This is a genomic window from Bradyrhizobium manausense (genome assembly GCF_018130615.1).
Taxonomy (GTDB): Bacteria; Pseudomonadota; Alphaproteobacteria; order Rhizobiales; family Xanthobacteraceae; genus Bradyrhizobium; species Bradyrhizobium manausense_A.
On record NZ_JAFCKB010000020.1, the window covers coordinates 1 to 113,750 of the forward strand.

Here is a 113,750-nt window from a genome sequence, read left to right on the forward strand (position 1 = left end):
TACGTCGCAAAATCAAGCGCGCGGGGTGGGACAACAGCTTCCTCCTCGCCCTGTTCGGTCATATGCGATAGCCCTGCATCGGAAGGGGAGAGGCCGGATTGCATCGCAGATGCAATCCGGGTGAGGGGGGACTCTCCGCGAATCCGTCTTTTACCGTCTGCGCGGAGACTCCCCCTCACCCCGCAAGCGGAGAGAGGGGGAAGAGACGTTCCACCTCTCCGCAAACCGGTGCAGCGGCATGAATGTCTCGCACAGCTCCCGCCCCAGCGTCGTCAGCCCATAGCCGCCACCATCTCCGAGCTCCACGAACCGCGCCTCGCGCAGCTCGCTCAGCCGCGCCTGCAACACGGTTGGTGAAGCCTCGTCGCAGGCCGCGCGCAGCGCGCGCGAAGTGAGGGGCTCATCGCGCAGCTCCCATAATATTCGCAGGCTCCAGCGCCGGCCCAGGAGGTCGAGCAGCACCATGATCGGCCGGCCGGTGCGCGAGCCGCGCGCGCGGCGTTCTCCTGATGCTGCTCGTCTTGCCATCGCGACCCTCTTGCGTGTTGCTACGAATAATGTAGCATCGTGCTACAATAATTGTAGCAAGGACGACGCTCATGTCATCCCCGACGCCGCGTATTGCCCCGCTCGCGCCGCCTTATCCCCCGGAGATCCAGGCGCAGTTCGACCGCATCATGCGCGGAGCGCCGCCGCTGGTGCTGTTCCGGGTGATGGCGGGCCACGCCCGCGCCTGGGACAAGTTTCGCGCCGGCGGGCTTCTTGATCCGGGTCCGCTCTCCCTGCGCCAGCGCGAGATCGTCATCGATCGTACCTGTGCGCTGAATGGTTGCGAATATGAATGGGGCGTCCATGTCGCGGTTTTCGCCGGTCCTGCGAGGCTCACCGAGGACGAGGTCCACGCCACTGTCGCGGGCGATGCGACGTCACCCTGCTGGTCGCCGGCCGAGCAGGCCCTGATCGCGGCGGCGGACGGATTGCATCACCGCGCGACGTTAAGTGATGAAGAGTTTGCCGCGCTATCGGCGCATTACGACGTGGCGCAGATTCTGGAGGTCATGCTGCTGTGCGGCTTTTACCGCACGGTGTCGTACCTTGCGAACGGGCTGAGACTGCCGCTGGAGGAGAAGGCGGCGCGGTTTCCGGGGTAAGCGTGAACCCGGAATCTCGAAACTCTCAGGTGCGCAATTGCGCACCATAGTTCGATGCTTCGCATCGCCCCGGAACGACCGCACTCGAAACTAAGCCACGCCCGCCCGCAGCAGATCGTGCAGATGCACGATGCCGACCACCTTGCCCGCCTCGGTTACGACCAGCGTCGTGATCTTGCGCGTGTTCAACACCTCGATCATCTCGGTCGCGAGCATCGAGGGCGGCACCGTCTTGGGCTGCGTGGTCATGACGTCGTCGACCGAGGCCGTCAAAAGATCGGGCCGCATGTGGCGGCGCAAATCGCCGTCGGTGATGATGCCGACGGCCTCGTTCGCGGCGTTGACGATGCAGACGCAGCCGAGCCCCTTGGCCGACATCTCCATCACCGCGTCCGACATCTTGGTGCCTTCAGGCTTGACCGGGATCTCCGCGCCGGTGCGCATGTAGTCGCGGACGAATTTCAGCATTGCCCCCAGCTTGCCGCCGGGATGGAAATGCGCGAACTCCAGCGCGGTGAAGCCGCGGCCTTCGAGCAGCGCAATCGCAATGGCATCGCCGATCGCGACCTGCATCATCGTCGACGTCGTCGGTGCCAGATTGTGAGGGCAGGCCTCGCGGGCCTTCGGCAGCTCGATCACGACGTCGGCGGCCTGGCCGAGCGAGGACGCCGCGTTCGACGTCACCGCGATCATCGGGATCGCAAACCGCGCGGAATAGTTCACCAGCGTCTTCATCTCCGGCTGCTCACCGGACCAGGACAGCGCCATGATGACGTCGTCGGTGGTGATCATGCCGAGGTCGCCATGGGCGGCTTCCGCGGTGTGGACGAAGAAGGCGGGCGTGCCCGTCGAGGCCAGGGTCGCGGCGATCTTGCGCGCCATGTGGCCGGACTTGCCGAGCCCGGTGACGATGACGCGGCCCTTGGCGTTGCGGATCAGATCGATCGCCTTGGCGAACGCCTCGCCCAGTGGGCCGCGCAGGGCGGCCGCGAGCGCGTTGATGCCGCCGCTCTCGGTTTCCAGCGTGCGGAGCGCGGATTCGACGCTTGTGGATGTGGGGCCGGATGATTGGGTCATCAGCGGTTTCGAGCTCGGCATGTTTTGGTCCAGGGAGGAGGGGCATTGGCCCGTTGCCGGCCTGCTTAGCACGCCCCAGCCTCTGAGGCGACGCGAGCTCCAAAACCCTCAACGGGTCATTAACCATAATTGTTTTAACTCCATTAACGATGGTTCCCGCGAGCGAGCGGGAGGTCATCGCGAATGTGGTTGATTTCGTTGGAGTTATTCCATCGTGGGGTCGCCTCCAGGTAGGGGCCGGAGCAGTCGCGCGTACGCCTTCCGCGCCGCTTTGCCATGCCTGCTGCTGACCGCGCTGGAAACTGGCCCAGCGGCCGCCCAGAGCCTCACACCCGACCTGTTCAATCCCAGCCGCGGCGGCTTCGCCGCGCCCGACACGCTGCCGACGCGCCGCACGGCCGGCGTGCCGCAGGCCCCCTCGGATGCGGTCCCGCAGCCGCCGGACCCCAACGACGACCCGCGCAGGAAGAGCGATGCGCCCGCGACGACGCGCGTCGGCCAGGTGCCGACCTACGGCCTGCCCGCGGCCAACGGCGCGAGCGGCTCCGGCTACGATTCGCTCAACCGGAAGCGCCAGCAGCCAAAGCTCTATCCGGGCCAGCCCAAGCCGAAGCGCGCCGCCGGCCCGGGCTCTCCGGTGCCGCCTGCAGCGCCAGTGTCCACTCTCGGCCCGCCGCGCATTGCACCGCCGCCATCGGAGACCGCGCACAAGACGCCGGTATCGCCGGCGATGGCCGGCAACGTGCCCGGTCAGCCGCTGCGCCGCCGTCTTAAGGCCGACGACGATGCGTTCGGCGCGGTCGGCGATTACGCCGGCAGCTTTCTGATCAAGGGCGGGCTCGAGCTCTCCGCCGGCTACGACACCAACCCGGCGCGCCTGAACAAGCCGGTCGGCTCGCCGGTCTACGTGGTTGCGCCTGATCTGCTCGTGATGTCCGACTGGGAGCGCCACGCGCTGGTCGCTGACTTGCGCGGCTCGTTCTCGGGCTACACCAACAACATGCCCGCGACGATCGACGGCTTCCCCTCGCCGTCGCCGGTCGAGATCAACCGTCCCGATTTCACCGGTCATGTCGACGGCCGCTTCGACGTCGACCGCGACCTCAAGCTGACCTCGCAACTGCGCCTGCGGCTCGCCACCGACAATCCCGGCAGCCCGAATGTGCAGGCCGGTCTGCAGAAATATCCCGTCTACGCCACCTATGGCGGCACCTTCGGCTTCGACCAGACTTTCAACCGCTTCCAGGTCGCGGCGGGCGCGACGGTGGATCGCACTGCCTATACCGATTCCAAGCTGACTGACGGCTCGACCTTCAGCAACGACGACCGCGACTTCAACCAGTATGGCGGCGTCGGACGTTTCTCCTATGAGCTCAAGCCGGGCCTGAAGCCGTTCGTCGAGATCGAGGGCGACAACCGCGTCCACGACCAGGCCGCCGATCGCAACGGCTATCTGCGCGATTCATCCGGCGGTTACGCCAAGGTCGGCTCGTCCTTCGAGTTCTCGCGCATCCTCACCGGCGAAGTCTCGGTCGGCTATTCCGCGCGCAACTATGTCGATCCGCGGTTGAGCCAGCTTTCGGGCTTCCTGACCTCGGGCTCGCTGATCTGGAACGCGAGCGGGCTGACGACGGTGAAGTTCAACACCGACACGCAGATCGCGGAAACCACGATTCCCGGCTCTTCCGGCGTGCTGGTGCACACCTACGCCGCCGAAGTCGACCACGACTTCCGCCGCTGGCTCACCGCGATCGGTAAATTCACCTACGGCACCTACGACTACCAGGGCCAGAATCGCAACGACAAGACCTACTCGCTCGAAGGCAATCTGATCTACAAGCTCAACCGCAACGTCTGGATCAAGGGCACGCTGCGCCACGACATCCTGGATTCGAACGTCGCGGGAGCGAGCTCACAGGGGACGGTGGTGATGCTGGGGGTGAGGTTGCAGAATTAGCGGCGGCGCGTCGCTGGGTGGTACAGCGCTGCCAAGTCCTCAGGTGTCGTCCTGGCGAAAGCCAGGACCCATTATCACCGGCATTGATTTGGCGAAGACTAGCAGTTCTGTACCGCAACCGATCGCCATCGATAGATTCCGCGGTATGGGCCCTGGCTTTCGCCAGGACGACAGCGGAATGATTGTCTAGCTCTGCGCTATCGCAGAGCGAGCCGCAGCTTACCGCGGCAGATCCGTCTTCCCCATCAGGAACGTATCGATCGACCTTGCACACAGCCGGCCTTCGCGGATGGCCCACACCACCAGCGACTGGCCGCGGCGCATGTCGCCGGCGGAGAACACGTTCGGGCGCGAGGTCTGGTAGTCGAGCGTGTTGGCCTTGACGTTGCCGCGCGGGTCGAGGTCGACCGCGAGCTGCTTGAGCAAGCCCTCGTGCACAGGATGGACGAAGCCCATGGCGAGCAGGATCAGCTCGGCGTCGAGCTCGAATTCGGTGCCGGGAAGCGGCTTGAACTTGTCGTCGACGCGCACGCAGTGCAGCTTCTTGACCTTGCCGTTCTCGCCCGAAAACTTCTGCGTCAGCACGGCGAATTCGCGGACCGCGCCTTCGGCCTGGCTGGAGGAGGTGCGCATCTTCAGCGGCCAGTTCGGCCAGGTCAGGCCCTTGTTCTCGCGCTCGGGCGGGGCGGGCATGATCTCGAGTTGCGTCACGGACAGCGCGCCCTGGCGCAGCGAGGTGCCGATGCAGTCGCTTCCGGTGTCGCCGCCGCCGATGACGACGACATGCTTGCCGCCGGCCAAAATCTCGGTGACCCCGTTCAGCGGCTCGCTGGAGACGCGGCGGTTCTGCTGCGGCAGGAAGTCCATGGCGTAGTGGATGCCGTCGAATTCGCGGCCGGGGATCGGCAAATCGCGCGGGGCTTCCGCGCCGCCGGTCAGCGCGATCGCGTCGTACTGGTTGAGCATCTCGCGCGGATCGACATTACCGTCGGCGCCGACATGACTGTTGTAGTGGAAGGTGACGCCTTCGCCTTCCATCTGCTTGACGCGGCGGTCGATGACGCCCTTCTCCATCTTGAAGTCGGGAATGCCATAGCGAAGCAGTCCGCCGGCCTTGGCGTACTTCTCGAACAGATGCACGTCATGGCCGGCGCGCGCGAGCTGCTGGGCGCAGGCCATGCCGGCCGGGCCGGAGCCGATCACGGCGACCTTCTTGCCGGTCTTCACAGTGGCCACTTCAGGCTTCAGCCAGCCATTGTCCCAGGCCCGGTCGACGATTGCGCATTCGATGGTCTTGATGGTGACCGGGTTGTCGTCGATGTTAAGTGTGCAGGACGCTTCACATGGCGCAGGACAAATGCGGCCGGTGAACTCCGGGAAATTGTTGGTCGAGTGCAGGTTGCGCGAGGCTTCTTCCCAATTGCCCTGATAGACGAGGTCGTTGAAGTCAGGGATCTGGTTGTTGACCGGGCAGCCGGGCGTACCCGGCGCGACCGAGCCGGTGCCGTGGCAATAAGGAATGCCGCAGTTCATGCAGCGCGCGGCCTGGTCGCGCGTTTCCTTCTCAGTCAAGGGAACGACGAACTCGTTGTAATGCTTCACGCGCTCGGCGACCGGGGTGTACTTGCGGTCATGCCGTTCGATTTCGAGAAAACCCGTGATCTTGCCCATTAAACCCGAAGTCCCTGCCGCTTAGGTTTCTTTTCCGTCGTTCCGGGATGTGCGCGCCGCGCGCAGACCCGGAGCCTGGAGGTTGTTTTGCGAGATTCCGGGTTCGCGCCTCGCGCGCCCCGGAATGACGCGTTGTGAGAATTACGCCCCGATCGCGATTTTCGGCTCGGCGTCCGCGTTGGCGGCCAGTTCGCGCAGCGCGCGCCGGTACTCGACCGGCATCACCTTGCGGAATTTGGGCAGCCATTCCTTCCAGTTGGCCAGGATGTCGGCGGCGCGCTTGGAGCCGGTCGCCTTCGCATGGCGCGTGATCAGGACGTGCAGCCGCTCGACGTCGGAATCGAGCAGGTCCTTGAACACGTCGACCCGGCCATGCGCCTCGAGGTCACCGGAGTGGTGATAGGTGCCGGCGTTGATCAGCTCTTCCGACAGCACCGGCTCGAGCTCGACCATCGCCATGTTGCACAGCTTGTCGAAGCCGCCGGTTTCGTCGAGCACGTAGGCGATGCCGCCGGACATGCCAGCCGCGAAGTTGCGCCCGGTCTTGCCGAGCACGACCACGATGCCGCCGGTCATGTATTCGCAGCAATGATCGCCCGCGCCTTCGACGACGGCGACCGCGCCCGAGTTACGCACGGCGAAACGCTCGCCGGCGACGCCGCGGAAGTAGCACTCGCCCTGAATGGCGCCGTACATCACGGTGTTGCCGACGATGATGCTTTCTTCCGGCACGATGCCGCTGTTGGCCGGCGGCTTGACGATGATCTTGCCGCCCGAGAGACCCTTGCCGACATAGTCGTTGGCTTCACCCTCGAGCTCGAAGGTGACGCCGTTGGCCAGCCACGCGCCGAAGGCCTGGCCGGCAGTACCCCTGAGGCCGACATGGATGGTGTCGTGCGGCAGGCCGGCATGACCGTAGATCTTGGCGACCGCGCCCGACAGCATCGCACCCGCGGAGCGGTTGGTGCTGTTGATCTTGGCCTCGATCTTCACCGGCGCGCCGCGGTCGAGTGCAGGTTGCGCCTTCTCGATCAGCGAGCGGTCGAGCACGGCTTCCAGATGATGGTTCTGGCGCTCGGAGTGATAGATCTTCTGACCCTTCTCTTCCTTCTGCTTGACGAACAGCTTTGAGAAATCGAGGCCCTTGGCCTTCCAGTGCGCCACCAGCTTGGTCTGGTCGAGCAGCTGCACCTGGCCAACCATCTCGTTGAAGGTGCGGAAGCCGAGCGAGGCCATGATCTCGCGGACTTCCTCCGCGACGAAGAAGAAATAGTTGATCACGTGCTCGGGCTGGCCGGTGAAGCGCTTGCGCAGGACGGGATCCTGGGTGGCGACGCCGACCGGGCAGGTGTTGAGATGGCACTTGCGCATCATGATGCAGCCGGCCGCAATCAGCGGCGCGGTCGCAAAGCCGAACTCGTCGGCCCCTAACAGCGCGCCGATCACGACGTCACGGCCGGTGCGGAAGCCGCCGTCGACCTGGACCACGATGCGGCTGCGTAGCCGCTCGCGCACCAGCGTCTGGTGGGTCTCGGCGAGGCCGATCTCCCAGGGCGAGCCGGCATGCTTGATCGAGGTCAGCGGCGAAGCGCCGGTGCCGCCCTCGAAGCCTGCGATGGTGACGTGGTCGGCGCGCGCCTTGGCGACGCCCGCGGCGACCGTGCCGACGCCGATCTCGGACACCAGCTTGACCGAGACGTCGCCCGTCGGGTTGACGTTCTTGAGGTCGTAGATCAGCTGCGCCAGATCCTCGATCGAATAGATGTCGTGGTGCGGCGGCGGCGAGATCAGGCCGACGCCCGGCGTCGAATGCCGGACCTTGGCGATGGTCGCATCGACCTTGTGGCCGGGCAGCTGGCCGCCTTCGCCGGGCTTGGCACCTTGCGCCATCTTGATCTGCATCATGTCGGAGTTGACGAGATACTCCGTGGTGACGCCGAAACGGCCCGAGGCGACCTGCTTGATCGCCGAACGCATGGAATCGCCGTTCGGCATCGGCTTGAAGCGGTCGGCTTCCTCGCCGCCTTCGCCGGTATTCGACTTGCCGCCGATCCGGTTCATCGCGATCGCGAGCGTGGTGTGCGCCTCGCGCGAGATCGAGCCGAAGCTCATCGCGCCCGTGGCGAAACGCTTGACGATGTCCTTGGCCGACTCGACCTGGTCGAGCGGGATCGGCTTGCGCTTCTCTTCTTCCGCGTTCTTGATCCGGAACAGGCCGCGCAGCGTCAGAAGGCGCTCCGACTGCTCGTTGAGGATTTTTGCGAAGGCGCGATAGCGTTCCAGCGAATTGCCGCGTGCAGCATGCTGGAGAAGCCCGACCGATTCCGCGGTCCAGGCATGGTCCTCGCCGCGGCTGCGATAGGCATATTCGCCGCCGACGTCGAGCGCGGTCTTGTAGACCTGCGCCTCGCCGAATGCGTCGGCGTGACGGCGCACGGCTTCTTCCGCGATCTCGGCAAGACCGACACCCTCGACGCGGGTGTGCGTCCCGGCAAAGAATTTTGCGACGAAGTCCGCCTTGAGGCCGACCGCGTCAAAGATCTGCGCGCCGCAATAGGACTGGTAGGTCGAGATGCCCATCTTGGACATCACCTTCAGCAGGCCCTTGCCGATCGACTTGATGTAGCGCTTGACGATCTCGTAGTCGTCGAGCGAGCCGGGCAGGCGGTCCTTCATCGCGATGATGGTTTCGAACGCGAGGTAAGGATTGATCGCCTCGGCGCCGTAGCCCGCGAGGCAGGCGAAGTGATGCACTTCGCGCGGCTCGCCGGATTCGACGACCAGGCCGACCGAGGTGCGCAAGCCGGTGCGGATCAGGTGATGATGCACGGACGCGCAGGCCAGCAGCGAGGGGATCGGCACGCGGTCGGTGCCGACCATGCGGTCGGACAGGATGATGATGTTGACGCCTTCGCGCACCGCGCTCTCGGCGCGGGCGCAGAGCTCGTCCAGCACCTGGTCCATGCCGGCCGCGCCGAGACCGGCGTGGAAGGTGGTGTCCAGCGTGCGGGACTTGAAGTGCGATTCAGCGACGTCCGAGATCGAGCGGATCTTTTCGAGATCCGCGTCGGTCAGGATCGGCTGGCGCGCTTCCAGGCGCTTGGTGGTGGCGAGGCCCTGAAGATCGAACAGGTTCGGCCGGGGTCCGATGATGGAGACGAGGCTCATCACCAGCTCCTCGCGGATCGGATCGATCGGCGGGTTGGTGACCTGCGCAAAGTTCTGCTTGAAGTAGGTGAACAGAGGCTTGGCCTTGTCCGACAGCGCCGAGATCGGCGTGTCGTTGCCCATCGAGCCCGCGGCTTCCTCGCCGGTGGCCGCCATCGGCGTCATCAGGATGGTGATGTCTTCCTGGCTGTAGCCGAACGCCTGCTGGCGATCCAAAAGAGACAGGTTCGAGCGCACGCCGGTGGTCGGCACCTTCGGCAGCTCTTCCAGCACGATCTGGGTCCGCTCCAGCCACTCCTTGTAGGGATGGCTCTTGGCGAGCTCGGCCTTGATCTCGTCGTCCGGGATCAGGCGGCCCTGCTCGAGGTCGACCAGCAGCATCTTGCCGGGCTGCAGGCGCCACTTGGTGATGATCTGGTCCTCGGGGATCGTCAGCACGCCCATTTCGGACGCCATCACGATGCGGTCGTCCTTGGTGACGAGATAGCGCGCCGGCCGCAATCCGTTGCGGTCGAGCGTGGCGCCGATCTGGCGGCCGTCGGTGAAGGCGATCGCGGCGGGGCCGTCCCACGGCTCCATCAGCGCGGCATGATATTCGTAGAAGGCGCGGCGCTTCTCATCCATCAAGGGATTGCCGGCCCACGCCTCCGGAATCATCATCATGACGGCGTGCGGCAGCGAGTAGCCGCCCTGCACCAGGAATTCGAGCGCGTTGTCGAAGCACGCGGTGTCCGACTGGCCCTCGTAGGAGATCGGCCACAGCCGGCTGATGTCCTTGCCGTAGAGCTCCGAGCTCACCGAAGCCTGGCGCGCAGCCATCCAGTTGGTGTTGCCGCGCAGCGTGTTGATCTCGCCGTTATGCGCGATCATGCGATAGGGATGCGCCAGCGACCACGCCGGGAAGGTGTTGGTCGAGAAGCGCTGGTGAACGAGCGCGAGCGCGCTCTCGAAGTCCTTCTCGTGCAGATCGGGATAGTACTTGCCGAGCTGGTCGGCGAGGAACATGCCCTTGTAGATCACGGTGCGGCAGGACATCGAGCAGGGGTAATAGCCCGCGAGCCCGCGGTCGCGGCGCTGGTAGATCGCCTGCGAGATCGACTTGCGCAGGATGTAGAGCCGGCGCTCGAATTCGTCCTCGGTCTTGGCGACGCCGTTGCGGCCGATGAACACCTGCATGCAGGCGGGTTCGGTCGGCTTCACGGTGACGCCGAGCGAGGAATTGTCGGTCGGCACGTCGCGCCAGCCGAGCAGGGTCAGGCCCTCGTCCTTGACCTGGTCGGCGATGATGCTCTTGATGACGTTGCGCCAAGCGGTGTCGCGCGGCATGAACAGCGCGCCGATGGCGTATTCGCCGGGCGCGGGCAGCTCGAACTTGTTCTCCTTGGCCTTGCGGCTGAAGAAGGCGTGCGGGATCTGCACCAGGATGCCGGCGCCGTCACCGGCGCGCGGGTCGGCGCCGACGGCGCCGCGATGTTCGAGGTTGCAGAGGATGCTCAGCGCGTCCGAGACGATCTCGTGCGACTTCTTGCCCTTGATGTTGGCGATGAAGCCGACGCCGCAGGAATCCTTCTCCAGGCTCGGATCGTAAAGACCTTCGGCTTTGGGGCGTGAATTGTGTTCCTGAATCGGATCGGTCGTTTTCGAGGCGACCGTCGCCGACAGCTCTTCTGCCACGATGTTTCCGCGCTCGAATTGCGACCCGTTCATTGTTCCAATCCTCTCCATGCGGCGAGCTGCCTCACCGCCATCTTCGGCGCACCTTGGGCGTTCCGCGGCACCCGCCTCTGGGTCACCGCTCGTCCGCTGCGAGCCGCATTTTCTTAAATTCAGGCCAAGGCGCTCTTCGTCCCCGAGAACGGCTTTGCCTGTTGCCTTATGGTGCTCGAAAGCACCGACTTTCGTTGCAATCCCTATGCCGGGACCGCAAGCAAAATTGAGACAGTCTTCCTGTCCTAACAATCACCTTGCCAAATTTTTGTCTATCACACAAGCGCGCGGAAGTCCCGATTCCCGATATGTCAATCAATCGCTTTCCGAAAGTTGCGCGGCCCCGGTTTTGAAGCAAACGCGCCGCGATCCGGCCCAAGCGGCGCCGAAATCCCGGATGAAGCTCCGGATCAGCCCTTCGAAAGGCGCGCCACGCCGCAAGAAGCGAAAGAGCGCGAGCATCGGGGGGCCTGACAGGAGCGTGTCGACCATGAAGTTTTTCACAGGATGTGTGGCTGCCACCACGCTGGTGCTGGCTGCAACTGCTGCCCAGGCGCAAGTTCCATCGAGCGGTATCGGGGGCGGGGCCATGATCTCGGTCTCGGATTTCGATGGGCCGTACGGGCCGGGCGAAGCTGGGCCGTCTCCGCCGCCGCGTTACGGTTACGGCTATGGTTATGAGGAGCGCGGCCCGGCGCCGGCGTTGCTGCCGCCCACCGAGGTCTACGCGGTGCTCCGCGAAAACGGCTTCTCGCCACTCGGCATCCCGCGCCTGCGCGGCGCTGTCTATACCATCGCGGTGATCGACCGCCGCGGCGATGATGGCCGGCTCGTGATCGACGCCCGCGACGGCCGGATCATCCGCTTCATGCCGGCCGCAGATGCCTATGGCATGGCGCCCGCCTATGAGGGGCCTGCGGTGGTGCCTTACCGGCCCCAAAGCGCGCTGCCGCCGCCGACCATGGTCCGTGGCGGCCCGCCGCGTCCGCCCGCGCCGATCCCGCATGTTGCCAGCCGCACCGTGCCGCTGCCCAAGGCCGCCCCGCCGCGCGCCGAGACCCCGGTGGCGGCCAAGCCCGCAGATCAGACGGCGCAGCAGGCCCAGCCCGCGCAGCAGACCGCCGCCGTGCAGGCCAAGCCCGTCGAAGCCGCGCCGCAAGCCGCCGCTCCGACCGTCGGCCAGGCCAAGCCGGCCGCAACGATCCTGCCGACGCAGGACATGCCGGCCGCGCAGGGGCTGGATTAGAGCAAGACAAAAGCGCCCGAAGACGCGGGCGCTTTTGCCTCACAGCATCTGTGCTTCAGCTCCGCGGATAGCCCGCAGCGTCCAGGATCAAATTTGCGACGTCCTTCGGATGCGACACCAGCGAGAGGTGGCCGGCGTCGAGCTCGATCGTGGTTGCGTTCATCCGCTTGGCGAGGAAACGTTCGAGATCGGGATTGATGGTGCCGTCGTTCTTCGACACCGCATACCAGCTCGGCTTGGAGTGCCAGGCAGCTTCAGTTGTGCGGCCGGCGAAGATCGAGGCGGCCGTCGGCCATTGCACGGCGTAGAGCTCCTTCGCCCGCTCCGGCGCGACGCCGTTGGCGAAATATTTCAGGAACGCGTCTTCCGAAAGCTTCGTATAGCCGTCGCGCTCGACGATGCCGGCGCGCGCGGGGCCCGCCGGAAACTGCTTCGACAGCGCGACGAAATCCTCGTTGGCATCGGGCGCGCGTGCGGCGATGTAGACAAGACCGGTGACCTTCGGATCGGTGCCGACCTGGCTGATCACGGTGCCGCCCCAGGAATGCGCGACCAGCACCGTCGGACCGTCCTGCTCGGCCAGCGCGCGTTTGGTCGCCTCGACGGAGTCCGCAAGCGACGAAAGCGGATTCTGCACGGCCGTCACGTGAAGGCCTGCGGCCTGGAGGATCGGGATCACCTCCGACCAGCTCGAGCCGTCGGCCCAGGCGCCGTGCACCAGCACGACGTTCTTGGCCTTCACGGACTGCGGGGTCTGTGCATGGGCCAGGCTGATGGGAGCCGCCAGCAGGCTCGCGGCGACGAAAAGGCTGCGCCAGAAAGTCATGATCGTTCTCCGTCTTGTTTTGGATGCGATGTCCAAAGGACGGAGCGGGACGCCGTGGCGTTACACGGCTCACCGTTCTGTGATGCGGTGCAAAAAGGGCAGCCAAACAAACGGTGCCGTCCAGGCGAAGGCCGGGACCCATAGCCACCGGGCGATGTTTGGCGAAGACTTGGAGTTTGGTACTCCCGCCGTGCATGCTCGATAGATCACGCGGTATGGCCTTCGCCGGGACGACGATGCGTAGAGAGCCGCGCAAAAACGAAAAAACGCCCCGGGGCACCGGGGCGTTTTCGCAACCTGAAAGCGGCGTGCGCGCTTAAGCGGCGACCGAGCTCTCGATCACCTGCGCCTTCGTTGGGCCAGCGTTGATCGCGATCTGGCGCGGCTTCTTGGCTTCGGGAATCTCGCGTACGAGGTCGACATGGAGCAGGCCGTTCTCGAGCGAGGCGTCCTTCACCTGCACGAAGTCGGCAAGCTGGAAGGCGCGTTCGAAGGCGCGGGCGGCGATGCCGCGATAGAGCACTTCGGACTTCGAGTTCTCGCCTGCGACTTTCTCGCCCTTGATCGTCAGCGTGTTTTCCTTCGCGACGATGGAGAGCTCATCCTTGGCGAAGCCGGAGACCGCGACGGTGATGCGGTAGGCGTTCTCGCCGGTGCGCTCGATGTTGTAGGGGGGATAACCGGGGCTGCCGTCAGAGCCTGCCTGGTCGAGCAAGTTGAAGAGGCGATCGAAGCCGACGGTGGAACGATAGAACGGGGTGAGATCGTAGGTACGCATGGTCAAGTCCTCCATTGAGCGACTGTTCAGGTAACCCGCCCGCCAATCGGGCCGGGCTTTCGTCTGTGTGCAGCCTGATGTTCCGGTTCCGAAACACTGGTAGCGGCCTGCACTCAGATGATATGGGTGGGTCCAGACGGCGTTCAAGAGGGCGGCAATGGCGCCTTTTCGGCGCTCCCGCCCCTTGATTTGCAGCACTTGCTTCACAGCACTTGGCGCCCAAGCACTTCCCATCATGACGCTGGTCTCGATTCCCTCCAACCCCGTACCCGAAGACGTCGTCAGCGGCTTCATCAAGACGCCAGACGGGGTCGAACTGCGCTTCGCGCGCTGGGCGCCGCCGGCCAACCGCAAGGGCACCGTCTGCGTCTTCACCGGACGCAGTGAGCAGATCGAGAAATATTTCGAGACCGTGCGCGATTTGCGCGATCGCGGCTTTGCGGTGGCGATGATCGACTGGCGCGGGCAGGGCCATTCCTCGCGCCGCCTGCGCGATCCGCGCAAGGGCTATGTGCGCAATTTCTCCGATTACGAGATCGACGTGGAGGCGTTCGTGCAGCAGGTGGTGCTGCCGGATTGTCCGCCGCCGTACTTCGCGCTGGCCCATTCCATGGGCGGAGCGGTGCTCCTGCGCCTCGCACATGCGCAGAAACGCTGGTTCGACCGCATGGTGCTGTCGGCGCCGATGATCGACCTGCCTGGTCGCGCCACCTCGTTTCCGGTGCGGGCGCTGTTGAAGGCGATGCGCCTGCTGGGGCGGGGCGGCGGTTACGTTCCCGGCGGCAGCGACCAACTCACCGGGCTGTCTCCCTTCATCAACAATCCCCTGACCAGCGATCCCGTGCGCTATGCGCGCAACGTTGCAATTCTGGAGGAGGACCCGACGCTTGGCCTGGCGTCGCCGACGGTGGCCTGGGCCGATACCGCATTCCGCGCGATGCGAACCTTCAAGGGCCTGAGCTATCCCTCCGAGATCCGTCAGCCGATCCTGATGCTGGCGGCCTCCAACGACACCGTGGTCTCGACCGCGGCGATCGAGGAATTCGCCTACCATCTGCGCGCCGGCTCCCATCTCGTGATCGCCGGCTCGAAGCACGAGATTCTGCAGGAGCAGGACCGCTACCGCTCCCAGTTCTGGGCGGCCTTCGACGCCTTCGTGCCGGGGACGCCGCTGTTCAAGTGAGGCGGCTCGGACGCGTTCCGCGCCACTGACCGTTCCACAAACTCCGGGCTTGTCCCGGGCATGACGATGACGAGGTGCTACAGCGTCTTCAGGTACTCGATCAAATCGTAGCGCTCTTGCTCCTTGAGCACGCGGCCGATGGTGCCGTCCTTGCCGGGGCCTGGCGTGCCGTCGAACGAGTGGCCCGCATTGCTGTTGCCGTACATCTCGGTGCCATCGGGTGCTCGCGTCGAAAAGCGCGACTGCCCGGTCTTGCAGCTCTCGCCGTCGGCGACCGCGAAGCCGACCTGCTTCGGATCGTAGTCGCGACCGCCGCCCATGCAGAACGATTTAGGCCGCTCGGCCGCAGGGCTCAGCATCCAATAAAGCGAAGGCACCGATCCATTGTGGAGATAAGGCGCGGTGGCCCAGACGCCGTTGAGCGGACGCGCGCGATACCAGGGGCCCTTCTCCTGCTTGTCGGGCGGCTGCGGACCCGGATCGGGGCAGTTCTTGCGCTTACCCCACCAGGCCTGCTGAACCTTCGGATCGATCTTGGCATCGTCCATCGCCTTGCGGCTGACGATGTCGACGAGCACCATCAGGCCAAGCGAGTACGGCATGTCGGTCGACGAAATATCCGGCAGATTGCAGTTCCACCAGGCATTGAGTTTCTGCGTGGGATCGAGCTTGAGAAAGCCCGGCACCTGAACCGTCCGCGTTGCCAGCACGCTGGCCTGGGCGGGGTCGGTCCCCATGCCCTTGGCGCTTTTCTGTACCTCGTTCAGGAATTTGTCGTCGCCGATGGTTTCCCACCGCGACGCCCAGACGCTCTGCTCCGGGAATTCCGCGTCGAAGACGGGATCGTTGACCGGACCGAGATGGCATTCGACGCAGATCTCCGCATAGAGCTTGCGGCCGCTTTTGACGCGGTCGCCATCGATCTTCCACGCATCATCGCCGAAGATGTCCGACGGCCATTTCGGCGAGGTCAGTCCGGAGAGCTGCTTCTTGGGATAGGGCGCCGACCCCTTCAGCAGATCCTCGATCCAGTTCAGATTCTTGATGTCCATCGACGATCGGAACAGCGTGTCCCTTGGCGTCGTGTCGGACAGATTGAGCAGCGCGGTCACGCCAAGCGCTTCGCCGGCGTTGCGGATCAGCGGTTGTTCGATCGACGCGTCATATTGCGCGAACTTGAGCCAGGGCACGGTCCAGATCGGCGGGAAGCTGACCGGTGCGTCCTTGGCGTGCAGATTCTTCTCGAAGCCGCTGAGGCCGCTCAGCGTCATGTCCTGGGAGAAGACCTGGTTGCCGATGCGGTTGAGCGCGTCGAGGCGGCCATAACCCTCCTCGGTGTCCTGCTGCTGCTCGTCCCGCTTCGTCTTCTCGTTGAACCTCGTCTTGCCCGCGATGGTCTTGTCGTAGGTCTTCTCCCAGTCGGCCAGGAATGTGCCGATCGTACTCAGTTTCTGCTTCAGGGTATCGCGGTCGGCGTCGCTGGCGGAAGGGCCGAGCACACGGTCGGCAAAGCGCGTGAAGCGGCCCGGCACGAGGAGCGTGTAGGCGATCGAGAGGCCGGTGGTGACCTCGAGCTTCCTGAGGTCGGTCATCGCCGGGCCGCCGTCGAAGCGAATGTCGATGCCCTTGTAGTGGATCTGCCCGGTGTGGCAGGCGGCGCAGGTCAGGCCGATCCGGTCCTCGCCGACCTTGCCGGTCGCGGGATCGGGCACGCCGGTCATGCGCGCAAAGCCGACGGGCAGGCCGTCGACGTTGTCGGCCTGCGCTCCCCAATTGACCGGCGGGTCCCAAAGCCGCGCCGGCACCGGCTTTGTCTTGTCGTAGACGTTGGCATAGCCGTAGCGGCGCAGCGTGGCGTCGTCGGTGTTGATCGTCTGCGGGCTCGGGATGAAGCCGAAGCGCTGCAGATGGTCGCTGTCATGCAGCATTCCGGGCCTCGCGAAGAAGTGAAGCCGCGGCTGCTCGAGCGCCATGAACCAGCTATAGGGCACCGGGAAAGTCGCGGTGCCCTGGCTGGCGTGATGAAACCAGTGCCGGTCCTCCAGCGCCCAATTCTGCTCGAGCCAGTACGCGGCCTTGGGTTCGACGAGCTTCGGCAACGGCGGGGCGACGAACTGGCCGATGACGTGGGGTAGCATCGGCTGAAATTGATCGGGAAAGCGCAGCGCCACGATGCCAAAGACGAGCAGCGCGGCGACCAGTCCGCCGGCGGCGCGCAAGACAAGCGAGGGCGGGGTGACCGGCTTGCTGACGACCCGCTGGCTGATCCTGTCCGGGAATTTGCGCTCGTTGAACAATGTCCTCACCTCGGCCACGCTGAGATAACGGTCGTCGCCCTGGCCCTTGCCCATGATCCTGAGCAGGACCGGCCACTCGAACTTCATCAGGATCGGGTAGTACCAGCGCGCCTGATTGCAGGCGCGCTTGAGATTGTCGTTCATGAAGGTCTGGATCTGCGAGGCGTTGAGGCCGACCTCCGTGCCGCCGTCGGGATCTGCATAGGTGGCGCCGAAACCGGCGAGCCGCGTGATCTCGTCCTCGTCGACCTTGCCGTCGACGCCGAGGATGCGCGAGCCGGCGCCGAGCTTGTCGAGCGGGCCGCCGCGCAAGCGATTGAGCTGCGCGCCCCAGAAGATGCTTTGCAGGATGTGACAGGCGCCGTTGGCGATCAGCGCGACGCCGCGGACCTGGATGCGGGCCGAAGTCTTCTTCAGTCCGGTCTCGCCGCTTGCATTTGCGATGGTCTGCGACAGCGTTCGAAGCGGGACGGTGCCGCCATCCACAAGACCTTCGCCGACGAGGCCGCGCAGGAAGGGACAGGGATTGTTCGGCGAGACTTCGATTGAGGGATCGAGCGGCTTCTTGCGGGAGGCATCCATCGGCAAAATCCCAAAGCAAACGAATCGTGAAATGCGGCCGCGCCGATCAAGCGCGGAAAGTCCTAACAAACAGACAGCGGACGCGGCGCAGCTATACTACTTCAGCGTGTGAACGAAATGTGGCTGAATCCACTCAGCTGTCAATAAAGCCGGGCGTGAGATCGCGGCGCGTGCCCGGGCCGACCTTCAGGATTAGCCCTCAGGATTCGGCGGCGCGTCTGATGTCGCTCTGGACCAGAGTGAGCTTGCTGGCCGGCACGCCCGCCTTCAGGAGCCCGTCGCGGTAATGCGCGATGTCCTCGGGCCGTTTCCAGTGAAAATTCCGCAAATGGCGGTCGACATTCAGGGTCGGGTAATTGCTCATCAGCACGCCCGTCGCCTCGGCCGCCTCGCCGGTCCGGCCCAATTGCGCCAACGCCGCGGCGCGGATCGCCAGCGCCTGCATGTGGTTCGGGTTGATGTAGAGCTGCTCGCGAGCCCAGGACAGCGTCGCGTCATACTGGCGGACGAGGTAGTGGCTGAAGGCGTTCAGCGCGGCCCATTGATAGCGCGGGTCGCTGTTGTCGCGTTGGGCGGCCATCGAGAACAGCTCGATCGCCTGCTTGTGCTCGCCGATGACGAAATGGCAGATGCCGAGCACGCCGCGTGCGCCCATGTCGTAGGGATTGAGGGCGACCGCGCGCTTGGCGGCGTCCATCGCCGCCTCGTCATGGCCTTCCATCGCGTGCGCCCAGGACAGGATCGAGAACGCAAAGGACGAGCGCGGGTCGAGCCGGACGCTCGTTTCGGCAAGCGCCATCGCTTCGGCCCACATCTCGCGCGTGCCTTTGACCCAGCCGAACTGGATGCTCTGGATCTGGATCGTGGCGAGATAGGCGTGTGCGATCGACAGTTTGGGATCGAGCGCGATCGCCTCCCGGAACAGGTCGACGGCCGTGCTCAAATCCTCCTTGGTCTGCCGGTAATAATGCGACAGGCCTTTCAGGAAGCGGTCCCAGGCGGTGATGTCGTTGGTTGGGCGCGCGGGCGCGGAGGCCTCGGCCCGGACGATCTCGGTGGCGATCGCGGCGGACAAATTGGTCGTGATCTCGTCCTGCATCGCGAAGAGATCGCCGATGTCGCGGTCGTAGCGGCCGGTCCAGAGCTGCTCGCCGGTTTCCGGCGCGATCAGCTCGGCGGTGACGCGGATCTTGGCGCCAGAGCGCCGCACCGAACCCTGGATCAGGTAGGTGGCGTCGATCTCGCGTGCGATCACGCGGGTGCTGATCGTCTTGCCCTTGAAGGCGAAGGTCGAGTTGCGGCTCAGCACGCGGTAGAAGGATTGCAGCGACAGTGCGTGGATCAGATCCTCGGTCAGGCCGTCGGAGAAATATTCGTCCTGGGCGTCGCTGAGATTGGCAAAGGGCAGCACGCCGACAATCGCGGTGCGGTAGGCTTGCGACAGCGCCGATCCTTCTTTCAGCTCGGGCGCGAGCGCGGGCGCGCCCTCGGGCGTCCAGGTCCAGACCCCGATCGGATCCTTGATGTTCTTGAAGCGATGGTTGCCGCCGTCCACCAGCGGCACGGTGAGATGCTTGCTTGCTTCCTTATAAGCCTTGGCCGAGATCGCGAATCCGCCGGGGCTCGCCACCGATTCCAGGCGGACGGCAATGTTCACGTCGTCGCCGAACACTTCGTCCTCGTCGGCGATGACGTCACCCATGTGGATGCCGAGCCGGAACTGCATGGCGCGGTCGGCGGGCAGATGGTGGTTGCGCTCCGCCATCAGCACCTGCATCGCGATCGCGGCTTCGGCGGCGCCGACGATGGAGGGAAATTCCAGCAGGAAGCCGTCGCCGGTGTTTTTGACGACACGGCCGCCATGATTGAGGATGATGGGATGGATCGCGCTGCGATGGGCCTTGAAGACGGCATGGGTGCCGGCCTCGTCAGTGCCCATCATGCGCGAATAGCCGGCGACATCGGCGCAGACGATGGCGGCCAGACGTCTTTCCATATCCTCGGAGCTCCAAGGGAGAGGGGCCAGCGACCGCGTGGCAGCCGCTTCGAATCCCGCATCTCAAAAACCGTGCCTTTATAGAGCAGATGATGCCGAACGAAAGTATGATCCGCATTGCAAATTTGACGCAAATACTCGGCATTCCCGGCGGTGGACGGCCGGGTGCGAACCGACTAAGGCCAGTCCCCTGAAATCGCCCGGCCGGGCGGCGGGAGCCTTTCTCATGCTGGGCATTCACGAAATCTGGCTTTTCGTCCTGTCGGGCGTGGTGCTCAACATCACGCCTGGGCCGGATACGGTCTATGTGATCGGGCGCAGCATGCAGATGGGCTGGCGCGGTGGGGCGGCGGCGGCGTTCGGGATCAGTTGCGGCTGTTTTTTCCACGTCGCGGGCGCAGCGATCGGCCTTTCGGCGCTTTTGATGGCCTCATCCACCGCATTCTCGATCCTGAAGCTGGTCGGCGCGGCCTATCTCGTTCTGACCGGCCTTCAAATGCTGTGGTCGCGGCCGGCGCTGGTGGCGGTCAGGGACGAGGCCGAGCGGAGCTCGCTGCGGCGGGTCTTCCTCCAGGGCGTCTTCACCAACGCGCTCAATCCCAAGGTCGCGCTGTTCTTCCTGGCTTTCCTGCCTCAATTCGTCGCAGCCGATTCCGCGCACAAGCCGCTGGCGTTCCTGACGCTCGGCCTGATCTTCATCTGCACGGGTACGCTATGGTGCCTGGTGCTGGCAGCGTTCGCGGCCAAGGCCGCTCACCGGCTACGGCAGTCCGAGGGTGTGATCGCCTGGGTCAACCGCGCGCTCGGCGGCCTCTTCATCTATCTCGGCATCCGCGTGGCCATGCTGGAGACGCGGTAACTCATTCGAACGAAGGATCTCACGTCAGGCGAGTTCCTTCAGCAGCGCGCTGCCGGCCAGATAGACGCCGAGCAAAATCATCGCGACCAGGAACCAGCGGCGAAACGCTTCCGCCGGCATCCGCGCCCGCACCGACTGCCCAATGAACATGCCGGCAAAGGCCATGGCCATGGCCACCGCGCCCGGCACGGCATTGGCCGGAGTCAGCAGGCCGCCCGCGGTGAGGTTGAAGGCTAGCGCCAGCGTTGCGGTGGTGAAGAACACGCCGAGCGCTTGCACCAATTCGTCCTTCTCCATGCCGATGGCCTGCATGAACGGCATCGACGGGATGACCTGCACACCGGTCGAGGCCGAGATCACGCCGGTGATCAAGCCGACCACGCCGCCGACCCATTTCTCGTTCTGCGGCGCGACGTGGAACTTGAATTTGCTGAGGCCGATGATGGCGTAGACCACCAGCAGGATGCCGAGCACCGCGGTGCCGTGGCGCGCATAGGGGCCCGTCAGGGCGCCGGCATTGAGCCAGCATCCGATCACGGTGCCGATCATCAGCGGCCACAGCCGCCGAAGGATGTCGCGCAAATACGAGCCGACAAAGGTCTGCCAGATGTTGGTGACGATGGCGGGCACGATCACGATGGCGATCGCGCGGCTGGGCGCCATGTTCACCGCGAGCAGGCCCATGGACACGGTCGGCAGGCCGAGCCCGACGACGCCCTTGACGAAGCCGGTGGCCAAAAAGACGGCGGCGATGAGAATGAGAAGCGGGTCGATCATGCCCTGCACATTGACCGAAGCCGTACGAAGGCACAATCTGGAGGTTACGGAGACAGCCTTCGTTTAAGGCGAAGGCTGAATTTGGAGAAGCAACAGTGCGTTTCGATCTTGTCGATCTCCAGCTTTTCATCGCGGTCGCCGACCAGCGCAGCATTACCCGCGGTGCGGAGCGGTCGCATCTGGCGCTGGCCTCCGCCAGCGCGCGCATCAAGGGGCTCGAGGACGCGCTCGGCGTCGCGCTGCTCAAGCGCGGACGCCGCGGCGTGGAATTGACTGCGGCCGGCGAGAGCCTGCTCGATCACGCGCGGATCGTGATCCACCAGATCGATGCCATGCGCGGCGATCTTGCCGGCTTTGCCAGCGGTGTACGCGCCAGCGTGCACTTCCTCGCCAACACGTCGGGCCTGTCGGAACATCTGCCGAAGGCGCTCGCCGGCTTCCTGCGCGAGCACCGCGACATCGCCATCGACATCGAGGAGCGCGAGAGCACCGACATCGCGGCCGCGATCACCGCGGGCGCCGCCGATCTCGGCTTCGCCGCCGAGCACGCTTTGCCTGACCACATCGAGCGTTTCGTGTTCAGCGAGGACCGCCTGACGCTGGTGACCTCCCGGCGCGGCCCGTTCGCCGGCCGCCGCCAGATCGACTTTCAGGAGGCGAATGCGTGCGAATTCGTCGGCCTGACCAGCGCCACCGCGCTTCAGATGCATATTTCAAAGCACGCCGCGCGGCTCGGCATGCGCCCGCATTTCCGCGCGCGCTTACGCGACTTCGACGCGATCTGCCAGATGGTCGCTGCGGATGTCGGCGTCGCCCTGGTGCCGGAATCCGCCGCCCGCCGCTGCGCCAAGCTGATGCCCCTCGCCATGGTCCGCCTGCGCGACGGCTGGGCGAACCGCAGGCTGGTGATCTGCGCGCGCAGCTTCAAGGCATTGCCGCGGCCGGCGAAGATGCTGGTGGAGCATTTGCGGGCGGCGGCGGTGTGAGGACCAAAGCGATGTGCTTCCACACGGGTGGTCGGCTCCCTCCCTCGCTTGCGGGGGGAGGGTTGGGGAGAGGGTATCGCCGCGAGAAAGACCCCCAAGAGGAGAGAACCCTCACCCGGCGCTTCGCGCCGACCTCTCCCGCGAGCGGGCGAGGTGTAGAGCCAGCTACTTCGCCGTCTCCACGCCCGCGTCCTTGATCACCTTCGCCCATTTCGCGGTTTCGTCCGCGATGAAGGCGCGAAAATGCTCGGGCTCATCGCCGATCAGCGTTGCGCCCTGCTGGGCGAGCTTTTCCTTCACCGCGGGATCCGCCATCGCCTTGGTTGCGAGGTCGTGCAGCGCCGTGACGATCTCCTTCGGCGTGCCCTTGGGCGCAACCATGCCGTACCAGTTCTCGATGCGCAGATCCGGAAAGCCCGCTTCCTTCGTGGTCGGCACGTCGGGCGCGGTCGGGGTGCGTTCCATTGATCCGACCGCGATCGGCCTCAAGACATTGGCCTTGACCAGCGGCAGCAGCACCGGAAGATCGAGGAATGTCATCTGCACCTGTTGGCCCAGCAGATCGTTCACCGCAGGCGCGGCGCCGCGATAGGGCACGTGCACGATGTCGATCTTGGCCGTCAGCTTGAACAATTCGCCGGCCAGATGCGGCAGGCTCCCGGGACCGGACGAGGCGAAATTGAGCTTTCCGGGCTCGGCCTTGGCGAGCGCGATCAATTCGCTGATGTCCTTGGCCGGAACGTCGGTGGCGACAACGAGCATTTCCGGGACGGTCGCGACCAGCGTCACCGGCGTCAGGTCGTTGAGCGTGTCGTAGGCGACCTTCTCCATGCTCGGGCTGATCGCGAGCGCACCGGCAGAGGAGATGGCGATGGTGTAGCCATCGGGCGCGCTCTTGGCGACCGCGTCGGTGCCGAGCACGCCGCCCTGGCCGCCGCGATTGTCGATCAGCACCGGCTGGCCTGCCAGTTCCGACATGCGCTGGCCGATCACGCGGGCGATGATGTCGTTGGGGCCGCCGGCCGGGAACGGCACGATCAGCTTGATCGGTTTTGCCGGAAAATTCTGTGCGGACGTCACTGACGGCAGCAGCAAAAACAATACAAGGAGAAGCCTGCGTGAGATGGTCATGCAAGCCTCCCGCTCGCGTTCGTTATTGGTTGAGAAGCTTCAGTGCCTCTTCGTGAACTCTGGCGTCGCCGGCTGCCACGATGCGGCCGCCACCCTGGGCCGGCTTGCCCTCCCAGGTGGTGACGACGCCGCCGGCGCCGGTCACGATCGGGATCAGGGCTGCGATGTCGTAAGGTTTCAGCTCGGTCTCGACCACGAGGTCGACGTGGCCGGCCGCCAGCATGCAATAGGAATAGCAATCGCCGCCATAGCGCGACAGGCGCGCACCCTGTTCGATCCGGCCGAAAATGGCGCGGTCACGCTCGTTCATCAGCAAGGGCGAGGTGGTGTAGGTGGTCGCCTCCGACAGCGAGGCGCAGCGGCGGACCTGCAGCCGGCGCTCGCCGGAGGGGCCCTTGTAGTTGGCCGAGCCGTTGTCGCCGGAGAAGCGCTCGCCGATGAAGGGCTGGTGCATCATGCCGTAGACCGGCGCGCCCTTGTGCAAAAGCGCAATCAGCGTGCCCCAGATCGGAAAGCCCCCGATGAACGACTTCGTGCCGTCGATGGGGTCGAGCACCCAGACATAATCGGCATCTTCCCGCTCATTGCCGAATTCCTCGCCGACGATGCCGTGCTGGGGGAAGCTGGCCTTGATCAGCCGCCGCATCACGGCTTCCGCCGCGCGGTCGGCTTCCGTGACGGGATCGAAATCCTTGGTCTTGCTCTTGTCGTCGATCGACAACGAGGTGCGGAAGAACGGCAGGATGGTTTCGCCGGAGGCGGTGGCAAGCCGGCCGATGAAGGCTGAGAAGTCGATCACCGTCACGGCGCATCCTCAAAACGAAAGTCGGGCTGAAGCTCTCATCTCTGCCTAGCTCAATTCGCCTCTCGCGTGCAGCGCTGTCTTGATTTGCACCCTGGTATTTTGGATGCGGACAGCGGCTGCCTCCGGCGAGCCATATGCTGATCAAATATCGATCACGGTGTTGAGAACTTAGTTCCGGAGATGCCTCGTTCGTATGCAAACAGATATCAACCCATTGAATTTCCTTATTAAAGAAACTGAATCTGGATTTCGCTGGAAGCAAATGAGCCATGTCTTTTTGCATGGGAAACGGCTCAAAAGCCCTTGCGCTTTGTGCGGCGCGGCCGCATATTGTTGCGGTGCGGTAGCGCTTGGCGTTACCGCTGCCCTCCTTGGGCGTTTCCTCCCTAGACTTGGGCCGCTTGCGTCATTCGCGAGCGGCCCTTTTTTCTTTGGGCTGTCTTGTTTCTTTGGGCTGTCTTGGCGCCTCTGGTTTCAGTTTCAGGCGCGTGTCGACGGGAAACGAAAACGCGCCCGCCAGCTGCACGCGGCCTGATCGTCTGAAGAAGAAGACTTCGTCTATTCCGCCGCGGCCTGGAACGGGCCGAGATCGCCGAACGGGATCGTGGTCGCCAGTACGTCGGCGAGAATGCCGAAGTCACTCGCCACTTGCTCGAAGCGTGGGCCGCGCTCGCGCCGCCGTTCGTCCATGTAGATCGCTCGGTTGAGCTCGAGCTGCACGGCGTGCAGGCCGCTTGCGGGGTTGCCGTAATGCTCGGTGATGAAGCCGCCGGCATAGGGCTTGTTGCGGCCGATCGAATAGCCGAGCCCGGTCATGGTTTCCTCGACACGGTCGGGCAGCAGCGGCGTGCAGCTGGTGCCGTAGCGGTCACCGATCACGACGTCGGGACGGCGCGGCTCGTCTCTGCTGACGCCGACCGACGGCATCGAATGACAGTCGACCAGCACCACGGTGCCGAACATCTGGTGCACCTTGTTGATCAGCCGGCGCAGCGCGCGATGATAGGGCTTGTACAGCGTCTCGATCCGCGCCAGCGCGTCGTCGACCAGGATGCGGTCGCGATAGATCTCCTGGCCGTCGCCGACCACGCGCGGAATGGTGCCTAGCCCGCCCGCAACCCGCATCGAGCGGGTGTTGGCAAAGCTCGGCAGGCGTCCGGTGAACATCCGGGGGTCGAGCTCATAGGGCTCGCGATTGACGTCGACATAGGAGCGGGGAAAATTCACCCGCACCGTGGGAAAGCCACGCGCGCTGAGATGGCCGATCAGCTCGTCCATGAAGGAATCTTCTGACCGCCGCAGTTGCGGCAGGTCGATCCGCGATGCTGCGAGGAAGTCATCCGGATAGGTCGAGCCGGAATGGGGCGAGTTGAAGATAACAGGCGCGCGCCACTCGGCGGGCTCCACGATCTCGAAGGCTGGCGACGTGTCGCCGTCAAACCGGGTCATCTTCTCAGGCTTCGTCCCTTCACGCCGCTTTGGCGCCGCACGGTCCCGGATCGAATGATTCGGCCGGTCGAGCGGCTCTTATGTGTCGTCATTGTCCGGAATCGCAACCATTCTGCCAAGCGAAAAAGCGTGATCCGCGCTGGAACATGTCTTAACCGTGTGGGCAGGGAGACGGGGACGCCCGATCGCGGCTCGATTGATTCGCAGCCCGTTCCGGTTCACAACACCCCGGCAGCGCGAGCCCCAGGGGTTAAGATTTTCACCCCAAATTTACCCTCTGTCGGGCTTAGTGGTCGCTGCCTATCCTCTGGGGATTCGACGTTCCTGCCATGCCAAAGATTCTGCTCGCCGAAGACGACAACGACATGCGCCGTTTCCTGGTCAAGGCGCTGGAAAACGCCGGTTTTCAGGTCTCGTCTCATGACAACGGCATGGCCGCCTATCAGCGGTTGCGGGAAGAGCCGTTCGAGATGCTGCTGACCGACATCGTGATGCCGGAGATGGACGGTATCGAGCTCGCCCGCCGGGCCTCGGAACTCGATCCCGACATCAAGATCATGTTCATCACCGGCTTCGCCGCGGTCGCCCTGAACTCGGATTCGGACGCCCCCAAGAACGCCAAGGTGCTGTCCAAGCCCGTTCACCTGCGCGAATTGGTGAGCGAAGTGAACAAGATGCTCGCGGCCTAAATTGGCCCCGTTCCGTCCTTGCACCGGCTCCCACGAGCCGTTATAGGGACCCCACCCGACGTAAGTGGACTAATAGGGCACGTAGCTCAGCGGGAGAGCACTACCTTGACATGGTAGGGGTCACAGGTTCGATCCCTGTCGTGCCCACCATTCTTCGCTCGCGATAGCGAGAGGAGGATGCCGCGCCGAAGCCCAAAGGGCGTAGGCGGGCTGCCGCCGCGAGCTTCGGCCAGGCAAGCCACAAGACGTCCATATCGATACGAAGCGTGTCCGGCGTAGCTCGCAGAGCGGAGACGGACTGGAGCGTCTTGCTCCCGCCCTCGGAACACGCCCACACGCTCCGGCATTGTTCCGTCATGCCCAAGACTTCGCCCAAGACTTCGCCCAAGACTTCGCCCAAGTCTTCGTCCAAGACCTCGCCAAAATCCCTTAAGCGCGGCGATCACGTCAGCTGGAATTCCGAGGCCGGCCGCGTGCGCGGTCATATCCTGCGCGTCCACACCAAAGACGTCGACTACAAGGGCTACGTTCACCACGCGACGGCGGACGATCCGCAATACGAGATCAGAAGCGACAAGACCGAGCACGTCGCCCTGCACAAGGGGCGCGCGCTTCGGCTGCTGCGCTCCTGACGTCGCGCCGGCGCAAGCCCGCTCACGTCAGCGGCAGCAGATGCTCCGGAATCGGCACCAGCGCGGCCGGCACCAGCGAGGCGACGGAAACATGCGGCCAGGTCAGGCCGTTGAAATCCAGCATCACCTTCTGCGAATATTGAATCTGCGTGGTCGCCACCCGCACGCGGCCACCGGCAAAAGCCTTGCCCGGCACGAACGGAAGCGTGGCGACGAAGCCCGGCACCAGCGGAACCGTGCCCTTCTGCGCCGGCTGGAGGATGATCGGCGGTTCGCCCGCCGCAATGCGCGGCACGTCGATGTCGTAGATGACCGTCTCGATCCAGAACACGGCATCCATCTGGAATGCGTTGGCGTTGGCGCCATTGCCGCCCGGCTGTGGCACCGGCACGCCCTGGAGGAACGCGATGTTCGCGGTGCCGCCTGCGAAGTTCGGCGCCTGCGGATGCGGTCCGGCCGTTGGGACGGCGGGCAAGGGACCGCCAGACAGCGGTGAGCCGGGCCTGGTCGAGGTCTCGATGATGACGGTCTGGCTGATGGTCTGATGCGCGATCTGGTTGCGCAGCACGGTGTTCGGATCGGTGATCATGGCCTGGGTGAGCTTGCCCGAGGCGATCAGCGCGGTGAGGTCCTGCGGCAGCCGGCGTGTGGTCTTGTTGGCGGCGATCTGATTCTGGAACGTGAACTTGTTGGCCGGATTGCCGCCGAAGAACGGCGTGATGTCGATCGCCGCGATGGTCGGCTTGCCGGCGACGGCCGGCAGCGCGGTGCCTTGCGCGGTGATCGTCGTGCCGTGCGGGATCGAGGCCATGCGCGCGACGGTGAACGGCTCGTGCGGATTGGTGGAGGCGGGCACCGCGAGCCAGATGCCGGGCTCGAAGTGAATGCCGACCGGCGTTCCCGTGGTGACGTCGTTGATGGTCTGGAGATAAGGCACGCCGTTCAGGAAGGCATCGGCTTGCGGCCCTGAGCCGCGATTGGGAATCGAGCCGAGACTGTTCGAGAACGACATCGTCTCGTCGGTCAGGTTCAGCTCCAGCACGTTGTCGGGCGGGTCGGTGGTGTTGATCGGCCCCGGCATCTGGGTCGGCGTCGTCGCGCTGTCCGGCCGGAAGATCGTGTTGAACCCCTGTCCGGTGAAAGTGCCGGCGAAGGCCGATAGCGGACCGAGCGTGGGCGGCAGGGAGACCGGCACGGCAGCGGGGACGGCCGCGGCGTGTGCGGCAGCCCTGAACACGCGGTCGACCTGGTGGATGGAGAAATTTGCGGTCCTGTTGAAGGCGCTGGTGAGCGGCTTGGGTTCGTCCATGGGGCGCTCCTCTCGATGGCTGCAAGAACGACTGTCGATGCCGGCGCTCCCCCGGGCCGGCGCTCCGGGCTGATCGATTGTCCCTTGATGGCCGGGCCGTGCCGCACGTGCGCGACCCGCTCCCGCATCGCCGGGCTCGGCGAGGCGTCGGAGTTTTTCGAAACCGCTCGCGATCGCTGGGTTCTTCGCCCGTCACGGGGATCGTCCGTGTCACCCAGCGCGAAACGACGCTTCCAAGGGGTGTTCGAGAATGAAATGATCGAGAAAACCGATACGGGATCGTAAGCCCCGTTCGTCTTGGTTACATCTAGAGAATGATACAACCTCAGGGATGTTTCAAGTGTGGTCCATTTCACAGGCGAAAGAGTCGCGGACCGGGTTCACCTTGAAGCACTGAAGACGGGAAGGCTGCCCATGAGCATATCGGTCATCGAGCAGGCAAAGATCCAGGCGCAGGTCCTGGTGCCACTGGTCAAGGCGCTGCAAGCCGAGCTCGGTGAGGCAGGCGCGAACGCGCTGGTGCGCAAGGCGCTCGGCGACCTCTATCGCCGCTTCGGCGAGGAATTCTGGACAGCGAAGAACGAAACCAATCTCGGTCAGGCCGTGGCATCCGCGTTCAAGACCTACGCGCGCGATGACGCGCTTGCCTATGACGTGATCGAACAGACCCAGGATGCATTCGCCTTCGACGTGAAGCGATGCGCCTATGCCGAGTTCTACAAGGCGCTGGGCGAGCCGGAGCTTGGCTTCCTCATGGTCTGCACCGCCGACTTTGCCACCGCGGAAGGGTTCGGTCCGGACATCAGGCTCACGCGCACGCAGACCATCATGCAAGGCGCCGATCATTGCGACTTCCGCTACCGGCGCGTGGCGGATCGATCAAATGGAAGGGAGCGTGAATGATGCGGACGACTTGTCTTGCCGCGACAGTCCTGGCGCTGACGGCATCAAGCGCGAATGCTGCCATCATCGACTGGCAGGCCGAGCTGCAACGCTGCCGCGCGCTGCGCGAGACCGTGGCGCCGCTGCTTCAGGCCGGCGAAGGAATATCCGCCGTCGGCCGCTCCAACAGGTCGGTCCGCCGCTGCATCTGGATCCAGCGCATGGCCGTGCGCAAGAAAATCCCCGGTGCGGAGACGTGGTAGCTGTCAGCCGCGCTTGAGCAGCAAGTCCTTCAGTCCGGTCGGATAGAGGCTCGGGCCACCAGGCAGGTCGAGCTCGGTCAGATCGAACCAGCGGGCGACGATTTCCTCTCCATTGTCCTCGCGGAAGTCGATGCGCTCCTGGTCGATGAAGGCGCCGTCCGGGAACGCGACGTCGGCGATGAACATCACCTCGTGCCCGGTCGCGCCTTCGTGGACAAAAATGTTCTCCATCATCAGGGTTGCACCAATGATGGTGATGTCGATGCCGAGCTCTTCGTCGAATTCGCGCACGAGCGCAGCCTGCCAGCTCTCGCCGAACTCGATCTCGCCGCCGAGCGGGCGCACGCCCTTGATCCGGCCCGCATCGTCACGCACCTCGGCCGCAAGCAGCCGCCCGCCCCGCCAGTGCAGGCCGATCGCGACGACGCGGATGTGGGGATGAGGGCGCCATGTGGTCATGGGGCATCGTTAGACGTCTTCGGGCGCCGTCGCAATCGCCGCCTGACGATCATATTTCGCCGCGCCATTGCCGCGCTGGTGCCGAGATGTCCGGCAGGCCCAGGAGATTGATCGCACGGCAGGCGATCTGGTCGACGATCTCGTCCGGCGATTGCGGCTTCAGATAGAAGGCCGGCAGCGGCGGCGCGATGATCGCGCCGATCTCGGTGGCCTGCACCATCGTGCGCAGATGTCCGAGATGCAGCGGGCTCTCGCGCACCAGCAGCACCAGGCGCCGCCGCTCCTTGAGCTGCACGTCGGCGGCGCGCACCAGCAGATTGTCGAGCTGTCCCCAGGCGATCGCCGACAGCGTGCGGATCGAGCACGGCGCGATGATCATGCCGCCGACCGGAAACGAGCCGCTGGCGATGCTGGCGCCGATATCCGATGGCGCGTGGTTGCGAAAGGCGAGGGCGCGCAAGTGCGGCAGCGCATCAGCGCCGACCTCCTCAGCCAGCGTACGCTCGGCGGCCGGCGAGATCACCAGATGCACCGCGCAGCGCGGAGTCTCCGCGAGCCGCTCGACGATCCGCATGCCGATCGCCGCGCCCGAGGCGCCGCTGATGCCGACGATCACGCCGTGCCGCTCGCTCATGCGGGCTCTCGTATCCCGCTGAGCCCGAGTGCGGGCCACATCGCATCGACCCTGGCGATCACGACGGGATCCATCGCGAGCGGCTCGCCCCACGCTCGTTCCGTCTCAGGGGGAATCTTCGTCGTTGCGTCGATCCCGAGCTTGCCGCCGAGCCCGGATTTCGGCGAGGCGAAGTCGAGATAATCGATCGGCGTGTCGGAGAGCGTGACGAGATCGCGCGAGCTGTCGCTCCGCGTCGCGACAGCCCACATCACTTCGCGCCAGTCGCGGATGTCGATGTCGTCGTCGACCACGATCAGGAGCTTGGTGTAGCTGAACTGCGGCAGCATGGACCACAGGCCGAGCATCAGCCGCCGCGCCTGGCCGGGATAGCGCTTCTTGATCGAGGCGATCGCGATCCGGTATGAGCAGGTCTCCGGCGGCAGCCAGCAATCGGTCACTTCAGGGAATTGCTGCCGTATCAACGGCACAAACAGTTGATTCAAGGCCTCGCCGATCCGCGACGGCTCGTCGGGTGCGCGGCCGGTGAAGGTCGACAGGTAGATCGGCTGTTGCTGCGAGGTGATGGCGGTGACGCGCAGCACCGGAAATTGCTCGACCGAATTGTAGTAGCCGGTGTGATCGCCATAGGGTCCCTCGGCGGCGGTCTCGGTGGCCGAGACCAAGCCCTCGATGACGATCTCTGCCGTCGCGGGCACCTCGAGCGGGACCGTGAGGCATGGCGTCAGCTCGGGCCGCTCGCCGCGCAGAATGCCGGCGAAGCGCAGCTCGGAGATGGCCTCGGGCAGCGGCAGCACGGCGGCGAGGATGGTCGCAGGGTCGGCACCGATGACGATCGCCACCGGCATGTCGCGCCCAAGCGCCTTCCATTGCTGATGATGCCGGGCGCCGCCACGATGCGCGAGCCAGCGGATGATGGCGCGGTCGCGGCCGAGGATTTGCATGCGGTAGACGCCGACATTCTCCTCTTGATCGGCCGTCGCCGAGTCCGGCGGCGCGGTGATGACCAGCGGCCAGGTGATCAGGGGGGCGGGCTCGCCTGGCCAGCAGATCTGGGCCGGCAGCCTATGAAGATCGATGTCGTCGCCCATCACGGCGCGATCCTGCACCGGCGCTGCGACGCGCGATCGCGGCCGCGTCGCGAGCGCGGCGCGCGCCAACGGCAGCTTGTGCCATGCATCGCGAATGCCGTGCGGCGGCCGCGGTGTGCGCAGCTCGGCCATCATCGTGCCGAGCTCGTCGAGCCGGTCAGGCGTGATGCCCATGCCCCACGCGGTTCGCTCCACCGTGCCGAACAGATTGGTCAGGAGCGGCATGCCGGATACAAGACCGTCGGTCCTGACCGGCCGTTCGAACAATAATGCAGGGCCGTTGTCCCCGATGACGCGCCGGTGGATCTCGGTGATCTCGTGGATCACGGAGACCGGCTCGCGAATGCGTCGCAGTTGGCCCTTGCCGTCGAGGAAGCGCACGAAGTCGGATAAGTCGCGAAAGCGCGGAACGTCACGTTGCAAGCCGGCCATCTCCCGAAAAAGCGGAAGCTAGCCGGCGCGATGTCGATCTTCCTTGTTCCCGCTCAAATACATCGGCGTGCAAATGGCTCAGATGATCCCATGAGTCATTCGTCCGCCGTCTCCGGCCCATTGCCGACAATCCCGCCGATTCTCGCGCTCGCGATCCGTCCCTTGCCGCTGTTTCCGCTGCAACTCGTTCTCAGCGGCTTCCTGCAAAATATTCTCAGGCGCAATCCCGGCCTGCTCGATAGGCTCGGCGAGCACCGGCGCGCGCGGTTCGGGATCAAGCCGGTGGATTTGCCGTTTGCGTTCGTCGTCGAGGCTGCCCCGCCGCGGCTCCTGGTGGTGCGTGAGCTGCCGCAGAACCTTGATGCCCGCGTCTCCGCCTCGCTGGCGAATTTGCTTGCCCTGGTCGAAGGCAGGGTGGACGGCGATGCGTTGATGTTTTCGCGCCAGCTCGGCATCGAAGGCGACGTGGAGGCCGTGCTCGCCCTGCGCAATGCGATCGACGATGCCGGGCTCGATCTCGCCGGGGAGTTGGCGTCGCTGTTCGGTCCGCTGGGTGGGCCGGCGAGGCGTTCGTTCGAATTTGCACGGGACAGGCTGACCGGCTCACCGGGGGAGCCGCGGTGATGGAGCTGATCTGTCCCGCCGGAACGCCGGCCGCGCTGCGGAGCGCCATCGACGCGGGCGCGGACGCCGTCTATTGCGGCTTCAACGACGAGACCAACGCGCGCAATTTTCCCGGATTGAACTTCAGCCGCGACGAGCTGCGCAAGGGGATCGCATTCGCGCACGGCCGCGGTGCGAAAATCCTCGTCGCCATCAATACCTTTCCGCGCGCCTCGGCCACCGCGCTGTGGCAGCGCGCCGTCGATGACGCGGTCGAGGCCGGCGCGGACGCGCTGATCGTCGCCGACATCGGGCTGATGGATTATGTCGCGCGGCGCCATCCGAACCAGCGCCTGCATGTCTCGGTGCAGGCCGCGGCCGCCAATCCCGACGCCATCGCTTTCTATGTCGAGACCTTCGGGGCGCGCCGGGTCGTGCTGCCGCGCGTGCTCAGCGTCGCGGAGATCGCCGAGATCATGCGCGAGACGCGCTGCGAGACCGAAGTCTTCGTGTTCGGCGGCCTCTGCGTGATGGCCGAGGGGCGCTGTTCGCTGTCGTCCTACGCCACCGGAAAATCGCCGAACATGCAGGGCGTCTGCTCTCCGGCGAGCCACGTCGCCTATGAGGAGACCGGGCGGGGAACGACGTCCCGGCTCGGCGGATTCACCATCAACTGCTTCGCGCCGCAGGAAGCCGCGGGCTATCCGACCCTGTGCAAGGGCCGGTTCTCCACCGCGCTTGGCGATGGCTACATCTTCGAGGACCCCGTCAGTCTCGATGCCACGACGCTGCTCGCCGGATTGCGAAGCGCCGGCGTCGCCGCGCTGAAGATCGAGGGGCGCCAGCGCGGACGCGCCTATATCGAGAGTGTGGTCCGTCACTTCCGCCGTGCGCTCGATACGCTGGAGGATGGCAGCGAGGCCGATATCGTCAGCTTGACGCCGTTCACCGAAGGCCAGGCTTCCACGCTCGGCGCCTATCGCAAGACATGGCGGTGACCGATGCAGGGAACCAATGAGAGGAAACCCGATGCAGCTTAGTCTCGGGCCCGTCCTCTACAATTGGGCGCCGGAACGCTGGCGCGACTTCTACTTCCGGATCGCCGAGGAGGCGCCGGTCGACGTCGTGTCGGTGGGCGAGATCGTGTGCTCGAAACGGGCGCCGTTCTTCACGGAATATCTGCCTGACGTGATCGAGCGCCTCGAGGGTGCCGGCAAGCAGGTTCTGCTGGGTTCGCTGATCCTGGTGTCGCTCCGGCGCGAGCGGCGCCAGACCGAGGAGCTTTGCGCGGCGGACGGCCCGTTGGTCGAGGTCAACGACCTGACCTGCCTCAGATCGATCCGAGGCCGGCCGCACGCGATCGGCCCCTACGTGAACATCTACAACGAGACCAGCGCGACCTTTCACGTCCAGCAGGGTGCCACGCGAATCTGCCTGCCGCCCGAGCTGCCGATCTCGTCAGCAGCGGTGATCGCCGCGGCGGTCCCCGAGGCCTTGATCGAGATCTTTGCCTTCGGCCGCGTGCCGCTGGCGATCTCCGCACGCTGCTACCATGCGCGGCTGCACAAGCTGTCCAAGGACAATTGCCGCTTCGTCTGCGAAAAGGACCCGGACGGGCTCGCGCTGAAGACGCTGGACCAGCAGGAGTTCCTCACCGTCAACGGTGTCCAGACCCTGTCGCATGCCTGCACCAATCTCATTGGCGACATCGCGGCGCTGCGCGAGGCAGGCATCGGCTCGCTGCGGCTGTCGCCGCAGGATTGCGACATGGTCGAGGTCGCCAGGACGTTTCGCGATGTGCTCGATGGGGGCAGATCGGCCGAAGACGCCAGCGGCCGCCTGTCGGAGCTCTATCCAGGTGTCGCCTTTGCCAACGGCTTCCTCCGCGGCCAGCCCGGCTTTTCCTTCGCGCAAGCGTAGCCGCACCTAGCTCACGAGATATTTCTTCACCGCCGCCTCGTCCCATTCGATGCCGTTGCCGGGCTCCTCGCCCGGCAGCGCAAAGCCGTCCCTGATCTTCAGCCGCGTCGCCAGCACCGCGTCGGCCCAGTCGACATATTCCAGCCATTGCCCGGTCGGTGTCACGCAGAGCAGCTGCGCGCTGACCTCCGAGAACAGATGCGTCGACATCTCGATGCCGGCGGCATGCGCGAGCGCGGCAGCGCGGAGCCAGCCGGTGACGCCGCCGATGCGCTGCACGTCGGGCATCACGTAGTCGCAGGCCTCCGCCGCCAGCGCAGCCTGCATCGAAAACGCGCTGTCGAAGTTTTCGCCGATCTGGACCGGCGTGCGCAGCGCATCCGCGATGCGGGCGCAGCCCGTATAGTCGTCGTGGCGGATCGGCTCCTCGATCCAGCTCAGGCCCTCGTCGTCGAGCATCTCGCCGCGAAGGATCGCCTCGGTCACCGTCAGCGCCTGATTGTAGTCGCACATCAGCGTCACCTCGTCGCCGACGGCCTTGCGCACTGCGCGCACGACGGCGAGATCTTCCCGCGCATCGGGGCGGCCGACGCGAATCTTGGCGGCCTGAAAACCTTCGGCCAGCAGCTTGTGCGCTTCCTCCACCGCCGCGCCGGCCGGCATGATACCGAGGCCTTTCGAATTGTACGCTTTCACCGGCTTTGGTGCCCCGCCGAGCAGGCGGGCCAGCGGCAGGCCGCGTGCTCGGGCAAGCGCGTCCCATGCCGCCATGTCGATGCCCGATTGTGCCAGCCGCTGCAGGCCGGCGAGGCCGAGCAGTGTGAAGCGCTGGGTCAGCTTGCGCTCGACCTCGAACGGCAGCAGCTCTTCGCCGGCGAGCAGCTCCGACATGTCCATGACCATGGCGGTCAGCGGCCTCAAGGCCGACGGCGTGATCGAGAACAGATAGGCATGACCCACCACGCCCTGGTCGGTCTCGCAGTCGATCAGCACCAGCGGCGCCTTTGCCACCGCCCCGGTCGAGGTCTTGAGCGGCAAATTCATCGGCACGATCACGGGGCGCGCGTTGAAGCGCCTGATGCGGATAGTTTCGGTCATGGGATCTCCCGGCGGGTTGATACCGATCTTAAACATTCGTCATGAAACGAAAAGATGTTTGCCACGCCCTCCATAAAATGGGGTTGCGCGGGAACGCGTTTGTTGGCTCTGTGCCGCGGCATGTTATGCCGCAATTCCCGAAAAGCTTGCGGCAAAAACGCCGACAACGGAGCCATCACGTGAAACGAGAGATCGCCGAAGAGCAGCGCAAGAGCGGCATCCTGACAGGGGCCGTGATCGCCTTCCTCCTGCTCGCTCTGCCGCTCGCGGTCTGGCTGGACCTGACCGAGCTCAGCAAGTCGGCGCTGCGCCGGCAGGCCGCCGATCTCAACTCCGTCATCACCAGCGTGCGCAGCTATTATGCCTCCAACGTGGTCGGGCGCATCCTTGCCAACCCTGACGGCACCACCAGGGTCGTGCACAATTACGAGTCGGTTGCCGGCGCGGTCCCGATCCCCGCGACGCTGTCGCTGGAGCTCGGACGGGTGATCGGCGCCCAGCAGGAGAACATCACCTACCGCTTCGTCTCGGACTTCCCGTTCCAGAACCGCGCCCCGCACCAGCTCGACAAGTTCGAGAAGGATGCGCTGGCCGCGCTGCGCGCCGATCCCGAGCAGAAGATCGTCGACACCGAAACCTCGCTGTTCTCCGACAAGGTCCGCCTGGTCGCGCCGGTCACGATGGGCCCGGCCTGCGTCAGCTGCCACAACAGCCACCCCGAAAGCCCGAAGAAGGACTGGAAGGTCGGTGACATCAGAGGCATCCAGGAAGTCATCATCGCCCAGCCGATCGCCGCCAACATCTTCTCGTTCAAGTTCCTGCTGGCCTATTTCCTGGTCGCTGCCGGCTGCGGCCTGTCGTTCCTCTCGCTGCAGCGCCGCCAGGCCAGGCGCATCAAGGGCATGAACAAGGAGCTCGAATCCGCCAACGATTTCCTGGCGTCGCTCTCCATGAAGATCTCGCGCTACATTCCGCCGCAGGTCTACAAGAGCATCTTCTCCGGCCAGAAGGACGTCACCATCCACACCGAGCGCAAGAAGCTCACGATCTTCTTCTCCGACATCCAGAATTTTACCGCGACCACCGAGCGGCTTCAGCCTGAATTGCTGACCCAGCTTCTCAACGAATATTTTACCGAGATGTCGGCGATCGCGCACGAGCATGGCGGCACCGTCGACAAGTTCATCGGCGACGCCATGTTGATCTTCTTCGGCGATCCCGAGACCAAGGGCGATCGCGCCGACGCGCAGGCCTGCCTGCAGATGGCCTGGCGCATGCAGCAGCGTCTCACTGAGCTCAATGCGAAATGGCGGGCCTCCGGCATCGAGCAGCCGTTCCGCTCGCGCATGGGCATCAATTCCGGCTATTGCAATGTCGGCAATTTCGGCAGCAGCGACCGCATGGACTACACCATCATCGGTGCGGAAGCGAACCTCGCCGCACGCCTGCAATCGATCGCCGAGCCCGGCGGCATCGTGCTGAGCTACGAGAGCTTCGCGCTCGTCAGCGACATCGTCCGCGCCCATGCGCTGCCCGCCATCACCATGAAGGGCATCAGCCGCGAGGTGATCCCGTACTCGGTGGATGCGCTGAACGACGCGGCGGCGGAGCGGAGCGGCGTCATCACGGAGCGCGCGCCGGGCCTCGAGCTCTATCTCGATCCCGCGGTGGTGAAGTCCGGCGACGCCGCGCGGGTGCGTTTGTTGCTGGAGAGTGCGTTGGCCTCGCTGAAGCCGGCGTGAGCTTTGGGTCGCAGAAGCCTCCACGGCGTCATGGCCGGGCCAAGCCCGGCATGACGACCGATTGAGTCAGCTCACCGCGCCATGCCTTCCGTGAACGCCGTCTCGATCACCGCCCCGAACGGCTGCCACGAGCGCCCGTCAAATTGCACCAGCCGCATCTGCCTGATCGGCAGATAGCTGTCCGGGGAGGTGTTCATCCTGATATCGGGCAGTGCAACGGAGGGATGATAATCCCGCAGCGATGCTGCCTGACGCATGATGTTCTCGCGCGAGAAGTCGTCGCCACACTGCCTCAGCACCTTGGTCAGTGCCTCCGCCGCGGCATAGCCATAGAGCGCCGCGCTGTTGTTGGTGCTTTCGACCTTGTGGTACCTGTCCATGAAAGCGAACCAGTCCTTCATGGCGGGATCGTCCTTCCATGCCGGATCGCTCGGATCCTTCAAAAAGGCCGCCGAGATCACGCCAGCCGAATTCTCCAGGCCCGCAGGCGCCATCGCATTGGCGATCGAGGCCGAGGCATCGTTGACGATGAAGACCGGGTGCCAGTTCAGCGAGGCCGCCAGCTGGATCACCTTGGACGCCGTCGACGGCACGCCCAGGAAGACGAAGATGTCGGCTCCCGCGCGCTTGAGGATCGAGACGTGACTTTCGAGATGCTCGTCCGAGATGTCGAAAGCGACGTCGACGAGGACGTGACGGTTCAACTCGCCGAGACCTTCCTGGATGCCCTTGTAGAGCATGCGGCCGAACTGGTCGTTCTGCCAGAGCACCACGATCTTCTTCCGGGGATAATAGGCCTGGATGTAGTTGGCGTAGATGCGCCCCTCCGAGCGGAATGACGGCTGCCAGCCCATGGTCCATGGAAACGCCCTGGCCTGGCTCAACTCCTCATCGCCGGAGGCGAGGAACAGCTGCGGGATTTGCTTCTCGTTCAGGTACCAGCGCGTGGCGAGATTGCCGGGCGTGCCGAACGAGCCGAACATCAGCTGCACGCCGTCCTTCTCGACGAGATCACGCGTCAGCTCCAGCGCAGTTGCGGGATCGGAATTGTCGTCGCGGGTGATGAAGCGGATCTTGCGGCCGTTGATGCCGCCGCGATCGTTGATCATGTCGAAATAGGCGGCTTCCGCCTTGCCGATCGCGCCGAATTCCGAAAGCGGCCCCGAATAGGGCACGATGTTGCCGATGCGGATGTCCTTGTCGTCAGCCGCTTGCTCCGCACGTTGCTGTGACATCGCCCCGAGTGAGGCGAGAGCGGCGATGAAAACGAACAGCAGTCTGCCGGTGACGCGCATGCTCGACACCTTGTCGTTGGCCCCCGACGAGGTCGGCTCAATCCGCACCCAGGCTGCTTGATCTACGTCAAGCGTTTGGCAATCCTGTGGCACCCCGAACGAAGCGGCAGGTGTGTTGACGCGCTGCTGAGAGAGCCCCCGTGTGGTACCCCTCTCCCTAACCCTCCGGAGAGGGGTGGCCCAGCAAATGGTGACAGTGGATTCCCGCGAGGCCCCCTACGGCAGCCCGCGCGCCTCCAACTGATGCACCAGCAGCAGCGTCGGTTCAGCCAGACTATCGCCGGAGCCATCCAGCCCAAACGCAGCCGCGATGCCGTCGTGGCTCCGCAACAGCGTGGTGCGCGGGCAGTGGCCGGCGCCGCACAGCGTCTTCTTCAGGGTCTCGCCTTGCGCGACCAGGTTTGCGGGATCGTTCGCGGCCCAGGCCAGCACGATTGGCGCGTCGACATTGAGGATGCCGGGAAACACCGAGCGCTTGTCATATTGAGCGGCGTCAGTGCCGAAATAGGCCTTCTCGTTGTCACTGGCGTCCTTGCCGGCGCGGTAGATGCCGGACACCAGCACGATCGCGGCGACATCGGCGCGGTCGGCCTGGAGCTCGGGATGGGCCAAGAGGCTTGCGACATGGAAGGCGCCGGCGCCGTAGCCGACTGCGACGATCTCGCGCGCATCGCCGTTGAACAAATCGATATTGCCGTGGATCCAGGACAGCGCCGCCGCGACGTCGGTCGCGCCCATCGGCCAGGCCGCCGCCGGCGCCAGGCGGTAGTTCACGTGCACCCCGATCATGCCGTTGCGCGCGGCAAAGCACATCGCCTCGTCCTGGATGTCGCGGGACAGGTCCGGTGCGCCATGGTCGCCGGTAAAAGTGTCGCCGGCCACGAACAGCAGCACCGGCCGCGGCGTGTCCGCCTTGGTGGTCTCGCTGGTCGCAACGTCGAGCACGTTCGCCTCGCTGTCGCCATAGCGCAGGCCGCGCGAGAAGGTGACCTGTTCGCACAGCCGCGCGACGCCGCCGGCGGTGGTGTCGTTATCGGTGAGGCCGACCGGGACGAGATCGGACGGCGCGGTTGGTCGCACCGGCGTCACGCCCTGCGCCGAAGCTGCTGTCATGGTCAGAAAGAGAAAAAATGCCAGGGAACTCTTCATGTCGGTGCCGGCCTTGCGTTCCCGATCATGGCTCGTGCGTCGGGCCTGTCTTTTCAATTCGCCTTATTAGTTAGTCCCCTTTGGGCAATTTCACGGCATGTCGGTTCTGCCGCTATGTCCGGCTCCGTCTCTGGAGTGAACGCGTGGCGCCCGTGCCGGTAACAGTCGACCAGAGCAATGTCTCGATGTTCGCTCGATTGCCGATTTTCGACAGGCTTATTAGCCTCGTCTTTATGAGAGCGATCCCGTTACCATCAAACGTCATGGTCGGCTTAACGCGCGTGTCAGAATCCGGCCAGAGTGTCGTAGATCGGTCAAATACCCTGATAACTCGATTCGTATACTAGCGATCCCGCGGGCCGGATCTTCCGCGCGGGAGAATAGCATGTCGAACATCATACAGTTTCGCGCGCAGCGGCAGGACGTCGATGCGTCGATCGAACGTTGCGATCGTTCGTCCGGGATCGAGCCCGGCGCGCTGCGCGTCAGCGCCCGGAATGCGCTCAGTCGGCTGGCCGGCCAGTTCGAGCTCGCGATCGAGCATGCCCATGAAGTCGAACCGCGGATTCGCGATCCGGAGAAGCGCCGGGAATTCTCGGACCAAATCAAGCGGACGCGACGTCTGCTCGAAATCGTCCATCTCAAGATCCTGCAGATCTAGCCGCGCCGACCCGCTCAATTTGTACCCAAAGGCCAATGTTGCCGGAAAGATAACCGATGCGTACCAATTTGCCTGTCACCGCCACCGAGTATCCGCTGACGGACGAGACGCTGATCGTCTCGAAGACCGACCTCAGGGGCAAGCTGATCTATTTCAACGATCAGTTTGTCGAGGCGTCCGGCTTCACCGAGCAGGAGCTGGCCGGCCAGCCCCATAACATCGTCCGGCATCCCGATATGCCGCCGGAAGCCTTCGCCAATCTCTGGGACACCTTGAAGGCCGGAAGGCCCTGGGCAGGTGCGGTCAAGAATCGCCGCAAGAACGGCGACTTCTATTGGGTGCTGGCGAGCGCGACGCCGATCTGGGAAGAAGGTCAGCTGGTCGGTTACATGTCGATCCGGACCAAGCTGCCTGCGGATCAGCGCGAGCAGGCCGAGCGCGTCTATGCTGCGATCCGCGACAAGAAGGCGGGTGCCTTCAAGATCGAGGCCGGCATGATCCGCAAGCGCTCGTTGCTCGATGTCTTCTCGCCGTTCACGAAGACCCTGAAGGCGCGACTGGTCTCGTTGGTCGGCATCCTGTCGCTGTCCATGGGGATCATCGGTGCCGCCGGATTGATCGGGATGAGCCAGGTCAATCGGCATGCCCAGTCGATCTATGAGGACCGCTCGGTACCGCTGGCCCAATTGTTCGAGATCAACGATCGCATGAAGGAGAATTCGCTCGCCATCCTTCGATCGGCGATCGAAGCCCGCAACGGCCGCGTCGTCTCGAACGCTCAAGGCGTGATCGACGCCAACGCCGGACGGATCGACAAGCTGTGGTCGGACTACATGGCGACCTATCTTACGCCGGAGGAGAAGTCGGTTGCGGACTCGTTCGCACCGAACCGGATCGCGTATGTCGAGCGAGGCCTCAAGCCGGCTCTCGCCATGCTGGCCGACGGCAAGCTCGATGAGTTGAATGCGCACATGACGGGCCGGGCCGCCGAGCTCTTCGGCGCCGCCAAGGCCGACATGGATCGGCTGGTCGCGATCCAGGTCAAGGAAGCGAAGGCGGAATTCGACGCGGCCGAAGCCTCGTTCATCTTCTCGAATGTGATCGCGATTGCCGCCCTGTGTGTGGGCCTGCTCGTCGCCGCCCTGCTGTCACTGGCGACAATTCGCGCCATTTCGCGGCCCCTGGCGCATCTGAACGATATCATGTCGAAAATTGGCCAGGGCGTTTTCAACAGTCGCGTCAACGTCGAGCGTGACGACGAGGCTGGGCTGGCGTTGCGCGCGGTCCAGGCGCTTCAGGCCAAGCTCGGCTTCGACCGGGAGGCGCAGCGGGACCTGGAGAAGCGGGCCGCCGACCAGCGCCGGATCGACATGCACAGGATGGCGGGAGAGTTCGAGGCTGCCGTGGGCAACATCATCGAGACCGTTGCCTTGGCCTCCACCGAGCTCGAGGCCGCCGCCGGTACGCTCACCGGCACGGCGGAATCGACGCAGCAGCTTTCGATTGCCGTCGCCGCAGCATCCGAAGAGGCGTCCACCAACGTACAGTCCGTCGCGTCGGCGACCGAGCAGATGTCTTCCTCGGTGACCGAGATCAGCCATCGCGTGCAGGATTCCGCCAGGATGGCGGCGGAGGCGGTCAATCAGGCCCGGCAGACCAACGACCGTGTCAGCGAATTGTCGCGCGCGGCCGGCAGGATCGGCGATGTGGTCGAGCTGATCAGCAATATCGCGGGGCAGACCAACCTTCTGGCGCTGAACGCGACGATCGAAGCGGCGCGCGCCGGCGACGCCGGCCGGGGCTTTGCCGTCGTGGCCTCCGAGGTCAAGGCGCTGGCGGAGCAGACCGCCAAGGCCACCGGAGAGATCAGCCAGCAGGTCACCGGTATTCAGGTGGCGACCCAGGAGTCCGTTGCGGCGATCGAGACGATCGGGGCAACGATAGGAAGCCTCTCCGAGATATCGGCGGCTGTCGCCGCCGCGGTGGAAGAGCAGGGCGCTGCGACCCAGGAAATCTCCCGCAACGTGCAGCAGGCCGCGAGGGGCACCCAGGACGTATCGTCGAACATCACCAACGTCCAGCGCGGCGCATCGGACACGGGATCGGCGTCGTCCCAGGTGTTGTCCTCGGCGCAATCGCTGGCGATCGAGAGCAACCGGCTCAAGACTGAGGTCGACAAATTCCTGGCGACCATTCGCGCGGCCTGAACGGCATCTGGGCAGAACAGCCGGCCGCGGTGAACGATCGCCGCGGCTGCTATTGCGACGACGAGGCGCGCTTCAGGGTTTCGGACGGCAATTCGCCGTGGAGCCGCAGATAATCGGCGGCAAAGCGGCCGATATTCTGGAAGCCGCAACGGAAGGCGACGCCGGTGACACTGGTGGTTTCCACCGGAGAGCGCAGAAATTCCGCGGCCCGTTGCAATCGTACGCGCTTGGCGAATTGAGCCGGAGATCCCTTGCCGGCCCGCGCGAATTCGCGAAACACGGTACGAACGCCGACATTGGCGACTTCAGCGATTTCGTCGAGATCGATCGGCCGGCTCCAATTGGCCTCGATGAAGGCCTCGATCTTGTCGACGACGCTGCGTCCTGCGCTGCGCGGTTCACGCCTGAGCAGGTCCGAGAAGTTGTGCTCATGGCCGAGAAGAAATCTGACGACGAGGTCGCGCTCGAGCTCGGCTCGGGCAAGCGGCGAGTATTGATCCGCAAACGTCTCCAGCTCCTCGGCGAGATGGAATACCTGTCGCCGGAAGAGCGACATGCTGGAGGGATTCGGATCGGATTCGGACAGTTCGAGCCGTCGGTCGCTTGCGTCGCCGGCGAGGGCCTTCATGGTGTGTTCGAGCGCCAGTGTGTCGATGCGCAGAACCAATTGCCGATAGTCTTCGCCAAATTGAAGTCGCAGCCTTGAGTTTCCGGAGACGATGGGTGTCCAGGCACCGATCGCGCCGCCTCCGCGCGACGTCGTGAAGCTGGCGCGGCCCTGGATGGAGAAGAATTGCCTGACGAAGCTCGCCTCGGGAAAACTCACCGTGACTGGAGCATCATAAGAGCAGAAGCCGAGACCCACGGCCGTCAGCCTGGCGTAGTTGGCGCGGATGCCGAAGTTTCCGCTTCCCTTGTCGAAGCCGTCCGCGCCGTAGACGCTGAACAGGCGGTCGCGCGCAAGCTCGCTGTCGTGCGAATGCACGGCCGCATACTTGTCCAGATAAGTGACGTCCCTTGAACCCGGCAAACGAAGCACCCGAAGCTACGCGCGCAAATCTACGGATTCGCTCAGGCAGTGCCACCAATCTCGAATTGCATTCGCCAAGTCATGCGTCGCATCGCTCGATGCCAGCAGCAAATGTTGACGGTGCTCCGATCGTATGAGGTGCACCGCGCGCTTTTGGCGCATATCGAAAATCGGCAAATCGCTGCAGGCGCGGCGCCATTCCTGGCCGTTCGGCCGTTATGGAATCAATTGCCCGGCTGGAACGTGCAATCCGCGCCGCTGCCGTCCTTCTGCCTGATCGCATTGGGGTCGATGGTGCAGCTCAGCTTGCTCAGGCTCTCGAAATTCGATCCGGCCGCACCGTCGGCGGGAATTCCCGCCAGGGCCTCGGTCGCGAAAATCTCGTTGGCCGTAGACCCGTTCACGGTCTTGACCTTCTTGCCGAAGGTGACCTCGCAATTGCGCAAGGTGATGTCGACATTGCTGGTTCGGCAAACGATCCTGTCCGCGGTTACCACGATCGGCTTCCTGTAGGGGATGTCGGCGTTGGCCGCGAACAGCATCGCCACCGCCTTCTTCTCGGCGCCCGACAGGATCGGCGACAGCGGCGCGATCACACCTGCGAGCGCGAGCGCCGTGGAGCCCGAGATTTTCGTCGGCGCAGTGCCGGATGCCGCCGCGACGGGAGAGGCGCCGGCCACGAGCATGGCACCGGCGAGGCAGGACGACATCGCGCGTCTCATGAGCGTCTCTCCTCGAAGGTCACGGCTTCGTCGCCGCGATGGCACGCCGAGCCTATGACGGATGTCCTATCCAGGGGAAGGCCGCATCGTGGCGGATTTGCCGATGCTGCGAACGACCGCGGTGGCCGCGGCTCCGCTGGATGCCGGTGCGAACAACACGATGCCGGCCGCGTTGGATGGACGCGGCCGGTTATCGATCTGTTGCGCAGGCGAACGATCGCCCGCCTGCGCCAGAGAAAGATCGGCTAGCTGCTCGGCCCTCCCTGAAGTGCCGCGAGAAGCTTCTTGCCATCCGGCACGCCCCAGCCGGTGCAGGCGTCCCATCCCGGGCCCGCCTTGTATTGCCCGCCGAGCAGGCCGTCGGTGTCATTGTTGCCCACCGTGATGTCGCGCAGCACGCCGGCTGGCCCGAACTTCGAATACAGCAGGGCATTGAAATTGCCGGACCGTGCGCCGAGCGAGGCGTTGATCCGGGCGACCAGGCTGGCCCAGAGCGGCGCGGACGCGCTGGTGCCGCCGACAATGCCGAGCTTGCCGCCCGACATCGTCAGATAACCCGTTGCCGGATCGGCATTGGCCGCGACATCAGGGATCGCGCGTCCGGCGAAGTGCCTGGGATTGACCGACTTCGGCACGATGCCCCTCTGCCAGGCCGGGACCGGTGTGATGTCGCTGACGCCGCCGCCGGTGCCGCTTCCCGGTCCGTCGTTCCAGACGGTCTCGGTGATCTGCACCTGCTTCTTGGCGTTGGCGCGCGCATGGAGCGTCGTTCCGCCCACGGCCAGCACGTAGGGACTGGTTGCGGGGAAATTCACATGCGCACGGCCGTCCTGCATCTGCGCTTCCGAGCCGTCGTCGCCGGTCGATACACAGAACGTGATGCCGAGATGGGCGGCCGCAAGGAAGCTGTGGTTGCAATGGTCGATCGCCGCCGGCGACCAGATCACGCCGCTGTTGTTGAAGGCCTGGTTCTCGTCCCAGCCCCAGCTGATCGAGACGACGGAAGGATCGTTGACGGAATCGCTGACGACCTTGGCGAGGCAATCGACCAGACCCTTCTCGTCGAAGGTCGAGAAATAGGTAGCGATCTTGGCGCCGCCACCGAGCGCGCCGGCGACGTCGACGTCCAGCATCACCTCACCGGTCGAATCCGGATCACCGGCCGGATCGGTCGAGACACCGTCGACCGCGATGACGGCCACCTCCGGCGCGGGCACGCCGATCTTGGTGAAATAGGCCGCGACGTCAGGCGTCTCGACGCCTCCGCCGAACTCCAGCAGGCCGATGCATTGCTTGCTCGCATCGATCTGGGGGAAGTCGTAGATGGTGCCGAGCTCGGTCGGAACGAACCAGTGCCGTACCGAGCTGGCGAAATCCGGCGCCGCGGCGCGTGCCGAATGGCGCGAGCGGCGCATCACGCGGTGGTTGTTCAGCCCGAACACGCCGGTGATGGCATCGCCGACCTCGGCCGGGACGTGCACCGGGCCGGTGCGGGCGTGGAAATCGCCGAGATGCGGATGGGAATAGTCGAACAGCGTGACGCCGAAGGCGTCGCTGACGTCGTCGACCGTCCCGGCGATCCCGAGCCGCGCGGCGGCGGGCTCGTTGCGGGTGACGACGAGCTTGTGCGCCTTGGCAAAATCCTCGATCGACTTGATGGCCTTGGGATCGGAGCCGTATTTGCTCGCGAGCAGATCGCGCGTCATGTATTTGCGCGCCTTGGGAAGCTTGTTGTCGAGATCGGACAGATCGGGCAGATCGGCTGAGCGCTTGACGCCGAGCGTCAGCTCGATCCAGCGCTGGCCGTTGGTTCGGCGCATCGCCTTCGAGCCTGTCGGCAGTTGATGGACGGAGTTGGGAAGCTCGACCATGTGGGGTGTTGCACTAGGGGACATAGTATTTCCTCCTTGCACGGGTGGTTGACGAACCGGGAATTGGCAATTGCGAACGCGAGTGCTGTGCGTTCGTGGGTTCTGTCTGTTCGAAAGTGTTCAGGTGTTCGAAAATGAATCGTGGTGTGCCGGCAGAAACTACCAGCACGTCAGTATGCCAAACCTAAAATAGTAAGTTTAAGGAATGCATCCTAACAGCGGGATGCTGGCGCGGCAAAGCCGATCGCGCAGTGCGCGTCTCACAATTGCGTCAGATTATCGCAGGCGCGCAGCGTCGATGAGCCAATCGATCTGACGTAGTTGGCGATCCGACTTGCTAGAATCGTCACAATCGCCGCGCGTGCGCGAGCCGGCGTTGCACGCCGGCTGATGTGTCAGGCTGGAGCGTATGGTCCGGCGATTCAGGCGGCCTTCTTTCGCGAGGCGGATGTCTTCTTCTTTGCAGTCTTCTTCGCTGCCTTCCTGGCCGCCTTCCTCTTCGCCGCCTTCTGCGCGATCAGATACGCCTCGACCTTCTTGGAAGAATGGCCGGCGGCAGCGACGGCGGCCTTCAGCCTGGCCGGCGTGATCTTGAACTTCTTCGACCAGTAGCGGACTTCATAGGCCTCGCCGAGCGCGATCCGGCTCTTGTCGGCAGCGCGGTGCTTCTGGAGCTTGATGTAGTCTTCGACCTTCGTTGCGGAATGGCCGACCTTCTTGACCGCATATTTCAGCTTGGCCGGCGTCACCTTGAATTTCTTCGACCAGTAGGCGACTTCGTATCTCTCGGTGAGCGCAATCAGCTTGCGGTCCACTCCGCCCCGCTTGGTCTTGTCGTCGGCCATGCCTCTCTCCTGCCCTGGGATCTGCGTGCGTCCAGTCTAGCATGCAATCCGATTTTGCAGCGCAAGATGACGCGCGCGGGAGGATTTGCGCGGCGCGGGGGTTTTGGCTCGATGGGTCAAATGGTTGTGGTGCGTGACACCGGTGCAGGCCGGCGAGGCCGTTCTACTTTGCATGGGGTTGTTTTCGACCTTTTTTGCCACTCGCGCGTCCGTGACGGAACCTAATCGCGGCTGGTGCGACTTATCCATGACACGGGAAAACACGTGCGAGGCAGTCATGGCAGAGAAGCATACCGCCGATCCGGCAGAGATCATGCGGGCGACCGGTCATCCTGAGCTGGAATATGCCGCCGGCTGGACCATCGCTGGTCTCGTCACCATCGGCACCATCGTCGCCGCCTGGGTGTTCGCGATCTAGGCGACCGGAAACTGCAGCTCGAAGGCGACGCCCTCCTCGGAGGACTTGAGCCTGATCGAGCCGCCATGGCTTGCCATCACCGCGCGCGCGATCGCGAGCCCCATGCCGGTGCCGCCCTCGTCGCGCCGGGTCGTGAAGAACGCGTCAAAGATCCTGTCGCGATTCGGCGCCGAGATCGGCTCGCCGTCATTGCTCACCGTCAGCCGCAGGGTCGTCCGTTCGTCCACCGCCTCCAGCCTGATTGTCCGGGCCTTGTGCCCCATCGCGTTGTCGGCGAGGTGCGACAGCACCATCAGCGCCTTCTCGCCGGACATGCCGATTGCCCGGTCGAGGCTGCCGCTGGCCTCGATGGCGCTCGCCGGAAACCGGCCCCTGAGGTCGGCGATGACGGGCGCAAGCTCGGTGCGCTCGTTCTGCGGCAGGCTTTCGGCGCGGGCGAGCTCCCGCAGCCGCTGCGCCATCGCCTCCAGCCGCTTTGTGTCCGACAGGATGTTGGCGATGAAGGACCGCTGCTCCGATGGCGTCAGGCCTTCGGGCTTGCCCTGAAACGAATCCTGCAACAGCTCGGCCGCGCCCTTGATCGAGGTCAGCGGTGACTTCAGCTCATGGGTGAGGTGGGCCGAGAACGTCGCGATATAGTCCGATCGCCGCGCCAGCTGCTCGGCCATGCCGAGAAAGCTGTGCGAGAGCTGCGCGAACTCGCGTGTGCCGTAATGCCGGAGCGGCTGAAATGCCTCGCGGTCGCCGCGGCTGATTCTGGCGGCACGATTGATCAGCTCGCGCATCGGCAGCGTGATGGTGCGTGAGAATACCAGGCCAATCGCAATCGTGCCGAGGACCACCGCAAGCCCCGCCAGCACGAACTTGGCCCGCTCCTGGTAGAGATGGTCAAAGATGTTGCTCGGGGTCCGCGTGGTGTAGATCACGCCTGCGACGCGGTTGTCGACGATGACTGGCATCGCCGAGAACACGTGCACGCCAAGCCCGCGGCTGAAGGAATAGATCGGTGGCGGCGGCTTGTCCGGCACGCGGTTGCGCAAGGTCGCGCGGTACTGCCCGTGCAGCGCGTCCGCGACTTCCTCGATATGGGCGAGCGATTGCCCGACCTCCTGCCGTCCGGCGATCACCACGCCCTGCGGATCGAGGATGCGAAAGCCGGCCAGCGTCACCTTCTGCGTTTCGCGGATGATCGGCGTCAGCTTTGCCCCGATCTCGACATAGGCCGCCTGCGCCGGCTGGGACGCAGGCAGCGCATCCGCGCGGCGGCGCAAGAGATCGTTGGCGGTGAGATCGAGTGCTGGGCGGATCGGCGTCACGGGGTCGCCGGGGTCAGGCAGCACGTTCGGCGGCACCTCGGCGCCGAGCGTCAGGCCGCTGTCGAGCCTTGCCGTGACCTCCTGCGCGTAGATCGTCGCCAGCACGCGGCTCTGGGCGATCAGCTCGGCCTGGGTCTGGCGGATCAGCTGGTTGTCGTAAAGGCGGAAGAAGAACAGGCCGACCAGCGGCAGCACCGCAACGGTGGCGAGCACCGCGAAGATTACAAGCCCCAGCGACGGCCGCCATTTGTCGGGCGCCGCGCTCATGCCTCTTTCTCGCAGCGGCCGAGCTTGAAGCCGACGCCGTGGATGGTCTCGATCACGTTGTCGCAAGCGAGCGCCGCGAGCTTGGCGCGGATGTTGCGGATGTGGCTGTCGATGGTGCGGTCGGAGACCTGGATATTGAGCTGATAGGCCGCCCGCATCAGCTGCTCTCGGTTGAACATCGAGGTTGGCCGGGCCAGAAACGCGAGCAGGATGCCGAACTCGATCGCGGTCAGCTTCAGCGGCGTGCCGGCAAAGGTTGCGACGTGCTGCTCGGGATCGATCAGCAGGGCGCCTTGCGATAGTGCGGCCGGTCCGGCCTTGGCCTCGCCGTTGCGCGGGCTGAGGCGGCGCAGGATCACATTGACCCGCGCCACCAGCTCGCGCGGGCTGAACGGTTTGGTGACGTAGTCGTCGCCGCCGATCTCGAGGCCGAGGATGCGGTCGATCTCCTCATCGCGCGCCGACAGGAACAGGATCGGGACATCGGAGCCCTTGCGGATCTCGCGGCAGACGTCGAGGCCGTCGAACTCGGGCATGCCGATGTCGAGCACGATCAGGTCGGGCTTGTCGGCGGCAAAGCGGGTCAGCGCCTCCTTGCCGTCGCGCGCCTCGATCACATCCATGCCGGCCTTCTTCAGGGCGACGCGGATGACTTCGCGGATGTGGCCCTCGTCGTCGACAATGAGAATGCGGTGCGCCAAGGAAACTCTCCGCTCACCCGGCCGGCTTGCGGCCGGACTGGCCTCTCGCCTCGGCCTCCAGCCTGCGCTGCAGCCGCCAGCTCCGAAAGCCCCAGGTTCGCCAAGCCATGTCCATGCGCTGAGTTTCTACAAGGCGATCGTGGCATCCAACAAGGGTGCTGTCGGCGCGAATCTGCATCATCCTCTCGATCGCAGGCAGGGCCTGCGGTCCGATCTGCGCGAGATAGCGAGTATCGATCGGCATGCCTCTGCCCGAAACCTCCCGGCTGTGGACGACATTATAGTCGGCGATAAATGCGTCGAAGTTCACCAGCGAGCAGCCATACAGCACGATCGTTAACGCGATTAGATTGGCGCTGACCAGCCACCGGTTGGACCGGTTGAGCACGATCCGGGCGACGATCAGGACCAGCCCCAGCGCGACCAGCCCCATCCAGATGAAGGCAGCGATGCGCCAATAGGTCAGCATATAGATATCGACATAGAGATCGAGCCGGAGGATGGAGGACGCGACCAGCAGGACGTTCTGGCCCACCCAGATGTAGACCAGCGGACGGATTATCGTCGATTTCTCAGCCGGCCCGCCCGGACGCATCGCAACCAGCACGAAAGCGGCGGCGAGCAGGGCGGTTGCGATCAGCGGATAGGCGCCGCGATGGGCGTAGGCAGCATAGGTCATGTCGGCAGGTAGCGTCAGATGGCCCCAGAGATAGAGGCCGTCGAGAATGGACTGTGTCGCGAACAGGAGGTTGAACAGGATCAGCGAACGCAAAATCGTCGATGGTCCCAGAAACTCGGCCGAGACGAGCGGCGGAAGCGGCGGCGGCGCGGGGACATCGTCGACGGCCGCCGTTACGATCGTCCTGCGCCGCCAGCGCACGTGGATGAACGGCCAGACCAGTGCCAGCATCACAGTCCAGAACAGCACGCGCGGGATGCTGATATAGTCGATGATGACCATCGGATTGAGCAGGGACATCCAATGCTCGATCACGGGATTGGCCACGGCGAACAGGGCAACAAAGACTGTGCCCAGCGCCGCCGGCAGCAGCCAGAGTGCGACGCCGCGGGTGAACGCCGACATGTTGAAGATCTGGAGTGCGTCGGGGAAGAACCTGAAGGGACCCAACAGGACGAAGTTGCGCAACGCCCGGAGGCGGTCCACGAGGCCGGTCGTCTCAGGATTGGTCGCGAGCAGCAGGGCCATCAGCAGCGCGGTGATCAGGATCAGAAACGACAGCGGATTGAGCTCTTCGATAGCTGGCGCCAGGCCTGCGACGAGAATGGCTGCGCCGATCACGGCGCGGCGCCGGTTTAAGGTCGTATGATTGAAGAGCACGGACACGCAAGACGTCACGATCGCGAAGAGTGAAAGCGACAGCCCGATCCGCTCACCATAGAACAACCAGTCGGCGAGCGCGGCCAGCACCAGCGCGAGGCCGACCTTGGCCGGAATCGAGGAGTACCTGGTCGGCCGGATGTCCGCTGCGATCGTCGTAGCAAGGCTCGTCATGTGCAGGTGACCTTTCGTGATGGGTAGCGTCACGAACTTTGGACGGCTCTTGCGCAGAAGCCGGGGCCTTCGTCTGCACGGTTTCAGGAGTCTTTTGCAGTTTTCGTGCAGGCGCGATTTTGCCTCTCGCCCAGCGCAAATCGCCTTGATAGGTGCGAGGCATTCGCCACTCCTCGCACTTGATGCATCATGCAATTCCTCCGTCGTATCGGCCTTCTCCTGCTCTGGCCTGCCGCACCTCTCGTTGCATTCGCCGCTGCAAACAAGAACGATCCCTATCTGGTCCCGTTGCGCGGCGCCGGAAACCTCGCGCTTGTCGCCGCAAGCCTCCTGCTCGTCGCCGTCCTGCTGCGTCGCGGGCGTTGGCGCAGCATCGCCGGCAAGCTGCTCGTGATGCTCTGGTGCCTCCCGCCGGTGTTGATGGCGGTGGCGCATCTCAGCTTCGAGCTGCGCAAGCACGATGTGCTTAGCGCCAGCGTGACTGAGGCGCGTCAGCTTGGCCCACATTTCATGGTGGGCTATTCGTCGTTCTCGGAGGTCGCGCGTCTGGCCGAACAAGGATTGATCGGCGGCGTCTACGTCACTCGGCACAATATCCGCGGCCGGACGATCGATGTGTTGCGCGCCGAGATTGCGGCGCTTCAGGAGAAGCGACGCGCCGCCGGCCTGCCGCCGCTCATCGTCGCCGCGGATCAGGAGGGGGGAATCGTCGGGCACCTCGCGCCGCCGCTGACAAAAGTGCCGGCGCTGGCGACGCTCGCCGGGCTTCCTCCGGATGAGCAGCAATCCAAGGCGGCGGAGTTCGGCCGCATCCATGGCCGCGAGCTCGCCGGCCTGGGCGTCAATCTCAATCTCGCGCCGGTGCTCGATCTCAAACCGCCGCAGCGACGCAACCGCCTCGACTTCCACACGCTGATCGGCCAACGCGCGATTGCCACCGATCCCGCTGTCGTCAGTACCATCGCCTCGGCTTACGTGCAGGGGCTGGAGGAGTCAGGCGTTGGCGCGACGCTCAAGCATTTTCCAGGCATCGGCCGCGTGCGCACCGACACGCATCATTTCAGCGCCAGCCTCAATACGCCGATCAGGGAGCTGGAAACCACCGACTGGCTGCCGTTTCGCGAAATTCTGTCGCACTCGCACAGCGCTCTCATGGTCGGCCATATCACGCTGACCGCGGTCGATCCCGACCGCGCCGCTTCGCATTCGAAGCGCGTCGTCGGTGGTATCATCCGCGACAAATGGGGTTATCAGGGCCTGGTGATGACCGACGATCTGGTGATGGGCGCGATCTATCAGCACGATGTCTGCAAGGCCGTGGTGGAATCCATCAATGCCGGCGTCGATCTGCTGCTCGTTGCTTATGACGGTGCGCAATTCTACCGGATCTTTGGATGCGCGCTCGATGGAGCACGGCAGGGCAAGCTCGACGCAGCCATGCTGCGTGCGAGCGCGATGCGGCGGGGCAAGCCTGTGTCAACGGAGCAGGCGCGGGCCGCCTCGCACGCCATCAGCCTGGCCGACCAGCCTTTTGCGAACTGACGCTCGCTGCGAACTAGCGTTTCTGATTGAGACGTGTTGCGATGCTAAGGCGTGATCGCTCCGCGGCTGACGGCGCGCGGGGCGGTCAGCTCCTTCCAGGTGGAATTGGCGACGTGCACCGGTGAGAAGGCCGGCCGCTCGACATAATGTCCGTCGCCCGCCTCGGCGCGCAGATCGCCTTCCCTCCAGACGATACGGCCGCGCGAGAGCGTTGCTGCGGACCCGCCGGTGCAGGCAAAACCCTCGAACACATTGTAGTCGATCCGGCTCATTTGCCGTTTTGCGCTTATGGTTTTGCTCGCGTTGGGATCCCACACCACGAGATCGGCGTCGGAGCCGGCGGCGACCGCGCCCTTGCGCGGATAGATGTTGAGGATGCGGGCGATGTTTGCCGAAGTCACCGCGACGAACTCTTCCTTGGTCAGCCTCCCCGTGGCGACGCCTGCGGTCCATAGCAGCGCCAGGCGATCCTCCAGCCCGCCGGTGCCGTTCGGGATCTTTCTGAAGTCACCGAGCCCGAACCGCTTCTGCTCGGTGGTGAAGGCGCAATGGTCGGTCGCGACCACTTGCAGCGAGCCGGCTTGCAGGCCCGCCCACAGGCTGTCCTGATGCGTCTTGTCGCGGAATGGCGGCGACATCACGCGTTGCGCGGAATGATTCCAGTCCTTGTTCTGATATTCGCCGGCGTCGAGCAGCAGATGCTGGATCAGCGGCTCGCCATAAACGCGTTTTCCCGCGGCGCGTGCGCGAGCGATCGCCTCGTGCGCCTCGCGGCAGCTGGTGTGTACGATGTAGACCGGCGTACCCGTCATGTCGGCGATCATGATGGCGCGATTGGTGGCTTCGCCCTCGACTTCCGGCGGTCGTGAATAAGCGTGGCCTTCGGGCCCGGTGACGCCGCGCGCGATCAGCGCCTCCTGCATCAAAGCGACGACGTCGCCATTTTCCGCATGCACCACCGGCATCGCGCCGAGATGGGCGCAGCGCGCAAAGGAGTTGTAGAGCTCGTCGTCGTTCACCATCAGCGCGCCCTTGTAGGCCATGAAGTGCTTGAAGGTGTTGATGCCGTAGGTTTTGACCACGGTCTCCATCTCGTCATAGATCTGCTTCGACCACGACGTCACCGCCATGTGGAAGCCGTAGTCGGTCGCCGCCTTCTCGGATCTGTGCCGCCATTCCTGATAGGCCGCGAGCATCGACTGGCCGGGATCGGGCAGGCAGAAATCCACCACCATGGTGGTGCCGCCGCTCAGCGCCGCCTTGGTGCCGGATTCGAAATCGTCGGCGGTGACGGTGCCCATGAACGGCATTTCGAGATGGGTGTGCGGATCGATGCCGCCTGGAATGACATAGGCGCCGCCGGCGTCGATGATCTCCGCTCCCGTGGGCGCAGCGATCGCTGCGCCGATCGCGACGATGGTTTCGCTTTCGATCAACACGTCTGCACGGCGCGAATGATCATGATTGACGATGGTGCCGCCGCGGATGAGGAGGGACATGGGAGCTCCGAGGGAGAGGGGAGAGGATCGTGCGCGGCGAAAGCTAAGCGCCCCGGTCGCGATGTGACAGGCGAAATTTTAGTCAGCCGCCGTTCGTGGCGCGCTCTTGGCCGCTAGGGCCGCCCGCGCGATCAATCCGTCGATCATCGCACGTACGAGGCCCGCGATCTCCTTGCGCAGCGCCGGCAGCGGCACGGCGACAAGTTTCTGCTCAAGCCCGAGCGCGACCATGCCGTGCACCGCTGAAAACAGGCTGCGCGCGGTGATGCCGAGCTCCTCCGCACCTCGTTCTGGAAACAGTGCGGCAAGCGGCACGTAGATGTGCCTGAACAGCTGCATCTGGTCCTCGATCGACCAGTCGGGGACGATCTTGTCGGCCTCCATGCGATGTTCGAACAGCGCACGCCAGAGCTGAAGATTTTCCGCGGCGAAATCGCAATAGGCAATCGCAATGCGGACCAGGGTCTCCTGCGGCGAGTGGGGGCCGGTGCTTTCCGCCGCACTCAGCGCTGCATCGAGCCGGAGCAGCGTGCGCGAGCCGACACGCAGGATCAGCTCGTCCACGTCGGCGACGAGATTATAGACAGCGCCATTCGCGCAACCGATCTCGCGGGCGAGATCGCGGGTCTTCAGGCCCGTCAATCCGCGGTTGGCGATCATCCGCTCGGCGGCCAGGATCAGGTCGCTGCGAAGTTTCTCTCGACGTTCCAAGGCTTTAGTCATTTGTTAACCAAAATCGTGAGCGTCGCTCAAATTGTTCTTGAGCGACGCTCAAGATGTGCTACAAAGCATCTGTGAGCAATGCTCATAACAGGGAGCCGCCAATGTTCAAGACCGTAATCACACTTTTCCGCGGTAGCGTGGCCGCCGCCGGCGAGGAGCTGGAGGACCGGACGGCCCTGCTGATCCTCGATCAGCAGATGCGCGATGCGGCCGCAGCCGTCGAGCGCAGCAAGCGGACGCTGGCCCTGGCGATCGCGCAGGACCAGCAGGAGGGCCGCAAGCTCGAGGCGACGGTGGCCCGCATCGCCGATCTTGAGACCCGCGCGGTCGCAGCGCTCGACGGTGGCCGCGAGGATCTCGCCAAGGACGCGGCCGAAGCCATCGCCGGCCTGGAGGCAGATCGCGATGCGGCGCTGACGGCGCGCGCGCTGTTCGCCACCGAGATCGCCCGGCTGAAGCGCCATGTCGCGAGCGCGCAGGCCCGCATCACCGAGCTCGATCGCGGCCGCCGTGTCGCCCGCGCCTCGGAAGCGGTGCGTTCGCTTCGCCGCAGCGGCATCGAGGCAGCGCGTCCTTACGAATCCACGTTGCCGGAGGCGGAGAGCACTTTGAGGCGGCTGCGCGAGCGGCAGATGGAAGCCCAGGCCGCCGATGACGCACTGGTCGAGCTCGATGCGGCCACCGGTCCGCTCGCCACCGCCGAAAGACTCGCCGAGCAGGGCTTTGGCCCCCGGCTCAAGACGACCGCGGACGACGTGCTGGCGCGGTTGAAGTCCAAGCGCATGCCGACTGCCTGATCCCGAACCCGATCTCTCAAACCCCATCATTATTCGAGCCAACAGGAGACCATCATGAACCAGAACGGCCAACCTCATAGCGGCGCCTGGGTGACCTTCACTTACGCGTCCTTCGCAGCCTCCGCCTTCCTCGTCGCCATCGGCATCTTCTTCCTGCCGATCGATCTCTGGATGAAGGGTTATCTCACCATGGGCATCGTGATGCTGATCCAGACCTGCGTCACCCTGACCAAGACCGTGCGCGACAACCACGAGAGCGGTCGCCTGGTGAACCGCATCGAGGATGCCAAGGCCGAGCGGCTGCTGATGGAAGTCTCCAAGGCGGCTTGAGAGGACGGCTTGAGGCGAGAACGCAGGGTAACGAGCTGCAACCGGCTCGGGGCGGCGGATGCGGAAGCATCCGCCGCTTCAGGCCATTTGCAGCGATCGCGGCAACATAATCTTTACCCTGCAAGCGTCCCAAAAATGGTGCTCATCGCTCCTTAAACGCTTTGCGCGAAGAACCGTCCCGATCACAGGCGGGCGAGCATGGCAGATCTCGGAACCGAACGAAGCTGGCACCACTTGCGCGAGGCCGCCAGGCGGATGCGCGGCCATGCGGCGTTCTGGTTCAAGGCATTCGCTCAGCCGACCATCGATCTTGCCTTGCGCACCCACCCCGGGCACGTGACCCGCATCGTCGAGAGTCCCGGCCTGTCGTTGTCGCAGGGTGAACTGGACCGCCTGGTTGCGCAGCTCCGCACCGTCGCAGCCAAGACGCTGCCGGCCGATGAATTGACCTATGGCATCTTCTCCGGCGAACGCGAGCGCCTGTCCCGCGCCATCGTCACGTTGATCTCGGAGGAGGACAGCGGGCGCCCGATCGCGTTCAACGCACTGTCGGTGATGCGGGTCGAGCTCGACGGCGCGCCCGCCGACGTCACCCATCTCGGGCTCGTGATGGTCGATCCCGATGCGCGCGGGCAGGGGCTGTCCTGGGTGCTCTACGGCCTGACCACGCTGGTGCTGTTCCTGCGCGACGGCCTGCGCCCGCGCTGGATCTCCAACGTCACCCAGGTGCCCAGCGTGGTCGGCATGGTCAGCGAGACTTTTTCCGACGTCTATCCATCGCCGCGCGCGGAAGCGCGTCAGAGTTTTGCCCATCTTCAACTCGCCCGCGGTATCATGCGGCTGCACCGCAGCGTGTTTGGCGTCGGCGATGAGGCGGGATTCGACGAGGGCCGCTCCGTCATCACGGATGCCTATACCGGCGGCTCCGATGCGCTGAAAAAGACGTTTAACGAGGCGCCGAAGCATCGCGATCCGCAATATGGCGAGTTCTGTGCCCGCGAGCTCAACTACGATCGCGGCGACGATGTCCTCCAGATCGGCCGCGTCGATCTTGCGGCCGCACGCGCCTATTTGTTCGAGCAAGTGCCGCACGGCTCGCTGCCCGGCCTGTTGGTTGCCTCGCTGTTCCTGGGGCTGCAACGGCTGGTGTTGCCGGTCATGCACTGGCTCGACGATGACAGGACGTTTGGCACGCTGCGGCCACGGCGGGGGCGCGGCTGATGACATCTGTCGTGATTGCCAATGCAATCGTCAATGTCTGCGGCGTCATCGGGCTCATCGTCGCGATGCTCGCGCTCCACCGGCGCGATGCACGGAGCCCGTTGACCAGACGCTTCCTGATCGCGCTCGGCATCGTCGCGCTGCTGTTTCTGGTGCGAAGCGTGGCGTGGTTGACCGGAAGCAGCCTGCTCGACGACCTCTCGGTGATCCCCGCCGCCGCCATTCCCTTCGGCGCGCTGATCGTGACCGAGGGGATGCTGCGGCGGCACGCGCCCCGCGCCGTCAAGCTTGCCGTGATGGTTGGCGCAGCCGTGCTTGGCGTCGGCGGTGCCCTGGGGCTCGAACGCTTCGACACGCCCTATGCCGTCGCGCTCGCGCTGTTTCAGCTCGGCGGCTTCGCGGCTTGCGCGTTCCTGCTCGCGACCCGCGACCGCCAGTCGCTGATGGCCTCGGAGAACCGGGGCATCGATCGCATGACTATCGGCGCCGTTATCGTGTTGCCCTTCATCGTCACCGATTTCGGAGCGTTGATGCCGGACATGCCGGTCAAGCTGGGCGCGCTTGGCGCACTGCTCGTGGTCACCGCCATGTTGATCGCCGGCAGCAGCGGGGAAGCACGCTGGCACGCGGTGCTGCTCACGGTGCTCCGGCTGGTGAGCTCGGCGTTGCTCGGGCTCGCCGCGGCCTTCGTGGCCCCTGACGTCGATGCGGCGCAAATTGCGCGCTTCTGCGCCATCGCCGTGTCAGGCGTTCTGGCGATCGGCCTTATGACCGATACCTTGAGATCTTACCTCGAATCCCGCGCGCCGGGCGTGCTGAGCTCGGTCGCGATCTCGCCGGCGACGACACGCGACCAACTCATCGCGGAGCTGTTGCGTCACCCGCTGTTCGAGAGCGCGAGGCGGTATCGCGAGGACGATCTCGCGGCTTACGATCCGCTCCTGCTGCGTCACCGTCTCATGAGCCATCGCGTGCTGCGGCGCGCCGATGCGCCGTGGGGGCATCCGTCGATCGATCCGGCGGTGGAGCGGCTGGTGTCGCTGCTGGCCGCGGGCAATGCGACACATCTCGTCGTGCTCTCATCCGACCCGGTCGATCTTCTGGCACTCGCGGTTCCCGTGACGTCGGCCGATCCCGCCACCGAGACGGCGATCGCCCTGGTGCAGCGCATCCTGATCATGACGGATGATGTCCCGCCTCGGGCGATGATGGCCTGATGTATTGTCGAGGTCGAGGTCTGGTCCTTCGGACCATCCCGGAATGACGGATCACACATTGAGATTCGAACGCAAGTGCGATATGGCTCTCGCGCTTTCAAAGGCGGAGACGAGCTTTGTCGAAACAATCCCTGCGTGAAGAGGCTGAGCGCCTGATCCGCGAATCGATGGAAAAGAAGACCATTGTCGTGAAGCAGGGCTCGACCCGCATTGAGGCCGTTTGCGGCAAATGCGGCGCGCCAAACCGGGTCCAGGCGGAAAAAGGCCAGACCCGCGTCAAGTTCGCCTGCAAGAATTGCGGGCACAAGCAAGAGACGCTGTAGGGCTGACTTCACCTCTCCCCGCCCTTCTGCGGGGAGAGGTCGGATCGCCCTCGGCGATGCGAAGCATCGTCCGACGCGATCCGGGTGAGGGGCATGGCACTGGGGCGCCGCGATAAAAGTCTCGCCAGCTCCACCGCCGCGCTCTGCGAGATCCCTTGAATAATTTCAAACCGCAATTGCGGAGGCAGCCCCTCACCCCACCCTCTCCCCGTAAGAACGGGGCGAGGGAGTGAGAGAGCGGTGCTTGCCTACTCCCCCTCCACAAATTTCCTAAACGCATCCGCATAATCCGGGTGCCAGCGCGACAGCGGTGGGCGGTTCTCGACGATGTCGCCGGCGGCCCAGAGCATGCGCTTCTCGTCGAGCGCGCGCGGCACGTCGTTGTCGGGGCAGAGAATGTAGAAATCGCCGGCCTCGAGCCGCGTCAGCATGAACTCCACCGTCTGCTCCGGCGTCCATGCGCCGGCCGGCTTTTCAGTGCGGCCCTTCGCGGTGAGTCTCGTGAACACGAAGCCGGGAATCAGCAGATGTGCCGTGACGTGGCAATCCCTGGTGTTGCGTAGCTCGTGCTGCAGCGCTTCCGTAAAGGCCTTCACGCCGGCCTTGGAGACGTTATAGGCGGGATCGCCGGGCGGGGTGGTGATGCCCTGCTTCGAGCCAGTGTTGATGATGAGGCCGCAACTGCCGCGCGCGATCATGTTGGGGGCGAAGATGCGCGAGCCGTTGATGATGCCCCACATGTTGACGGCGATGATGCGCTGCCAATCGTCGGGTTCGCCGAACAGCGTGCTGCCGGGCTGTATGCCGGCGTTGTTCATGAGCAGGTCTGTGCCGCCGAAATGCGCGCCTACCGCGCGTTCCAGTTCCCTGACGCTCTCTGCCTTGCCGACGTCGACGGCGAAGGTCATGACATGTGTGGCGGGCGCAACAGATAACAGCTTTGTTGCGGCTTCAGTCAGTCGCGCCTCGTCGACATCGGCGATGCATACCTTCATCCCGGCGCGTGCGAAGGCTTCGGCGGCAGCAAATCCGATGCCCGAGGCGCCACCGGTGATCACGGCAACATTGTCTTTGACGATTGCAGGATGCGGCATCGCTGTTCTCCGGGATTGGCTTTTGGTCGAGCTATAACATGGCACTCTCGCGAGCCTGCACAAGTCGGCATGGGAGATCTTCGTCCCGCGCCGCCTTTACGCTCATCCGGCAGCGCTGTATTCTGTTCGACCTAACGATCCCGCCCAGATCGAACCTAATCAATGACCTAACCTAGGGAGTGCAGCCATGGCTGTGTCGCAGGCTATTCCGATCACGCGCCATCCGTTCGCCAACGGCTCCTACAAGCAAATGCTGATCGACGGGAAGTGGGTCGACGCGGCTTCAGGTAAGCGCTTCGAGACCCACAACCCCGCCACCGGCGAACTGCTCGCAACCGTCGCCGAAGGCGACAAGGAAGACGTCGACCGCGCAGTCGCCGCCGCCCGCCGTGCCTTCGAGGGGCCCTGGAGCAAGGTGAAGCCGTTCGAGCGGCAGAACCTGCTGCTCAAGCTCGCCGACCTCGTCGAGAAGAGTTTCGACGAATTGTCGCAGCTCGACACGCTCGATATGGGTGCGCCGCTGAGCCGCACCCGCGCCTATCGCCTGCGCGCCGTCGGCATGCTGCGCTATTACGCCGGCCAGACCACCGCGATGCATGGCGAGACCATCGAGAACTCGCTGCCCGGCGAAATCTTCTCCTACACGCTGAAGGAACCGATCGGTGTCGTCGGTGCCATCATTCCCTGGAACGGCCCACTCACCGCGACGATCTGGAAGATCGGTCCCGCCATCGCGACCGGCTGCACCGTGGTGCTCAAGCCGGCGGAAGAAGCGCCGCTGACCTCGCTGCGCATTGCCGAGCTCGCCATGGAAGCCGGCATTCCGCCCGGCGTCGTCAACGTCGTGCCCGGCTATGGCGAAACCGCGGGCGCCGCGCTCGCCTCGCACCGTGATGTCGACAAGGTCGCTTTCACCGGCTCGCACGTCACGGGTCAGTCGATCATCCGGGCGTCGGCCGGCAACCTCAAGCGCGTCTCGCTCGAGCTCGGCGGCAAGTCGCCGGACATCGTGTTCGCCGATGCCGATCTCGATGCTGCCGTTCCCGGTGCCGCGATGGCGGTGTTTGCCAATTCGGGGCAGATCTGCAGCGCCGGTACGCGCCTGTTCGTCGAGCAGGCGATCTACGAGGAATTCGTCGGCCGCGTCGCCGAGTTCGGCAAGAAGCTGCAGGTCGGCAACGGCCTCGATCCCAACGTTCAGATCGGGCCGCTGGTCTCCGAGCAGCAGCTCGAGCGTGTCACGGGCTATCTCGACATCGGCCAGAAGGAAGGTGCGAAAGCGCTCGCCGGCGGCGGCCGCGTTACTGAAGGCGCGCTGTCGAAGGGGTTCTTCGTCTCGCCGACCGTGTTCGCGGGCGTTCAGGACAACATGCGCATCGCGCAGGAGGAGATCTTTGGTCCTGTCATCTCCGCGATCGCATTCAAGGACATGGACGAGCTGGTCAAGCGCGCCAACAACACCACCTTCGGTCTCGGCTCCGGATTGTGGACGCGCGACGTCACCAAGGCGCATGCGGTTGCGAAGCGCTTGCGTGCCGGCTCGGTGTGGGTGAATTGCTATCAGGCGATGGATCCGGCCGTGCCCTTCGGCGGCTACAAGATGAGCGGCTATGGCCGCGAGTCCGGTAAGCAGCACGTCGAGGAATATCTCAACGTGAAGGCCGTCTGGATCAAGACGGCTTAAGGCCTGTGCTCTCCCGCGTTCCGCGCGAGGGAATATCAGCTTTTAGTGGGGCGGCGCCTTTTCTGGTGGCCGCCCTCGCTATATGCTGCGCATCCTTTCGTACACATCCGGGGTCCCCATGAAATTCGAGGCGTTGTTCAGGCCGTTGCAGGTCGGTCCGTACAAGCTCGCGCATCGCGTCGCGATGGCGCCGCTGACGCGCATGCGCGCCGAGCGCGACAGCTTTTCGCCGCGCCCGCTCAACGCCGAGTATTACGGCCAGCGCGCGACGAAAGGCGGCCTGATCATCGCCGAAGCCTCGCCGGTGCTGTCGCAGGGGCGGGGCAACCCGGCAACGCCGGGCATCTATTCGGACGCGCAAGTCTCCGGCTGGCGCAAGGTGGTCGATGCCGTGCACGCCAAGGGCGGCATCATCTTCCTCCAGCTCTGGCATGTCGGCCGGGTCTCGCACTCATCGTATCATGGCGGCGCAATGCCGGTCTCGGCGTCAGCGATCCCGATCAGGGCCGAAGGCATGAAGGCGATGACGGCGGACGGAAAGCTCGCCGACTACGAGACGCCGCGCGCGCTGGAGACGGACGAGGTCAAGGGTATCGTCGAAGCGTTCCGGCAGGGCGCGAAGAACGCGCTCGCGGCCGGCTTCGATGGCGTGGAGATCCACGGCGCCAACGGCTATCTGCTCGAGCAGTTCTTGCAGTCGCGCAGCAACCAGCGCACCGATCAGTATGGCGGTTCGATCGAGAACCGTACGCGCCTGCTGCTGGAGGTCACGCAGGCCGCGATCGATGTCTGGGGCGCGAACCGCGTTGGCTTACGGTTATCGCCGCATGGCATTGCCAACGATTCCGCTGAGCCCGATCCGATGCCGCTTTACACCCACGTGGTGAAAGCGCTCGACAAGCTCGGCCTTGCTTATCTGCATCTCATCGAGCCGCGCTCCAGCGGCGCGGGCCGTGCCGACGTTCACTGGGAGAACGTGCCGTCGGCGATGGTGCTGTTCCGCCCGCATTACAGCGGCGTGCTGATGACCGCCGGCGGCTTCACCGGCGAGACGGCGAATGCCGCAATTGCCGAGGGCCACGCCGATATCATCGCTTTCGGCCGGATCTTCATCTCCAACCCCGACCTGCCGCGGCGGCTCGAGCGTGATTATCCGATCACGCCGTATAACCGCGCGACATTCTATGGCGGCGAGGAGAAGGGATATACGGATTATCCCGTTTATGACGAGCTGACGCCGGCCTGACCTCTCCCGTCATTCCGGGGCGATGCGCAGCATCGACCCGGAATCCATTTCACGTCCTGGATTGTCGCCTGATGGATTCTCAGATGCGCAATTGCGTATCATAGCTCGCGACTTCGTCGCGCCCCGCAATGACGACGGAGGGACTTTCATGGCCAAAGCCGCAGTCGCCGCAGGAACTGCCACCGGCCAGTGCCTCTGCGGCAAGGTCACCTTCGAGATCGACGTCCCGGCACGCTGGGCCTGGCACGATCATTCCGCCGCCAGCCGCCGCGCCCATGGCGCGGCCTACGCCACCTATGTCGGCAGCTGGAGGAAGCGCTTTCGCATCACCTCGGGCAAGACCGCGCTGACCCGCTACGAGGACAAGGCAACCAAGACCACGCGCAGCTTCTGCTCGCATTGCGGCACGCCGATCGCCTATGAGCGGCCGCGTGGCCCGCACATGGTCAACATCCCTCGTGCGCTGTTCAGGGAGCGTACCGGCCGCCAGCCGCTCTATCACATCGCGATCGAGGAGTTGCAGGAGTGGGCCTATACTGGCGAGCCACTGGTGCCGCTGAAGGGTTTTCCCGGCGTGGTCTGGCAGCGCTCGAAAAAGAAGAAGCGAGCTAGCGGCGAGGACCCGTTTGACCTCGGCCGCGAGGAGGCGCTTTAGCCTTTGCGGCGCGCTTGGATGGAGCTGACGCGGCCTTCCGCGGCGCCGCTTTGCGTCCCGCGGTCTTCGCCGGCATCGTTCCGACAAAGTCGAGCCCGCGCTTGACCCATGTCTTCAGCGCAGCATCGCCCTGGTAGCCTTCCGGTGCGACGCGCACGAAGCCGGTCATGATGCGCCCGCGCATTTCCATCGGGCTCGTGTGCGGCTCCTGCAGCATGTGCGCGTGTGCCGCTGGGCCGACGCGGATCAGCATTCCGCCGCGACCGCTGACGGTGCAGCACATGGTGTTGTTCACCATGAAGCAGAGACCGCCCATCATCTTCTTTTCCACGACAAATCGCTGGCCGGCCAGCAATTTGCGCACCCGTGCGGCGGTGTTCTCGTCATACGCCATCGTGTCCCCCTCAAGGCTCACGCTGAAGCACATGCTCCCAGCTTGTGTGCGCCGGCGCAAGCCTGCCATGACTGCGCTTCCTTGCGTGCCTGCTCCGACTTCGGCCATCATGTCTCCGTCCTTGCGGCAACGTCCGCTCCTGGAGGAAACATGAAGAACAAGATCACCGGTCGTTCCGCCTTTCTCGCGCTGCTCAAGGACGAGGGCATCACCCATCTGTTCGGCAATCCCGGCACCACCGAACTGCCGATCATGCATGCGCTGAAGGACCATCCTGACCTCACCTATGTGATGGCGATGCAGGAGAGCCTGGTGGTCGCGATTGCCGACGGCTACAGCCGCGCCTCCGGCAAGCTCGTTGCCTGCAACGTCCACGTCGCACCGGGGCTCGGGAATGCCATGGGCTCGCTCTACAACGCCCAGTTCACGGGCACGCCGATGATTCTGACCGCAGGCCAGCAGGAGCAGGGCCACGGTCTGTTGGAGCCGGTGCTCTATGGCCCCCTGGTGCGCATGGCCGAGCCGCTGGTGAAATGGGCGGTCGAGGTCACGCGCCTGGAGGACCTGCCGCGCATCGTCCGCCGTGCCGCCAAGGTCGCGATGACTCCGCCAACCGGACCGGTGTTCATCTCGCTGCCTGGCGACATCCTCAACAGCGAAGCCGGCATCGATCTTGGCCGTTCCACCCGCATCGATGCGCGCGCGAAGCCGTCGGACGAAGCGTTGAAGGCACTTGCCGCACGCCTGCTGAAAGCCGAGCGTCCTGTGGTCGTCACCATGGACGAGGTGGTCAAGAGTGATGCGCTCAAAGAGGCCGCCGAGCTCGCCGAGGTGCTGGGAGCGGCCGCTTACCAATCCTCGACGCCCTATGGCTCGCACTTCCTCTCGGAGAGCCCGAGTTTCGTCGGCTCGCTGGCCCGCGTGCAGAAGGTCGCGCGCGATACGCTGGTGCCTTACGATTTGCTGATAGCGCTCGGCGGCGATCCTCTGCGCATGTCGGTCTACAGCGAAATCGATGCGCTGCCGGATGGGCTGGGCATCGTGCAGATCGGCCTCGTTGATTGGGAGATCGCCAAGAACTACGGCGCTGAGATCGCGCTCAAGGCAGAATTGAAGGAAACGCTGCGCGCGCTGATCCCGGTGCTGAAGGAGATGGGTGGTGCGACGCTCGCGAGCCGTGCGAAGCAGCGTCTCGCCGAGCTTGCGCCGAAGAATTGGACTGCGCGGCGCACCGCTCTGATCGAGCAGATCGGCAAGAGCGCCGGTCGCACGCCGATCGATCCCGACTATCTCGTGCTGCAAATGGTCGAGGCCATGCCCGACCATGCCATTCTCGTCGACGAAGGTCTGACCTCCAGCCGCCAGATCACGGCGCTGCGTCCGCATCGCGATCGCTACGGCTATCACGGCCTCGCCTCCGGCGGCATCGGCTGGGGCCTGCCGGCATCCGTCGGCGCCAGCATCGCCAACCCGGATCGTCCCGTCGTCTGCTTCTCCGGCGACGGTAGCGCGATGTATTCGATTCAATCGCTGTGGACGGCGGCGCATCACAAGCTGCCGCTCAGCGTCGTCATCGCCAACAACGGCGGCTACCGCATCATCAAGCAGCGCCTGCTCGCCTTCCATGGCGACGACAATTACGTCGGCATGGATTTTGCCGATCCGCCGGTGGATTTCGCGGGTGTTGCGAAGGCACTCGGCTGCGAAGCGGTCAGGGTCAGCGACCCCCGCGAGCTGAAGGCGACGCTGGCGTCGGCGTTCAACCGGCCTGGGACGAAGCTGATCGAGGTGATGGTGGACGGGAAGGTGTAGCCACATCGTCGTCCTGGCGAAAGCCAGGACCCATACCGCGTGATCTTTCGATTGCGGGGTGGTGCAAATCCCGAACGACCAGTTTTCGCCAAACCACCGCCTGGGGTAATGGGTTCTGGCTTTCGCCAGGACGACACCGGGGCCTACCTTTTCTTCCCCACCCGGTACCCCGCCGCAGGATGCGGCGCATCGAGTCTTGCGCGGCCGTCGCCGAACAGTTTTTCGCGCAGCGTGCCCTTCGCATAGTCCGACTTGTACCGTCCACGCCGGGTCAGCTCCGGCACCAGCATGTCGGCGATGTCCTCGAAATCGCCCGGCGAGATCGCAAACGCGACATTGAGACCGTCGACGTCGGTCTTCTCGAACCAGTCCTCGATCTTGTCGGCGACGCTCTCGGGCGTGCCGACCACGACGGGGCCGGCGCCGCCGATGCCGACATGTTCGATGACGTCGCGCACGGTCCAGACGCGATCGGGATCGCCGCGGGTGACGTTGTCCAGTGCGCTGCGACCGGCGTCGTTCTGGACGTGACGGACCTGCTGGTCGAGCTCATAGCCGGAGAAGTCGATACCGGTCCATCCCGACATCAAAGCGAGCGCCCCTTCCGGATTGATATGCGACCGGTAGTCGGCATATTTCGCCGCCGCTTCAGCTTCGGTGTTGCCGAGGATGATCGTCATCATGTTGAACATGAGGATCTCGGCCGGGTTGCGACCGAGTGCGGCGGCTTCCTGGCGGATCGCGGAGACGCGCGGCGCAATGATTGTCGCCGAAGGTCCCGACATGAACACGCATTCGGCGTGTTTTGCGGCGAACCGCCGGCCGCGCGGTGATGTGCCGGCTTGATAAAGCACCGGCGTGCGTTGCGGCGAGGGCTCGCTCAGATGAATGGTATTGTTGATGCGGTAGTTCGCGCTCTCATGATTGATGCGATGAACTTTTGAGGGATCGGTGAAGATGCCGCGCTTGCGGTCGCGCAGCACGGCGTCATCCTCCCAGCTGCCTTCCCAGAGCTTGTAGACCACCTCCATATATTCGTCGGCGATGTCGTAGCGATCGTCGTGCCCGGTCTGCTTGTCCTTGCCGGCTCCGCGCGCGGCGCTGTCGAGATAGCCGGTGACGACGTTCCAGCCGATCCGCCCCTCGGTGAGATGGTCGAGCGTCGACATCCGGCGTGCGAACGGATAGGGCGGCTCGAAGGAGAGATTGCTGGTGACGCCGAAGCCGAGATTTTTCGTTACGGCAGCCATCGCCGACAGCAGCAGTAGCGGTTCGTTCGACGGCGTCTGTGCTGCATTGCGCAAGGCTGCGTCAGGGCTGTTGCCATAAACGTCGTAGACGCCGAGCACGTCGGCCAGGAACAGCCCGTCGAAACGGCCGCGTTCCAGCGTCTTGGCAAGGTCGATCCAATAAGGCAGGCGGTTATATTCGGCGGTGCGGTCGCGCGGATGGGTCCACAGCCCCGGTGATTGATGTGCGACGCAATTCATCGCAAATGCGTTGAGCCTGATCTGCTTCGCCATGCTGGTCCCCCGGCGCCCTGTACCGCGCGCTCTTCGAATGATAGATGTGCCCCCACTTGGCGACGTTCTTGCATATGGTCTGCACTTGGCAAGACCCAAACTTGGCAAGACCCAAACTTGGCAAGACCAAAACTTGGCAAGGCCAAAACTTGGCAGGCCAAAATCAGCGAGCTCCAACCCTTGGCAAGCCAATCTCAAGAGAGCAAGAACGGAATCCCAAGAGAAACTCGAACAGAATTCCAAGAACTATCCAGTCCCCGCCACTTTCGAAGCCTTGCCCGGGTCGGGTAAGGTCCTTCGTTCCAAAGCTTTGAAAACCGAGCCATGACCAGAGCCGACGCCATCGCCCGCGCCCGGGATGATTTCAAATCCGGTGCGTTCCTCGCTGAACTCGACCGCCGCGTTGCTTATCAGACCGAAAGCCAGAATCCGTCGCGCGGCCCCGAGCTGCGCGCTTATCTGGAACAGGAGATGATGCCGTCCTTTGCCGCGCTCGATTTCACCAGCCGCATCATCGAATCCCCGAGCGGCAAAGCGCCGTTCCTCTTCGCCGAGCATCACGAAAACGCCTCGTCTCCGACCGTCTTGATCTACGGTCATGGCGACGTCGTGGACGGCATGGAAGGCGAGTGGCGTGAGGGCCGTGACCCCTGGCGCACGACTGCGGCGGGCATTCGCCTCTATGGCCGTGGCACTGCCGACAACAAGGGCCAGCACAGCATCAACATGGCAGCGCTCCGCGCGGTGCGCGAGGCCCGCGACGGCAAGCTTGGCTTCAATGCGAAATTCATCGTCGAGATGGGCGAGGAGATCGGCTCGCCTGATCTCGGCAAGGTCTGCGACCTCAACCGCGACGCGCTCAAGGCTGATCTGTTCATGGCATCCGACGGGCCGCGGCTGTCGGCGGATCGGCCCACGCTGTTCCTGGGCTGCCGTGGCGGCATCCGCATCCATCTCGACGTCAATTTGCGCGACGGCGGCCATCATTCCGGCAATTGGGGCGGCGTGCTCGCCAACCCCGCGACCATCCTGGTCAACGCGATCTCGACGCTGGTCGATGGTCACGGCCGGCTCCAACTCGAGGCGCTGAAGCCGCCGCGGCTCACCAACCAGATCCGCAGCTATCTCGCCGATGTGCAGGTGGTGCCGACCGAGGACGAGCCCGCGCTTGCGGAGAACTGGGGCGAGGACGGTCTGTCCGCGGCCGAACGGCTGTATGCCTGGAACACGTTGGAAGTCCTGGCGATGTCGTCGGGCAATATCGGGAAGCCGGCGAACGCCATTCCCGGCCAAGCCAATGCCGTGCTGCAACTGCGTTTCGTGGTCGGGACCAAGGTCGATGGCCTGATTGACGCCGTCCGCGCGCATCTGGTCGAACGCGGCTTTCCGATGGTTGCGGTGCGGGCAGCCCAGAGCTTTGCCGCCTCGCGCACCGATTTCGACAGCCCCTGGATCAAATGGGCGGCTGATTCCGTCCAAAACACCACCGGCAAGGCGCCGGCGGTGCTGCCGAACTTCGGCGGATCGCTGCCGAACGACGTGTTTTCGGAAGTTCTGGGCCTGCCGACGATCTGGGTCCCGCACTCCTATCCCGGCTGCTCCCAGCATGCGCCCAATGAGCACATCCTGCTGCCATTGACCGAAGAAGCCTTGACGGTGATGGCGGGCCTGTTCTGGGATCTCGGGGAATTACCAAAGCCGCTGACCTGAGCCCATTAACCTGAGCTGCGATCCAGCCGAAAGTCACATTCTAATCCGGGCCGATTTGTGCTTGCATCCGGCCGCATCATCCTGAAAGGGGACAAAAAAGTGAAACATTTCCGTAGCATCGGCCTCGCGCTCGCCGCGACCTTCGCCGTCAGCCAGGCCGGGGCCCAGGAGCTGACCGGCACGCTGAAGAACATCAAGGACACCGGCGCCATCACGCTGGGCTTCCGCGACTCCTCGATCCCGTTCTCCTATCTCGACGACAACCAGAAGCCCGTCGGGTTTGCGATGGACATCTGCTACAAGGTCGTCGACGCCGTGAAGAAGGAGCTCAAGCTCGACAAGCTCGAGGTCAAGCTCAATCCGGTCACCTCGGCGACCCGTATCCCGCTGATGGCGAACGGCACCATCGACCTCGAATGCGGCTCGACCACCAACAATGCCGAGCGCCAGAAGCAGGTCGCCTTCACCAACACCCATTTCCTGACCGCCAGCCGCTATGTCTTCAAGAAGTCGAGCGGGCTGAAGTCAATCGACGACCTCAAGGGCAAGACGGTGGTCTCCACCGCCGGCACCACCAACATCAAGCAGCTCACCGAAGCCAACGTCGAAAAGAAGCTCGGCGCCAACATCATCCCGGCCAAGGACCACGCCGAAGCCTTCCTGATGGTCGAGACCGATCGCGCCGTCGCCTTCGTGATGGACGACATCCTGCTCGCCAGCCTCGTCGCCGGCTCGAAGTCGCCGGGCGACTACGTTATCTCCAAGGACGCGTTCTCCAAGCCTGAGCCCTACGGCATCATGCTGCGCAAGGACGATGCGCCGTTCAAGAAGGTGGTCGATGCGGCGACCGCTGCGCTCTACACCTCGGGCGAAGGCCAGAAGATCTACGACAAGTGGTTCACCGCGAAGATCCCGCCGAAGGGCCTGAACCTCAACACCCCGATCTCCACCGAGTTGAAGAACGAGTTCGCAAAACCTTCGGACTCGCCGAACCCGGACGACTATAAGTAAGACATAACCTCGATCTTTCGATCGGGATCATGTCCGGCCACTCTTGACACCAGAGTGGCCGGACATTTGCATAAGCGCCAGGACATCTCTGACTGGCGCGTTCGCGCGGGGGACACGTGAACTATAATTGGAACTGGGGAATCTTTTTCCAGCCGAACCCGATGGGGACCGGCACCTATCTCGACATGCTACTGTCGGGACTGGTGCTGACCCTCGAGACCGCGGCGCTGGCCTGGGTCATCGCGCTGATCTCCGGCTCGATCGTCGGCGTGATGCGCACGCTGCAGTCGAAAGGCGCGAACTGGTTCGGCTTCGCTTACGTCGAATTCTTCCGCAACATGCCGCTCTTGGTGCAGCTGTTCCTGTGGTTCTTCGTGCTGCCGGAGTTGCTGCCGAAATCTGCCGGCCTGTGGCTGAAGCAATTGCCGAATGCCCCGTTCTGGACGGCGGCGATCGGCATCGGCTTCTTCATGTCGGCGCGCGTCGCGGTGCAATTGCAGGCCGGCATTTCCTCGCTGCCGCGCGGGCAGAAGATGGCCGCGACTGCGCTGGGGCTGACCACGGTGCAGGGCTATCGCTACGTGCTGCTGCCGATGGCGTTCCGGATCATCCTGCCGCCGCTGACCTCGGAGTTCCTCAACACCATCAAGAACACCGCGGTCGCGATCACCATCGGCCTGCTGGAGCTGACCGGCCAGGCGCGCTCGATGCAGGAATTCTCGTTCCAGGTGTTCGAGGCCTTCACCGCCGCAACACTGCTCTATCTCCTCGTCAACGCCGTTGTCGTGACCGCGATGCGCTTCCTCGAGCGCTACGTCGCGATCCCCGGCTACATCACGGGGAAATAGCGCCATGTTCAGCAATTTCGATTTCGACGTCATCATCCGCGCGCTGCCCTATCTGTTCTACGAGGGCATGAGCTTCACGGTGATGCTGACGGCGCTGGCTGCATTCGGCGGTCTGGTGTTCGGCACGGCGCTCGCGCTGATGCGGCTCTCCGGCCTCAAGACCCTCGGGCGCATCGCCGGCCTCTACGTCGACTTCATGCGCTCGCTGCCGCTGGTGCTGGTGATCTTCTGGTTCTACTTCCTGGTGCCCTATATCGGGCAGTGGCTGACCGGAGCCTCGCGGCCGATCAGCGTCGGTGCGTTCGCCTCCTCGCTCATTACCTTCATCATGTTCGAGGCGGCCTACTTCTCCGAGATCATGCGCGCCGGCATCCAGTCGATCTCGCGAGGACAGCCGGCCGCCGCCAGCGCGCTCGGCCTGACCTACGCGCAGAGCATGCGATACGTCGTGCTGCCGCAGGCGTTCCGTAACATGCTGCCGGTGCTGATTACGCAAACCATCGTGCTGTTCCAGGACACCTCGCTGGTCTACGTGCTGTCGATTACGGACTTCCTCGGTGCCGCCAGCAAGGTCGCGCAGCGCGACGGCCGTCTGGTCGAAATGTACCTGTTTGCCGCCATCGTCTACTTCACCATTTCCTGTATCGCGTCCTTCGGCGTTCGCCGCCTCCAGGCGCGCATCGCCATCATCCGCTAGAGCAAGTCGGTCATGATCGAAATCAGCCACGTCAACAAATGGTACACCCCGACCTTCCAGGTGCTGACCGACTGCACCACCAGCGTCACCAAGGGTGAGGTGGTGGTGGTCTGCGGGCCTTCCGGCTCGGGCAAGTCGACCCTGATCAAATGCGTCAACGCACTCGAGCCGTTCCAGAGCGGCGACATCTCGGTCGATGGCACCAAGGTCAACGACCCCAAGACCAATCTGCCGAAGCTGCGCTCGCGCGTCGGCATGGTGTTCCAGCACTTCGAGCTGTTCCCGCATCTGAAGATCATCGACAATCTCTGCCTCGCGCAGGAGAAGGTGCTCGGCCGTTCCCACGACAAGGCGTTGACGAAGGGCATGCAGCTTCTGGAGCGCGTCGGCCTGAAGGAGCATGCGCAGAAATTTCCGGCGCAGCTTTCCGGCGGCCAGCAGCAGCGCGTCGCCATCGCCCGTGCGCTTGCGATGGACCCGATCGTGATGCTGTTCGACGAGCCGACCTCGGCGCTCGATCCCGAGATGGTGAGCGAGGTGCTCGACGTCATGGTCGATCTCGCCCGCGAAGGCATGACCATGATGGTCGTCACGCACGAAATGGGCTTTGCCCGCAAGGTCGCCAACCGCGTGATCTTCATGGATCGCGGCGAGATCGTCGAGGACGCCCCGAAGGACGATTTCTTCGGCAAGCCCCGCAGCGACCGCGCGCAGAAGTTCTTGTCGAAGATTTTGTCGCATTAGTCTCCGCCGTCATTCCGGGATGGCCCGAAGGGCCACGCCCGGAATCCATAACCACCAGCCGGGGTTATGGATTCCGGGCTCGTCGCTACGCGCCGCCCCGGAATGACGGATCGAGGGTTTATCGGACGGGGCAAATCCCGTATAGGGACGGATAAATCCCATTCCCGCCAGGAGACCAGCCTTGGATTCGATCGCCTACGTCAACGGCTCGTTCGTCCCGCTCTCGGACGCGAAAATCTCGGTGCTGGACCGCGGCTTCCTGTTTGCCGACGGCATCTACGAAGTCTCGGCCGTGCTCGACGGCAAGCTCATCGACAATGCCTCGCATCTGGCGCGGCTGGAGCGCTCGGTCGGCGAGATCAAGTTGAAGTTGCCGGAGACGGTCGGGCGCATCACCGAGATCCAGAAGGAGCTCATCGCCCGCAACAAGCTCGCGAACGGCCTCGTCTATCTCCAGGTCACCCGCGGCGCCGACAAGGGCCGCGACTTCGCTTTTCCCAAGGACGACGTCAGGCCGAGCCTGGTGATGTTCACCTCCGAAAAGGACATCATCAACGCGGCCTCGGCCAAGACCGGCATCAACGTCATCACGGTGCCCGACATCCGCTGGGACCGGCGTGACATCAAGAGCGTGGCGCTGCTGGCGCAGGTGCTGGCGAAGCAGGCTGCGGCGGAAGCCGGTGCCGGCGAGGCCTGGATGCTGCAGGACGGCTACGTCACCGAAGGCGGCTCGTCGACGGCCTTCATCCTCACCAAGGACGATGTGATCGTCACCCGCCAGAACTCAAACGCGATCCTGCCGGGTTGTACCCGCAAGGCCGTGGTCGCACTCGCCGAAGAGCGCCAGCTCCGCGTCGAGGAGCGTTCCTTCACCGTGGAAGAGGCGCTCGCGGCGAAGGAAGCCTTCGCCACCTCGGCCTCGCTGTTCGTGCAGCCGGTAATCGCCATCGACGGTAAGAAGATCGGTGACGGCAAGCCCGGTCCGATGGCTGCGCGGCTGCGCGAGATCTACGTGGAGTTCGCCAGGGCGACGGCGGTCTAGGCGGCACACTCTGCTATCCTAGGGGGCAAAGCGAAGCGCACCCACGTCCTCTCTCGCTGTCATCGCCCGGCTCAAGTCGGGCGATCCAGTATCCCAGAGACGTTTGTTGTTGAACCCGCCCTGGATGCCCCGGTCAAGCCGGGGCATGACAGCTGCGAATGTGGAGGCGATGTTGTGCGCATCACGCCGCTGCCGCGCTCCTCACGCCACCGACGCCTTGACCTTCACCGGATGCACCGCGCGGAACGCGATCGCGATCCTGTTCCAGGCGTTGATGGCGCCGATCAGCATGGTCAGGTTCACCGTCTCTGCATCGGAGAACTGCGCGCGGACCTGCTCGTAGACATCGTCGGGCGCGTGGGTCTCGGAAATCAGCGTCACCGATTCCGTCCAGGCCAGCGCGGCGCGCTCGCGGTCGGTGTAGAGCGGCGACTCGCGCCAGGCATTGAGCAGGTAGATGCGCTGCTCGGTCTCGCCACGCTTGCGCGCGTCTTCGGTGTGCATGTTGATGCAGAAGGCGCAGCCGTTGATCTGCGAGGCCCGGATCTTGACGAGCTCGATCAGCGATTTCTCCAATCCCGTCGACTGGATCTGCTCCTCCAGCGCCATCAGCGCCTTCATCGTGTCGGGGGCGGCCTGGTAGAAATTCATGCGGGGCTTCATGGTCGTTCTCCTTGCTTGCGGGGTTGATCTCAATGGGCTCCGCCGGCCGACGTTTGGCCGGGCTTCTTCAGGAAGAATACGGCAATCAGGGCCACGATCAGCGCCATGCCGAGCAGATAGAAGGTGTCGCTGAAGGCGAGGATGTAAGCCTGCTTCTGCACGGTATGACTGATCGCGACATAGGCACGATGCGCGGCGTCCGCACGGTCGAGCACGCCGTGATTGATGAAATACTGCGTGAGTTGTTCCAGTCGCGTGCGGGTGGCCTGCTCGAACACCGAGACCGACTGCATCAGCACGTTGGAGTGATACTGCTCGCGCTTGGTCAGCACGGTCTGGAGCAACGCGATGCCGACGGCGCCGCCGAGATTGCGCATCATGTTGAACAGGCCGGAGGCCGAGCCCGCATTCTCCGGCTCGATGCCTGATGTCGCGACCGCCGATAGCGGCGCCATCACCAGCGCCTGGCCGATGGCGCGAACGACATTGGGCCACAACAGCTGGTCGGCGGCGTAGTCGTTGGTCATGAAGATGTTCATGAAGTTCGAGCCGGCGAACAGCACGAAGCCGATACCGATGATGATCCGCGCGTCGAATCTCTGCATCAGGCGCGGCACCAGCGGGATCAGCATCAGCTGCGGCAGGCCGGTCCAGGCCAGCACGGTGCCGATCTGTTCGGCGTTGTAACCCTGGATGCGCGACAGATATTGCGGCAGGATGAACACCGAACCGTACAACGCGATGCCGAGCAGGAAGTTCGCGAGCATGCCGAAGCCGAAATTGCGGCGGACCAGCAGGCGCAGGTTCAAGAGCGGCTTCTTCACGGTGAGCTCGATGATCAGGAACGCGGTCAGCGCCACCGCTGCGATCACGCTGAGCTTGACGATGAAGGGCGAGCCGAACCAGTCGTCCTTGTTGCCTTCCTCCAGCACGGTCTGCAGTGCGGAGAGGCCGATCGCCATGGTGATGATGCCGGCCCAGTCGCCGTCGCGCAGCAGCGACAGCTTCATCGGCCTGGCGTCGAGCGCATACCAGAGCATGCCGACCATGACCGCGCCCGGTACGAGGTTGACGTAGAAGATGTACTGCCAGCCGAGATTCTCGGTGAGATAGCCGCCGATGGTCGGGCCGATCGCCGGCGCGAACGTCGCCGACAGCGCGAATAGCGCAAGGCCGACGGGCTGCTTGGCACGCGGCAGCAGCGTGATGATCAGCGTGAAGGCCATCGGGATCAGCACGCCGCCGGTAAAGCCTTGCACCGCACGCAGCACGATCATCTGCGGCAGGTCCTGCGCCAGCGCGCAGGCCGCCGACAGCAACAGGAACAGGATCGCGTTGGTCAGCAAATAGATCCGGATCGAGAACACCTGCGCGAGCCAGCCGGAGAGCGGGATCACGACGATCTCGGCGATCAGATAGGAGGTCGAGATCCAGCCGCCGTCGTCGATGCCGGCGCCGATCGCGCCCTGGATGTCGGCCAGCGAAGCGTTGACGATCTGGATGTTTAGCACCGCCATGAACGCACCGAGCGTGGCGCCGATCACGGCGATCCAGGTCTTGGCGGAGACCGCCGGGGTCGCCGGCGCAGCGGCCGGGGCGGGGAGATCGGCGGTGGACGCAGCGTTGAGGGTCGTTTGGAGCGTGCTCATGGAAGCCTCGTCTCGTTGACGGAGACAGGATGCGTTAGGCGGATCGTTTCGATAATCGCGGAAGTCTGGGAAGGATCGTCCGGCAGGACTTGATAATTCTGCCGGCCTTCCGGGTCAGCCGCCATTCGCGCGCGGCGCGTTGTCGGCGACGCGCTTGGTGCTCTCACGTTCGGCCAGCACAGTTGCCTTGGTGTCGACGGTCGGAACTGCCGACATGCCGGGCCGCAGCAGCCCAGTGAGGCTGTGATCGTCGAGCACGATCTTCACCGGCACGCGCTGCACGATCTTGGTGAAGTTGCCGGTGGCATTGTCCGGCGGCAGCAGCGCGAATTCAAGTCCGCTCGCCGGCGAAAGGCTGTCGACATGACCATGCAGCGTGCGATTGCGAAAACTGTCGACATGCAGCTCGACCGGCTGACCCGCGCGCACATGCGTGAGCTGGGTCTCCTTGAAGTTCGCGACCACATAGACCGCATCGAGCGGCACCACAGCCATCAATTGCGTGCCGGCCTGCACGAACTGGCCAACGCGCAAGCTGCGGGCGCCGACCGTGCCGTCGACAGGCGCGGTGATCTCGGTATAGGACAGGTTCAGCTCAGCCTGGTCCGCGACGGCGCGAGCGCGATCGAGCTGCGCCGTCGCCTGCGCCCGCTGCGTCGTCAGCACGTCGACCTTGCGCTGCGCCGCCACGAGGCCCGACTTGGCATGCTGCAATTGCGCGTTGCTGGCGCGGAGCGTCGCGTCGGTCTGCTGCGCCCGCTGGATCGTGCCGGAGCCTGACTTCATGAGATCGTCGTAGCGGGCGCGCTCTTCCTGCGCGAATTTCAGATTGGCGTCGGCCGCCGTGACGTCGGCGGTGCTTTGCTCGATGATCGGCTGTTGCAGTTCGAGCTGGGCATCGAGATTGCGAACCGAGGCTTCGGCTGCGGCGACGTCGGCGCGGGCCTGGCCGAGCGCGGCCTTGAAATCGCGGTCGTCGATCCTGGCCAGCACCTGGCCCGCTCTCACCTTCTCGTTGTCACCGACCAGCACCTTTGCGATGTAGCCCGACACTTTTGGGGCGATGATGGTGGAGTCGGCCTTAACATAGGCGTCATCGGTCGATTCCAGATAACGGCCGGTCGTCAGGTAATCGTAGCCAAAGTCGCCCGCGACCGCGACGCCGAGAGCCAGCGCCAGCCCGAGGGCCGCTCGCTTGATCGCCCGACGGGACGGCCTCAGGCGGATTTTATCAGTGGTTTCAGCGGTATAAGTCGCGTTCGACATGGCGCCCTCGGAATCTTCATGCGCCTGTTTCGGACAGTGCGCTCTTGATGTCTGCAAGATGCGTTGTCCCGGCAGTTGTGATAATCCCGGAATTGATGGAAGCATTATCCAGCAATGGCGGATAATCGGAGTCCCAAGCCATGGACCGCTTCACCAGCCTCACGGCCTTCGTCCGCGTGGTCGAAAACGGTGGTTTCTCCGCCGCCGCCCGCCGTCTGAACATGTCGACGACCATGGTGAGCAACCACGTCCAGGCGCTGGAGGACAGGCTCGGCGTCCGGCTGCTCAACCGCACCACGCGAAAGGTGAGCCTCACCGAAATCGGCAAGGCCTATTACGACCGCTCGACCCAGATCCTCGCCGATCTCGAACAGGCCGACGACATCGCCGGCGCGCTGCAATCGGCGCCGCGCGGCACGCTGCGCATCCACACCGCCACCCATATGGTTCCGTTCGTCGCGCCTGTGATGATCGAATTCCTCGCGACCTATCCGGAGGTCAAGGTCGACCTGCGCATGGGCGAGACCAATGTCGACCTGATCGAAGAAGGTTTTGATCTCGCCTTGCGCATGGTCGCACCGCCCGACTCCAGCCTGATCGTGCGGAGCCTTGCGACCTGGCGGCACGTGCTGTGCTGCTCGCATTCCTATATCGAGGCGCATGGACGCGTGCAGACGCTTGAAGAACTTGCCGGACACAATTGCGTGCGCCACATCAACTACCCCTTCGACGAATGGCGCTTCTTCGATCGCAAGGGCACGCCCGCCTCGGTGCGTGTCTCGGGCAATCTCATCACCAATAGCGGCGAAGCCCTGCGGGAGGCGGCATTGCAAGGAGCAGGCGTCAGTCTGGCGGCCGGATTTTTGGTCGGCGACGATCTCGATGCCGGCCGGCTGGTGCGCCTCTTGCCGGAATATCGGCCGGTCGAGATGTCGATGAACGCGGTCTATCCGCATCGTCATCATCTGTCGGCCAAGGTCAGGACTTTCATCGACATGCTCGTGCATCACAGCGCCGAGCAGCAGAGGCTGATCAATCCGTATTCGTGAGATCAGCCGACGGTGTCGTAGCAACCATTAGAGAGCCGCCCGAACACCTCGGTGACGTCACGTCAACCGGCGGCGCGCATCTTTGCCGGCGCAGATGCCGTCAGACCGGCGAGCAGCCGCTCGACTTGGGATCTCACCTTCGCGATCGCGGCGTCTTTTACCGGGCCGTAGCCGCGGATCTCCATCGGGGCTTTGGCGATGGTGACGAGATCGGAAAGATCAGCCGTGTCGAGCCGATCGAGTATTTGTGCGATCACTCCCTCGTACCAGCCGATCAGCTCGCGCTCAGTGCGCCGTTCGGCGGTATAGCCGAACGGATCGAACGGCGTTCCGCGCAGCCGCTTCAACCTCGCGAGCATGGCCAGTGGCGTCTGGATCCACTGGCCGAAGGCGCGCTTGCGCGGCCGGCCGCGCGCGTCGTGGCTGGACGGCAGGAATGGTGGCGCCAGATGATATTTGATGCTGAAGCCGTCTTCGAATTCCCGCTTCAGTTCGTCGAGGAAACCACTCTGCATGTGCAGGCGCGCAACCTCGTATTCGTCCTTGTAGGCCATCAGCTTGAACAGTGTGCGCGCGACGGTTTCGGTCAGCGCCTCGCTGTCGAGGACGGCTTCGGCATCGCGGACTGTTGCGACGAGCGCCCGATAGCGCGCCGCGTAGGCTTCGTCTTGGTAGGCCGTGAGGAAATCCGCACGCCGGGCGATGAGCTGGTCGAATGTCTCGGCGTTTGGCGCCGCCTCCGTCTTTGGTAAGAAGTCAGGATCGGCAGCGGAGATCCGGCCCCAGGCAAAAGCCTGCTTGTTGCGCTCGACCGCGACGCCGTTCAGCTCGATCGCGCGCAGCAGCGCTTGCAGCGAGATCGGCACCAGCCCGCGCTGCCAGGCAAAGCCCAGCATGATGATGTTGGCATAGACGGCGTCGCCGAGCAGGCGTTCGGCCAGCACATTCGCGTTCATCGTGTCGATATTGCCGTCGCCGATGACCTGCCGGATTGCGCGCAGGCGGGCAGGCGAAGCGAGGTCGGCGTCGCGGAAGCGGACGACGTCGCCCGTCGGCATCTCCGCGGTATTGATTGCGGCGCGCGTGCCGCGGCGATAGGTACCCGACGCCTTTGGTGAGGAACTGACGACGAGGTCGCAGCCGATCAGCGCGTCGGCCGCCCCCTGGTCGATGCGGACCTGATGCAGCGCCTCAGGGCTCTCGGCCAGGCGGATGTAGCTCAGCACGGGGCCGAACTTCTGTGCAAAGCCGGTAAAGTCCAGCACCGAGACGCCGCGGCGTTCCAGATGCGCGGCCATGCCGATCAGCGCGCCGACCGTGATTACGCCGGTGCCGCCGACGCCGGTCACGAGCAGGTCGTAGGGCCGATCGAGCGTTGCAGGGGCGGGGAGCGGAAGCGTGGCGGCACGGCCGATCGCGTCGATTTCGCTTGCGCTCTTCCTTCGGCGCGTCGCGCCTTCGACGGTGACGAAGCTCGGGCAGAACCCGTTGAGGCAGGAAAAGTCCTTGTTGCAGGCCGAGAGATTGATCCGGCGCTTGCGGCCGAACGGCGTCTCCTTCGGTTCGACGCTAAGGCAATTGGACTCGACCGAGCAGTCGCCGCAGCCTTCGCAGACGAGGTCGTTGATGTAGGCAAAGCGTTTGGGATCGGTCATCTGTCCGCGCTTGCGCCGACGCCGTTTCTCCGTCGCACAAGTCTGCTGATAGATGAGCACCGAGACGCCGGAGACGTCGCGCAGCTCGCGCTGCACGGCGTCCATTTCCTCGCGCGGATGGATGGTGACGCCGCCGGGCAGGTCGGCAGGTGAGAATTGTTCGGGATCATCAGACACCAGCGCGATGCGGGTCACGCCCTCGGCGCGGACACTGTGCGCAATGGCCTGCACGCTCACGGGACCGTCGACCGGCTGGCCGCCGGTCATGGCGACGGCGTCGTTGAACAGGATCTTGTAGGTGATGTTGGCTTTGGCCGCGATCGCCTGCCGGATCGCCATCGAGCCGGAATGGTAGTAGGTGCCTTCGCCCAGATTCTGGAACACGTGCTTGTGGCCGGTAAAGCGTGACGACGCCGCCCAATTGACGCCTTCGCCGCCCATCTGGATCAGCGAGGACGTCTCGCGGTCCATCCAACTCGCCATGAAATGGCAGCCGATCCCGGCCAGCGCCTTCGATCCCTCCGGGACCTTTGTCGAGGTGTTGTGCGGGCAGCCGGAGCAGAAATAAGGCGTGCGCGTCGCGCCTGACACGTTGATCGTGCGCGCGGCTTCGGGCAGCAGCGCGGCCGCGCGTGCGGCAAGATTGAGCCCCGGAAACAGCGGATCGAGCCGCCGTGCCAACACGGACGCCAACCCTCGCGGCGACAATTCACCGGTCCAGGAGATCAGCCGCGCCCCTCGTTCGTCGTGCTTGCCGACCATGCGTTCGGGCTTGGTGCCGGGATAGTCGTAGAAATACTCCTTGAACTGGCTCTCGATGATGCCGCGCTTCTCCTCGACCACGAGGATCTCACGCTTGCCCTTCACGAAATCCATGGCGTCGTGCAGCGCCAACGGCCAGACCATGCCGACCTTGTAGATGTCGATGCCGATGTTGCGGCAGGCGGCTTCATCGAGGCCCATCAGCCGCAATGCTTCTATCAGGTCAAGATGCGCCTTGCCGGTGGTGACGATGCCGTAGGTCGCGTTGGCAATGTCGTAGATGTGGCGATCGATCGGATTGGCCTTTGCAAAGGCGTAGACCGCGTGCTTCTTCGCCTCCAGCCGCTCCTCGATCTGCGGACCCGGCAGATCGGGCCAGCGGTAGTGCAGGCCCCCCGGCGGCGGCGTGAAGTCGGGCATGCGGAAGCTGCGTGATGGGCGCAGCGCGACGGAGGCGCCGGACTCGACGATCTCCGAGATCGCCTTGAAGCCGACCCACATGCCGGAGAAGCGGCTCAGCGCGTAGCCATACTCGCCGAATTCGAGATATTCGCCGACGCTTGCGGGATGCAGCGTCGGCATGAACCAGCTCATGAAGGCGACGTCGGACTGGTGCGGCATCGATGACGACACGCAGCCATGGTCGTCGCCGGCGACCACGAGCACGCCGCCATGCGGCGAGGCGCCATAGGCATTGCCATGCTTGAGCGCATCGCCGGAGCGGTCGATGCCGGGCCCTTTGCCGTACCAGAGGCCAAACACGCCTTCGACCTCGCGATCGGCTTGCGTCTCGACCTGCTGCGAGCCGAGCACGGCGGTGGCCGCGAGGTCTTCGTTCACTGCCGGAAGGAATTCGATGTGGTCCCGCGCGAGACGTTCCTGAATACGCCACAGCTCGAGATCGATGCCGCCGAGTGGCGAGCCGCGATAGCCGGAGATGAAGCCCGCGGTGTTGAGGCCGCTCGCACGATCGCGCCGCGCCTGGTCGAGCGCGATGCGGACAATCGCCTGCGTTCCCGTGAGGAAGACGCGGCCCTCTTCGCGCTCGTAGCGGTCGGAGAGCTCGTAGGCGTCGAGTGACGGAATGGCGTCCATGGCGGACCTCGCGCGTCATCCTGCCGAATAGGCGAAGGGTAGGCCCGGAGGGCTGGTAGGTCTTACCTATTTATCCCGGTAGGAGGGGCAATTCGGTAGGATTTTGCAGAGAGAGGTAAAATTTGGTAGAATCTATCGTATTGGAGGCTTTCGATGATTGAAGATCAGGACACACGGATTCTCACCCATCTGCAGAAGGACGGCCGCGCTACCAACCAGCAGCTGGCCGACGAGGTCGGCATGTCGACCTCCGCTTGCTGGCGCCGGGTGCGTGCGCTCGAGGACAGTGGCGTCATCCGCGGCTACGCGGCGCTGGTCGCGCGCGAGCAGGCGGGCTTTGCGATGTCCGCCATCCTCCATGTCTCGCTGGAGCGGCACGACGCCAAATTCGTCGACGAGTTCGTCTCGCGCGTCACCACGCGCCGCGAGGTGCTGGAGTGTTTTGCGACCACGGGCGATGCCGATTATCATCTGCGCGTCGTCGTGCAGGACATGGCCGCCTATAACCGCTTCCTCGACGAGTTCATGTTCCGCATTCCCGGTATCCGCTACGTTCGCAGCAATGTGGTGCTGAAAGAAATCAAGACCGGCGTGGCACTGCCGTTTTGAGATACGGGAAGTGCTGTAGGATGGGCAAAGGCGGGTAGCACCGTGCCCACGATCCATCAATGATGGCGACAGATCGTGGGCACGCTTCCGCCTTCGCCCTGCGAGCTACGGCGGACAAGTCGCTTTGCCACCCTAGGACACCGAGCCGGCGGGATGCAGCGCAGGCCCGCTTGTTGCGTCACGATCTCTGTGCTTCCGATCCGGGCCTCAGCAGAAGCATGAAGACAAGGACGTGGCTGACCAGCAACAGCGGCACGTAAAGGGCCGGGATATAAATGCCGGCGCCGAACAGGCCGGGATTCTGAATCTTTGTCGCGCCGACGTAATACGCATTCAGGAGATCGAGCGTACCCCAGACGTTGAAGATCCAGACCGTCGGAACGGCGATCGACCATCGCCGGGAGAGCGCCGCCATTGAGATGAGCGCGAGAGTGGCGGCGATGACGTCTCCCCATCCGACCGCGCTGGCGAAATCCGGGCTCAACTCCGGGGAGACGAACCCCGCGACCATGAAGTTCATACCCAGGAAACGGAACGCATGGAAGGCTGCGAGAAGTCTCAGCGCATCATGGCGCGGCATCGCACGGACAAAGGGCCAAACGTAGATGGAGGCCACCACCGCGCTTGTCAGCAAGGCGCCGGCAACACTGAGGACGAATGGAAGGTTGAAGCCCGGTGGCACGTTCGGATCTCCGTGTAATTGTGCGTCAGGTCGGGGGGCGAGGCAGCGGCCGGTCAAGGTTTCGCCATGAGCAGACGAAGTGGCATGAGCGGGCCGACCGCGATGTATTCGTGGTCGATCAGATCCTGCCTGGCGAGCGGCAGTGCATCCATGATCGCGTGCGCTTCGGCATCATCCCTCGCATCGAGCAGAAAGACAGCGCCGCGCCCGTCTGATCGCGAATACCATTCACGGACTTTTCCAGTGAGGTAGAGCTGGACGGTCTGCCTGATTTCATCAGGCACGACAGCCATGATCCGCTCGCGTGTAATGCCCGCCTTGACGGTGAGGATGACCATCACTCCGATGGTCGTGGGCGACAGCGCTTGTGCTTGTGCTTGGGCAGCGAATGGTTCGGTCATGGCGGTAACACCTGTCAATGTGAGGGCGAGTGTCAGGACGGCGTTGCGGATTGCCTTCATCGGTTTCGGTTTTCCGGTGCGGTTCGTGTGCAGTCCGGATGTAGGTCGTCTTTCCACGAGCGACTATTCGCGATAATGTTGACAGGCTATGAAGCAGAACTTCACAGTCAGGCAGGGAGCGCTCGACGGTGTCGAGGCGTTTCTCGGCGTCGCTCAGCACCGCAGCTTCCGGCGGGCGGCCGCTGAACTTGGAGTCACGCCCTCGGCGATCAGTCAGGCGGTCCGGGCACTCGAAGCGCGTGTCGGGGCTGCGCTCTTCATCCGCACCACCCGTAGCGTTGGTCTGACGGAAGCCGGCGAGAGATTTTTTGCGCGCGCAAGACCGGCCTTTGAGGAGCTCGTCGCAGCAAGCGGCGCTGCGCGCGAGCTCGGTCAGCGGCCGGCCGGGCTGCTGCGCCTGACCGTCCCGCGCTCCGTCGTTCCGATCCTGCTCGAGCCGCTGATCGCCTCGTTCTGCCAGGCCTATCCGGAGATCGAGGTCGAGCTTGCCGCAACGGAGGAACTTGTCGATCTCGCGGCCGGCGGCTTTGATGCCGGCATCAGAATGGGCCAGTTCATCACCCCCGACATGATTGCGGTGCGGTTGACCAAGCCGCTACCGCTCATCGTCGTCGGCAGTCCCGCTTACCTTGACCGGGCCGGCCGGCCCGAGCATCCGGACGATCTGCGCGCCCACGCCTGCTTGCGATTGCGGCGCTCGAACGGCGCGCTTGCATCATGGATGCTTACGGATAACGGCCGTTCGATCGAGATTGCGGTGTCGGGCCCGTTCATTGCCTACGATTTTCCGACGATGCTGGGAGCCGCGATCGAAGGTGTCGGTCTTGCGCAAGTGCCCGCACCATTGGCTACCGGCGCCATCGCGGCGGGAAAGCTCGTCCGTGTGCTGGAGCAATTTTCGCAGATGACCCCGGGTGTGTTTCTCTACTATCCCAGCCATCGGCAAATCATGCCGAAGCTGCGCGCCTTCATCGACCATGTGAAGAGCCGGTCGGCCGGCTCGAGCTGACCGACTGCCCCTCCCGCACAAACCTGTTCCGCAATGTTCCGACGCCGGTAATCTCAATCTCCACGACGTCGCCGTGCCTGATGTCGGGTGACGCCCCGTCCGTGCCCATCCAGATCACGTCGCCCGGCCACAGCGTAAAGTACTTGGTCAGCTCGACCAGGAACGGCACCACGCCAAAGATCATGTCGCCGGTAGCGAAGCGGTTGGTCTCCCTGCCGTTCACCCGCACGATGGTTTCCATCCTGGTGAGATCGGCCTCGGTCTCGATCCACGGGCCCATCGGCTTGAATGTGTCCGCGTTCTTCGAGCGCCACAGGCTGCGATCGACCTTCTGCCAGGAGCGCTCGCTGACGTCGTTGCCGATGGTGTAGCCGAACACGCAGTCCATCGCGTTCGCTGCGGTGAGGTGCTTCACCTTCTTGCCGATGACGACGACGAGCTCGCCCTCGTAGTGGATTTTCTCGGTTGCGAAGGACGGCATCACGACATCCTCGTCATGCGCGATCAGCGCATTCTGGGCGCGGTAGCCGATCTCGGGCCTGTCAGGCACGGCCGGCACCTCGCCGCGCTTGTCGGCGGCTTCCTTCAGGTGCTTCAGATAGTTCAGGCCGACGCAATAGAAGGTGCGCGGGATCAACGGCAGCTCGATCTTGACCTGGGCCAGCGGATGCATGCGCGGGGTTCGCCGCCATTCGCTGAAGGGGTCGCCGTCGACCGCGATGACCTGGTCGCCTTCGACGAGGCCCCAGGAGGTTTTGCCGGAGGCGGTGAATTTCAGCCAGCGCATGGTCTGTCCTCGTTGCTATTCCGCGGCGTCGCGCGGCTGCACCTTCCATGCACCGGCGGCAGGTCGGCTCAAGCCGAGATTGTCCCGCAGCGTCTTGCCGCGATAGTCTCTCTGGAACAGCCCACGCCGCTGCAGTTCCGGCACGACATGCTGCACGAAATCGGCGTAGGAGCCCGGCACGTAAGTCGCGGCGATGACAAAGCCGTCGCAGCCGCGCTCGACGAACATTTCCTCCAGCTTGTCCGCAATTTCCTTGGGCCCGCCGACCATGGCGTCGTGCACCTGGCCGCGGCCGGAGAAGGTGACGAAGTCGCGCGCGCTCGGATTGCTGTTGCCTGAAGTCTTCAGCACGCCGTCGCGGATGCCGAGAATGCCCTGCATGCTCTTCAGGTCGTCCGTCGTCAGCGGTTCGTCGAGATCCTTGGACGCGAAGTCGTAATTGAGTGCCTCGGCGAGCAATGACAGCGCGTCGATTTCGAGCGGAAGCTTGTTGATCAGGGCCATCTTGTCCTCGGCTTCCGCCTTCGTCGCGGCGCAGACCGGCGTCGTCAGATTGCACAGAAACATCTGTTCGGGATCGCGGCCGGCCTTTGCGGCCTCGTTGCGCACGGCCGCATAGCCCTCTTTGGCCGCGGCGAGGTTGCGCGCGGCGGTGAAGATGACCTCGCCCCATCGGCCCGCAAAGCGCTGGCCGCGGCCGGATGCGCCGGCCTGGATGATGACGGGGTGGCCCTGGTCAGAGCGCGGCACGGTGAACGGGCCGCGCGACTTGAAAGCGGGTCCCTTGTGATCGAGCCGCTTCACCTTGGCCGGATCGGCAAAGCGCCCGCTCTTTTTGTCCATGATGAGTGCGCCGTCTTCCCAGGTGTCCCAATGGCCAAGCACGACCTCCATGAACTCGTCGGCCTTGTCGTAGCGGGAATCGTGTTCGGGATGGGAGTCGCGCCCCATGTTGAGCGCCTCGCCGTCGTTGAGCGATGTCACGACGTTCCAGCCCGCACGCCCGCCCGACATCAGGTCGAGCGTCGCGAAGCGGCGGGCGACATCGAAGGGCTCGTAATAGGTGGTCGAGCAGGTTGCGCCGAGGCCAAGCTTGTCGGTGACCATGCCCATCGTGGTCAGCACGATCAGCGGATCCATCTTCACGCAGCGGATGCCGTATTCGACGGTGTGGGCATGGTCGTTGCCGTAGCGGTCCGGCATCGCGAGGCGATCGTCGAAGAAGGCCATGTGGAATTTGCCGGCTTCGAGGATTTTCGCGATCTCCTGGTAATAGTCCGCCGACATCGAATCGCTGCGCGAGTCCGGATGCCGCCAGGAGCTAGGCAAGTTCGTGCAGTTCTGCGCCTGAAGGAAGCCGACCAGGACCATCTGCCGATTCATGCTGCTGTTCTCCGGATTGCCTCAGCTCAGATCGAGGACGGTGTCGAGCCTGTATTCGCGCGCCAGTGCGCGCAGCTTCTCCCAGGTCGCATCCTCGACCTCGATGCCGTCGCGCAGGCGCTGTCGCTCGCGCACGCCCTCGATCTCGCCGGGATAGTAGACGCCTTTGCTGCCCTCCGAGGGCGGCGTCGATTTCAGGTACTGCGCGAACTCCGCGACCTCGTGCTTGAACTCCTTCAGCGGACGGAATGCGGCCACGTTGAACACCGCCATGAAGCATCCGTCATTGTGCCGCCCCGTCGGCTCGACGCCGAAGCCGAGACCCGTGAGCAGGCCACAGAGCACCTCGACCATGGCGGCGAGACCGCTGCCCTTGTAGCCCTCGGTGCCGCCGAGCGGCAGCAGCGCGCCGCCCTTGCGAAATTGAGTGGGATCGGTGGTGTGCCGCCCGTCGGCATCGATGATCCACCCCGTCGGAATCTCCTCGCCGCGAGCGACCGCGAGCTGGATCTTGCCGGCCGCGACCGCCGAGGTCGCCATGTCCAGGTAGAACGGCGCCTCGAGATCCGACGGCACCGCGATCGAGATCGGGTTGGTGCCGAGCCGCGCCTCCTTGCCGCCGAACGGCGCGACGTGCTTCGGCGACCGGCCGGAATCCGCGGTGGCAATCCCGATCATGCCTTCGCGCATCGCCATCAGCGGATAGGCGGCGAGGCGGCCGACATGGCTCTGCCGGAACACGGTGCAGGCGGCGACGTTTGCCGTCCTGGCCTTTTCGATCGTCAGCGCCATCGCCTTGGCGTTGACGTGGAAGCCAAAACCCCAATGGCCGTCGATCACGGTCGTGGTCGGCGATTCCTGGACGATGGTCCATTTGGCGCCGGGGACGATGTGCCCGGCCTTGATACGGTCGATATAGGTCGGAACCGCGATGACGCCGTGGGAGTCATGGCCGGCGAGATTGGCGTTGACGCAGCCGACCGCGACAGCGTCGGCTTCTTCCTCGGAGGCGCCGGCCGCGCGGAGCAGCGCAGCGCTGACGAGCGTAAGGCGATCGGCCTTGACGATGGGCATGGCGTTCCCTCGGCTGGTGCCCTTAACGGGCCGCTTGTTGCAAGCCATCTTGCAAGCCATCGTCTCAAAGCGGCGCTGCGATATCAATCTCCCGTAAACCAATACAGGGCTGCAAATTCGTAAAGAGAGCACGCCTTTCGTCGCAGAGTCCTCCCGCGCGGCGGTATTCCCGGAAGTTTTGCACCCGGCGTTCGCAGCTCGTTCACTTTGATCGAGGGTTTGCAGAGCGCAATAACGACCACTTAGGCGATCCCCGTTCATAAACTAGCCTGGGAGAAAATGGCAGAGATGCCTGGGAGCTGAGATCGTGCCGACGACACTCGCGCGCACCTTTGCGGCGTTGAGCGCCATCAATGAAGCGATCCTCTACGCGAAATCGCCGGACGAGCTGTACCAGATGGTCTGCGACGCCGGGTTTTCGAGTGGGGACTTCATGGCCGTCGCCGTGTTCCTGGTGGAGCCGGATGGCCGTCACTTGCGCTTTGCCGCGGGACGCGGTGACGACGTGGCGCGCCTGCGCGCGCTCAAGATCACGACCGAAGCTGACGCGCCCGAGGGCTCGGGCGTCGGCGGCGAAGCATTTCGCAGCCAGAAGCTCTGCATCAGCAATGACTATTTGAACGATCCGCGCTCGCTGGCATGGCGAGAGGGCGCAGCCAGGGCGAACATCGGCGCCGCGGCGGCGCTGCCGCTTCTCTGCAACGGCAAGAGCGTCGGTGTGCTGTTCGTGACCCGCAGCGAGGCCGGCTCGCTGAGCGATCAGATGGTATCGCTGTTCGAGCGCATGTCGGCCAACATTTCCTATGCGCTGGAGAACTTCTCGCGCGAGACTGCGCGGCAGGCCAGCGAGCGGGCAACGCGGCGGCTCAACCGCATGTTCGGCGCGCTCAGCGCGACCAATGAAGCCATCCTGCGTGCCAAAACCGAGCAGGAGCTGTACCAGCTCGTGTGCGACGCTTCGGTGCATGGCGGCAAGTCGATCGCGACCTTCGTTCTGCTCAAGGAGCAGGACTCGCATTGGCTGAAGCCTGTTGCGGGCACCGGCGAGAACGTGGAGATCGTCGCCCAGACCCGCTACTCTACCGATCCCGAAAATCCCTACGGTCGCGGAATTTCCGGCGAAGTATTTCGCACGCAGAGGCCCCAGGTCGAACGCGATCTCGCGCGCCGAACCAAAGGAACACCCTGGGAGCAGACCAACATCGATACGGGCGTTGCTGCAGTTATCGCCTCGCCCCTGATCAAGCGCGGCCAAAGCATCGGCGTGATTCTGTCCTTTCTCAGCCAATCTTGGGCCAGGGACGAGGAAATCGTCGCGTTGATGCTGCGCATCGCCGAGAACGTCTGCTTTGCGATCGACAATTTCGGCCGTGAAGCCGAGAAGGCCCGGATCGCCGAGGAAGAGGACCGCCTCTCGCGCATGTATGCGGCGCTCAGCGCCACCAACGAGGCGATCCTGCGCGCGCATTCGCGGGCCGAGCTGTTCGACCTCGTCTGCGCAGCGACGGCGAAGGGCGCCAAGTTCACCTCGGCCACCATTGCGCTGGTCGATCACCAGGCCGAGCTGCTCCGCGTCGTCGCTTGCTACGGACCGAACGCGGACACCGTCCGCGGCTTCAAATTGTCCACCTCCGACCAGGTGCCCGAGGGGCGCGGGTTGACGGGGACGGCCTTCCGCACGCGCCAGCCTTGCATCAGCAACGACGTGATGTCCGACGAGCGGACCAAGCCCTGGCAAGACAATGCCCGTCGCAACGGCATCGGATCCTCGGCGGCACTGCCGCTGTTCAACGGCGACCGTGTCGAGGGTGTATTTCTGTTCAACTCGCCGCAGCGCGGCACGTTCACGCCGGAATTCGTCGAGTTGCTTCAACGGCTCCAGGCCAACGTCGCTTTCGCGCTCGAGAATTTCGACCGCGCGGACGAGAAGGCGAAAGCCGAGATGCAGCGCAATCGTCTGCGCGGCATGCTGGAGGCGCTCAGCGCGACCAACGAAGCCATCATGCGCGTGAAGACCCGCACCGAACTGTTCGAAGCCGTGTGCGACGCGGCCGTTCTCGGCGGCACCTTCTCGTCGGCCACGATCGCAATGGTCGATCCGACGGGACGCCATCTCGACATCGCCGTCACCAAGGGCGAATGCCGCCATCATGCCGAGCAATGGCGTTTTGCGACGTCCGCCGATGAGGTTGAAGGGCGCGGACTGGCCGGCACCGCCTTCCGTACCAAGGCGCCTTGCGTCGCGAACGAGCTTCTCACGGACGTTCGGGCGGCGCACTGGCGCCGAATCGCGCGTGACCAGGGCACGAAATCCGGCGGCGGCTTTCCGCTGACGAAGAACGGCACCGATGCCATCGGCGTCCTGCTGTTCCTCTCGCCGGACGAAGGCACGTTCACGCCCGATCTCATCCAGCTGCTGGGGCGCCTGGCGGAGAACGTCTCCTTTGCGCTCGACAATTTCGACCGGGCCGAGGAGCGGGCGCGGGCCGAGGCGCAGAAGGAGCGCCTGGCGCGGATGTTCGCGGCCCTGAGTGCTACCAACGAAGCGATCGTGCGTGCCAAGTCGCGCACCGAGCTGTTCGAGCTGGTGTGTCAGGCCGCGTCCACCGGCGGCAAGTTCACCTCGACGACCATTGCCCTGGCCAGGGCCGACAGCGATCAGCTCGAGATCGTCGCGAGCGCGGGACCATCCGCCGAGACCACGCGAAACGTCCGTCTCTCCATCGACGCCGACCGGCCCGAAGGCCGCGGCATGAGCGGCACGGCATTCCGCACCCGGCAGCCCTGTGTCAGCAACGACTATGTCAACGACAGCCGCGTGACCGCATTCCAGGCCGTCGTCCGCAGCGACGGCGCGCGTTCCGGCGCGGCATTCCCGCTGATCACGCACGATCAGTCCGTCGGCGTCATGATCTACATGTCCACCGAGCTCGACACCTTCACCGGGGAGTTCGTCGAGCTGTTGCGGCGCCTTGCGGACAACGTCTCGTTTGCGATGGAGAATTTCGATCGCGCCGACGAGAAGAACAAGGCCGACGAGCGGATCGAGTATCTCGCGTCGCACGACAGCCTGACCAACCTGCCGAACCGCGAGACCTTCAACAGCCTGCTGCGCCAGGCGATCGGCACCGCACAGCGCGGCGATCACAGCTTTGCCGTCCTGTTCATCGATCTCGACCGCTTCAAGGTCATCAACGATTCGCTGGGCCACGAGGCGGGCGATTTGCTGCTGCTCGAGGTCGCCGCGCGCCTGCGCAATGCGCTGCGCGCAAGCGACGTGGTGGCGCGTCTCGGCGGCGACGAGTTCGTCGTGATCCTCGACCAGTGCGGCGAGATCGACGACGTCCAGCGCATCGCCACCGGACTGCTGACGGCGCTCGCCGAGCCCATGGAGCTCGCCGGCCACGAGTGCCATACCACGGCCTCGATCGGCATTGCGATGTATCCGGCCAACGGCGCCGACGCCCAGACGCTCACCAAGAATGCCGACATGGCGATGTATCTCGCCAAGGAAGACGGCAAGAACGGCTATCGCTTCTTCTCCAAGGAAGTGAAGACGCAGTCGATCGAGCGTTTGTCGTTGGAAAGCGCGCTGCGTCGGGCGCTCGAACGCGAGCAGTTCTCGCTGAACTACCAGCCCAAGGTCGACATGGAGACCGGCCAGATCACCGGTGTGGAGGCGCTGCTGCGCTGGAGCCATCCCGATCTCGGCAACGTCTCGCCGGCGCAATTCATTCCACTGGCGGAAGAGACCGGCCTGATCGTGCCGATCGGCCGCTGGGTGTTGAACGAGGCCTGCGCGCAGGCCATGGCCTGGCAGCGTCGTGGCCTGCTGCCGTTGTCGATGGCGGTGAACCTGTCACCGCGGCAATTTGCCGACGAGCATCTGCTGCAGGACGTCGACGAGGCCTTGGCGGCCTCCGGCATGTCGCCGGTGCTGCTCCAGCTCGAAGTCACCGAGAGCATGATGATGCGCAATGTCGGTCGCGCGCTGAAGGTGCTCGACGCGATTCAGAGCCGCGGCATTCGGCTCGCCATCGACGATTTCGGCACCGGCTATTCGTCGATGTCGCTGATGAAGCATTTCCCGATCGACACCATCAAGATCGACCGCTCCTTCGTGCGTGACCTGCCGCAGGATTCGGAGGACCAGGCGATCGCGCAGGCGATCATCAGCATGGGCAAGGCGCTCGGCATGACTGTGGTCGCCGAGGGCGTCGAGAACGCCGAGCAGGAGACGTTCCTGCGCACCCATGGCTGTGACGAAATGCAGGGCTTCCTGATCGCGAAGCCGCTGCCGGCAAACCAGATGGCCGAACTGCTACGGCCGATGGTCCTGCCCGTCGCGCCGCCGCTGCAGCCGGAGACGGGGCCGGTGGTGGAGGAAACCGCCGCGCCAAAGCGAAAACGCGCTGTCGTCTGACGGCTGCGGTTGCTTAACGCGACCGCAGCGGATGCGCCTTCTGATGCCAGGCCCAGGCAGTGCGGATCACGGTTGGCAGGTCGGAATGGCGCGGCACGAAGTCCAGCACCTTTCGCGCGGCCGAGGGGTCGGCAACGAGATAGGTCGGATCGCCGGCCCGGCGTGGCTTGATGGTGTGCGGCACCTCGCGCCCGGTCTCCTGCCGGATGGCGGTCAGGATCTCGCGCACCGAGAAGCCTGAACCGGTGCCGAGATTGAAGCTGCCGCCGGCATGTCCCGTTTCCAGGAGCTTCAACGCCGCGACGTGTGCCGCGGCAAGGTCGGTGACGTGGACGTAGTCGCGGATCGCGGTACCGTCGGGCGTGTCGTAATCGTCGCCGAACACGGCAAATTCGGCATGGCCCTGCATTGCCATCATCGCGCGCGGAATGAGATGGGTCTCATTGTCACGCAATTCGCCAATGCCGCCGGCCGGATCGGCGCCGCTGGCATTGAAATAGCGCAGGCAGAACGCGCCGAAGCCGTAAGCCGCGCGGTAGTCGGCGAGCATCCGCTCGATCATCCACTTCGAGGCACCGTAGGGATTGATCGGTGCGCAGGGGAAATCCTCGTGCAGCGCCTTGGAATCGGCATTGCCATAGACCGCCCCGGTCGAAGAGAACACGATGCGGTGACAACCCGCGTTGCGCATGGCCTGAAGCAACGACAACGTGCCCTGGACGTTGTTGACGTAATATTTTTGTGGGTCGGTCATGGACTCGCCGACGAGGCTCGCGGCCGCGAAGTGCATCACCGCCACGATCTTGTGGTCGGCAAAGGTGCGCGCCAGCGCTGCGCCATCGAGCAGGTCGCCCGTCACCAGCTCACCGGCAACGAAGTCGCGATGACCTGTCGAGAGATTGTCGTAAACGACCGGCCGATAGCCGGCGGCGGCGAGGGCGCGGCAGGCATGTGAGCCAATGTAGCCCGCGCCTCCCGTGACGAGGACAGTCGGCCGGTCGGTCATGTCGTTTGTCTACCCTTGTTCAGCGATTGAAGGGCCGGTTGCGGCTGAAGAGAAGATAGATCGCGCGGGGGTTGGTGGTCAAATAGCGCCAGAACAGGCGGCGCGGCTCGAGCCAGGTGCGCCAGGCCCATTCGAGCCCGATCCTCTGCATCCATTGCGGCGCGCGAGAGCGGCTGCCCGACAGGAAGTTGAACAGGCCGCCCGAGGTCTTGATGACGCCGACATTGGTCAGCAGCGGCGTGAACTCTTCGACGAAGGCCTGCTCCGAGGGCACGCCGAGCGCCACCCACAGGCAATCCGGCGCGAGCGCGTTGATCTCCTCGACCTTGGCGCGGAGCGCGTCGCCACGGAGATAACCATGGCTGTATCCGACGATCCTGAGCTTCGGATACATGTTCTGGACGCGTCTGACCGCTGCGGCGTTCTCTTCTTCGCTGGCGCCGAGCATATAGAAGCTGCGGCCGGCAATCTCCGCCTTGCGTGCGACGACATGAAACAGGTCCGTGGTGGCGACGCGCTCCGGCAGGGGAAACCAGGACTGCAGCCTCGAGGCGGCCACCAGCGGCTGGCCATCGGCATTGATCAGATCGGCGGCACGGAACAGGCGCTCGGTCTGCGGCTCTGTCGAGCAGCGCGCCAGCACTTCACCATTGGCCGAGGTCAGAAACAGCGGGCGGCCGATGCGGTGACGCGGATCGGTTGCCTCGATCATGAAATCGGCGGTTGCTTCCAGGTCGAGCGCGGCCATGCGAAGGCCGCCGACGGTAATCCGTGGCACCTCGGCGGTTGCGGCCCGACCTTCCAGATTGACGCGGCGCTCAAGCATATTGTTTGCCTCGCTGGCGCGTTTGGGTTGCGGGGGTGAGTTCGTCGAGCACGACGCCGACGAGCTTGCGTTCGGCGCCGCCGAGCGCGGTCAGGATCTCTTCCATGCTCTCGTTGATGTCGAGGCTGGTCGGCAGCACCGCCACCAGCGCGTCGGCGCTATCCAGCAGCTTGCGGCCGGTCGCGGAGAGCGGCATTGCGGGGCCGTCGAGAATGACGAGGTCATAGCCACCGGCCGAGCGCGCCTGGGCGATCGCCCTGCGGATGGCGTTAGCGGCCTTGCCGGCGTCGCTCTCGGTAGCGGGTAACACCGAGATGCCGCTGACGGTCTTGATTTCGCGCGCGGCCTTGTTGCCGATCGACAGCCAGCCAAGCTTGCCCGGCTCGTTCTTGCCGGGGCGATTGACCTTGTTCGAAAGCATGAGCGCCTCATGGTCGGCGTCGATCATCAGGACACGACCGCCGTCGCGCGCGGCTGCGAGGGCGAAGTTCAGCGCAGTCACGCTGCGTTCGGTGTCGCCGGCGCCGACCAGCGCCATCACCGGCGTCGTCTTGCCGCCGGCGCGGCGGACCATCGCCGCGCGCATGTCGCGAAAGGCGTTGAGCAGCGTCGTCAGCGGAAACCCGGGCCGCAGCGTCGGCCAGCCGAGACGTGTCAGATCGACGCCGCCGCCGGTGGCGAGAATGGCGCCGAGCGTGCGGATCACGTCGGCCTCCTGGAGACGCGCGATCAAGGGCTTCTCGACCAGCGCAAGCGCCGGTGCAGGTGCAGGTGCTGCGGCTTCGCCCTGAGGCTTGGAAACGTCAGGTTCGGGCGCGCGTTCGCGACGGTTCGGTTCGGGGGCCGTCGCCCCGTTGAACAGATGCTCGGCCGCGACGAACCAGCAGGCGGCCGCGAGTGCGCCGAAGATGAAGCCGATCATCGCAAACAGGCTCATGCCCGGCGGGAACGAGCGCCGCTGCGGCACCGTGGCCTCGCCGATGACGCGGGCCGCCGACGTGTTGAGCGTCTCCTGCTCCTCGGTCTCGCGCGAGCGCTTGAGGAAGGATTGATAGACGTCGCGGCTGGCATCGGCCTCGCGCTCGAGCTCGCGCAGGCGCACGGCGGCCTGGCTGAGCTGCACGCTCTGCCGCTTCTGCACTTCCAGCGCCCGGTTGAGCGAAGCCTCGTAGTCGCGGGCGCGCGTCAAATCGTTCTTGGCGGACAGCGCAAAGCGCTCGATCTCTTCGTTGATGGTGCGCTTGAGATCCTCGACCTGCTTTTCGGTCTGGCGCAGGGCGGGGTGGCGCGGTCCGAGCTCGGCGGTCTGCTCCGCATACTTCTTGCGCGCGTCGGCATATTGGGCGCGCAGGTTCGCGATCGTCGGCGATTGCAGCGCTTCCGGAATCGCGCCTGCATCCGCGGCGGTCCGCTTGTTCGCCTCGATCTGGTCCAGCCGCGCCTGCGCGTCCATCGTCGCCGCGCGGGCTGCGGACAGCCGCTGGTTGCTGGAGGAGAGTTGCTGATCGCTGATCAGCGAGTCCTGGGTGCCGACGAAATTGTTCTGGGCCTTGTAGGTGGCAAGTGCTGTTTCGGCGTTGCGCAGCCGTTCGCGCAGCTCCTTCAGCCGGCCCGACAATTCACTGGTCGCGCGTCGCGCCGCCAGGGCCTGGGAGTTGCGGGATTCCGTCAGGTAGGTGTTGGTCAGGGTGTTGGCGAGCATCGCCGCCTTCGCCGGATCAATCGACCAGACCTCGATGTCGACGATGAAGCTCTTCTCGGTCTTGCGGATCGTGATGTGTTTGTTCAACGCGTCGAGCGCGGCAAGCTGCACTTCTTTGGCTTCCGCGGCCGAAGGCGCGCGGGGCTGGAGGCCGATCAGGCTGAGCAGGGAGGACGTCAGCGTCTTGCTGTCGCCGCCGCCGAATTCCGGGTCCTTGTCGAGACCGGCCTGTTGGATCACCTGCAGCAGCACGCTGTTGGAGGTGATCAGGCGTGCCTGGCTCTCCACCACCATGGACATGCCGGAGACGTCCTGTGCGCGCGGCGTGAGCTCGCGATCGACGAGCTGAAGCTCGCGCGGGTCGACGTAAAGCTGGGCGGTGGCGGTGTAGCGGGGCGTCAGGCTCTTGCCGACGGTGACGGCGAGGCACGCGCCGATCAGCGCCGCGGAAGCAATCGCGATCTTGCGCCGCCACAGCAGGTTGACGAGCTCCAGCACGTTGAAGCTGGCCTCGGACTTCCGCTGCGAGGCCTCCGAACCGGTCGGTTGTCTCGCCCGATCAATCGGCTGGTTATAGTCGAGCATAGTCCCCAGCTTTCATTCCAACGGCCGCGGGCTGAGGGGTTACTCTTCGCTTTACGCCTCGCACCGGGGATATAGGCGCGCAATCAACGCAACAGGGAAAATTAACCATACTCATTGAGGGACTATTCACCGAAATGGCAAACAAAGCGTTTAAGCGCAGGCCGCCATTTGCCGCGTCGTTGTGCCGCTTCGGCGCCGACAGCCGCCCAGTGATTAACGGTTCGTTACCGTGCGCGCCCAGCGGCGCGCGCGCGTCTGGCATCGCAGCTTGATGGCCAGGCTGCGCACGCATGGGCTCAGGCCTTTCGCAGGACGACGTGATCGTCGCCGCGGCGCGGAAGCATGGCATTCATCAGTGCGTCGTCGAGCGCGGCAAGCAGCGGCGAGCGCTGGCGCGTCTCGTGAACGCCGAGCAGACTGTCGCGGGCCTCGACGGCGGCGAGGTCGAGCAGCGCCTGGGGGGCGGGACCTTTGAGATCCCAGGCTTCGGCCGTCGTCGCGAACTCGATCGTGACTGACTTATTCATCTTTTTTCTAACCGCGCTTGTTCGACTCAAATTTACAGGAAAAATCTCGCGACTTCGAAGAGCAAATCTGATGCCGCGACACATCACCAATCACGGTGCTTAGGGTCGGGTTAATCGGACCCCACGTTAACTACGGCATCGTCCATGTTGCGCTGCTGGCGCGTGATGGACTGCGAATTGCAGTATCACGCGCAAAGGAATCCGCAGGGAAAACACGCGAAAGCGGTTAAGCGCATGGTAGAACGCCTGATATCCGCGACATTGTCGTCGCGGTGCAGTTTGAGCGCGCGAGCAGGCCGCCCATTTTGGGACGCATCTGTCCGGCGCGGCCGTGCCGTCGCGGGACACTGCGCGCAGGGCTTTTTCAACATATCTCAGGCATTGAGAACGCAATGACGCTGATCCCGACAGATTTGTCCGCCAGCCGGATCTCGGATGCCGTGCGCGATCCCAACCGGGAGATCGCGGCGAGCTCGCGCGTCATCGATCTTTCGGTCGGCATCGTCGTCTGCATTCCCTGTTTCCGCCGCCCCGACCACCTGCGGCTGACGCTGGACTCGCTCGTCGACCAGCGCACGCCGCGTTCTTTCGCGGTGGTGATGGTGGAGAACGATGCGGCAGGCCGCGCGAGCGCGCCGGTGGCCGCGGAGTACCTCGCTTCCGGCAAGCTTCAAGGCGTTTGCCTGATCGAGAAACGGCAAGGCAATTGCCAGGCGATCAACGCCGCGTTCGAGACGGCGCAGGCGCTGTTTCCCGCCGCGACCCGCTTCCTGATGATCGACGACGACGAGATCGCTTCGCCCGACTGGCTCGAATTGATGGTCCGCACCGCGGAGGCGACCGGTGCCGACGTGGTCGGCGGACCCGTGCTCCCGGTGTTCGACGACGACAGCCAGCCTTGGCTCGCGCGTCATCCCGCGTTCTGTCCCACCTACGACTACACTGGAGCCGTGCCGCTGATCTATGGCTGCGGCAATTGCCTGATCACGCGCGCGGCATTCGAGCGGCTCGGCAGTCCCGCCTTCGATCTGCGCTTCAATTTTCTCGGCGGCGGTGATTGCGATTTCTTCTATCGCGGCCGCAATGCCGGCATGCTTTTCCATTGGACGGCGGAGGCCGTCATCACCGAGACCGTGCCGCAGAGCCGCACCAGCTTCGGCTGGATCGTCAGGCGCGGTCTTCGCATCGGGGTGATCAACTACCGTGTGCGGGTCAAGGCTGCGCAGGGTGTGGCGGAGCGGGTGCGCGTGTTTGCGCAAACGCTGGCCCGGTTGCCGCTGTCGCTGGTGCGCTCGGCTCGCCTACTGACGTCATCGAAAGCGGTCGTCGCGATGCACCCCGTGCTGGTGGCTGTCGGTTCTGCGCTCGCGGCGTTGGGCTACGATCCGAAGCCCTATGAGGCCTCGAAGATCGTTTCCTGACGCGTCAGCCGCTAGATTCCAAAGTACGAAAGAGCGATCTTGACTGCTGATCGCGGCATCGCCTTGAGCGAGCGCCGCCCGACCATGCCGAGATAGCCAAGCGCCTCGCGATGTCGCCCGAAGCGGACCGCCTGTGTTGCCGCATAGGTCACGAGATGGATCTCGGCCGCCTGCCGCAAACGCGGCGCCGCGCCGGTTGGAAGCTTCCTGAGGATCAATTCGTCATCGAACACGCGCGCCACCGCCGGGAAGAAATCCTGCGGCGTCCGCACCGCAGCGTTCATGGTGTTGGCCGTGTGCAGGCGATAGTCGAGGAGAAGCTCTGGCACATAGGCGAACTCGCCTGTTGCGGCGAGGCGGCACCAGCAATGCCAGTCCTCGCAATAACGGAGCGAGATGTCGAAGCCGCCGGTGGCATGGAAGACCTCGCTGCGGATCAGCATGATCCCGCCGTTGACGATGAAATTTCCGCCGGCGAGGCGCTCCAGCACGTTGCCCGAGGGCTTTTGGCGTCCTTTCAGCAAATCGCGGCGGCCGATCCTCCGTCCGGCGCTGTCGATCGTGTTGTAATCGCCATAGACCAGCACCGCATGCGGCGCGGCCTTTGCTGCCGCCAGCAGCGTCGTCACCGAATTGGGCCGCAGGCGATCATCGGCATCGAGGAAGACCAGCCAATTTCCGCGCGCGGTTCGTGCGCCGAGATTTCGTGCGGCCGACACACCCGGGGCGTCGTTCGTCATCAGGCGCAGCCGGGGATCGCGGATAGATCTCACAATTGCAACGGTGTCATCGGTCGACCCGTCGTCGACGACGATCACCTCGGTGACGTCGGCTTGCGCCAGCGCGCTTGCGATGGTCTCGCCGAGATAGGCCGCGGCATTTTTCGCGGGGATGACGACGGAAACCGCGGGCGACATGGCGCACGCATCCGTCACCGCGGGCGCGGCGGCCGGTGTATCGAGCATGGCGTCGGCGAGGGTCAAGCGATGGCTCGTCGTCTTTAAGGATCCGTTAACCAGCCGCCTCGTGCGGCCGTCGCGGATGATACCCGCATAACGATCAAATCGTTGTTGCGACGGCGGCCGGCGTCGCCGGTTTCGTAGATTAGCGTTAAACCCTCTGGCGTTAAGTCTGTCGCAGCTTTCGAGAAGTGCGACGGCCGGTCTCATGCGAGAATGCGGGCCTGATTGCCGCGGATGGATGCAAGTGCCCGCAAAGACATTCGATTACGATCCCGACGCCATGATCCTCAACCTCTTCTTCGAGGACAAGGACGATCGCTGGTTCCCCGGCGATCGCCATCTGCGGCGCATGGCGCGCAAGATGCTGTTCGGCGAGCCGCGCATGAGCGGGCAGCTGCGCGTGTTCCTCAATCTCTGTGCCGGGCTCGACCGGCTCGGCATTCGTTATCGCGTCAACGACTACGGCTACGTCGCACAGCACCCGGAAGAGGTCGCGTGCATCATCGGCCGCGCCTTCCTGCTGAACAAATTCGCGTGGAAGAACCCGATCCTGCTCGGAGTTGCCGCCTATAACCATCCGTTCGACGATCCCGAGCTGTTCAAGCGGCTTCCGGTCAAGAAATTCCTGGTGCCCGGCGACTGGTATGCCGACATGTACCGGCCCCATTGGCCGGAGACCGAAGCCTGGCCCGTCGGCATCGATACCGAACTCTGGGCGCCGTCGCGCCCTCGCGACAAGACCGTCGACGTTCTGCTCTACGACAAGGTCAGCTTGAACCGTGAGCGCTGCGTGCCGGAGCTGGTCGAGCCGGTCCGCGCCCGGCTCGTGAGGGAAGGCCGAACGTTCACCGAGCTGCGCTACGGCAGCTACAAGGAGGAAGATTACCAGGCCGCGCTGGCGCGCTCGCGGACAATGATCTTCCTGTGCCAGAGCGAGAGCCAGGGCATCGCCTATCAGCAGGCGCTGTCCTCCGGGGTGCCCGTGTTTGCCTGGGATCCCGGCGGCCCGTGGCGGGATCCCGACTATTATCCGCATCGGGTGCAGTTCGGGCCGGTGTCGTCGGTGCCCTATTGGGACGATCGCTGCGGGCTCAAATTCGCCGACCGCGCCGGCTTCGAGGAGCGCTGGACCGATTTCTGGGCCGGCTGCACCGCGGGCAGATTCGATCCGCGCGGCTACATCCTGGACAACCTGACGCTGGAGCAGCGCGCGCTGCAATATTACGAGATCGCGCGCAGCGTCGCACGGCAGAGCCAGGTTCCCGCCGAGCCCGGTGTGCTGCTTGACGGATGGTTAACGGGGATGGGCTAGACCTCGGAGGTCCCCATCGTCCCGTCAGGCCTCGAGGCATGGATCGCAGCGCCGCAGACATGACTGACGTCGAGGCCCGCTCGCTCGGCCACGCGCTGCGCGACGTGCTGGCGAGGCTCAACGTCGTCAACGCTTCGCGCTGTCTGGTTGCCGTCATTGCTTTGCTTCTGGTGCTGATCACGCTCGATCCGTTTCCAGACTTGAGCAATCCCGACGTCGCCACCATCGTCAGCGGACGATTGGCAACGACCTATATTTCGTTCGGACTGCTGGCCGCCGTCGCGGTGCTGTTCACCCTTACCACCGATGCGCCCTCGCTCAGAAGCCTGGTCACGCCGCTGCATCTCTGCCTCGTCGGCTGGATGCTGATCAATCTCGCATTCTCCGAGAGCCGCGAGGTCTCGATCCAGCGATTTGCGCTCACGGCCAGCGCAACTACGCTTGCCGTCCTGCTGCCGCTGCTGCCGCCGACGCCGCGGAGCTTCAACCTGTGCCTTGGCGGCGCCGCGCTGGTGCTGCTGGCGGTGTGCTATCTCGGCGTCTTCCTTGCCCCGCAATATTCGATCCACAGCGCGCTCGACATCACCGAGCCGCAGCTTGCCGGCGACTGGCGTGGCAGCTTTGGCCACAAGAACATCGCTTCGCCGGTGATGACCATCCTGGTCTATGTCGGAACTTACCTGTCAGCCGTGGGCTCCTTCGTGATGGGGCCTGCGATCGCGCTGTTGGCCGGCACCTTCCTGATCTTCACCGGCGGCAAGACATCGTCGGTGCTGTGCCTTGCGATCTATGCCTTGGCATCGCTGGCCTATGTCACACCGAGCCTGTGGCTGAAGCGGATCATCTGCTTCGCGCCGCTGATCGTGATGAATCTGCTGACGGTTGGCAGCGTCATGACCCCGGTGCTCGGCAGCATCACGCGGGCGCTTCCGGTCGATCCCACCTTCACCGGCCGTGCCGAGGTCTGGGAGTTTGCGCTCTCGGCGGTCGCGGACAAGCCGATCACCGGTCATGGCTATGCGGCGTTCTGGGACGGCGCGGCGGAAGGGAAGACCACCCAGGGCTCGGAATGGGCAGTGTCCGCAGCGCACAGCCACAACAGCTATCTCGACCTCGCCGTCACCATCGGTCTGCCGGGCCTGCTGCTCGTCATTCTCATCTTCGTGCTCGCGCCGCTGCGCAATTTCCATGAAGCCCAGGCCCACAACCGCAGCAGTGCTTTGGGCAAGCTATTCCTGACCATCTGGCTGTTCGGCCTGTATTTCGGGACGACCGAAACCTTCCTGCTCGAGCGGCAGAATCCGGTCTGGTTCATGTTCGCGCTTGCGGTCGCCGGCCTGCATTTTCTGGCCAGGTTCCAGTGCGTCGAGCAAATACAACCCCGTCACTGACAATCTGTCGCAGCCGTCCGTTTCATATCGGTACACGAGAGACTGCGACGGTATTGGCTTAACGATAAGCAGCGACGTAACTTGTAGTCTGCGACAAAACATAATCTATCTGGACACGTTCAGTAACTGTATGCCCCGCAAATGACGTTTCTCAGCGTCGAGCCACTAGACGGTCGGGTGTCCAGCACGTCGGGAATCTCAGTCGATTTCTTGCGTGACTGGCGACAGGCCGCTCTGCGCCTGAACGCCGGGTATCGCACCGCGTTCCAGCATGGTTACTGGCTAGGTGCCTGGTATCAGGCCTTTCACGACGTCGCGCCGCTGATTGCCGTCATCACGGATTCGGCGACCGGCAAGGACATCGCGATGGTGCCGATGTTCAGCCACATCAGGCGCGGCATCCGTGTCGTCGAGTTTGCCGATCTCGGCGTCTCCGACAACAACGCGCCGATCCTGGCTTGCGACGCGAGTTTCGATGCAGCCGGCGCCCAGGCGATCAGCGCGGCGCTGGTCGATGGCTTGCGCGCCTCGCCTGATCGCTTCGACCTGCTGCGCCTGAAGAAACTGCCGGCCTATGTCGGTGCCAAGCAGAATCCGCTGGTGTCGCTCGGCCGGCTCGGCTCGTGCTCGCTCAACGGCAATCTCGTTCTGACCGGCGACGACTATTCGGACTATCAGGCCTCGATCAAGCGCATGCAGATGCCGCGTTGCTGGCGCGTGTTCAGCCGTCATGCCGGCGCCCGGTTCGAGATCGTCACCGACGTTGTTCGTGCGCACGAACTGCTCGGCGTCATGGACATGCAGCAGCACGAGCGCATGCGGCAGCTTGGCTCGCGGTTCGTCCTCAACGACGAGGCCCATGCCCGCTTCTATCGTGACGTCGCCCGGCAGGGCGTTGCGGAAGGCTATGCGGTGATCTCGGCGCTCGTCTGCGATGAGGGCATCGTCGGCACCACCTTCGGCATCAGATATGGCGCGACTTACTATTTGCTGCGGATCGGTCATGCCGGCAGGCAATGGGCGAATTGCTCGCCGGGCCTGCTCGTCACCGAGCGCACCATGGCGGCGCTGCATGCGCAGGGCGTCCGGCGCTTCGATCTCAGCATCGGCAATCACGATTACAAGCGCCGCTTCGGCGCCAAGCCGGTGCCGCTGACCGATGTCAGCGTCGCTCTGTCCTGGCGCGGGCTGCCTTTCGTGTTGCGCGATCATGCCGCGCAAGGCTTGCGCCGTCATCCGAAGCTCGCCGCGCTCGCGGCGCGGGCGATGGGCAAGGGCGCACGCTAGAATCCGCGACATCTGCAGTTGCAGGGTCACTCGAATATCGCAATGATTGTGCTATCGTCGTCTCGATCAGGAGGCGACATGGACGATCGTTCGGACAAATTTCGCGCATTCTACGCGCAGCTGATCTGCGCTGCGGCCAAGGCCACGGACCCACGTCTCGAGCAGGCCTTTCGCAACGTGAGGCGCGAGCCCTTCGCGGGGCCGGGGCCGTGGTCGATCTCGTTCGGCGGCCATCCCTATGTCGTGACGCCCGATGACGATCCCGCCTTTCTCTACCAGAACGCGCTGCTGGCGCTGGATCCGGCGCGCGGCGTCAATATCGGCATGCCCGGCGCGCACGCCTATTGGCTCAGCGGCTGCGGCGTCAAGGAAGGCGAGACCGTTCTCCAGATCGGCGCGGGCACCGGCTATTACACCGCCATTCTGGCCGAGCTCACCGGTCCCAATGGCCGCGTCTACGCCTATGAGATCGACGAACGCCTGGCGGCACTCGCGCGCGAGAATTTGAAGGACATCGCCACGGTCGAGCTGCGAGACCGCTCGGGCATTGCGTCCGATCTGCCGAGCGTCGACGTGATCTATGTCTGTGCGGGCGCGGCGCAGCCGGCGACGGAATGGCTCGCGGCATTGCGGCCTGGCGGCCGGCTGGTGTTTCCGCTGGCACCCGAGGGCGTGCTCGGCGGCATGCTGATGATCACGCGCCCGGAGCAGGGCGCGGCCTGGCCGGCCAAATTCCTCAGCCGGGCGCAGTTCATCGGCTGCGCGGGACTTCAGGATGCGGAGGTCGGCCGGCGACTGGCCGAGGCGTTCGCAAGGGGATGGGAGGGCGTGCAATCGCTGCGGCGAGGAGACGCGCCCGACGACACCTGCTGGTTTGCCGGCGACGGCTGGTGGCTTTCAACGGCGCCTGCTTCGGCGCCGGCGGTCAGCGTCCCGCGACACGCGGACATCACGCAGGCCTGACAATTACGATCCCGCGCACCCGGCGCAGCGAAACCGGCCGCGCGAGGCGCGAAACAGGCTGCGGCAATACCAGCGCCGCGTCAGCGCCTGGACCGGCTTGCGGATCATTTGCGCGATCAGGAGAAGTTCAAAAGCCATTCGTCGCGTGAGTCCTGTCGTTATTACCCAGATAGATAGGGCGGCATTCCCTCGTGAGAATGCCGCCCGTATCGCATCAGCCATGCGGCTTGTCGCTGTGCCCAGGCTTAGCTGCGCAGCTTCTTGGCCGTCTCCGCGATCTGGCGTCCCTGATAACGCGCGCCCGCGAGCTCATTGGCGCTGGGCTGGCGGCTGCCGTCGCCGCCGGTGATCGTGGTGGCGCCGTATGGCGCGCCGCCGGTGACCTCATCGAGCTTCATCTGGCCGGCAAAGCCGTAATTCATGCCGACGATCACCATGCCGAAATGCAGGAGGTTGGTGATGATCGAGAACAGCGTCGCCTCCTGGCCGCCATGCTGGGTGGCGGATGCCGTGAAGGCGCCGCCGACCTTGCCGTGCAGCGCGCCCTTGGCCCAGAGCCCGCCAGCCTGGTCCAAAAAGTTCGCCATCTGCGAGGCCATGCGGCCGAAACGAGTGCCGGTGCCGACGATGATCGCGTCGTAATTGGCGAGGTCTTCGACCTTGGCGATCGGGGCGGCCTGATCGACCTTGTAATAGGAGGCCTTCGCGACCTCGGCCGGCACCAGCTCGGGCACGCGCCTGATGTCGACGGTCGCGCCGGCCTCGCGCGCGCCTTCGGCAACAGCATTCGCCATCGCTTCGATGTGGCCGTAGGCGGAATAATAGAGGACGAGAACTTTGGTCATGATGGTCTCCAGTGGGGGTGTTCGTGGTCTTTTCGTCGTCCCGGGGCGATGCAAAGCATCGAACTCAGGTGCGCAGCTGCGCACCTGAGAACCTCGAGATTCCGGGTCTGGCGCTTCGCGCCATCCCGGAATGACTGCTGATGATCTGGTTACGCGGCGTCGACGAGCACGAGCTCGGAATCTTCAAGCGCGGTGATTCTCAGCCTGGCCTCGTCGCGGATCGCGACGCCGTCGCGGGCATTGACGCGCACGCCGTTGATCTCGACTGCGCCTGCTGCCGGCACGAGATAGAGGTGCCGTGCCTTCTGCGGCTCGTACTCGGCGCTCTCGCCGGCCTTCAGCGTGGTGGCGAGCACCCGTGCATCGGCGCGGATCGGTAGCGCGTCGGTGTCTTCAGCGATGCCGCTCGCAATCGTGACGAGCTTGCCGGAGCGGTCCGCCTTCGGAAACGGCTTCGAGCCCCAGGTCGGCTGGCCGCCGCGAGCGGTCGGCTCGATCCAGATCTGGAAGATCCGCGTCTTGGTCGGCTCGAGATTGTACTCGGAGTGGCGGATGCCGCTGCCGGCGCTCATCACCTGCACGTCGCCCGCTTCAGTCCGTCCCTCGTTGCCGAGGCTGTCCTGATGGGTGATCGCGCCCTCGCGCACATAGGTGATGATTTCCATGTTGGCGTGGGGATGGGCGGGGAAGCCGGTGTTCGGCGCGATCTCGTCGTCATTCCACACCCGCAAGGCGCCATGGCCCATGTTGTTGGGGTCATAATGGCTCGCGAAGGAGAAATGATGCTTGGCCTTGAGCCAGCCGTGATCGGCGCCGCCGAGTCTTGCGAAAGGTCTGAGTTCGATCATCTGCGTAATTCCTTTAAATGGACGGAGGTGGCCCTTGTTCAGGCGCCGAACCCGCCGTCGACGTTGAGCACGGTGCCGGTGACGAAGGAGGCTTCCGGGCTTGCGAGGAAGACCACGCCGGCGGCGACTTCCTCAGGGCGGCCGAAGCGCTGCAGCGCGTGCTGCTTGCGTTGGGTCTCGGCGAACTCGCCGCCATCCTTCGGATTCATGTCGGTGTCGATCGAGCCGGGCTGCACCACGTTCACGGTGATGCCGCGGGGGCCGAGGTCGCGCGCCGCGCCCTTGGTGTAACCGACCACGGCGGCCTTGGTGGCAACGTAGTCGGCAAGGCCCGGGAACGAGGCGCGGTCGGCGAGCATCGAGCCGACGGTGACGATGCGGCCGCCGTCACCCATCAACTGCGAGGCGGCGCGGATCGCCGCAATCACGCCATGCACGTTGATGGCATCCTGGCGGGAGAGCGCTTCGATGTCGGCGTCGGCGGAGTCGATCGCGCCGCCATTGGCGACACCGGCGTTGTTGACGAGGATGTCGAGATGGCCGAACTCATTGGCTACGTCGTTGACGAGCTTCGTCACATCCTTGGCAGAAGCCTGGTCGGCCTTGAAGGCGCGGGCCTTGATGCCCCGGGCCTTCAACTCGGTGACGACGGCCTCGGCCTTTTCGGGCGAAGCGACGTAGCTGATGGCGACGTCCGCGCCTTCATCGGCGAGAGCGCGGGCCGAAGCCGCGCCGATGCCGCGCGAACCGCCTGTGACGAGGGCAACCTTGCCTGAGAGCTTCTTGGTCATTGGATTTCTCCAGTCCTGAATGTCTGATGACCCTTGGATAAGCCTCCGCCTGTGGTATAGAAATAGAAACTGTCGAAACGCATTGTTTCCCCAAATAACCCTGTGGGACCAAACTCCATGGCAAGACTCCCCGATTTCGAGGCGCTCGCGATTTTCGCAAAAGTCGTGGAGTTACGGTCGTTTGCGGGCGCTGCGAGCGAGCTCACGATGTCCAAGGCCACGGTGTCGAAGGCGGTGACCCGGCTGGAGGAGCGGCTTGGCGCTCGGCTGTTCAACCGCACCTCGCGCCGGCTCGCGCTGACCGATGCCGGCCACAAGCTCGCCGACCGCGCGACGCGCCTGCTCGCCGATGGCGAGGCGGCCGAGAACGAGGCCTTGGCGCAATCGGTCGCGCCGCGCGGCCTGGTGCGGCTGGCGGTGCCCATGACATTCGGCATCAAGGCGGTGGCGCCGCTGCTGCCGGAATTTTTCGAAGCCTATCCGGAAGTCTCGGTCGATCTTCACCTGAGCGATGCGTCCGTCGATCTCATCGGTGAAGGCTTTGACATGGCGGTGCGCATCGCACGGCTGCCGGACTCCTCGCTGATCGCGCGGCGGCTCTTCACCATGCCGCGCTTCACGGTGGCCGCGCCGTCCTATCTGAAGAAGCATGGCCGGCCGACGCATCCGATGCACCTCGCCGAGCACAAATGCTTCAGCTATGCCTATCTCTCGACGCCGAATGTCTGGCACTACACCAATTCCGCTGGTGAGCAGGCGAGCGTGCGCCCGGGCGGCCAGCTTCGCGTCAACAATGGCGAAGCCGTGATGCCGTCGCTGATCGCCGGCCTCGGCATCGCCGAGCTGCCGGAATTCATCGTCGGCGAGGCCATCTCCTCCGGCGCCGTCGAAGTGATCCTGAAGGATTGGAAGCAGGCCGAAGGCGCCGTGCACCTCGTCACCCCGCCCGGCGGCCCGCGCCCCGCGCGCGTCGAAGCGCTCGGTGATTTTCTCGCCGCGAAGCTGCCGGGGACGTGCAAGCGGAGGCCTCGCGGGAAAGCAAAGGCGTAGGGCAAACCGCTCAGCGCCCTCCGTCATTGCGAGCCACCGGGTCCGCGCGAAGCGCGGCCCGATGACAGGCTCCGCGAAGCAAACCAGAGTGTCTCCGCGGAGGGATTCTGGATTGCTTCGTCGCAAGCGCTCCGCGCAACGACGACGCTCGACTACGACACTTTCACGCCGTCGATCGCGACGATGCGCAGGCTCGGCTTCAGCGTCTTCTCCAGCTGCGACTTCAATTCATGAACACGCGGGTCGGTCGAGCGTGCGGCGCATACCGCGTATTGATGCACGGATTGCGTCAGGGCGCGCCGTGCTTCCGGCGTGCGCGTCACTTCGGGTTTTGACAGCCGCAGGACGATCGCCGCTAAGTTCACCAGCATCTCGTCCAGGGCCACGTCGATGGTCGCAAGTTTTCCCATGGCACACTCCTTGGCGGGGCAACGGAGGGTGGAGGGATGCGTTCCGGAGCGGGGCGAACATGGCTAACGCTTCGTAAACGGCTTGTTCTTGCCGGGCGTCAGGCTAGGCTGGGAGCGTAACAAGAAAATATCAGGAGGGGCTGCCATGGATCGACGTGACGTCTTGCGCGCCGTTGCCGCATTGCCGTTGTTGCGGGCCGCGTTACCGGAGCAGGCCTCCGCGCAAACCTATCCCGTGCGCAACATCACCATGATCGTGCCGTTCCCGGCCGGCGGCCAGGCCGACCTCGCGGCACGTCCAGTGGCGCAGGCGCTGGAGCGGATTCTCGGCAAGCCCGTCATCGTCGACAACCGCGCCGGCGGCGGCGGTGGATCGGTCGGCAATGCCGCGGCGGCGCGCGCCGAGCCCGACGGCTACACGCTGTTGATGACGCTCTCCTCGCTCGCGGTGCTGCCCGAGGCCGACCGGCTGTTCGACCGTCCTGTCGCCTATGAAGTGTCGCAATTCATGCCGATCGCGCGCGTGCTGGCTGATCCCACGCTGCTCGCGGTCCCGGCCTCCGCGCCATGGAAGACGGCGCAGGAGTTCGTCGAGGACGCAAAGAAGCGCCCCGGCCAGATCACCTATGGCTCGTCCGGGCCCTACGGCACGCTGCACGTCGCGATGGAGATGTTTGCGAGCAGCGCCGGAATCAAATTGCTGCACGTTCCGTTTCGTGGCGCCGGCCCGGCGCTGACCGCGCTGCTGAGCGGCACCGTGCAGGCGATCGCAGCGGCGCCGGGCACGTTGAAGCCGCAGGTCGACGACGGCAAGCTGCGCGTGCTCGGCAATTGCGGTGCGCGGCGCGTTGCCAGCTTTCCCGACGTGCCGACCTTCCAGGAGCTCGGCTACAAGGATGTCGAGATGTACATCTGGGCCGGGCTGTTTGCACAAAGCTCTCTTCCCGCGCCGATCGCAAGCCGCCTGCGTGAGGCCATGGCGCAGGTGATGACCAGCCCGGACGTGCTCAGGACCTTCGATGCCTCGGGCAGTCTCGTCGCCTATCAGGATGCGCCCGAGTTCTCCGACTTCGTGGCGACCGACAGCGCACGCCTGATCGCGGCGGTGAAGAAGATCGGCCGGGTGGAATAGTTCCCGCCGAATTTTCACATTTTTTTGTTGGGCCAGAACCTGACCGCGTCTCATTGATTGAAGACAAGTCGAGGGACTCGAGAAGGATTGGGACCATGCGAACAGAGCGGATTGCGCTGGGTGTGGCGCTTGCGATCGGCGGCATCGTCGCGCAGAGCGCCGCGTTCGCTGAGGAGTATCGCGGAACCATGGAGCAGCAGATGGCGTGCACGCCGGACGTCTGGCGCCTGTGCAGTGATCAGATCCCGGATGTGAGCCGCATCACCGCGTGCCTGCGGCAGAATACGCCGCAGCTCTCCAGCGGCTGTCGCGCAGTGTTCCAGTCCAACAATCAGATGCCGCCGCAGCAGCAGGTTCCGCGTAATCGCGCTGTACCATCCCCGCGGTATAACAACGCGCCGCCGCCTCCTCAGCAGATGCAGCCGCGGCCCTATGAGGATGACGACGATTAGCGCTGCCAAGGACGCGGCCTCATTGACGCGCAGCGCTGTCAGCGTTCGCGTTCCCAGGTGAGGGTCCCTACCACCTTTTTGCCGGGGTAGACCGCGCTGACCTGTTCTGCTGTTCGAATCGAGAGCTTGTCGCCCTCCAGTTTGAAGAAGCGGATTTGGGCCGTGCCGGTAAAAATCTCGTTCCACGATAGATCGACGTTTGTCGTGAGCTTGTCCCCATCGATTGTGAATTTGCCGGTGTAGACCATCAATGATTTGAGCAGCGCAGCCGAGTCCGAATCATTCGTCGCCGGCTTCCGATCCGGCCTGGCGATCATGAATGCCGAGAACCCATCCGAAGTGAAAACCGCTCTGCCTTTGGGATTAGGACCAAATGGTTCCGTAGGCTCTCCACCCACGATCTGGATAACCCATGACGTCAACCGCCAGCTTCCAACCAGTTGTTTGGCTGCTTCGTCGGCCATGGCAAATCCGGACTGGAGATAGCAATAGGTGGCAAGTGTGAATGCGATGAGACGCAGCATGTTGGTTCTCGCTGAATGGGAACTCATACGGTCTGAAGGCAATCCTTGTATGATCAGTCGCTATTTCGCTGGCAGGCGAAGGCTCGCGAGATCGGTGCCAACGATGATGTTTCCAGTGAAGCCGCCATCTTGGGCCGCCTTCCTGTAGTCCCCCTCCGTCAGCAAGCCGCCAGGAAGTTTGAAAGGATATTGCTCGCCTCCAATCGGCGGAATCATGTGCGTGAGCATGAGGTGCTTTACGCCAGCTCGCTTGGCCATGGCGGCAAGATCAGGGACCGAAGTTTGACGCAGATAGGCGTAAGGGAACATCCCGCTCCCCTTGCCGGGGGCCATAACGGGATGAATGACCGAATGGACGATGATGTCGGCCCCCTGAGCTAGCTTCTCCACCTGCTCTGAGGCCGAAGAACTGCGCGGGGGAGCCGGCGCGTCATTTCCGGCGTCACCGCCGATCACAACGCTGCCTGCGGGCGTATCGACGCGGTAGGATGCGTGTCCTGCGATGTGGGCTGAACGAATTGCGCTGACCTTCACATCGCCTTTGGACCAGACCACTTGCGGCTCGTCCGTTGGCTGGAACGTGATCGTATTGATCAATTCGGCGGGGCCACCCGCCGTCCGTTCCTTAAGCTCGGAATGACGCTGTGCGATCTCGCCTGATTGAATAAACGCGTCGGCGATATGCGCGGTGAACTTGCTGCAGCTTATCGTGACGCCCGTCGGTGAGACGCTATCCGCGCTGCAGACGACGTCGATCTTCGGTCCGGTCCCATTAAATGACCATCGAAGCTGCACCAGATCGGCAAAACCTTCCGTATGGTCGTTGTGCATGTGCGTGAAGAACACTGCATCCAGCTGCTCGGGTCCGACTTTTAGCTGCGATAGCCGCATGGTGGTTCCGCGGCCGGCATCAAATTGCAACTTCACCGCCCCACATTCATCGGTGTCATCGCCAAAGCGCACCAGCGTTCCGGCGCCTGCGAGACCGTTGAAAGATTGTGGTCCCCCCTGTGTGCCGGTGAGCGATACGATGAGACACGGTGCGGCGTAGCTATTGGATGCACCGCTGACCAGCCAAGAGACCGCCAGCAGTGCGACTGCGATGAAGCATCGAGCCATGTCCCCTCCGCATTTATCAGTATCGGGAATACGACCATGCTAATCGACCGACGCCGAAGCCGCTAGGGCCGGAACGATCATCCGGCCGGATTCGATGATGACGCGGGTCGGCGTGAAGATGCGGTCATGCCGCCTCGTTCAGCGCTCTCCCTTGCTTTCCGATTCAGGCCGATGTCCAAGCACCGTCCGCAAGACCACACCGAAGAGAATGGCAGCGACTGGCCAGTGGAACCAGATCTTATGGCCAGTGAAAAGATTGATCAGAATGAGAAACGCCGACACCGTGAGCGCCGCTGCAACCGGGCGAGGCAGCTTTGCCAGCCATTCCGAGACGACATTTGTCGACGAAGAAAGCTCGCGCCTGTCGTCCATCCCCGGAGCGCGCGCGCTCTCTGAGGGAGTTGCTCTTTCCTCGATCGGGAAGCTCGCTGGCCCGGCGGCTTGGCCGCCCAGGGTCAACCGATAGCTGGTCAAGGGAGCAATGTTCTTCAGTGGCCGCTGACCGAGACAGTCGAAGCCAACCGACAGCTTGTTGTGCACCTGATCGTAGACGGAGCTCGAGATCACGACGCCGCCGGGTTCTGCGAGCTCTTGCAGCCGCGAGGCGATATTGACCCCGTCGCCGTAGATGTTGGTGCCGTCCACCATCACGTCGCCGAGGTTGATGCCGATGCGAAAACGCATCGCGTTCGCTTGAGGCACGTCCGAAGCCTGATTGGAGATTTCCTGCTGAATCTCGACCGCACATTGCACGGCCTCGACCACGCTGGCGAACTCGGCGATCACGGCGTCGCCCCAGGTGTTCACGATTCGGCCGTCATGACGCTCGACCAATCGCGCGATGGCCGTGCGGGAGCGGCGGAGCGTCTCCAGCGTTCCGGTCTCGTCTGCCTCCATGAGGCGGGAATAGCCGTGCACATCGGCGCACAGCACGGTGGTCAGTCGTCGTTTCACCTTGTCGTCGGTCATCGTCGCTATGCTAGCCTCCCTGACCGGCAAATGCATCAGGCTTCCGGCCTGACCTCGCAGACATCGACCCATTCGGCCGCGGTCAGCTCTGCCATGCGATCGGGGGTGATGCGCACGGCGCTGTGGGTCGAGCCTGCGGCCGGCACCACGACGTCGAATGCCTTCAGCGAAATGTCGCAGTAAACCGGCAGCGGCGATTTCAGCCCGAACGGGCAGACGCCGCCGACTTCATGGCCGGTGATGTCGGCGACCTCTTCCAGCCCCAGCATCTTCGGCTTGCCGCCGAACGCTGCCTTGACCTTCTTGTTGTCCATCCGCGAGGTGCCGGCGGCGACGATCAGGATGACGCGCTCGCCGACGCGCAAGGATAGCGTCTTGGCGATCATTCCGGGCTCGACGCCATAGGCTTCGGCGGCCAGCGGCACGGTCGCCGAGCTGATCGGGGATTCGATGACGGAGATGTCGGGGGCTTTCTCGGCGAAGAAGGCGCGAACGGATTGAAGGCTCATTCCAGTCAGCTCATTTCCAGACTTGCGGGCGGGCAATCATTTCTCAGGCAATCCCCGGCAACTCGGAGAGCGCTCGGACGCGGTGGTCCGGCGCAAAGCCGAGCTCGTCCATCTGGGTGCGGATCGCCTTGAACATGGTCAGCGGTGCCACGAGTTCGGTCTCGACGCAAGCCAGCGCCATCGCCTCCGGCGTCACCCGCTCGATCCAGGCGACGTTCAGCCCGAACGCTTTCGCGCCCGCGACGTCCCAGGGGTTGGAGGAGACGAACAGCACCTCGTCCGGCGCGGTGCCCAGCACCTCGCCGATCAGCTCATAGGCCTGCGGGCTCGGCTTGAAGATCTTCTTGGCGTCGACGCTGATGGTGGCATCGAGCAGGCGGTCGAGCTTGGTGTTGCGCACCAGCGCATTCAGCATGTCCGGGCTGCCATTGGAGAGGATGGCAAGCTTTCTCGGCTTCAACGCGGTGAGCGCGTCGGCTGCATCCGGATAGAGATCGAGATGCAGATACTTCTCGATGATGCGCTCGAAGGCGTCCTTCTCATAATCGAGCCCGAGCACGCGTAGCGTATAGGCCAGCGAGTCGCGCGTCACGACGGAAAAATCCTGGTAGCGCCGCATCAGCGAGCGCAGCCAGGTATATTCGAGCTGCTTGATCCGCCAGACCTGCGTGATGATCTCGCCATAGCCCGGGAATGCATCCTCGGTGATCTCAGCGACCGACTGGATGTCGTAGAGTGTCCCGTAGGCGTCGAACACGACGGCTTTGATCCTCACTAGACCATTCCTCTAGGGGGTGGATTGAGGGACTATACTAGGCGCATCACTGTCAATCCAAGAAGGAAACTCGAGCTCGGTGCTGCTTGGCTGCCTGGACGCGTCTCCTGTTGGGCGCTCAGGTTGGCTTTTTTTGGCACTCAAACGGAAATCATCTGCTCGATCAGTCCATTGCAGATTGGCCCCACTGCCGACCCTCCATGCCATTACAATCTAAGATGGCAGCTAAGAATTCGTGTACGTCATGCCTCGCGCAGCGCAGTGCAACAC

100 protein-coding genes, 1 tRNA gene and 1 pseudogene are annotated in these 113,750 nt (G+C 64.3%); 46 read left to right on the forward strand and 56 right to left on the reverse strand.

All coding sequences use genetic code 11. From position 1 onward, the window contains the following. Positions 1-150 precede the first annotated feature (150 nt). The gene (locus JQ587_RS28940; RefSeq protein ID WP_212427616.1) at positions 151-528 is read right to left on the reverse strand and encodes a winged helix-turn-helix transcriptional regulator; all 378 of its coding nucleotides are present in this window, start codon (positions 526-528) and stop codon (positions 151-153) included. 71 nt (positions 529-599) lie between these two features. On the opposite strand from JQ587_RS28940, the gene JQ587_RS28945 reads away from it, so the two are divergent. After that, positions 600-1,151, forward strand: coding sequence for a carboxymuconolactone decarboxylase family protein (locus tag JQ587_RS28945; protein ID WP_212427617.1), 552 nt, complete (start codon positions 600-602; stop codon positions 1,149-1,151). Positions 1,152-1,241: 90 nt separating this feature from the next. Here the strand turns inward: JQ587_RS28945 and JQ587_RS28950 are convergent, their stop codons facing one another. Beyond that, on the reverse strand, positions 1,242-2,249 hold the full coding sequence (locus JQ587_RS28950; protein WP_212427618.1) for a KpsF/GutQ family sugar-phosphate isomerase: 1,008 nt from the start codon (positions 2,247-2,249) through the stop codon (positions 1,242-1,244). Positions 2,250-2,442: 193 nt separating this feature from the next. Between JQ587_RS28950 and JQ587_RS28955 the strand changes: the two genes are divergently transcribed. Next, positions 2,443-4,185 carry an outer membrane beta-barrel protein gene (locus tag JQ587_RS28955; RefSeq protein ID WP_212427619.1) on the forward strand — a complete coding sequence of 581 codons (1,743 nt, stop codon included), beginning with the start codon at positions 2,443-2,445 and terminating at the stop codon, positions 4,183-4,185. 219 nt (positions 4,186-4,404) lie between these two features. Here the strand turns inward: JQ587_RS28955 and JQ587_RS28960 are convergent, their stop codons facing one another. From JQ587_RS28960 to JQ587_RS28970, 3 genes are all read right to left on the reverse strand, one after another. Continuing rightward, entirely contained in the window at positions 4,405-5,856 is a 1,452-nt protein-coding gene (locus JQ587_RS28960) for a glutamate synthase subunit beta (RefSeq protein ID WP_212297242.1), read from the reverse strand. A 141-nt stretch (positions 5,857-5,997) separates the two neighbouring features. Beyond that, a complete protein-coding gene (gene gltB, locus JQ587_RS28965) occupies positions 5,998-10,731 on the reverse strand; it encodes a glutamate synthase large subunit (protein ID WP_212427620.1) in 4,734 nt (1,577 codons plus the stop codon). 315 nt (positions 10,732-11,046) lie between these two features. Further along, on the reverse strand, positions 11,047-11,223 hold the full coding sequence (locus JQ587_RS28970; RefSeq protein ID WP_212297240.1) for a hypothetical protein: 177 nt from the start codon (positions 11,221-11,223) through the stop codon (positions 11,047-11,049). Between JQ587_RS28970 and JQ587_RS28975 the strand changes: the two genes are divergently transcribed. Next, entirely contained in the window at positions 11,222-11,977 is a 756-nt protein-coding gene (locus tag JQ587_RS28975; protein ID WP_212427621.1) for a hypothetical protein, read from the forward strand. The two genes, JQ587_RS28970 and JQ587_RS28975, sit on opposite strands and share 2 nt — an antisense overlap. Before the next feature lie 55 nt (positions 11,978-12,032). Here JQ587_RS28975 and JQ587_RS28980 read toward each other — a convergent pair whose 3' ends face one another. After that, a complete protein-coding gene (locus tag JQ587_RS28980; RefSeq protein WP_212297238.1) occupies positions 12,033-12,803 on the reverse strand; it encodes an alpha/beta fold hydrolase in 771 nt (256 codons plus the stop codon). Between the two features lie 316 nt (positions 12,804-13,119). After that, positions 13,120-13,581 carry an Hsp20 family protein gene (locus JQ587_RS28985; protein ID WP_212297237.1) on the reverse strand — a complete coding sequence of 154 codons (462 nt, stop codon included), beginning with the start codon at positions 13,579-13,581 and terminating at the stop codon, positions 13,120-13,122. Between the two features lie 235 nt (positions 13,582-13,816). Between JQ587_RS28985 and JQ587_RS28990 the strand changes: the two genes are divergently transcribed. Further along, the gene (locus tag JQ587_RS28990; protein WP_212297236.1) at positions 13,817-14,764 is read left to right on the forward strand and encodes an alpha/beta fold hydrolase; all 948 of its coding nucleotides are present in this window, start codon (positions 13,817-13,819) and stop codon (positions 14,762-14,764) included. A 77-nt stretch (positions 14,765-14,841) separates the two neighbouring features. Here the strand turns inward: JQ587_RS28990 and JQ587_RS28995 are convergent, their stop codons facing one another. Together JQ587_RS28995 and JQ587_RS29000 are read right to left on the reverse strand one after the other, a co-directional pair. Beyond that, entirely contained in the window at positions 14,842-17,643 is a 2,802-nt protein-coding gene (locus tag JQ587_RS28995) for a di-heme-cytochrome C peroxidase (RefSeq protein ID WP_212427622.1), read from the reverse strand. A gap of 199 nt (positions 17,644-17,842) precedes the next feature. Continuing rightward, positions 17,843-19,639, reverse strand: coding sequence for an adenylate/guanylate cyclase domain-containing protein (locus tag JQ587_RS29000; protein ID WP_212297234.1), 1,797 nt, complete (start codon positions 19,637-19,639; stop codon positions 17,843-17,845). 226 nt (positions 19,640-19,865) lie between these two features. On the opposite strand from JQ587_RS29000, the gene JQ587_RS29005 reads away from it, so the two are divergent. Further along, positions 19,866-20,498, forward strand: coding sequence for a LysE family translocator (locus JQ587_RS29005; RefSeq protein ID WP_212427623.1), 633 nt, complete (start codon positions 19,866-19,868; stop codon positions 20,496-20,498). Positions 20,499-20,522: 24 nt separating this feature from the next. Here the strand turns inward: JQ587_RS29005 and JQ587_RS29010 are convergent, their stop codons facing one another. Beyond that, positions 20,523-21,275, reverse strand: coding sequence for a sulfite exporter TauE/SafE family protein (locus tag JQ587_RS29010; protein ID WP_212427624.1), 753 nt, complete (start codon positions 21,273-21,275; stop codon positions 20,523-20,525). A gap of 95 nt (positions 21,276-21,370) precedes the next feature. Between JQ587_RS29010 and JQ587_RS29015 the strand changes: the two genes are divergently transcribed. Further along, the gene (locus JQ587_RS29015) at positions 21,371-22,261 is read left to right on the forward strand and encodes a LysR substrate-binding domain-containing protein (RefSeq protein ID WP_212297231.1); all 891 of its coding nucleotides are present in this window, start codon (positions 21,371-21,373) and stop codon (positions 22,259-22,261) included. A gap of 165 nt (positions 22,262-22,426) precedes the next feature. On the opposite strand, the gene JQ587_RS29020 is transcribed toward JQ587_RS29015, so the two are convergent. The 3 genes from JQ587_RS29020 to JQ587_RS29030 all read right to left on the reverse strand — a co-directional run bounded on the left by JQ587_RS29020 (position 22,427) and on the right by JQ587_RS29030 (position 25,646). Next, positions 22,427-23,392 carry a Bug family tripartite tricarboxylate transporter substrate binding protein gene (locus JQ587_RS29020; RefSeq protein ID WP_212427625.1) on the reverse strand — a complete coding sequence of 322 codons (966 nt, stop codon included), beginning with the start codon at positions 23,390-23,392 and terminating at the stop codon, positions 22,427-22,429. A 22-nt stretch (positions 23,393-23,414) separates the two neighbouring features. Beyond that, the gene (gene hisN, locus JQ587_RS29025; protein ID WP_212297229.1) at positions 23,415-24,197 is read right to left on the reverse strand and encodes a histidinol-phosphatase; all 783 of its coding nucleotides are present in this window, start codon (positions 24,195-24,197) and stop codon (positions 23,415-23,417) included. Between the two features lie 558 nt (positions 24,198-24,755). Next, a complete protein-coding gene (locus tag JQ587_RS29030) occupies positions 24,756-25,646 on the reverse strand; it encodes an N-formylglutamate amidohydrolase (RefSeq protein WP_212297228.1) in 891 nt (296 codons plus the stop codon). A 329-nt stretch (positions 25,647-25,975) separates the two neighbouring features. Here JQ587_RS29030 and cpdR point away from each other — a divergent pair, with 329 nt between their 5' ends. The 3 genes and pseudogenes from cpdR to JQ587_RS29045 form a co-directional block, all read left to right on the forward strand. Next, entirely contained in the window at positions 25,976-26,335 is a 360-nt protein-coding gene (gene cpdR, locus JQ587_RS29035; protein WP_007597092.1) for a cell cycle two-component system response regulator CpdR, read from the forward strand. 75 nt (positions 26,336-26,410) lie between these two features. Beyond that, positions 26,411-26,485: transfer RNA gene (locus JQ587_RS29040), tRNA-Val, on the forward strand. A gap of 281 nt (positions 26,486-26,766) precedes the next feature. Next, positions 26,767-26,967: pseudogene (locus JQ587_RS29045) on the forward strand (hypervirulence associated TUDOR domain-containing protein); the annotation flags it as partial. A 22-nt stretch (positions 26,968-26,989) separates the two neighbouring features. Here JQ587_RS29045 and JQ587_RS29050 read toward each other — a convergent pair. Beyond that, positions 26,990-28,276, reverse strand: a complete 1,287-nt coding sequence (locus JQ587_RS29050; protein ID WP_212427626.1) for a heme-binding protein — start codon at positions 28,274-28,276, stop codon at positions 26,990-26,992. 414 nt (positions 28,277-28,690) lie between these two features. Here JQ587_RS29050 and JQ587_RS29055 point away from each other — a divergent pair, with 414 nt between their 5' ends. Then, entirely contained in the window at positions 28,691-29,179 is a 489-nt protein-coding gene (locus JQ587_RS29055) for an L-2-amino-thiazoline-4-carboxylic acid hydrolase (protein WP_212297226.1), read from the forward strand. Next, the gene (locus JQ587_RS29060; protein ID WP_212297225.1) at positions 29,176-29,421 is read left to right on the forward strand and encodes a hypothetical protein; all 246 of its coding nucleotides are present in this window, start codon (positions 29,176-29,178) and stop codon (positions 29,419-29,421) included. The genes JQ587_RS29055 and JQ587_RS29060 overlap by 4 nt, the downstream gene beginning before the upstream one ends. 3 nt (positions 29,422-29,424) lie before the next feature. On the opposite strand, the gene JQ587_RS29065 is transcribed toward JQ587_RS29060, so the two are convergent. The 3 genes from JQ587_RS29065 to JQ587_RS29075 are packed head-to-tail and all read right to left on the reverse strand — an operon-like array spanning position 29,425 to position 32,037. Further along, a complete protein-coding gene (locus tag JQ587_RS29065) occupies positions 29,425-29,880 on the reverse strand; it encodes an NUDIX hydrolase (RefSeq protein ID WP_212427627.1) in 456 nt (151 codons plus the stop codon). Between the two features lie 49 nt (positions 29,881-29,929). Next, a complete protein-coding gene (locus JQ587_RS29070; RefSeq protein WP_212297223.1) occupies positions 29,930-30,514 on the reverse strand; it encodes a UbiX family flavin prenyltransferase in 585 nt (194 codons plus the stop codon). Continuing rightward, a complete protein-coding gene (locus tag JQ587_RS29075) occupies positions 30,511-32,037 on the reverse strand; it encodes a UbiD family decarboxylase (protein WP_212427628.1) in 1,527 nt (508 codons plus the stop codon). Before JQ587_RS29075 ends, JQ587_RS29070 begins: the two co-directional genes overlap by 4 nt. Before the next feature lie 90 nt (positions 32,038-32,127). Between JQ587_RS29075 and ubiT the strand changes: the two genes are divergently transcribed. The 3 genes from ubiT to ubiV are packed head-to-tail and all read left to right on the forward strand — an operon-like array spanning position 32,128 to position 34,560. Beyond that, entirely contained in the window at positions 32,128-32,661 is a 534-nt protein-coding gene (gene ubiT / locus JQ587_RS29080; protein WP_212427629.1) for a ubiquinone anaerobic biosynthesis accessory factor UbiT, read from the forward strand. Then, entirely contained in the window at positions 32,661-33,638 is a 978-nt protein-coding gene (gene ubiU, locus JQ587_RS29085) for a ubiquinone anaerobic biosynthesis protein UbiU (RefSeq protein WP_212427630.1), read from the forward strand. The genes ubiT and ubiU overlap by 1 nt, the downstream gene beginning before the upstream one ends. Before the next feature lie 31 nt (positions 33,639-33,669). Next, positions 33,670-34,560, forward strand: a complete 891-nt coding sequence (ubiV, locus tag JQ587_RS29090) for a ubiquinone anaerobic biosynthesis protein UbiV (protein WP_212427631.1) — start codon at positions 33,670-33,672, stop codon at positions 34,558-34,560. Between the two features lie 6 nt (positions 34,561-34,566). On the opposite strand, the gene JQ587_RS29095 is transcribed toward ubiV, so the two are convergent. Continuing rightward, positions 34,567-35,658, reverse strand: a complete 1,092-nt coding sequence (locus JQ587_RS29095; protein WP_212427632.1) for an enolase C-terminal domain-like protein — start codon at positions 35,656-35,658, stop codon at positions 34,567-34,569. A 179-nt stretch (positions 35,659-35,837) separates the two neighbouring features. Here JQ587_RS29095 and JQ587_RS29100 point away from each other — a divergent pair, with 179 nt between their 5' ends. After that, positions 35,838-37,400: an adenylate/guanylate cyclase domain-containing protein gene (locus JQ587_RS29100; RefSeq protein ID WP_212427633.1), complete on the forward strand. Its 1,563-nt coding sequence runs from the start codon at positions 35,838-35,840 to the stop codon at positions 37,398-37,400. A gap of 71 nt (positions 37,401-37,471) precedes the next feature. Here the strand turns inward: JQ587_RS29100 and JQ587_RS29105 are convergent, their stop codons facing one another. Together JQ587_RS29105 and JQ587_RS29110 are read right to left on the reverse strand one after the other, a co-directional pair. Then, a complete protein-coding gene (locus JQ587_RS29105) occupies positions 37,472-38,695 on the reverse strand; it encodes an ABC transporter substrate-binding protein (RefSeq protein WP_212297430.1) in 1,224 nt (407 codons plus the stop codon). Positions 38,696-38,911: 216 nt separating this feature from the next. After that, on the reverse strand, positions 38,912-39,844 hold the full coding sequence (locus JQ587_RS29110) for an alpha/beta hydrolase (protein ID WP_212427634.1): 933 nt from the start codon (positions 39,842-39,844) through the stop codon (positions 38,912-38,914). Between the two features lie 385 nt (positions 39,845-40,229). Here JQ587_RS29110 and JQ587_RS29115 point away from each other — a divergent pair, with 385 nt between their 5' ends. Further along, a complete protein-coding gene (locus JQ587_RS29115; RefSeq protein ID WP_212297215.1) occupies positions 40,230-40,505 on the forward strand; it encodes a hypothetical protein in 276 nt (91 codons plus the stop codon). Positions 40,506-40,561: 56 nt separating this feature from the next. Further along, positions 40,562-42,712, forward strand: a complete 2,151-nt coding sequence (locus tag JQ587_RS29120; protein ID WP_212427635.1) for a methyl-accepting chemotaxis protein — start codon at positions 40,562-40,564, stop codon at positions 42,710-42,712. A 49-nt stretch (positions 42,713-42,761) separates the two neighbouring features. Here JQ587_RS29120 and JQ587_RS29125 read toward each other — a convergent pair whose 3' ends face one another. The 4 genes from JQ587_RS29125 to JQ587_RS29140 all read right to left on the reverse strand — a co-directional run bounded on the left by JQ587_RS29125 (position 42,762) and on the right by JQ587_RS29140 (position 47,180). After that, positions 42,762-43,742, reverse strand: a complete 981-nt coding sequence (locus tag JQ587_RS29125) for a helix-turn-helix transcriptional regulator (protein WP_212427636.1) — start codon at positions 43,740-43,742, stop codon at positions 42,762-42,764. A gap of 224 nt (positions 43,743-43,966) precedes the next feature. After that, positions 43,967-44,464, reverse strand: coding sequence for a hypothetical protein (locus JQ587_RS29130; protein WP_249154579.1), 498 nt, complete (start codon positions 44,462-44,464; stop codon positions 43,967-43,969). Between the two features lie 245 nt (positions 44,465-44,709). Beyond that, a complete protein-coding gene (locus JQ587_RS29135; RefSeq protein ID WP_212427637.1) occupies positions 44,710-46,359 on the reverse strand; it encodes a S53 family peptidase in 1,650 nt (549 codons plus the stop codon). 398 nt (positions 46,360-46,757) lie between these two features. Next, positions 46,758-47,180, reverse strand: a complete 423-nt coding sequence (locus JQ587_RS29140; protein WP_212427638.1) for a DUF3606 domain-containing protein — start codon at positions 47,178-47,180, stop codon at positions 46,758-46,760. Between the two features lie 277 nt (positions 47,181-47,457). Between JQ587_RS29140 and JQ587_RS29145 the strand changes: the two genes are divergently transcribed. Continuing rightward, complete coding sequence (locus JQ587_RS29145) at positions 47,458-47,598, forward strand: hypothetical protein (RefSeq protein WP_007597071.1); 141 nt, start codon at positions 47,458-47,460, stop codon at positions 47,596-47,598. Here JQ587_RS29145 and JQ587_RS29150 read toward each other — a convergent pair. Genes JQ587_RS29150 through JQ587_RS29160 form a run of 3 tightly spaced genes read right to left on the reverse strand, consistent with a single transcriptional unit; the run spans position 47,595 to position 51,395 of the window. Further along, positions 47,595-49,181 carry an ATP-binding protein gene (locus tag JQ587_RS29150; protein ID WP_212427639.1) on the reverse strand — a complete coding sequence of 529 codons (1,587 nt, stop codon included), beginning with the start codon at positions 49,179-49,181 and terminating at the stop codon, positions 47,595-47,597. The genes JQ587_RS29145 and JQ587_RS29150 overlap by 4 nt on opposite strands. Further along, positions 49,178-49,882, reverse strand: coding sequence for a response regulator transcription factor (locus JQ587_RS29155; RefSeq protein WP_212427640.1), 705 nt, complete (start codon positions 49,880-49,882; stop codon positions 49,178-49,180). Before JQ587_RS29155 ends, JQ587_RS29150 begins: the two co-directional genes overlap by 4 nt. Before the next feature lie 13 nt (positions 49,883-49,895). After that, positions 49,896-51,395 carry a DUF4153 domain-containing protein gene (locus JQ587_RS29160; RefSeq protein WP_212427641.1) on the reverse strand — a complete coding sequence of 500 codons (1,500 nt, stop codon included), beginning with the start codon at positions 51,393-51,395 and terminating at the stop codon, positions 49,896-49,898. A 189-nt stretch (positions 51,396-51,584) separates the two neighbouring features. Between JQ587_RS29160 and JQ587_RS29165 the strand changes: the two genes are divergently transcribed. Further along, positions 51,585-52,937, forward strand: a complete 1,353-nt coding sequence (locus JQ587_RS29165) for a glycoside hydrolase family 3 N-terminal domain-containing protein (RefSeq protein WP_212427642.1) — start codon at positions 51,585-51,587, stop codon at positions 52,935-52,937. A 44-nt stretch (positions 52,938-52,981) separates the two neighbouring features. On the opposite strand, the gene hydA is transcribed toward JQ587_RS29165, so the two are convergent. Beyond that, a complete protein-coding gene (hydA, locus tag JQ587_RS29170) occupies positions 52,982-54,436 on the reverse strand; it encodes a dihydropyrimidinase (protein WP_212427643.1) in 1,455 nt (484 codons plus the stop codon). Between the two features lie 78 nt (positions 54,437-54,514). Continuing rightward, positions 54,515-55,159, reverse strand: a complete 645-nt coding sequence (locus tag JQ587_RS29175; RefSeq protein ID WP_212427644.1) for a TetR/AcrR family transcriptional regulator — start codon at positions 55,157-55,159, stop codon at positions 54,515-54,517. Positions 55,160-55,260: 101 nt separating this feature from the next. Between JQ587_RS29175 and JQ587_RS29180 the strand changes: the two genes are divergently transcribed. From JQ587_RS29180 to JQ587_RS29200, 5 genes are all read left to right on the forward strand, one after another. After that, positions 55,261-55,956: a PspA/IM30 family protein gene (locus JQ587_RS29180; protein WP_212297204.1), complete on the forward strand. Its 696-nt coding sequence runs from the start codon at positions 55,261-55,263 to the stop codon at positions 55,954-55,956. A 54-nt stretch (positions 55,957-56,010) separates the two neighbouring features. Next, positions 56,011-56,286, forward strand: coding sequence for a YiaA/YiaB family inner membrane protein (locus JQ587_RS29185; protein WP_195800661.1), 276 nt, complete (start codon positions 56,011-56,013; stop codon positions 56,284-56,286). 198 nt (positions 56,287-56,484) lie between these two features. After that, positions 56,485-57,507, forward strand: coding sequence for a GNAT family N-acetyltransferase (locus JQ587_RS29190; protein WP_212427645.1), 1,023 nt, complete (start codon positions 56,485-56,487; stop codon positions 57,505-57,507). Further along, on the forward strand, positions 57,507-58,724 hold the full coding sequence (locus JQ587_RS29195) for a hypothetical protein (protein WP_212427646.1): 1,218 nt from the start codon (positions 57,507-57,509) through the stop codon (positions 58,722-58,724). The genes JQ587_RS29190 and JQ587_RS29195 overlap by 1 nt, the downstream gene beginning before the upstream one ends. A 116-nt stretch (positions 58,725-58,840) precedes the next feature. Beyond that, the gene (locus JQ587_RS29200) at positions 58,841-59,047 is read left to right on the forward strand and encodes a hypothetical protein (protein ID WP_018648496.1); all 207 of its coding nucleotides are present in this window, start codon (positions 58,841-58,843) and stop codon (positions 59,045-59,047) included. A gap of 248 nt (positions 59,048-59,295) precedes the next feature. Here the strand turns inward: JQ587_RS29200 and JQ587_RS29205 are convergent, their stop codons facing one another. Then, a complete protein-coding gene (locus JQ587_RS29205; RefSeq protein WP_212427647.1) occupies positions 59,296-60,141 on the reverse strand; it encodes an SDR family NAD(P)-dependent oxidoreductase in 846 nt (281 codons plus the stop codon). A gap of 187 nt (positions 60,142-60,328) precedes the next feature. Between JQ587_RS29205 and JQ587_RS29210 the strand changes: the two genes are divergently transcribed. From JQ587_RS29210 to JQ587_RS29220, 3 genes are all read left to right on the forward strand, one after another. Continuing rightward, positions 60,329-61,825 carry an aldehyde dehydrogenase family protein gene (locus tag JQ587_RS29210; RefSeq protein WP_212427648.1) on the forward strand — a complete coding sequence of 499 codons (1,497 nt, stop codon included), beginning with the start codon at positions 60,329-60,331 and terminating at the stop codon, positions 61,823-61,825. Positions 61,826-61,943: 118 nt separating this feature from the next. Continuing rightward, positions 61,944-63,071 carry an alkene reductase gene (locus tag JQ587_RS29215; RefSeq protein WP_212297199.1) on the forward strand — a complete coding sequence of 376 codons (1,128 nt, stop codon included), beginning with the start codon at positions 61,944-61,946 and terminating at the stop codon, positions 63,069-63,071. Between the two features lie 148 nt (positions 63,072-63,219). After that, positions 63,220-63,726 carry a GFA family protein gene (locus tag JQ587_RS29220; RefSeq protein ID WP_212297198.1) on the forward strand — a complete coding sequence of 169 codons (507 nt, stop codon included), beginning with the start codon at positions 63,220-63,222 and terminating at the stop codon, positions 63,724-63,726. Here the strand turns inward: JQ587_RS29220 and JQ587_RS29225 are convergent. Continuing rightward, complete coding sequence (locus JQ587_RS29225) at positions 63,680-64,336, reverse strand: TfoX/Sxy family protein (RefSeq protein WP_249154580.1); 657 nt, start codon at positions 64,334-64,336, stop codon at positions 63,680-63,682. The two genes, JQ587_RS29220 and JQ587_RS29225, sit on opposite strands and share 47 nt — an antisense overlap. Between JQ587_RS29225 and JQ587_RS29230 the strand changes: the two genes are divergently transcribed. Next, complete coding sequence (locus tag JQ587_RS29230; protein WP_212427649.1) at positions 64,271-65,932, forward strand: thiamine pyrophosphate-binding protein; 1,662 nt, start codon at positions 64,271-64,273, stop codon at positions 65,930-65,932. The genes JQ587_RS29225 and JQ587_RS29230 overlap by 66 nt on opposite strands. 143 nt (positions 65,933-66,075) lie before the next feature. On the opposite strand, the gene JQ587_RS29235 is transcribed toward JQ587_RS29230, so the two are convergent. Further along, positions 66,076-67,455 carry an LLM class flavin-dependent oxidoreductase gene (locus JQ587_RS29235; protein ID WP_212427650.1) on the reverse strand — a complete coding sequence of 460 codons (1,380 nt, stop codon included), beginning with the start codon at positions 67,453-67,455 and terminating at the stop codon, positions 66,076-66,078. Between the two features lie 324 nt (positions 67,456-67,779). Between JQ587_RS29235 and JQ587_RS29240 the strand changes: the two genes are divergently transcribed. The 6 genes from JQ587_RS29240 (at position 67,780) to JQ587_RS29265 (ending at position 73,507) form a co-directional block, all read left to right on the forward strand. Continuing rightward, a complete protein-coding gene (locus JQ587_RS29240) occupies positions 67,780-69,165 on the forward strand; it encodes a M20 family metallopeptidase (protein ID WP_212297195.1) in 1,386 nt (461 codons plus the stop codon). Positions 69,166-69,264: 99 nt separating this feature from the next. After that, complete coding sequence (locus tag JQ587_RS29245; protein WP_212297194.1) at positions 69,265-70,176, forward strand: amino acid ABC transporter substrate-binding protein; 912 nt, start codon at positions 69,265-69,267, stop codon at positions 70,174-70,176. Positions 70,177-70,292: 116 nt separating this feature from the next. Then, positions 70,293-71,024, forward strand: a complete 732-nt coding sequence (locus JQ587_RS29250; protein WP_212427651.1) for an amino acid ABC transporter permease — start codon at positions 70,293-70,295, stop codon at positions 71,022-71,024. A 4-nt stretch (positions 71,025-71,028) separates the two neighbouring features. Beyond that, positions 71,029-71,721 (forward strand): amino acid ABC transporter permease, encoded by a 693-nt coding sequence (locus JQ587_RS29255; RefSeq protein WP_212297192.1) that lies wholly within the window; start codon positions 71,029-71,031, stop codon positions 71,719-71,721. 12 nt (positions 71,722-71,733) lie between these two features. Continuing rightward, complete coding sequence (locus JQ587_RS29260) at positions 71,734-72,465, forward strand: amino acid ABC transporter ATP-binding protein (protein WP_212297191.1); 732 nt, start codon at positions 71,734-71,736, stop codon at positions 72,463-72,465. A gap of 181 nt (positions 72,466-72,646) precedes the next feature. Then, positions 72,647-73,507 (forward strand): D-amino-acid transaminase, encoded by an 861-nt coding sequence (locus JQ587_RS29265; protein WP_212427652.1) that lies wholly within the window; start codon positions 72,647-72,649, stop codon positions 73,505-73,507. Between the two features lie 201 nt (positions 73,508-73,708). Here the strand turns inward: JQ587_RS29265 and JQ587_RS29270 are convergent, their stop codons facing one another. The 3 genes from JQ587_RS29270 to JQ587_RS29280 form a co-directional block, all read right to left on the reverse strand. Then, positions 73,709-74,170, reverse strand: coding sequence for a carboxymuconolactone decarboxylase family protein (locus tag JQ587_RS29270; protein ID WP_007615070.1), 462 nt, complete (start codon positions 74,168-74,170; stop codon positions 73,709-73,711). 29 nt (positions 74,171-74,199) lie between these two features. Next, positions 74,200-75,819, reverse strand: coding sequence for an MDR family MFS transporter (locus JQ587_RS29275; RefSeq protein WP_212427653.1), 1,620 nt, complete (start codon positions 75,817-75,819; stop codon positions 74,200-74,202). A 114-nt stretch (positions 75,820-75,933) separates the two neighbouring features. After that, positions 75,934-77,085, reverse strand: a complete 1,152-nt coding sequence (locus tag JQ587_RS29280) for an HlyD family secretion protein (protein ID WP_212297187.1) — start codon at positions 77,083-77,085, stop codon at positions 75,934-75,936. Positions 77,086-77,225: 140 nt separating this feature from the next. Between JQ587_RS29280 and JQ587_RS29285 the strand changes: the two genes are divergently transcribed. Then, positions 77,226-78,134, forward strand: coding sequence for a LysR family transcriptional regulator (locus tag JQ587_RS29285; RefSeq protein WP_212427654.1), 909 nt, complete (start codon positions 77,226-77,228; stop codon positions 78,132-78,134). 62 nt (positions 78,135-78,196) lie between these two features. On the opposite strand, the gene JQ587_RS29290 is transcribed toward JQ587_RS29285, so the two are convergent. After that, positions 78,197-81,646, reverse strand: coding sequence for an indolepyruvate ferredoxin oxidoreductase family protein (locus JQ587_RS29290; protein ID WP_212427655.1), 3,450 nt, complete (start codon positions 81,644-81,646; stop codon positions 78,197-78,199). A gap of 153 nt (positions 81,647-81,799) precedes the next feature. Here JQ587_RS29290 and JQ587_RS29295 point away from each other — a divergent pair, with 153 nt between their 5' ends. Further along, positions 81,800-82,255, forward strand: coding sequence for an Lrp/AsnC family transcriptional regulator (locus JQ587_RS29295; RefSeq protein ID WP_212297184.1), 456 nt, complete (start codon positions 81,800-81,802; stop codon positions 82,253-82,255). 178 nt (positions 82,256-82,433) lie between these two features. Here the strand turns inward: JQ587_RS29295 and JQ587_RS29300 are convergent, their stop codons facing one another. Both JQ587_RS29300 and JQ587_RS29305 read right to left on the reverse strand, forming a co-directional pair. Beyond that, a complete protein-coding gene (locus JQ587_RS29300) occupies positions 82,434-82,937 on the reverse strand; it encodes a DUF8737 domain-containing protein (RefSeq protein ID WP_212427656.1) in 504 nt (167 codons plus the stop codon). 53 nt (positions 82,938-82,990) lie between these two features. Continuing rightward, on the reverse strand, positions 82,991-83,398 hold the full coding sequence (locus tag JQ587_RS29305; RefSeq protein WP_249154581.1) for a hypothetical protein: 408 nt from the start codon (positions 83,396-83,398) through the stop codon (positions 82,991-82,993). 88 nt (positions 83,399-83,486) lie between these two features. On the opposite strand from JQ587_RS29305, the gene JQ587_RS29310 reads away from it, so the two are divergent. Next, positions 83,487-84,407 (forward strand): LysR family transcriptional regulator, encoded by a 921-nt coding sequence (locus tag JQ587_RS29310; RefSeq protein ID WP_212427657.1) that lies wholly within the window; start codon positions 83,487-83,489, stop codon positions 84,405-84,407. Here the strand turns inward: JQ587_RS29310 and JQ587_RS29315 are convergent. Genes JQ587_RS29315 through JQ587_RS29325 form a run of 3 tightly spaced genes read right to left on the reverse strand, consistent with a single transcriptional unit; the run spans position 84,367 to position 87,651 of the window. Next, entirely contained in the window at positions 84,367-85,194 is an 828-nt protein-coding gene (locus JQ587_RS29315; protein ID WP_212427658.1) for a fumarylacetoacetate hydrolase family protein, read from the reverse strand. The two genes, JQ587_RS29310 and JQ587_RS29315, sit on opposite strands and share 41 nt — an antisense overlap. Before the next feature lie 15 nt (positions 85,195-85,209). Then, the gene (locus JQ587_RS29320; RefSeq protein WP_212427659.1) at positions 85,210-86,577 is read right to left on the reverse strand and encodes an LLM class flavin-dependent oxidoreductase; all 1,368 of its coding nucleotides are present in this window, start codon (positions 86,575-86,577) and stop codon (positions 85,210-85,212) included. Between the two features lie 21 nt (positions 86,578-86,598). Further along, on the reverse strand, positions 86,599-87,651 hold the full coding sequence (locus tag JQ587_RS29325) for an Ldh family oxidoreductase (protein WP_212427660.1): 1,053 nt from the start codon (positions 87,649-87,651) through the stop codon (positions 86,599-86,601). Between the two features lie 307 nt (positions 87,652-87,958). Here JQ587_RS29325 and JQ587_RS29330 point away from each other — a divergent pair, with 307 nt between their 5' ends. After that, positions 87,959-92,074 carry a bifunctional diguanylate cyclase/phosphodiesterase gene (locus JQ587_RS29330; RefSeq protein WP_212427661.1) on the forward strand — a complete coding sequence of 1,372 codons (4,116 nt, stop codon included), beginning with the start codon at positions 87,959-87,961 and terminating at the stop codon, positions 92,072-92,074. A gap of 13 nt (positions 92,075-92,087) precedes the next feature. Here JQ587_RS29330 and galE read toward each other — a convergent pair whose 3' ends face one another. From galE to JQ587_RS29350, 4 genes are all read right to left on the reverse strand, one after another. Then, a complete protein-coding gene (gene galE, locus JQ587_RS29335) occupies positions 92,088-93,080 on the reverse strand; it encodes a UDP-glucose 4-epimerase GalE (protein ID WP_212427662.1) in 993 nt (330 codons plus the stop codon). Positions 93,081-93,099: 19 nt separating this feature from the next. After that, positions 93,100-93,906, reverse strand: coding sequence for a WecB/TagA/CpsF family glycosyltransferase (locus JQ587_RS29340; protein WP_212297176.1), 807 nt, complete (start codon positions 93,904-93,906; stop codon positions 93,100-93,102). Further along, on the reverse strand, positions 93,899-96,193 hold the full coding sequence (locus JQ587_RS29345) for an exopolysaccharide transport family protein (RefSeq protein ID WP_212427663.1): 2,295 nt from the start codon (positions 96,191-96,193) through the stop codon (positions 93,899-93,901). Before JQ587_RS29345 ends, JQ587_RS29340 begins: the two co-directional genes overlap by 8 nt. 296 nt (positions 96,194-96,489) lie before the next feature. Next, positions 96,490-96,720: a hypothetical protein gene (locus JQ587_RS29350; protein ID WP_212427664.1), complete on the reverse strand. Its 231-nt coding sequence runs from the start codon at positions 96,718-96,720 to the stop codon at positions 96,490-96,492. A 392-nt stretch (positions 96,721-97,112) separates the two neighbouring features. Between JQ587_RS29350 and JQ587_RS29355 the strand changes: the two genes are divergently transcribed. Next, positions 97,113-98,141: a glycosyltransferase family 2 protein gene (locus JQ587_RS29355; protein ID WP_212297173.1), complete on the forward strand. Its 1,029-nt coding sequence runs from the start codon at positions 97,113-97,115 to the stop codon at positions 98,139-98,141. An 11-nt stretch (positions 98,142-98,152) separates the two neighbouring features. Here the strand turns inward: JQ587_RS29355 and JQ587_RS29360 are convergent, their stop codons facing one another. After that, the gene (locus JQ587_RS29360) at positions 98,153-99,106 is read right to left on the reverse strand and encodes a glycosyltransferase (protein ID WP_212427703.1); all 954 of its coding nucleotides are present in this window, start codon (positions 99,104-99,106) and stop codon (positions 98,153-98,155) included. 241 nt (positions 99,107-99,347) lie between these two features. On the opposite strand from JQ587_RS29360, the gene JQ587_RS29365 reads away from it, so the two are divergent. The 4 genes from JQ587_RS29365 to JQ587_RS29380 all read left to right on the forward strand — a co-directional run bounded on the left by JQ587_RS29365 (position 99,348) and on the right by JQ587_RS29380 (position 104,056). Beyond that, positions 99,348-100,415, forward strand: coding sequence for a glycosyltransferase (locus JQ587_RS29365; protein WP_212427665.1), 1,068 nt, complete (start codon positions 99,348-99,350; stop codon positions 100,413-100,415). 38 nt (positions 100,416-100,453) lie between these two features. Continuing rightward, positions 100,454-101,806: an O-antigen ligase family protein gene (locus tag JQ587_RS29370; RefSeq protein ID WP_212427666.1), complete on the forward strand. Its 1,353-nt coding sequence runs from the start codon at positions 100,454-100,456 to the stop codon at positions 101,804-101,806. A gap of 141 nt (positions 101,807-101,947) precedes the next feature. Then, positions 101,948-103,093, forward strand: a complete 1,146-nt coding sequence (locus JQ587_RS29375) for a GNAT family N-acetyltransferase (protein ID WP_212427667.1) — start codon at positions 101,948-101,950, stop codon at positions 103,091-103,093. A 78-nt stretch (positions 103,094-103,171) separates the two neighbouring features. Then, the gene (locus JQ587_RS29380; protein ID WP_212297169.1) at positions 103,172-104,056 is read left to right on the forward strand and encodes a protein-L-isoaspartate O-methyltransferase family protein; all 885 of its coding nucleotides are present in this window, start codon (positions 103,172-103,174) and stop codon (positions 104,054-104,056) included. A gap of 3 nt (positions 104,057-104,059) precedes the next feature. On the opposite strand, the gene JQ587_RS36980 is transcribed toward JQ587_RS29380, so the two are convergent. The 4 genes from JQ587_RS36980 to JQ587_RS29395 form a co-directional block, all read right to left on the reverse strand. After that, a complete protein-coding gene (locus tag JQ587_RS36980) occupies positions 104,060-104,194 on the reverse strand; it encodes a hypothetical protein (RefSeq protein ID WP_283815701.1) in 135 nt (44 codons plus the stop codon). 107 nt (positions 104,195-104,301) lie between these two features. Then, positions 104,302-104,901 carry an NAD(P)H:quinone oxidoreductase gene (wrbA, locus tag JQ587_RS29385; RefSeq protein ID WP_212427668.1) on the reverse strand — a complete coding sequence of 200 codons (600 nt, stop codon included), beginning with the start codon at positions 104,899-104,901 and terminating at the stop codon, positions 104,302-104,304. Between the two features lie 149 nt (positions 104,902-105,050). Further along, positions 105,051-105,749, reverse strand: a complete 699-nt coding sequence (locus JQ587_RS29390; RefSeq protein ID WP_212427669.1) for a pirin family protein — start codon at positions 105,747-105,749, stop codon at positions 105,051-105,053. A 38-nt stretch (positions 105,750-105,787) separates the two neighbouring features. Further along, the gene (locus JQ587_RS29395) at positions 105,788-106,540 is read right to left on the reverse strand and encodes an SDR family NAD(P)-dependent oxidoreductase (RefSeq protein ID WP_212427670.1); all 753 of its coding nucleotides are present in this window, start codon (positions 106,538-106,540) and stop codon (positions 105,788-105,790) included. 117 nt (positions 106,541-106,657) lie between these two features. Here JQ587_RS29395 and JQ587_RS29400 point away from each other — a divergent pair, with 117 nt between their 5' ends. Continuing rightward, positions 106,658-107,590 carry a LysR family transcriptional regulator gene (locus JQ587_RS29400; RefSeq protein WP_212297165.1) on the forward strand — a complete coding sequence of 311 codons (933 nt, stop codon included), beginning with the start codon at positions 106,658-106,660 and terminating at the stop codon, positions 107,588-107,590. A gap of 152 nt (positions 107,591-107,742) precedes the next feature. Here JQ587_RS29400 and JQ587_RS29405 read toward each other — a convergent pair whose 3' ends face one another. Next, the gene (locus tag JQ587_RS29405) at positions 107,743-108,000 is read right to left on the reverse strand and encodes a hypothetical protein (protein WP_212297164.1); all 258 of its coding nucleotides are present in this window, start codon (positions 107,998-108,000) and stop codon (positions 107,743-107,745) included. A 145-nt stretch (positions 108,001-108,145) separates the two neighbouring features. Here JQ587_RS29405 and JQ587_RS29410 point away from each other — a divergent pair, with 145 nt between their 5' ends. Beyond that, positions 108,146-109,132: a tripartite tricarboxylate transporter substrate binding protein gene (locus JQ587_RS29410; protein ID WP_212427671.1), complete on the forward strand. Its 987-nt coding sequence runs from the start codon at positions 108,146-108,148 to the stop codon at positions 109,130-109,132. Between the two features lie 95 nt (positions 109,133-109,227). Then, positions 109,228-109,584, forward strand: coding sequence for a hypothetical protein (locus JQ587_RS29415; RefSeq protein WP_212427672.1), 357 nt, complete (start codon positions 109,228-109,230; stop codon positions 109,582-109,584). Positions 109,585-109,622: 38 nt separating this feature from the next. Here JQ587_RS29415 and JQ587_RS29420 read toward each other — a convergent pair whose 3' ends face one another. From JQ587_RS29420 to JQ587_RS29440, 5 genes are all read right to left on the reverse strand, one after another. Next, positions 109,623-110,108 (reverse strand): lipocalin-like domain-containing protein, encoded by a 486-nt coding sequence (locus JQ587_RS29420; protein ID WP_212297161.1) that lies wholly within the window; start codon positions 110,106-110,108, stop codon positions 109,623-109,625. A gap of 60 nt (positions 110,109-110,168) precedes the next feature. Further along, on the reverse strand, positions 110,169-111,227 hold the full coding sequence (locus tag JQ587_RS29425) for an MBL fold metallo-hydrolase (RefSeq protein WP_212427673.1): 1,059 nt from the start codon (positions 111,225-111,227) through the stop codon (positions 110,169-110,171). 138 nt (positions 111,228-111,365) lie between these two features. Beyond that, the gene (locus tag JQ587_RS29430; RefSeq protein ID WP_212427674.1) at positions 111,366-112,196 is read right to left on the reverse strand and encodes an adenylate/guanylate cyclase domain-containing protein; all 831 of its coding nucleotides are present in this window, start codon (positions 112,194-112,196) and stop codon (positions 111,366-111,368) included. 35 nt (positions 112,197-112,231) lie between these two features. Beyond that, positions 112,232-112,705: a YbaK/EbsC family protein gene (locus JQ587_RS29435; RefSeq protein WP_212427675.1), complete on the reverse strand. Its 474-nt coding sequence runs from the start codon at positions 112,703-112,705 to the stop codon at positions 112,232-112,234. A gap of 43 nt (positions 112,706-112,748) precedes the next feature. Beyond that, complete coding sequence (locus tag JQ587_RS29440; RefSeq protein ID WP_212427676.1) at positions 112,749-113,480, reverse strand: haloacid dehalogenase type II; 732 nt, start codon at positions 113,478-113,480, stop codon at positions 112,749-112,751. Between the last annotated feature and the right edge of the window lie 270 nt (positions 113,481-113,750).

Bases quoted from the DNA above. Each gene is read 5' to 3' on its own strand.
- JQ587_RS29195 (WP_212427646.1), top strand. From the start codon at position 57,507: ATGACATCTGTCGTGATTGCCAATGCAATCGTCAATGTCTGCGGCGTC.
- JQ587_RS29095 (WP_212427632.1), bottom strand. From the start codon at position 35,658: ATGACCGAAACTATCCGCATCAGGCGCTTCAACGCGCGCCCCGTGATC.
- JQ587_RS29000 (WP_212297234.1), bottom strand. From the start codon at position 19,639: ATGGAAAGACGTCTGGCCGCCATCGTCTGCGCCGATGTCGCCGGCTAT.
- JQ587_RS29435 (WP_212427675.1), bottom strand. From the start codon at position 112,705: ATGAGCCTTCAATCCGTTCGCGCCTTCTTCGCCGAGAAAGCCCCCGAC.
- JQ587_RS29185 (WP_195800661.1), top strand. From the start codon at position 56,011: ATGAACCAGAACGGCCAACCTCATAGCGGCGCCTGGGTGACCTTCACT.
- JQ587_RS29340 (WP_212297176.1), bottom strand. From the start codon at position 93,906: ATGCTTGAGCGCCGCGTCAATCTGGAAGGTCGGGCCGCAACCGCCGAG.
- JQ587_RS28970 (WP_212297240.1), bottom strand. From the start codon at position 11,223: ATGGTCGACACGCTCCTGTCAGGCCCCCCGATGCTCGCGCTCTTTCGC.
- JQ587_RS29425 (WP_212427673.1), bottom strand. From the start codon at position 111,227: ATGGCTCGATGCTTCATCGCAGTCGCACTGCTGGCGGTCTCTTGGCTG.
- JQ587_RS29395 (WP_212427670.1), bottom strand. From the start codon at position 106,540: ATGACCAAGAAGCTCTCAGGCAAGGTTGCCCTCGTCACAGGCGGTTCG.
- JQ587_RS29350 (WP_212427664.1), bottom strand. From the start codon at position 96,720: ATGAATAAGTCAGTCACGATCGAGTTCGCGACGACGGCCGAAGCCTGG.
- JQ587_RS28990 (WP_212297236.1), top strand. From the start codon at position 13,817: ATGACGCTGGTCTCGATTCCCTCCAACCCCGTACCCGAAGACGTCGTC.
- JQ587_RS29075 (WP_212427628.1), bottom strand. From the start codon at position 32,037: ATGGCCGGCTTGCAACGTGACGTTCCGCGCTTTCGCGACTTATCCGAC.
- JQ587_RS28980 (WP_212297238.1), bottom strand. From the start codon at position 12,803: ATGACTTTCTGGCGCAGCCTTTTCGTCGCCGCGAGCCTGCTGGCGGCT.
- JQ587_RS29375 (WP_212427667.1), top strand. From the start codon at position 101,948: ATGACGTTTCTCAGCGTCGAGCCACTAGACGGTCGGGTGTCCAGCACG.
- JQ587_RS29215 (WP_212297199.1), top strand. From the start codon at position 61,944: ATGAAATTCGAGGCGTTGTTCAGGCCGTTGCAGGTCGGTCCGTACAAG.
- wrbA (WP_212427668.1), bottom strand. From the start codon at position 104,901: ATGACCAAAGTTCTCGTCCTCTATTATTCCGCCTACGGCCACATCGAA.
- JQ587_RS29070 (WP_212297223.1), bottom strand. From the start codon at position 30,514: ATGAGCGAGCGGCACGGCGTGATCGTCGGCATCAGCGGCGCCTCGGGC.
- JQ587_RS29110 (WP_212427634.1), bottom strand. From the start codon at position 39,844: ATGAAGAGTTCCCTGGCATTTTTTCTCTTTCTGACCATGACAGCAGCT.
- JQ587_RS29430 (WP_212427674.1), bottom strand. From the start codon at position 112,196: ATGACCGACGACAAGGTGAAACGACGACTGACCACCGTGCTGTGCGCC.
- JQ587_RS29370 (WP_212427666.1), top strand. From the start codon at position 100,454: ATGGATCGCAGCGCCGCAGACATGACTGACGTCGAGGCCCGCTCGCTC.
- ubiU (WP_212427630.1), top strand. From the start codon at position 32,661: ATGGAGCTGATCTGTCCCGCCGGAACGCCGGCCGCGCTGCGGAGCGCC.
- JQ587_RS29180 (WP_212297204.1), top strand. From the start codon at position 55,261: ATGTTCAAGACCGTAATCACACTTTTCCGCGGTAGCGTGGCCGCCGCC.
- JQ587_RS29225 (WP_249154580.1), bottom strand. From the start codon at position 64,336: ATGGGTGATGCCCTCGTCCTTGAGCAGCGCGAGAAAGGCGGAACGACC.
- JQ587_RS29050 (WP_212427626.1), bottom strand. From the start codon at position 28,276: ATGGACGAACCCAAGCCGCTCACCAGCGCCTTCAACAGGACCGCAAAT.
- JQ587_RS29240 (WP_212297195.1), top strand. From the start codon at position 67,780: ATGACCAGAGCCGACGCCATCGCCCGCGCCCGGGATGATTTCAAATCC.
- JQ587_RS29420 (WP_212297161.1), bottom strand. From the start codon at position 110,108: ATGCTGCGTCTCATCGCATTCACACTTGCCACCTATTGCTATCTCCAG.
- JQ587_RS29030 (WP_212297228.1), bottom strand. From the start codon at position 25,646: ATGACCCGGTTTGACGGCGACACGTCGCCAGCCTTCGAGATCGTGGAG.
- JQ587_RS29260 (WP_212297191.1), top strand. From the start codon at position 71,734: ATGATCGAAATCAGCCACGTCAACAAATGGTACACCCCGACCTTCCAG.
- cpdR (WP_007597092.1), top strand. From the start codon at position 25,976: ATGCCAAAGATTCTGCTCGCCGAAGACGACAACGACATGCGCCGTTTC.
- JQ587_RS29190 (WP_212427645.1), top strand. From the start codon at position 56,485: ATGGCAGATCTCGGAACCGAACGAAGCTGGCACCACTTGCGCGAGGCC.
- JQ587_RS29010 (WP_212427624.1), bottom strand. From the start codon at position 21,275: ATGATCGACCCGCTTCTCATTCTCATCGCCGCCGTCTTTTTGGCCACC.
- JQ587_RS29355 (WP_212297173.1), top strand. From the start codon at position 97,113: ATGACGCTGATCCCGACAGATTTGTCCGCCAGCCGGATCTCGGATGCC.
- JQ587_RS29380 (WP_212297169.1), top strand. From the start codon at position 103,172: ATGGACGATCGTTCGGACAAATTTCGCGCATTCTACGCGCAGCTGATC.
- JQ587_RS29310 (WP_212427657.1), top strand. From the start codon at position 83,487: ATGAAGCAGAACTTCACAGTCAGGCAGGGAGCGCTCGACGGTGTCGAG.
- JQ587_RS29205 (WP_212427647.1), bottom strand. From the start codon at position 60,141: ATGCCGCATCCTGCAATCGTCAAAGACAATGTTGCCGTGATCACCGGT.
- JQ587_RS29315 (WP_212427658.1), bottom strand. From the start codon at position 85,194: ATGCGCTGGCTGAAATTCACCGCCTCCGGCAAAACCTCCTGGGGCCTC.
- JQ587_RS29305 (WP_249154581.1), bottom strand. From the start codon at position 83,398: ATGAAGGCAATCCGCAACGCCGTCCTGACACTCGCCCTCACATTGACA.
- JQ587_RS29165 (WP_212427642.1), top strand. From the start codon at position 51,585: ATGCAATTCCTCCGTCGTATCGGCCTTCTCCTGCTCTGGCCTGCCGCA.
- JQ587_RS29220 (WP_212297198.1), top strand. From the start codon at position 63,220: ATGGCCAAAGCCGCAGTCGCCGCAGGAACTGCCACCGGCCAGTGCCTC.
- JQ587_RS29405 (WP_212297164.1), bottom strand. From the start codon at position 108,000: ATGGGAAAACTTGCGACCATCGACGTGGCCCTGGACGAGATGCTGGTG.
- JQ587_RS29235 (WP_212427650.1), bottom strand. From the start codon at position 67,455: ATGGCGAAGCAGATCAGGCTCAACGCATTTGCGATGAATTGCGTCGCA.
- JQ587_RS29160 (WP_212427641.1), bottom strand. From the start codon at position 51,395: ATGACGAGCCTTGCTACGACGATCGCAGCGGACATCCGGCCGACCAGG.
- JQ587_RS29345 (WP_212427663.1), bottom strand. From the start codon at position 96,193: ATGCTCGACTATAACCAGCCGATTGATCGGGCGAGACAACCGACCGGT.
- JQ587_RS29135 (WP_212427637.1), bottom strand. From the start codon at position 46,359: ATGTCCCCTAGTGCAACACCCCACATGGTCGAGCTTCCCAACTCCGTC.
- ubiT (WP_212427629.1), top strand. From the start codon at position 32,128: ATGAGTCATTCGTCCGCCGTCTCCGGCCCATTGCCGACAATCCCGCCG.
- JQ587_RS29270 (WP_007615070.1), bottom strand. From the start codon at position 74,170: ATGAAGCCCCGCATGAATTTCTACCAGGCCGCCCCCGACACGATGAAG.
- JQ587_RS29400 (WP_212297165.1), top strand. From the start codon at position 106,658: ATGGCAAGACTCCCCGATTTCGAGGCGCTCGCGATTTTCGCAAAAGTC.
- galE (WP_212427662.1), bottom strand. From the start codon at position 93,080: ATGACCGACCGGCCGACTGTCCTCGTCACGGGAGGCGCGGGCTACATT.
- JQ587_RS29115 (WP_212297215.1), top strand. From the start codon at position 40,230: ATGTCGAACATCATACAGTTTCGCGCGCAGCGGCAGGACGTCGATGCG.
- JQ587_RS29410 (WP_212427671.1), top strand. From the start codon at position 108,146: ATGGATCGACGTGACGTCTTGCGCGCCGTTGCCGCATTGCCGTTGTTG.
- hydA (WP_212427643.1), bottom strand. From the start codon at position 54,436: ATGTCCCTCCTCATCCGCGGCGGCACCATCGTCAATCATGATCATTCG.
- JQ587_RS29280 (WP_212297187.1), bottom strand. From the start codon at position 77,085: ATGTCGAACGCGACTTATACCGCTGAAACCACTGATAAAATCCGCCTG.
- JQ587_RS29145 (WP_007597071.1), top strand. From the start codon at position 47,458: ATGGCAGAGAAGCATACCGCCGATCCGGCAGAGATCATGCGGGCGACC.
- JQ587_RS29150 (WP_212427639.1), bottom strand. From the start codon at position 49,181: ATGAGCGCGGCGCCCGACAAATGGCGGCCGTCGCTGGGGCTTGTAATC.
- JQ587_RS28995 (WP_212427622.1), bottom strand. From the start codon at position 17,643: ATGGATGCCTCCCGCAAGAAGCCGCTCGATCCCTCAATCGAAGTCTCG.
- JQ587_RS29175 (WP_212427644.1), bottom strand. From the start codon at position 55,159: ATGACTAAAGCCTTGGAACGTCGAGAGAAACTTCGCAGCGACCTGATC.
- JQ587_RS29065 (WP_212427627.1), bottom strand. From the start codon at position 29,880: ATGACCACATGGCGCCCTCATCCCCACATCCGCGTCGTCGCGATCGGC.
- JQ587_RS29005 (WP_212427623.1), top strand. From the start codon at position 19,866: ATGCTGGGCATTCACGAAATCTGGCTTTTCGTCCTGTCGGGCGTGGTG.
- JQ587_RS29230 (WP_212427649.1), top strand. From the start codon at position 64,271: ATGAAGAACAAGATCACCGGTCGTTCCGCCTTTCTCGCGCTGCTCAAG.
- JQ587_RS28945 (WP_212427617.1), top strand. From the start codon at position 600: ATGTCATCCCCGACGCCGCGTATTGCCCCGCTCGCGCCGCCTTATCCC.
- JQ587_RS29210 (WP_212427648.1), top strand. From the start codon at position 60,329: ATGGCTGTGTCGCAGGCTATTCCGATCACGCGCCATCCGTTCGCCAAC.
- ubiV (WP_212427631.1), top strand. From the start codon at position 33,670: ATGCAGCTTAGTCTCGGGCCCGTCCTCTACAATTGGGCGCCGGAACGC.
- gltB (WP_212427620.1), bottom strand. From the start codon at position 10,731: ATGAACGGGTCGCAATTCGAGCGCGGAAACATCGTGGCAGAAGAGCTG.
- JQ587_RS29320 (WP_212427659.1), bottom strand. From the start codon at position 86,577: ATGAATCGGCAGATGGTCCTGGTCGGCTTCCTTCAGGCGCAGAACTGC.
- JQ587_RS29285 (WP_212427654.1), top strand. From the start codon at position 77,226: ATGGACCGCTTCACCAGCCTCACGGCCTTCGTCCGCGTGGTCGAAAAC.
- JQ587_RS29130 (WP_249154579.1), bottom strand. From the start codon at position 44,464: ATGAGACGCGCGATGTCGTCCTGCCTCGCCGGTGCCATGCTCGTGGCC.
- JQ587_RS29415 (WP_212427672.1), top strand. From the start codon at position 109,228: ATGCGAACAGAGCGGATTGCGCTGGGTGTGGCGCTTGCGATCGGCGGC.
- JQ587_RS28940 (WP_212427616.1), bottom strand. From the start codon at position 528: ATGGCAAGACGAGCAGCATCAGGAGAACGCCGCGCGCGCGGCTCGCGC.
- JQ587_RS29295 (WP_212297184.1), top strand. From the start codon at position 81,800: ATGATTGAAGATCAGGACACACGGATTCTCACCCATCTGCAGAAGGAC.
- JQ587_RS29325 (WP_212427660.1), bottom strand. From the start codon at position 87,651: ATGCCCATCGTCAAGGCCGATCGCCTTACGCTCGTCAGCGCTGCGCTG.
- JQ587_RS29105 (WP_212297430.1), bottom strand. From the start codon at position 38,695: ATGCGCGTCACCGGCAGACTGCTGTTCGTTTTCATCGCCGCTCTCGCC.
- JQ587_RS29140 (WP_212427638.1), bottom strand. From the start codon at position 47,180: ATGGCCGACGACAAGACCAAGCGGGGCGGAGTGGACCGCAAGCTGATT.
- JQ587_RS36980 (WP_283815701.1), bottom strand. From the start codon at position 104,194: ATGGCTTTTGAACTTCTCCTGATCGCGCAAATGATCCGCAAGCCGGTC.
- JQ587_RS28975 (WP_212427621.1), top strand. From the start codon at position 11,222: ATGAAGTTTTTCACAGGATGTGTGGCTGCCACCACGCTGGTGCTGGCT.
- JQ587_RS29020 (WP_212427625.1), bottom strand. From the start codon at position 23,392: ATGACCATCTCACGCAGGCTTCTCCTTGTATTGTTTTTGCTGCTGCCG.
- JQ587_RS29120 (WP_212427635.1), top strand. From the start codon at position 40,562: ATGCGTACCAATTTGCCTGTCACCGCCACCGAGTATCCGCTGACGGAC.
- JQ587_RS29275 (WP_212427653.1), bottom strand. From the start codon at position 75,819: ATGAGCACGCTCCAAACGACCCTCAACGCTGCGTCCACCGCCGATCTC.
- JQ587_RS29255 (WP_212297192.1), top strand. From the start codon at position 71,029: ATGTTCAGCAATTTCGATTTCGACGTCATCATCCGCGCGCTGCCCTAT.
- JQ587_RS28950 (WP_212427618.1), bottom strand. From the start codon at position 2,249: ATGCCGAGCTCGAAACCGCTGATGACCCAATCATCCGGCCCCACATCC.
- JQ587_RS29290 (WP_212427655.1), bottom strand. From the start codon at position 81,646: ATGGACGCCATTCCGTCACTCGACGCCTACGAGCTCTCCGACCGCTAC.
- JQ587_RS28985 (WP_212297237.1), bottom strand. From the start codon at position 13,581: ATGCGTACCTACGATCTCACCCCGTTCTATCGTTCCACCGTCGGCTTC.
- JQ587_RS28960 (WP_212297242.1), bottom strand. From the start codon at position 5,856: ATGGGCAAGATCACGGGTTTTCTCGAAATCGAACGGCATGACCGCAAG.
- JQ587_RS29055 (WP_212297226.1), top strand. From the start codon at position 28,691: ATGAGCATATCGGTCATCGAGCAGGCAAAGATCCAGGCGCAGGTCCTG.
- JQ587_RS29360 (WP_212427703.1), bottom strand. From the start codon at position 99,106: ATGCTCGATACACCGGCCGCCGCGCCCGCGGTGACGGATGCGTGCGCC.
- JQ587_RS29060 (WP_212297225.1), top strand. From the start codon at position 29,176: ATGATGCGGACGACTTGTCTTGCCGCGACAGTCCTGGCGCTGACGGCA.
- JQ587_RS29390 (WP_212427669.1), bottom strand. From the start codon at position 105,749: ATGATCGAACTCAGACCTTTCGCAAGACTCGGCGGCGCCGATCACGGC.